Origin of the sequence: Streptomyces sp. NRRL F-5135 (genome assembly GCF_000719775.1) — a bacterium.
GTDB classification, from domain to species: domain Bacteria; phylum Actinomycetota; class Actinomycetes; order Streptomycetales; family Streptomycetaceae; genus Streptomyces; species Streptomyces hebeiensis.
In genome coordinates this window covers 1-83,134 of the sequence record NZ_JOHR01000028.1, presented here as the reverse complement: position 1 = coordinate 83,134, position 83,134 = coordinate 1, and the positions used below count along the sequence as shown (strand labels likewise).

At 69.3% G+C, this 83,134-nt stretch carries 100 protein-coding genes and 2 pseudogenes; 78 read left to right on the top strand and 24 right to left on the bottom strand.

The features are described from left to right. On the bottom strand, positions 1-129 hold a 129-nt coding region (locus IG02_RS44030), incomplete at its 3' end, for a DUF6221 family protein (RefSeq protein ID WP_420707815.1). A 191-nt stretch (positions 130-320) separates the two neighbouring features. On the opposite strand from IG02_RS44030, the gene IG02_RS0133410 reads away from it, so the two are divergent. The 5 genes from IG02_RS0133410 to IG02_RS0133390 all read left to right on the top strand — a co-directional run bounded on the left by IG02_RS0133410 (position 321) and on the right by IG02_RS0133390 (position 5,095). After that, entirely contained in the window at positions 321-578 is a 258-nt protein-coding gene (locus tag IG02_RS0133410; protein WP_030756689.1) for a hypothetical protein, read from the top strand. Between the two features lie 134 nt (positions 579-712). Then, positions 713-1,042: a DUF6233 domain-containing protein gene (locus IG02_RS0133405; protein ID WP_030756685.1), complete on the top strand. Its 330-nt coding sequence runs from the start codon at positions 713-715 to the stop codon at positions 1,040-1,042. A 142-nt stretch (positions 1,043-1,184) separates the two neighbouring features. Continuing rightward, on the top strand, positions 1,185-1,712 hold the full coding sequence (locus IG02_RS0133400; protein ID WP_107055767.1) for a helix-turn-helix domain-containing protein: 528 nt from the start codon (positions 1,185-1,187) through the stop codon (positions 1,710-1,712). Positions 1,713-1,751: 39 nt separating this feature from the next. After that, positions 1,752-2,771 carry a helix-turn-helix domain-containing protein gene (locus IG02_RS40105; RefSeq protein ID WP_051766079.1) on the top strand — a complete coding sequence of 340 codons (1,020 nt, stop codon included), beginning with the start codon at positions 1,752-1,754 and terminating at the stop codon, positions 2,769-2,771. Between the two features lie 53 nt (positions 2,772-2,824). Then, positions 2,825-5,095: a DEAD/DEAH box helicase gene (locus IG02_RS0133390; RefSeq protein WP_078855032.1), complete on the top strand. Its 2,271-nt coding sequence runs from the start codon at positions 2,825-2,827 to the stop codon at positions 5,093-5,095. A 382-nt stretch (positions 5,096-5,477) separates the two neighbouring features. Here the strand turns inward: IG02_RS0133390 and IG02_RS41900 are convergent, their stop codons facing one another. The 8 genes from IG02_RS41900 to IG02_RS42360 all read right to left on the bottom strand — a co-directional run bounded on the left by IG02_RS41900 (position 5,478) and on the right by IG02_RS42360 (position 10,662). Continuing rightward, positions 5,478-5,714, bottom strand: a complete 237-nt coding sequence (locus IG02_RS41900; protein WP_158712431.1) for a hypothetical protein — start codon at positions 5,712-5,714, stop codon at positions 5,478-5,480. Between the two features lie 908 nt (positions 5,715-6,622). After that, on the bottom strand, positions 6,623-7,666 hold the full coding sequence (locus IG02_RS0133375; protein WP_030756667.1) for a polyketide synthase: 1,044 nt from the start codon (positions 7,664-7,666) through the stop codon (positions 6,623-6,625). A 251-nt stretch (positions 7,667-7,917) separates the two neighbouring features. Further along, complete coding sequence (locus IG02_RS0133370; protein ID WP_051766077.1) at positions 7,918-8,763, bottom strand: helix-turn-helix transcriptional regulator; 846 nt, start codon at positions 8,761-8,763, stop codon at positions 7,918-7,920. 404 nt (positions 8,764-9,167) lie between these two features. After that, entirely contained in the window at positions 9,168-9,377 is a 210-nt protein-coding gene (locus IG02_RS0133365) for a hypothetical protein (RefSeq protein WP_030756661.1), read from the bottom strand. An 8-nt stretch (positions 9,378-9,385) separates the two neighbouring features. After that, entirely contained in the window at positions 9,386-9,802 is a 417-nt protein-coding gene (locus IG02_RS0133360; protein WP_051766075.1) for a hypothetical protein, read from the bottom strand. After that, on the bottom strand, positions 9,799-10,017 hold the full coding sequence (locus IG02_RS37250) for a hypothetical protein (RefSeq protein WP_037805018.1): 219 nt from the start codon (positions 10,015-10,017) through the stop codon (positions 9,799-9,801). Before IG02_RS37250 ends, IG02_RS0133360 begins: the two co-directional genes overlap by 4 nt. Next, complete coding sequence (locus IG02_RS0133350) at positions 10,014-10,349, bottom strand: hypothetical protein (protein ID WP_030756655.1); 336 nt, start codon at positions 10,347-10,349, stop codon at positions 10,014-10,016. The genes IG02_RS37250 and IG02_RS0133350 overlap by 4 nt, the downstream gene beginning before the upstream one ends. A 73-nt stretch (positions 10,350-10,422) precedes the next feature. Continuing rightward, positions 10,423-10,662: a hypothetical protein gene (locus IG02_RS42360; protein WP_037805017.1), complete on the bottom strand. Its 240-nt coding sequence runs from the start codon at positions 10,660-10,662 to the stop codon at positions 10,423-10,425. A gap of 232 nt (positions 10,663-10,894) precedes the next feature. Between IG02_RS42360 and IG02_RS0133340 the strand changes: the two genes are divergently transcribed. Beyond that, the gene (locus IG02_RS0133340) at positions 10,895-11,656 is read left to right on the top strand and encodes a hypothetical protein (RefSeq protein ID WP_158712429.1); all 762 of its coding nucleotides are present in this window, start codon (positions 10,895-10,897) and stop codon (positions 11,654-11,656) included. Positions 11,657-11,664: 8 nt separating this feature from the next. On the opposite strand, the gene IG02_RS0133335 is transcribed toward IG02_RS0133340, so the two are convergent. From IG02_RS0133335 to IG02_RS0133315, 5 genes are all read right to left on the bottom strand, one after another. Continuing rightward, positions 11,665-11,955, bottom strand: coding sequence for a hypothetical protein (locus IG02_RS0133335; protein ID WP_158712428.1), 291 nt, complete (start codon positions 11,953-11,955; stop codon positions 11,665-11,667). A 13-nt stretch (positions 11,956-11,968) separates the two neighbouring features. Further along, complete coding sequence (locus tag IG02_RS0133330) at positions 11,969-12,220, bottom strand: hypothetical protein (RefSeq protein ID WP_030756647.1); 252 nt, start codon at positions 12,218-12,220, stop codon at positions 11,969-11,971. Then, positions 12,217-12,525 carry a hypothetical protein gene (locus tag IG02_RS0133325; RefSeq protein ID WP_030756646.1) on the bottom strand — a complete coding sequence of 103 codons (309 nt, stop codon included), beginning with the start codon at positions 12,523-12,525 and terminating at the stop codon, positions 12,217-12,219. Before IG02_RS0133325 ends, IG02_RS0133330 begins: the two co-directional genes overlap by 4 nt. A gap of 92 nt (positions 12,526-12,617) precedes the next feature. Next, complete coding sequence (locus IG02_RS0133320) at positions 12,618-13,253, bottom strand: DUF6292 family protein (protein ID WP_030756644.1); 636 nt, start codon at positions 13,251-13,253, stop codon at positions 12,618-12,620. Positions 13,254-13,494: 241 nt separating this feature from the next. Next, the gene (locus IG02_RS0133315) at positions 13,495-15,072 is read right to left on the bottom strand and encodes a hypothetical protein (protein WP_030756642.1); all 1,578 of its coding nucleotides are present in this window, start codon (positions 15,070-15,072) and stop codon (positions 13,495-13,497) included. 523 nt (positions 15,073-15,595) lie between these two features. On the opposite strand from IG02_RS0133315, the gene IG02_RS0133310 reads away from it, so the two are divergent. Beyond that, entirely contained in the window at positions 15,596-15,904 is a 309-nt protein-coding gene (locus IG02_RS0133310; RefSeq protein ID WP_158712427.1) for a hypothetical protein, read from the top strand. Between the two features lie 131 nt (positions 15,905-16,035). Here the strand turns inward: IG02_RS0133310 and IG02_RS0133305 are convergent, their stop codons facing one another. The 4 genes from IG02_RS0133305 to IG02_RS0133290 all read right to left on the bottom strand — a co-directional run bounded on the left by IG02_RS0133305 (position 16,036) and on the right by IG02_RS0133290 (position 19,490). Further along, positions 16,036-16,293 carry a hypothetical protein gene (locus tag IG02_RS0133305; protein ID WP_030756627.1) on the bottom strand — a complete coding sequence of 86 codons (258 nt, stop codon included), beginning with the start codon at positions 16,291-16,293 and terminating at the stop codon, positions 16,036-16,038. Between the two features lie 186 nt (positions 16,294-16,479). After that, entirely contained in the window at positions 16,480-18,042 is a 1,563-nt protein-coding gene (locus IG02_RS0133300) for a hypothetical protein (RefSeq protein ID WP_030756624.1), read from the bottom strand. A 223-nt stretch (positions 18,043-18,265) separates the two neighbouring features. After that, positions 18,266-18,541, bottom strand: a complete 276-nt coding sequence (locus IG02_RS0133295; RefSeq protein ID WP_030756621.1) for a hypothetical protein — start codon at positions 18,539-18,541, stop codon at positions 18,266-18,268. Between the two features lie 187 nt (positions 18,542-18,728). After that, positions 18,729-19,490, bottom strand: coding sequence for a GntR family transcriptional regulator (locus IG02_RS0133290; RefSeq protein WP_051766073.1), 762 nt, complete (start codon positions 19,488-19,490; stop codon positions 18,729-18,731). Positions 19,491-19,740: 250 nt separating this feature from the next. On the opposite strand from IG02_RS0133290, the gene IG02_RS0133285 reads away from it, so the two are divergent. The 14 genes from IG02_RS0133285 to IG02_RS0133225 all read left to right on the top strand — a co-directional run bounded on the left by IG02_RS0133285 (position 19,741) and on the right by IG02_RS0133225 (position 29,633). Continuing rightward, positions 19,741-20,025, top strand: a complete 285-nt coding sequence (locus IG02_RS0133285; protein ID WP_063756881.1) for a hypothetical protein — start codon at positions 19,741-19,743, stop codon at positions 20,023-20,025. Beyond that, entirely contained in the window at positions 20,025-20,177 is a 153-nt protein-coding gene (locus tag IG02_RS41895) for a hypothetical protein (protein ID WP_158712426.1), read from the top strand. Before IG02_RS0133285 ends, IG02_RS41895 begins: the two co-directional genes overlap by 1 nt. Then, on the top strand, positions 20,177-20,614 hold the full coding sequence (locus tag IG02_RS0133275; protein ID WP_030756614.1) for a hypothetical protein: 438 nt from the start codon (positions 20,177-20,179) through the stop codon (positions 20,612-20,614). The genes IG02_RS41895 and IG02_RS0133275 overlap by 1 nt, the downstream gene beginning before the upstream one ends. Further along, positions 20,614-21,012: a hypothetical protein gene (locus IG02_RS0133270; RefSeq protein WP_030756612.1), complete on the top strand. Its 399-nt coding sequence runs from the start codon at positions 20,614-20,616 to the stop codon at positions 21,010-21,012. The genes IG02_RS0133275 and IG02_RS0133270 overlap by 1 nt, the downstream gene beginning before the upstream one ends. Positions 21,013-21,016: 4 nt before the next feature. Beyond that, positions 21,017-21,169, top strand: coding sequence for a hypothetical protein (locus tag IG02_RS41890; RefSeq protein WP_158712425.1), 153 nt, complete (start codon positions 21,017-21,019; stop codon positions 21,167-21,169). A 194-nt stretch (positions 21,170-21,363) separates the two neighbouring features. After that, positions 21,364-21,522, top strand: a complete 159-nt coding sequence (locus IG02_RS41885) for a hypothetical protein (RefSeq protein ID WP_158712424.1) — start codon at positions 21,364-21,366, stop codon at positions 21,520-21,522. Then, a complete protein-coding gene (locus IG02_RS44025) occupies positions 21,522-21,671 on the top strand; it encodes an RNase adapter RapZ (protein ID WP_107055766.1) in 150 nt (49 codons plus the stop codon). The genes IG02_RS41885 and IG02_RS44025 overlap by 1 nt, the downstream gene beginning before the upstream one ends. A 16-nt stretch (positions 21,672-21,687) precedes the next feature. Then, positions 21,688-21,900, top strand: coding sequence for a hypothetical protein (locus IG02_RS0133255; protein WP_030756608.1), 213 nt, complete (start codon positions 21,688-21,690; stop codon positions 21,898-21,900). A gap of 120 nt (positions 21,901-22,020) precedes the next feature. Further along, the gene (locus IG02_RS0133250; RefSeq protein ID WP_030756605.1) at positions 22,021-23,649 is read left to right on the top strand and encodes a hypothetical protein; all 1,629 of its coding nucleotides are present in this window, start codon (positions 22,021-22,023) and stop codon (positions 23,647-23,649) included. 60 nt (positions 23,650-23,709) lie between these two features. Beyond that, the gene (locus tag IG02_RS0133245; RefSeq protein WP_234315003.1) at positions 23,710-24,234 is read left to right on the top strand and encodes a DUF6197 family protein; all 525 of its coding nucleotides are present in this window, start codon (positions 23,710-23,712) and stop codon (positions 24,232-24,234) included. A gap of 3 nt (positions 24,235-24,237) precedes the next feature. Then, positions 24,238-24,846 (top strand): hypothetical protein, encoded by a 609-nt coding sequence (locus IG02_RS0133240; RefSeq protein ID WP_030756597.1) that lies wholly within the window; start codon positions 24,238-24,240, stop codon positions 24,844-24,846. 121 nt (positions 24,847-24,967) lie between these two features. Next, positions 24,968-26,809, top strand: coding sequence for a hypothetical protein (locus tag IG02_RS42355; protein ID WP_030756593.1), 1,842 nt, complete (start codon positions 24,968-24,970; stop codon positions 26,807-26,809). A gap of 20 nt (positions 26,810-26,829) precedes the next feature. Further along, on the top strand, positions 26,830-27,213 hold the full coding sequence (locus IG02_RS0133230; RefSeq protein WP_030756592.1) for a hypothetical protein: 384 nt from the start codon (positions 26,830-26,832) through the stop codon (positions 27,211-27,213). A gap of 80 nt (positions 27,214-27,293) precedes the next feature. Continuing rightward, positions 27,294-29,633 (top strand): type IV secretory system conjugative DNA transfer family protein, encoded by a 2,340-nt coding sequence (locus IG02_RS0133225; RefSeq protein WP_030756591.1) that lies wholly within the window; start codon positions 27,294-27,296, stop codon positions 29,631-29,633. Between the two features lie 364 nt (positions 29,634-29,997). Here IG02_RS0133225 and IG02_RS0133220 read toward each other — a convergent pair whose 3' ends face one another. Beyond that, on the bottom strand, positions 29,998-30,690 hold the full coding sequence (locus IG02_RS0133220; RefSeq protein WP_158712423.1) for a hypothetical protein: 693 nt from the start codon (positions 30,688-30,690) through the stop codon (positions 29,998-30,000). 110 nt (positions 30,691-30,800) lie between these two features. On the opposite strand from IG02_RS0133220, the gene IG02_RS0133215 reads away from it, so the two are divergent. From IG02_RS0133215 to IG02_RS0133075, 28 genes are all read left to right on the top strand, one after another. Further along, complete coding sequence (locus IG02_RS0133215) at positions 30,801-31,313, top strand: hypothetical protein (protein ID WP_030756579.1); 513 nt, start codon at positions 30,801-30,803, stop codon at positions 31,311-31,313. After that, on the top strand, positions 31,300-32,922 hold the full coding sequence (locus IG02_RS0133210; RefSeq protein WP_078855031.1) for a terminase large subunit domain-containing protein: 1,623 nt from the start codon (positions 31,300-31,302) through the stop codon (positions 32,920-32,922). Before IG02_RS0133215 ends, IG02_RS0133210 begins: the two co-directional genes overlap by 14 nt. Positions 32,923-33,545: 623 nt before the next feature. Further along, entirely contained in the window at positions 33,546-35,432 is a 1,887-nt protein-coding gene (locus IG02_RS0133200) for a hypothetical protein (protein ID WP_030756575.1), read from the top strand. Between the two features lie 65 nt (positions 35,433-35,497). Beyond that, positions 35,498-36,274, top strand: coding sequence for a hypothetical protein (locus IG02_RS0133195; RefSeq protein WP_030756573.1), 777 nt, complete (start codon positions 35,498-35,500; stop codon positions 36,272-36,274). A gap of 113 nt (positions 36,275-36,387) precedes the next feature. Then, complete coding sequence (locus IG02_RS38070) at positions 36,388-37,131, top strand: hypothetical protein (RefSeq protein WP_051766069.1); 744 nt, start codon at positions 36,388-36,390, stop codon at positions 37,129-37,131. Positions 37,132-37,151: 20 nt separating this feature from the next. Then, the gene (locus IG02_RS0133185; RefSeq protein ID WP_030756568.1) at positions 37,152-38,204 is read left to right on the top strand and encodes a major capsid protein; all 1,053 of its coding nucleotides are present in this window, start codon (positions 37,152-37,154) and stop codon (positions 38,202-38,204) included. A gap of 3 nt (positions 38,205-38,207) precedes the next feature. Further along, entirely contained in the window at positions 38,208-38,540 is a 333-nt protein-coding gene (locus IG02_RS0133180) for a hypothetical protein (protein WP_030756565.1), read from the top strand. Between the two features lie 82 nt (positions 38,541-38,622). After that, on the top strand, positions 38,623-38,964 hold the full coding sequence (locus tag IG02_RS0133175; protein WP_051766067.1) for a hypothetical protein: 342 nt from the start codon (positions 38,623-38,625) through the stop codon (positions 38,962-38,964). Then, positions 38,961-39,803, top strand: a complete 843-nt coding sequence (locus tag IG02_RS0133170) for a hypothetical protein (RefSeq protein ID WP_030756561.1) — start codon at positions 38,961-38,963, stop codon at positions 39,801-39,803. The genes IG02_RS0133175 and IG02_RS0133170 overlap by 4 nt, the downstream gene beginning before the upstream one ends. After that, on the top strand, positions 39,800-40,177 hold the full coding sequence (locus IG02_RS0133165) for a hypothetical protein (protein ID WP_030756558.1): 378 nt from the start codon (positions 39,800-39,802) through the stop codon (positions 40,175-40,177). The genes IG02_RS0133170 and IG02_RS0133165 overlap by 4 nt, the downstream gene beginning before the upstream one ends. After that, entirely contained in the window at positions 40,177-40,626 is a 450-nt protein-coding gene (locus tag IG02_RS0133160) for a DUF6093 family protein (protein WP_030756555.1), read from the top strand. Before IG02_RS0133165 ends, IG02_RS0133160 begins: the two co-directional genes overlap by 1 nt. Next, positions 40,623-41,012, top strand: coding sequence for an HK97 gp10 family phage protein (locus IG02_RS0133155; protein ID WP_030756549.1), 390 nt, complete (start codon positions 40,623-40,625; stop codon positions 41,010-41,012). The genes IG02_RS0133160 and IG02_RS0133155 overlap by 4 nt, the downstream gene beginning before the upstream one ends. Then, on the top strand, positions 41,009-41,458 hold the full coding sequence (locus IG02_RS0133150; RefSeq protein WP_030756547.1) for a hypothetical protein: 450 nt from the start codon (positions 41,009-41,011) through the stop codon (positions 41,456-41,458). Before IG02_RS0133155 ends, IG02_RS0133150 begins: the two co-directional genes overlap by 4 nt. Positions 41,459-41,579: 121 nt before the next feature. Further along, positions 41,580-42,053: a hypothetical protein gene (locus IG02_RS0133145; protein ID WP_030756544.1), complete on the top strand. Its 474-nt coding sequence runs from the start codon at positions 41,580-41,582 to the stop codon at positions 42,051-42,053. Positions 42,054-42,157: 104 nt separating this feature from the next. Continuing rightward, entirely contained in the window at positions 42,158-42,718 is a 561-nt protein-coding gene (locus IG02_RS0133140; protein WP_030756540.1) for a hypothetical protein, read from the top strand. A gap of 233 nt (positions 42,719-42,951) precedes the next feature. Further along, positions 42,952-43,113, top strand: coding sequence for a hypothetical protein (locus tag IG02_RS43270; RefSeq protein WP_234315002.1), 162 nt, complete (start codon positions 42,952-42,954; stop codon positions 43,111-43,113). A 27-nt stretch (positions 43,114-43,140) separates the two neighbouring features. Continuing rightward, positions 43,141-48,387 (top strand): phage tail tape measure protein, encoded by a 5,247-nt coding sequence (locus IG02_RS0133130; RefSeq protein ID WP_030756538.1) that lies wholly within the window; start codon positions 43,141-43,143, stop codon positions 48,385-48,387. Beyond that, positions 48,384-49,280 (top strand): phage distal tail protein, encoded by an 897-nt coding sequence (locus IG02_RS38065; RefSeq protein ID WP_030756536.1) that lies wholly within the window; start codon positions 48,384-48,386, stop codon positions 49,278-49,280. The genes IG02_RS0133130 and IG02_RS38065 overlap by 4 nt, the downstream gene beginning before the upstream one ends. Before the next feature lie 10 nt (positions 49,281-49,290). Beyond that, positions 49,291-50,241, top strand: a complete 951-nt coding sequence (locus IG02_RS38060; protein ID WP_051766065.1) for a hypothetical protein — start codon at positions 49,291-49,293, stop codon at positions 50,239-50,241. Beyond that, positions 50,241-51,341, top strand: coding sequence for a hypothetical protein (locus tag IG02_RS0133115; protein WP_030756525.1), 1,101 nt, complete (start codon positions 50,241-50,243; stop codon positions 51,339-51,341). Before IG02_RS38060 ends, IG02_RS0133115 begins: the two co-directional genes overlap by 1 nt. Beyond that, positions 51,341-52,930, top strand: coding sequence for a hypothetical protein (locus IG02_RS0133110; RefSeq protein WP_030756522.1), 1,590 nt, complete (start codon positions 51,341-51,343; stop codon positions 52,928-52,930). Before IG02_RS0133115 ends, IG02_RS0133110 begins: the two co-directional genes overlap by 1 nt. Continuing rightward, positions 52,927-53,283: a hypothetical protein gene (locus IG02_RS41880; protein ID WP_037805013.1), complete on the top strand. Its 357-nt coding sequence runs from the start codon at positions 52,927-52,929 to the stop codon at positions 53,281-53,283. Before IG02_RS0133110 ends, IG02_RS41880 begins: the two co-directional genes overlap by 4 nt. Before the next feature lie 148 nt (positions 53,284-53,431). Beyond that, the gene (locus tag IG02_RS0133100; protein ID WP_030756519.1) at positions 53,432-54,256 is read left to right on the top strand and encodes a hypothetical protein; all 825 of its coding nucleotides are present in this window, start codon (positions 53,432-53,434) and stop codon (positions 54,254-54,256) included. A 350-nt stretch (positions 54,257-54,606) separates the two neighbouring features. Next, positions 54,607-55,575, top strand: a complete 969-nt coding sequence (locus IG02_RS43740; RefSeq protein WP_063756884.1) for a LysM peptidoglycan-binding domain-containing protein — start codon at positions 54,607-54,609, stop codon at positions 55,573-55,575. Positions 55,576-55,599: 24 nt separating this feature from the next. Further along, complete coding sequence (locus IG02_RS0133090) at positions 55,600-55,971, top strand: hypothetical protein (protein WP_051766063.1); 372 nt, start codon at positions 55,600-55,602, stop codon at positions 55,969-55,971. A gap of 24 nt (positions 55,972-55,995) precedes the next feature. After that, positions 55,996-56,310, top strand: a complete 315-nt coding sequence (locus tag IG02_RS0133085; RefSeq protein ID WP_030756511.1) for a hypothetical protein — start codon at positions 55,996-55,998, stop codon at positions 56,308-56,310. Between the two features lie 733 nt (positions 56,311-57,043). Then, positions 57,044-57,199 (top strand): hypothetical protein, encoded by a 156-nt coding sequence (locus tag IG02_RS41875; RefSeq protein WP_158712422.1) that lies wholly within the window; start codon positions 57,044-57,046, stop codon positions 57,197-57,199. A 113-nt stretch (positions 57,200-57,312) separates the two neighbouring features. After that, positions 57,313-57,525, top strand: a complete 213-nt coding sequence (locus IG02_RS0133075) for a hypothetical protein (protein WP_030756507.1) — start codon at positions 57,313-57,315, stop codon at positions 57,523-57,525. A gap of 125 nt (positions 57,526-57,650) precedes the next feature. Here IG02_RS0133075 and IG02_RS0133070 read toward each other — a convergent pair whose 3' ends face one another. The 3 genes from IG02_RS0133070 to IG02_RS0133060 are packed head-to-tail and all read right to left on the bottom strand — an operon-like array spanning position 57,651 to position 58,680. Next, entirely contained in the window at positions 57,651-57,908 is a 258-nt protein-coding gene (locus IG02_RS0133070) for a hypothetical protein (protein ID WP_158712421.1), read from the bottom strand. An 11-nt stretch (positions 57,909-57,919) separates the two neighbouring features. Continuing rightward, positions 57,920-58,249 carry a DUF6354 family protein gene (locus tag IG02_RS0133065; RefSeq protein ID WP_030756504.1) on the bottom strand — a complete coding sequence of 110 codons (330 nt, stop codon included), beginning with the start codon at positions 58,247-58,249 and terminating at the stop codon, positions 57,920-57,922. A 14-nt stretch (positions 58,250-58,263) separates the two neighbouring features. Continuing rightward, positions 58,264-58,680, bottom strand: a complete 417-nt coding sequence (locus tag IG02_RS0133060; protein WP_030756501.1) for a hypothetical protein — start codon at positions 58,678-58,680, stop codon at positions 58,264-58,266. A 417-nt stretch (positions 58,681-59,097) separates the two neighbouring features. Here IG02_RS0133060 and IG02_RS0133055 point away from each other — a divergent pair, with 417 nt between their 5' ends. The 4 genes from IG02_RS0133055 to IG02_RS41870 all read left to right on the top strand — a co-directional run bounded on the left by IG02_RS0133055 (position 59,098) and on the right by IG02_RS41870 (position 63,170). Continuing rightward, on the top strand, positions 59,098-59,367 hold the full coding sequence (locus IG02_RS0133055; protein ID WP_158712420.1) for a hypothetical protein: 270 nt from the start codon (positions 59,098-59,100) through the stop codon (positions 59,365-59,367). 766 nt (positions 59,368-60,133) lie between these two features. Further along, the gene (locus tag IG02_RS0133050) at positions 60,134-60,589 is read left to right on the top strand and encodes a hypothetical protein (RefSeq protein ID WP_030756497.1); all 456 of its coding nucleotides are present in this window, start codon (positions 60,134-60,136) and stop codon (positions 60,587-60,589) included. 269 nt (positions 60,590-60,858) lie between these two features. Beyond that, positions 60,859-62,043: an integrase gene (locus tag IG02_RS0133045; protein WP_158712419.1), complete on the top strand. Its 1,185-nt coding sequence runs from the start codon at positions 60,859-60,861 to the stop codon at positions 62,041-62,043. Next, entirely contained in the window at positions 62,040-63,170 is a 1,131-nt protein-coding gene (locus tag IG02_RS41870) for a hypothetical protein (protein WP_037805009.1), read from the top strand. The genes IG02_RS0133045 and IG02_RS41870 overlap by 4 nt, the downstream gene beginning before the upstream one ends. Positions 63,171-63,198: 28 nt before the next feature. Here the strand turns inward: IG02_RS41870 and IG02_RS0133035 are convergent, their stop codons facing one another. Beyond that, entirely contained in the window at positions 63,199-63,387 is a 189-nt protein-coding gene (locus IG02_RS0133035; protein WP_037805008.1) for a DUF6011 domain-containing protein, read from the bottom strand. A 138-nt stretch (positions 63,388-63,525) separates the two neighbouring features. After that, positions 63,526-63,924, bottom strand: a complete 399-nt coding sequence (locus IG02_RS0133030) for a WYL domain-containing protein (RefSeq protein WP_030756488.1) — start codon at positions 63,922-63,924, stop codon at positions 63,526-63,528. Between the two features lie 206 nt (positions 63,925-64,130). Between IG02_RS0133030 and IG02_RS0133025 the strand changes: the two genes are divergently transcribed. The 25 genes and pseudogenes from IG02_RS0133025 to IG02_RS0132895 form a co-directional block, all read left to right on the top strand. After that, positions 64,131-64,838: a hypothetical protein gene (locus IG02_RS0133025; RefSeq protein WP_030756486.1), complete on the top strand. Its 708-nt coding sequence runs from the start codon at positions 64,131-64,133 to the stop codon at positions 64,836-64,838. Between the two features lie 80 nt (positions 64,839-64,918). Then, positions 64,919-66,178, top strand: a complete 1,260-nt coding sequence (locus tag IG02_RS38050) for a hypothetical protein (RefSeq protein ID WP_051766058.1) — start codon at positions 64,919-64,921, stop codon at positions 66,176-66,178. A 32-nt stretch (positions 66,179-66,210) separates the two neighbouring features. Beyond that, a complete protein-coding gene (locus tag IG02_RS0133015) occupies positions 66,211-67,980 on the top strand; it encodes a DNA cytosine methyltransferase (RefSeq protein WP_037805006.1) in 1,770 nt (589 codons plus the stop codon). A 49-nt stretch (positions 67,981-68,029) separates the two neighbouring features. Continuing rightward, positions 68,030-68,299, top strand: coding sequence for a hypothetical protein (locus IG02_RS0133010; RefSeq protein WP_030756476.1), 270 nt, complete (start codon positions 68,030-68,032; stop codon positions 68,297-68,299). Continuing rightward, positions 68,290-68,574, top strand: coding sequence for a hypothetical protein (locus tag IG02_RS0133005; protein ID WP_030756473.1), 285 nt, complete (start codon positions 68,290-68,292; stop codon positions 68,572-68,574). Before IG02_RS0133010 ends, IG02_RS0133005 begins: the two co-directional genes overlap by 10 nt. Beyond that, positions 68,571-69,506: a WhiB family transcriptional regulator gene (locus IG02_RS38045; protein WP_051766055.1), complete on the top strand. Its 936-nt coding sequence runs from the start codon at positions 68,571-68,573 to the stop codon at positions 69,504-69,506. The genes IG02_RS0133005 and IG02_RS38045 overlap by 4 nt, the downstream gene beginning before the upstream one ends. Continuing rightward, complete coding sequence (locus IG02_RS0132995) at positions 69,503-69,973, top strand: hypothetical protein (RefSeq protein ID WP_030756467.1); 471 nt, start codon at positions 69,503-69,505, stop codon at positions 69,971-69,973. The genes IG02_RS38045 and IG02_RS0132995 overlap by 4 nt, the downstream gene beginning before the upstream one ends. Continuing rightward, entirely contained in the window at positions 69,970-70,380 is a 411-nt protein-coding gene (locus tag IG02_RS0132990) for a hypothetical protein (protein ID WP_030756462.1), read from the top strand. The genes IG02_RS0132995 and IG02_RS0132990 overlap by 4 nt, the downstream gene beginning before the upstream one ends. Before the next feature lie 417 nt (positions 70,381-70,797). Further along, positions 70,798-71,235 carry a DUF6221 family protein gene (locus tag IG02_RS0132985; protein ID WP_030756459.1) on the top strand — a complete coding sequence of 146 codons (438 nt, stop codon included), beginning with the start codon at positions 70,798-70,800 and terminating at the stop codon, positions 71,233-71,235. After that, a complete protein-coding gene (locus IG02_RS0132980) occupies positions 71,232-71,696 on the top strand; it encodes a hypothetical protein (RefSeq protein ID WP_030756457.1) in 465 nt (154 codons plus the stop codon). The genes IG02_RS0132985 and IG02_RS0132980 overlap by 4 nt, the downstream gene beginning before the upstream one ends. A gap of 249 nt (positions 71,697-71,945) precedes the next feature. Next, on the top strand, positions 71,946-73,415 hold the full coding sequence (locus IG02_RS0132975) for a helix-turn-helix domain-containing protein (protein WP_158712418.1): 1,470 nt from the start codon (positions 71,946-71,948) through the stop codon (positions 73,413-73,415). Next, positions 73,408-74,211, top strand: coding sequence for a DciA family protein (locus tag IG02_RS0132970; RefSeq protein WP_051766052.1), 804 nt, complete (start codon positions 73,408-73,410; stop codon positions 74,209-74,211). The genes IG02_RS0132975 and IG02_RS0132970 overlap by 8 nt, the downstream gene beginning before the upstream one ends. 221 nt (positions 74,212-74,432) lie before the next feature. After that, a complete protein-coding gene (locus tag IG02_RS0132960; RefSeq protein WP_030756451.1) occupies positions 74,433-75,173 on the top strand; it encodes a ParA family protein in 741 nt (246 codons plus the stop codon). Further along, a complete protein-coding gene (locus IG02_RS38040; protein ID WP_051766050.1) occupies positions 75,173-76,288 on the top strand; it encodes a ParB/RepB/Spo0J family partition protein in 1,116 nt (371 codons plus the stop codon). The genes IG02_RS0132960 and IG02_RS38040 overlap by 1 nt, the downstream gene beginning before the upstream one ends. Positions 76,289-76,655: 367 nt before the next feature. Further along, complete coding sequence (locus IG02_RS0132950; protein ID WP_158712417.1) at positions 76,656-77,030, top strand: hypothetical protein; 375 nt, start codon at positions 76,656-76,658, stop codon at positions 77,028-77,030. A gap of 255 nt (positions 77,031-77,285) precedes the next feature. Beyond that, positions 77,286-77,825 carry a hypothetical protein gene (locus tag IG02_RS0132945; protein WP_030756442.1) on the top strand — a complete coding sequence of 180 codons (540 nt, stop codon included), beginning with the start codon at positions 77,286-77,288 and terminating at the stop codon, positions 77,823-77,825. Between the two features lie 133 nt (positions 77,826-77,958). Next, positions 77,959-78,174, top strand: a complete 216-nt coding sequence (locus IG02_RS0132940; RefSeq protein ID WP_030756439.1) for a hypothetical protein — start codon at positions 77,959-77,961, stop codon at positions 78,172-78,174. A gap of 187 nt (positions 78,175-78,361) precedes the next feature. Beyond that, a complete protein-coding gene (locus IG02_RS0132935; RefSeq protein WP_030756436.1) occupies positions 78,362-78,700 on the top strand; it encodes a Flp family type IVb pilin in 339 nt (112 codons plus the stop codon). A 108-nt stretch (positions 78,701-78,808) separates the two neighbouring features. Then, positions 78,809-79,243, top strand: a complete 435-nt coding sequence (locus IG02_RS0132925) for a DUF6197 family protein (protein WP_030756433.1) — start codon at positions 78,809-78,811, stop codon at positions 79,241-79,243. A gap of 36 nt (positions 79,244-79,279) precedes the next feature. Beyond that, entirely contained in the window at positions 79,280-79,513 is a 234-nt protein-coding gene (locus tag IG02_RS0132920; RefSeq protein WP_030756430.1) for a hypothetical protein, read from the top strand. Beyond that, positions 79,510-79,875, top strand: a complete 366-nt coding sequence (locus IG02_RS0132915; RefSeq protein WP_030756427.1) for a hypothetical protein — start codon at positions 79,510-79,512, stop codon at positions 79,873-79,875. The genes IG02_RS0132920 and IG02_RS0132915 overlap by 4 nt, the downstream gene beginning before the upstream one ends. Beyond that, a complete protein-coding gene (locus tag IG02_RS0132910) occupies positions 79,872-80,849 on the top strand; it encodes a DUF5131 family protein (RefSeq protein WP_030756424.1) in 978 nt (325 codons plus the stop codon). The genes IG02_RS0132915 and IG02_RS0132910 overlap by 4 nt, the downstream gene beginning before the upstream one ends. Positions 80,850-81,062: 213 nt before the next feature. Next, positions 81,063-81,584 (top strand): RusA family crossover junction endodeoxyribonuclease, encoded by a 522-nt coding sequence (locus IG02_RS0132905; RefSeq protein ID WP_030756421.1) that lies wholly within the window; start codon positions 81,063-81,065, stop codon positions 81,582-81,584. 44 nt (positions 81,585-81,628) lie between these two features. Next, positions 81,629-81,886 (top strand): annotated as a pseudogene (locus IG02_RS43265) (WhiB family transcriptional regulator); the annotation flags it as partial. 176 nt (positions 81,887-82,062) lie between these two features. Then, positions 82,063-83,134 (top strand): annotated as a pseudogene (locus IG02_RS0132895) (hypothetical protein); the annotation flags it as partial.

Below are 83,134 nucleotides of genomic sequence, written 5' to 3'. Positions count from 1 at the left end.
GGCCTCCAGCTCCCGTAGTACGCGGGCCGGGTCGCCGTCCGCATGCCACGGGCTCGGCTTGGCCACCCGCGCGGCCCGCTCGTCTTCGTCGAGGCGGGGTTTGAGGAAGTCGATCAGGTCCTGAGACATGATCAATTTTACCAAATCCGACGCGCGATATGGCATGACCTATGGCCTGACAGGGGCAGGGGGCTGGGCGTAGCGTGCCCGGTGCATAACCTCCCCGACACAGCGGCCCGCCCATCTCGGGCGGGCCGCTTCTCGCTTTCCCGGCCAGGTACCGAGCGATGGCTGTGACGGCTGCGGCGTAAGCTCCGGCCGTGGCGAAAGACAAGAGACCCGACGTACCCGATCACCTGCTCCGGCTCCAGCGCGTGGCGAACGCGGCCCGGGCAGATGCCCTGCGCGAGGACTACTCGCCGGAGGCGTGGCGGCCGTGGTGGGAAGCGGCAGCGGCCGTGCATGCCGCGGTGACCGAGCACGCGGCCGAGGCCGGCGTGAACCGCAGCGATCTGGAGATGGCGGTGAAGGCCGCCGCTGCGGAAGCCGAAGGGGCCGGGCTGGCGGCCGGGGGCTGACAGCGGGTAGGCCCGGGGTGTGGTGGTGGCCCGCCGCGACGGGGGATGCACGACGGGCCACCGCCCAGTGTGGCAGAGCCCCCGGGGGGGGTCCGTGGTGAAGCCGGGATCGCGCCGAACCTACACTCGAACTTATGACCGATTCGCCGCGCCTGATCGCGCTCCGCTTCCTGGAGCGGGTCCAGCTCCAGGACCTGGAGCGCACCCGCCGGTGGATCGCCGAGGAGGAGGGGCGTGCTGCTGAGGAAGCCGCGCGCCGGCCACCCCCGGCACCCCCTGAGTGGCTGGTTGAGCGGGGGATCGACGGCGCGCGCTCTCCGATCGCCATCCATGTGGGGGACTGCAAGATGCGTGGCCGCGCAGTCCAGCCCCTCACTCGGGACCAGGCCGTCACCGGGCTGGTCGAGCACGGTATCCGGCCGTGCCCGCTGTGCCGGCCGGACACCGCCCTCGGCGTGCTCTAGGCGGCGTGCGCGGGGCATTTTCGATGATCACGGTAAGAGTTTGGGTGAACACCTTGCGCCGCACCCTATTTTAGGGTGTAGTCTGTGGGTGTGAGGCAGGGGAACAGCCCCAGCCCGCTCCGTAAGTGACTCGGAGAAGCTCATGAACACCACCGCAGCAGCCCGTGAGGCCCACGTATCAGTCGCCACCGTGCGTGGCTGGTGCCGCCGCGGCGTCATCGCTGCCACGAAGACCGCCGGCCGCTGGATCATCGACGCCGCCTCCCTCGCCGCCCGCATCGCCATCGGCGCCATGAAGCGCCCCGCCCGCCCGGCCGTCCTCACCGCCGACACCATGGTCGCCATCGGTGGCCGGCGCTGGCAGAAGAACGGCATGGACCGCGTCTACCTCAACAACTGGACCGAGTTCTCCGGCCTGGACGTCGACTACTACCGCAGCGGCAACGTCGCCAGCGCCGAGTTCCTCGGCCGGGCCATCGCCAACGGCCGCGTCGGCGGCATCGTCGGATCGATCAGCAAGGTCTACTTCGACGTGCCCACCGGCCGGCTGATGTTCCAGCACCACGGGGCCGACGCCCTGCACATCCGCTTCTACGACGGCGAGCGGACCACGGTCGACCTGCTCGGCATCGTCTCCCGCAGCATCCGTGCCGCCGTCGCCGCCCTCTGAAGTCATCCACCGAACTTTCCCCCGGAAAGGGGCCATCCTGTGAGCGTCACCATCATCGACTGCACCGCAGCGACCGAGCTGTACCGCCACTACGACGGACAGACCGAACCCCAGCCCGCCTACATCGAACTCGACACCCAGAACGAGACGCTGTCCGCCACCTACAACTCCGAGGTCGGCAACGCGGTCCCGGGCACCGTCTACCACGGTCTGGACATCCGCTACCCGATCCCGGTCCTGACCGCGGACGCCGTGAACCGGGTCATGCGGCAGATCGCCCCCCTCGCCGACCTCGTCATTGCCGGGACGGAAGCGGTCTGGGACGGCAACAACACCGTCGCCCAGTGGGACGACGACGCCCGCGCCGCCGATGAGGAGATCGAGAGCATCCTCGGTCTGTCGTCGGGGAGCAACTACAGGGGCGAGGCGGACCAGGGCTTCCCCGACAGTGACCTGGTCGGGATCTGGGACATCGACGGCGCCGTCAACGGCTTTGAGGTCGAGGAGCACGACATCACCGCCGACACCACCGACGACCGCCTGGACGAGATCGAGCGGGAGATCCTGGCCGGCCTCGTCGACTGCGGGGACAGCCCGGTAGCGGTCTGCCACGGCCTGGGCGCCTACCTGCGGGGCCTGCGCGACGACCTGGCGGAAGACGACCCGCTGACCCCCGCAGAGCTGCGCACGGCCCGGGAGTACCTGGGCCTGACGGGCGACGACATGGCCAATCGGCTCGGCGTGAACCCGCGCACGCTGCGCTCCTGGGAGCAGGGCCGCGACCCGGTCCCCGGCCGTGTCCGGCCCGAGATCGCCGAACTGAAGGCGGCAACTGACGCCGCGGTCGCCAAGCTGGTCGCCGGCCTTGAGGACGCGGACGACGACACGCTGATCACCTACCGCGACGACGACGAGTACAAGGCCGGCGTGCGCGGGACGAGCTGGTCGGAGGGCTGGCACGGCTGGACGGCGTCCTGGCACCGGCAGGTGTGCGCCCGCGCCGCCGCGCTGACCGGCGCCCGCATCGACTACGCCGACCTCGACAACAACGACGCGTGAACCCGGCCCTGCCGACGCCCTCGTTCTCGCCAGATCAAAGGATTCGTCAACGTATGAAATTACGCCCCTACCAACAAGAGATCGTCAGCAGCGTATGGCGAGGGCTACGGGACGGCGGGAACGGCCAGATCCACATGGCCTGCGGCAGCGGCAAGACGATCGTCGCCCAGCGCTCCGCCGAGCAGCTCCTGCCCGGCGGCGGGACCGTCGCCGTCCTCGCGCCTTCCCTCTCCCTGGTCGCACAGACCCTGGCCTCCTGGTCCCGCAACGCCCGCCAGCCGCTGGATGCGCTGGCGGTATGCAGCGACGACACCGTCGCGGATGCCGCCGTACACACCCACGACCTGCCCGTGCCGGTCACCACTCGCACCGAGGACATCACCGTCTGGTTGCGCCGGCCGTCTGCACCCGGGATCCGGCTGGTGCTGTGCACGTACCTTTCCGCGGTCCGGCTGGCGGACGCGGTCCTTGCGACCAGCCCGCTGGACCTCCTGGTCCTCGACGAAGCTCACCACCTCGCCGGCCGGGCCGACTTCACCACCCGCAAGATCCTCCAGCCGGGCCGGCTCCCCGCCCGGCGCCGGCTGTTCATGACAGCCACCCCTCGTGAGGACCTGCGCATCAACGCCGGCATCGACTCGCTGCCGATGGTCGGCATGGACGACGAAACCGTGTTCGGCCCGGTCCTGGGCCGGTATTCCTTCGCGCAGGGCATCACCGATGGATACCTGGAGGACTACCGCATCGCGGTGATCGGCGTCCGGGACGCCGAGGCACGTAAGCTGCTGGCCGACGAGGGCATCGAATACGTGGATGCGCTGGGGGCACCGTCGCTGCAAACCGTCGTCGCCCAAGTCGCCCTAGGCCGCGCCCGCCAGCAGTACGGTATCCGACGCGCCTTGACCTACCACCCCCGCGTCGACGCGGCCGCCGAGTTCGCCCGCACCCTGAAACACGCTGTATCCCGCACCTCGCCCACTGACCAGGACCACCTCTACGCGGCACACATCCACGGCAAGATGGACCACCGGGCCAGGGGCAGCATCCTCAACCGACTGCGGCACACCCACGGCTGGACGGTCATCAGCAGCGCGCGATGCCTGAGCGAAGGCGTCGACCTACCAGCAGTAGACGCAGTCCTGTTCGGACATCCCAAAAGATCAGCCGTGGATATCACCCAAGCGGTCGGGCGAGCGCTGCGCCGGGATCCGCAGGTGCCAGGCCCCTCAACGATCATCGTGCCGCTGGTGGTGCCCGAAGAAGACGGCGAGATCGGTGACTTGGACCCTGGCGACTACGAGACCCTGTGGCAGGTCGTGCGTGCTCTGCGCGCTCACGATGAGCCACTGGGGGTCGCACTCGACAGCCAACGGAGCAAGAACTCCGCAAGTAACCCACAACTACCCGATAAGATCACATTCGTCCTACCGCCCGGCACGAGCCAAGATTTCCTCGCCCAGGTGAAGCTGATGCTCGTGCGCCAGAGCACCAACCCCTGGTGGGAGGGCTACTACGTAGCCGCGCGCTATTACGAAGAACACCAGCACCTGCTCGTGCCCGCCGAGCACCGCACAGAGCACGGCTTCCGCCTGGGGGGCTGGATCGCCCAACGCCGCCACGAATTCCGACGCGGCCGTCTCAGTACAGACCGCGTCGAGAAGCTCACCGCGATCGGCATGGTCTGGGATCCCAGTGCCGAGGCGTTCGCCGTGAACCTCGACACCGCCGCTTCCTACCGGGCCGAGCACGGGCACCTGAACGTACCGCAGTCGCACCGCACCGCGGACGGGGTGAGCTTGGGGATTTGGCTCAGCAAGCAGCGATCCCTACGCCGTAGCGGAAAACTGGCCCCCGAAAGGCAAGCAGCGCTGGAGGCTCTCGGCTTCAAATGGGACCCGAACCGCGTCGAAGAAGCATGGGCCGCCGGCATCACCGCGGCCCGCCTCTACCATCGCGAGCACGGCCACCTGCGGGTACCGCGTGAGTACAGCACGCCCAGCGGGCACAAACTCGGTGCCTGGCTCACCACCCAGCGCGTCAAGCACGGCAGAGGCACCCTGCCGCTGGAGCAGAAGTCCGCGCTCGACGAGCTCGGCATGGTCTGGGACAAGATCGACGTCCGCTGGTGGCAGATGTACGCCGCGGCGCAGCAGTTCCACGCCAAGCACGGCCACCTGCACGTCAAGCACTCCTACACCGCACCAGACGGCACCAAACTCGGATCCTGGATCCTGTACCAGAGACAGTTGCGCAGTGGAGTCAAAAAGGGCGGCATCAGCGCCGAGCGAATCACGGCCCTCGACGCACTCGGCATGCGTTGGTAACCGGGCAGCAGCCTCATGAGACGTGCCTGGTCCCCATACCTCACCCTCTGCCCTGCCGCCGGCCGCGCGCCCGGAGCCGCCGCGCCTTCACGGCGACCCACACCCCGCCGAGACCGGCCATCGCAGAGCCGAGAATGGTGGTCTGAGGCGACGGCGGGTTGTCACTCACCATCCAGACAATCCACACCACGGGCATCGCGGCGACGGCCCCCAGAACGGCGCTTTGTGCGAGCTTATGCGCGGGCGACATCCGAACCTCTTCGTCAGCTGGGCAATCACGCAGGCAGCGCAACTCATCCTATGCGCCTAACGAATCCCGCGCAGGAATGAAACGGATGCCGACCCCGGCCGGTGCCTGGCGGATGCCCCCGCGGGGCCAGGTTCAGTCACTTCGGGTAGGCGCCATCACGAGGCGAACGTCGTGCATCATGAGCCGTAGCAGTGCGGGAACGCTTCGCCAGCCAGCATTCAACAGCCCTTTCATCTCCTCATCCGCTGCGGCTTTCAGCTTGGCCAGGTCCACAACCGATGACGGACCGCCGCTGGAGGGAGCGCACATCTCGGCGTGGTAAGCGCGGCTGGCAGGCATCGATGTGTCGAACTTGGTCTCGTCGCTCATACAGCAAGAACGACTGGCGTCCGGCATAGGCAACGGATGGACAAGGCTGGACCGACCCGCCCGTTTTGAGTGCTTCGGCAAGTCTTTTCTGCTGGGGATTTTGTCCTACGTGTTCACCCTTTCGAGTGACACCCCTTGCCAACCTTGCCGTACATACGGCAAGGTTGAGTCATCGAGGTGAGGGGGGCAGCAAAGGCCCCCATCGCCGCCGGACCGAAGGGGAGCACCGTCATGACGACCACCACCAGCTACGGCACCTGGGTCACCCGCGTCGACCAGTACGCGCTCAACCTCGAGACCACCGTCCTCAAAGCCCTCGGCTCCTACGGCGGGGACGACTACGACATCGAGGCGATCAACATCGCCTACCACCACGCCATCAACGCCGCCCTGCCCGACGGGGTCTCCCTCGCCGGTGACGAGTTCATCGGACCGGCCTACGCCGCCGACCACGACTTCGACGGCTACCCCACCGACGACGACGGCAACCTGGACATCGGGACGATCGTCGAAGGGGTCGAACTGTGGCCGATCATCGAACAGCACGAGCTGTGGACGCTGGAGCAGATCGGCGTGGACGTTCTGAAGTCGAAGGCCAAGGACCCCGCGAAGGCCGCGTCAAGGACCATCTTCCGGCTGGGGCTGAAGCCGGCCGGGTACCGGCCGCATCCCGACTCGGGCCGCCCGCAGGCGTACTTCAAGGCCCGCAAAGTCGAAGCCGCCCTGGCCGCCCGCTCGGGGAAGGGTGCCCGTACCGACCTGCGCACCATGATCCTCGTGTCCGCCACGGTCGGCGACATCGTCCCCGGTCACGAGCGGACGGCGCGAGACAGCGGGCACTGGGCGGGAGCATGGTCCGGGTCATGGGCGGATCCTCACACGGCGCACCGGCCGGCAGGAACCCCCCGTCACGCCTGCCAGGTGCCGCGGATCGCGGACACGGTGAAGCCGGGGCCGAACGCGGCCAGAACGCCGGTCGTGCCGTGCGCGGGCGGTGTGGTGTGGGTGCGGGCGAGGACGTCCAGGACCGCGGGGCCGCCGAGGTTGCCGCACTCGGTGAGGGAGTCGTACGAGTGCTGGGCGTCGTGGTCGTCGAGGCCGAGGGCGTGGGCGACGTCGCGGATGATGGACGGCCCGCCGGGGTGGATGACGGCCCAGTCGATGATGTGGTTGTGGCCGAGCCAGTTGAGGACGGCGGGCATGGACTGGCCCGCGGCGGCGGGGGCTTGGCGGGTGGAGTCGAAGTGGAGGCCGGTCTGGTCGAGGCGGCCTTCGTACCGGTCGAGGCTGCCGGGGAGCCAGTACTCGAAGGTGTCGTCGATCCGGATCCCGGGCTCGAGGAGCTCGGCGGTGACGATGGCTGCGGCGGCGGAGTCCGCGAACAGTGCCTTGTAGATCATGCTGGGGATGCTGGTGTCTGCGTGGTTGTACGACGTCGACAGGGCTTCGGTGGCGACGACGAGGACCCGGGCCGTGGGGTGAGCGGTGACGTGGTCGGCGGCCCTTATGAGGGCGTGGGCGCCGCCGGCGCAGGCGAGGGTGGTCATGGGGAGGCGTCGCACGGTCGGCGGGAGGCCGAGGGCGGCGGTGAGGTGGACGTCGAGATTGGGGACGGACCAGCCGGTGGCGTGGGAGGTGACGACCGCGTCGATGTCGCTCGGGGTGAGGCCGGCGTGGGCGAGGGCCTGGGTGGCGGCTTCGGTGGCCATGGTGAGGCAGTCGTTGAAGGCGGCCCGGGTGCGTTCCTGGACGTCGGCGGTGCCGGTGACGGTGGGGGCGTCGAGGGGCCGGGTGAAGTGGCGTGTGGTGACGCCGCAGTTGGTGATGGCGCGGAGGATGACGGGCAGCCGTGGGTGGGTGGCGTGCCGTGCCCGGATGTCGTCGAGGATCTCGGCTGTGGTGATCTTGTGCGGGGGGAGCACGATCTGGGGTGTGGTGACGTAGGCGGGCATGTGTCCTCCGGCAGGGCTGGGCATGGCTGGTCTGCGTGCGGGGGTGGCCCAAACCGTACGTCCAAATCGTGTGCCGTGTTCCCCTGTAGGGGGAGGAATGCGGATTCGACTGCGGTGCCCTGGCCTGGCGGTGGCCAGGGTGCGCTGTTCCTCTGCTTCCGCTCCGGTTCTCCCGTTCCGGAGCATGCCGGCCGTTGGCCGTGCCTTGAGCGGTCCTGCTGTTCGAGGCGTGGGGGCTCAATGTGCTGGAGTCAGGGGCGTGTGGGGGTGCGCGGGCCTGGCGGGCAGGCCCGGAGTGGGGTCTGCGGCCGGGGACGGCGGGCGCCGGGCTGATACAGGAGGATCATCAGCCGGGAGCCGGTGCTGCCTTCGGGTTGTGCGGAGCACATGGTGACCCAGCCGGGCCCGTGGACGGCGTGGTGGATGGGCCGTTGGTCGCCGTTGGGGTGCACGTAGACGCCCTGCTCGTCGTACAGGCTGCGGGTGACCGGGTCGGCGAGGACGTCGCGTTCGATGGCGCGGAGGGTGTCGTCCTGGCGGGTGGCGAGGGCGACACGGAGCTGGGGCAGGATGAGGGGCGCCCACGCGGTTTTCCAGTCGGTCAGGACGTGCCGGGCCTCGGCAGAGAGCAGCATCCACCGCATGGTGTTGTCGGGGGTACGGCCGCTGGGGAACAAGCCGGCCCACTCGGCGTTGGCGGCGAGGACGTTCCAGGAGGCATCCGTGAGGTAGGCCATTTCGCCGATGGAGTTGACGGCGTGCTGCCAGGCGCCCGCGACGTGGTAGCCAGAGTCCTGGCTGAGGGGGCCGGGCGGGTCTTCGCCGCGGGCGTAGCGGTGGAGGGCGATCCACTCGTGTTCGTTCATGTCGAACAGGACGGCGATGTCGCGGAGGTAGTCGAGGGGCGGGTTCAGGTAGTTCCCGGACTCGAGGCGTTGGTAGGTGTTGATGGCTCGGTCGGTGAGATGGTCGACCTGGTGTTGGGAGAGGCCGGCGGCGCGGCGGCCTTGGCCGGTGGGGCGGGTGAGGCCGTGGGTTTCGGGTTCGATCGCGGATCGGCGTGTGGTGAGGAGCTGACGGAGCGGGTCTTGCTTCACGTTCCCCCCGTGTAGTGGGCATCTATTGCCGTGTGGAGTGTAAATATTCATGCGGTTTTTGGGTGGAAAAACGGCCCGGAGATAACCGGAACGGGTTAGGTCAGGATGTGGGTGCTGGGCCGCTGACCTGCCAGTTCCATCATCAGTGGTCTTGATGTGTACCCCGAGGGGAGATTGTCCCGGCCAGTTCGGAATGCGTGTTTTGAACAACGGTCAGGCAGTCTCCGCCCGGGGAGAACGGTGACGGAACGACGTTACGGGGGCGCGGGCCGCAACACACCATGGTGGGTTTCGCAGCGTGGCCCGCGCCCCCGGACGCCCGTCTCTCGTCACGGCCTCAAGACCGCGGCCGGTGCCGACACTCGCCATCACGCGCGGCCTCGACACCGGCCGCCCGCAGCCCTCTACCGGCCGTCGTCGACGAACTCGTGCGCGTCCCGGTGCGCCCCGCACACAGTGCCGAACAGATCCGCCCGGCATGCCCCGGGGCCCTCGTACGTGTGATGCCCGATCATCCCCATCGGCAGGGCCGTCTGACCGGCGATCCGGGCAGGCGGCTGGTTGAGGAGTGCCTCGAGGGCTTCCAGACGGCGCAGGATCTCCCGCTTCGACACCCGCCGCCTCACGAGCCCACCGACAACGGAATGTCGACCTGCCCTTGTACGGCGGCCACGACCTCGGCGGGAACGGTCCAGAGCCCGAGTTGGCCACGCACCGGGCGTGGCGGGTGCGGAACGGGCCGGACGTTCTCGAGGACCCAGTGCCAGGCGTTGGGGAATCCCCAGGGCGCGCAGCAGACGGGCTTCGCCGCCTGGTGACAGGAGGCGAGGGTGGCGACGGCGACGACCGCTCGGGAATGCCGCGGCCATGCGCGGACCATGTCGGCGGGCAGGACATTCTCGTCTTCCCCGGCGCCGGCGTGGATGAAGACCGTGGTGCCGAGATGCTTCTCCGGGATGGGCGTGGACCGGTTATCGATCCGCTTCGGGCCGTACGCGACAGCGGCGCTCCACGGGTACTTCAGTGTCAGAGCTCTCATGCTCGTTGCCTCCCGGAGTTGAGGAGGTCGGATACGGGCCGGTCCTTCTGAGCTGCCCTCCGGGCGCGTATGCGGGCGAGGATCTGTGCGTCGGTCGGCCGCTCCCAGGCGTGCATGCCCTGGGACGCGACCCACTGGCGGCCGTGGCTCCTGCGGTCGATGCCGCACCAGCGGCAACCGAACGGCGACGGCGGGGTGTGGTGGCGCATGATCACGGTGTGGTCTCCTCGGCGGACAGCGCCCGGACGATGGCGCTCGCGAGGTCTCCGACCCACTCGGCGTACTCGCTGTTCGGGTCGACGTTGTCGAGTCCGTAGTTGTGGAACCGGAAGTCGCGAATGGCCTGTGCGACGATCTCCTGCTGTTCGCTGATGTCCGGCAGGGCCTTCCGCAGCCGCTCAACCTCGACGGCCAGGGTGACCGCGATCTGGTGCAGCGCCTTCTCCGTGCCGTCGTTGCACGAGGCTGTCGACCAGGTCGACGTGCGCTCCTCGTACCGGCGGAGACGGGTCAACGCCACGGCCGGGGTGAGCGAGATGTTCGTCATGACGCTCCTTAAGGGGTGGGGTGGGCCCGCCCCGTTCGACGGGCCCACCTGATGCTGGGGAGGGAGGGAACTCTCAGCTGCCGCTCGCGATCTCGCAGGCGTCGTCGTAGCCCTCCCAGTTGTCCACGCCCGCCGCCTCCAGGGCGCGGAGGAAAGCGGCGTCCTTTTCCAGCTCGGCGACCCGGGCCCGCAGCGTTTCGGTAGCCTCTGCCACGACGGCGTCGACACGCCGCTCGAACTCGGCTTGGTCGGCATCGGACTTGTGAGCCATGTACGCGGACAGGCGGGCACGAGCGGAAGGGATGGTCGTCATGATGCTCCTCAGGAGTTGGGGCAGGGCGAGTTGGGTGACGGGGCGAGTTCAGGGTGTCGCGGATCGGCATCTGCGCTTGCCTTGCTCTCCCAAGGCCGAATGTGGCGCCCGGAAGGTCAACGGAACCAGTATTACACCCTAAGCATTGTGCATGCAATGCTTAGGGTTCTTGTTTGTGGCGACATGCGTACCTCCTGATCCCGGAGAGGCAGTTCTGTGCCAGAGTCCCGGCATGGACAACGAGAACAGCAGAAACCAGCAGCCGAGTTCGGCACAGGACGCATCGGCCGTGGCGGTACCGGGGTTGAACGTCATCGGAGCGCGGATAGCCGCTGCGGTCGGCGAGCAACTGGCCCAGCGGGTGGTCGGGCAGCAGGTGGCTGAGCAGGTGGCCCGGATGCACCGGACCTCCTACATGGGCATGGCCCAGGTCGCTGCGGTGCTCAGACAGAACCAGCCGGTCATGCAGCGAGCGGCCGCGGCGGCATCCGCCGCCTTGGCCTCGGCGGAGTTCCACCAGCAGATTGTGGCCCGGGCGGTAGCAGGGTCCGGCCTGGCGGAGACGCTGGCCCGGGCGACCGCTCAGCTCGACCTGAGCGGCATCGTGGGCGGGGACGCCTACCTGTCCGTGGTGCGGGCACTGGACGAGACGTACAGCCTCGACGACGAGGACCTGGACGAGGGGCTCTCGGCCGTACCGGAAGGGCTTCTCGACGAGCTGGAGGAGCCCGCTCGGGTCTTCGCCGCAACGCAGGGACGCGGGCTGTCGTGGGAGGAACAGCGGCGCCTGTTCTACTGGTTCGTCGCCGCAGTCGTGTTCCTGCTGTCGTTGCAGGCCGTGGTGGAGAACGAGACGCTGAAGGAGCTGGCGGAGGACTCGGCTGTGCCGGCGGCGCTGGCTTCGGCTGCGGGGACTGCGGCGAACCGGTCATGGGATCGTCTCGTGCCGCGCCCTGCTGAGGACGTCGAAGGGGCCGGCCCCGATCCCGAGTAGCTGTCCGGTCAGGCGGGGCGGGTGATCCACCGAAGCCAGACGGCCAGCCCCGCCGTAGCCGCTGTCTGCCGGGTGGGGTGGACGCTGCTCTTGCTGGGGCCGAGGTCCGCGAGCCACCAGCGCCAGCCGTTCCGCCCCGTACGGGAAGCACCCCCGTAGGACGGCGCCACCACGATCAAGGTCTTCCCGTCGGCCACCACATGCCAGCGATGGGTCTCGGACCAGTCCGGTGCCTTCACCAGCTCGGCGGACTCAAGGAGCGTGCGGGCGGCACGGTCCGTCATGCGTTTGGCTGCCACGTCTGCCTCGCCTTCAGTGCGGACCGGCGTAGGCGATGGTGAGGACGGTCAGGGTCTGCGTGTCTGTACCGATGAGGATGACGGCGGTGACGTGCCCGCGGGCGACGGTGCGGATGATGCCGTCGTCCTGCCCGTACGGCTCGGAGTGTGCGAGCGGGTCTTCCTGCGTGTCGACGAGGCATACGGCGAGGTCACGGCGGGCGGCGTCGGGGAGCTGCTTGTAGGTGTCGAAGACGTCGGCGGGGAACGCGAGGCGGTAGGTCACGCGGCGCCCTGGCCGCGCCGCCGAGCAGCAGCGTCGTGGAGGATGTCGCTGGTCCGGTCGGTGACACCGGCGCCTGGGGCCGTCAGGTGCGACGGGAGGAGGTGGCCGACCTTGGCGGCGGTGCGGGCGGCTTCGATGCCGGGCGCCTCGTTCTCAAGCTGTTCGACGACCCTTGTCCACCGGTCGAGGGCGGCCGGCAGGGCCTCGATGGGGGTGAGGTTGACGTCGTGGAGGAGCTGCTGCCGGAGAGCAGAGTGCGGGAGGGCGTGATGGAGTCGGTCCACCGTCCACGCTTCGTGCCCCATCCCGGGCCCCCTCTCCTCTGCTACTGCGCTTCCTACTGCCAGGGTAGCGCCAGAGAGCTGACGGCGAGCCCGGTTCAGCCGCGAGCGGCACGTCAGGCGTCCGCGGTCCATGCTGCGACCGCTGCCTCTACCGAGCGGGAGTCCCATGTCCGCCATGAGCCGTCGGTGATGGGGCCGGTCGACAGGTAGCCGCGTAGCGCGTTCGCTGCGGAGCAGGCGACCTGTTGGGGGCTGGAGTAGGTCAAGACGGCCTCGGGGTCGAGTTCGTGAACGTTCCGCCCGCCGCCGCTCTCGATGAGGTGCCAGCCGCGGTTCTGGTCCCAGCCCAGGTGCACGCCGTGCTGCCAGGTGTCGGGCGAGATGTTGGAGGGGGCGAACGTGATCCAGCCCTCGAGGAGTTCGCCATCCTGGGTGCTGGTGCCGCCGTCGATGACGGTGATGTCGTAGGCGGCGAAGGCTTCAGCGACCGCGCTGATGTACGGGTCGTGGGGGAGTTGATCTGTCATGGTCGGTCCTTCGTAGTCCAGCGGATTGGCCTGCTCCTGGCGGAGGTAGTCGACCGCCTCGCGGTACGTGGTGATGTCCACGTACTCCGCCAGGTACTCGACCAGGAGACGCCGCTCGTCGATGTCGGGGTGGTCCAGGAGCGCGATGGCGCAGGCGTGCTTGATGCCCAGCTCGTCTTTGAGGTCGGTCAAGGCCTTCTTGCGCGCGTGGTCCTTCGGCATCTCAAGCTCTCGTTTCTGCGGCTCGCGTGATCCCCAGACTCACCGGCCGTCAAGAGCGAGACCAGTGGAGGCAATGCGGTGGAAGGGCGGCTCGGCGCGGGGCACCTTCGGTTGAACGCGTCCGGTCTGGGGCCGAACGTACCGGGCCACGAGCCGGGCCCACGGTCAGCGACCGCAGACCTGACTGTACTGCACGACACTGACGGAGAGGGGAACTGCCGTGACCGGGCACAGGCCCGTGTCAGCTCTCCTGGGCGCGGAATCCGTCGACGCCGGCCGCCACCGGGTCCGGCGCGGGGGAGACGTACTCGGCCACCGCCCGGCGGCACCAGGCGGTGACGCCGGGGGCGCGGTCCGCTTCGATCTCGGAGTCGAGCTGTTGGTTGGCGATGCGCTCTGCGTCGGCGGGAAGCAGGTGGCGGTCCATGAGGTCGGCCAGGGCGTGCCGGACCGCCGTACGCTCCGGACCTTCGGGAAGGGCCCGGCGGGCGGTATGCAGGGCCCGGGAGATGGCGGCCTGCCCCACGGCCAGGACGTGGCGGTACTTCTCGCCTCCCTCGGCGAGCCGGGCGATTGCCTGCTCCTGAGTGAGGCCGCCGCGATCAGCGAGCGCGTCCACCAGGGCGTCCTCGTGAGCGCGGCGCATGGCGTCGATCAGCTTCGTGCGCTCCTGGTAGGTGGGCTCCGGAAACCGGCGCGTCAGCTCGCGGCCCTCCTGGGTCCAGTCGTGCAGGTCCCGGTCCGGATGGCGCGGCCCCCACGACTCCGCCCACTCGTACGGGCCGCCGGCTCCGATGCCGAGCACGGCCGCGATGTTCGAGGACTGCCAGTCGGTCCACACCAGGGTGCGCCAGCCGGTGCCGGTCCACACGATCAGCGACGAGTTCGGCGGCTGCTTCGCCCCCTGGTACCAAGCGGGCTCGGGGATCTCGGACCGGTCCGGGGAGGCCGGGCGCGGGCCTGCGGCGAGGGTGCCGCGCTGCTCGCCCAGGGCGGGCGGCCGGGGACGGGCCGGAGCGTCCGGGGCCGGGAGGTACGTGTCCCTGGCGACGGAGACGATCCCGTTGTCCGAGCCGTGCTCGATGACGTCGGCGCGGGCATGGTCGCCACGGTGTGCGGTGTACGCGCGGGCGATCAGGCGTGCGTCGTCCCGGCTCGTACACCAGCCGACGGTGCTCCAGGCCGAGGTGCCGCCGCCGTAGTCCTCGCCCAGCACCTTGCCCTCGTGCCCGAGGTCGACCCAGACCGCGACCTGCCAGCGCAGCCCCGGCGCCGGTGAGAACTCCTGCGGCGGGTCCACGATCCGGCCGGGCCTTTCCACGGGCCAGCCGGTGTGCTCCCAGATCCACTGGCCTTCGTGGAGCCGGGCCCACTCAGGCATCGCCACCACGGTCACGGTGCCGTCGGCCGCGCGGACCGGCACCGGCACCCGGGGCCCGCGGCTGGTCGAGGTGTAGCCGGAGCGGTTCGGCCCGTACTGCGTCTCGCGCAGCACGTAGCCATCGACGGCGGCCTCCACCGACGCCCACCGCGTCCACTGTGGGGTGACGCCTTTCTCCTCGGCCCGCATCCGGGCCTCCACGACCTCCGGGTCCGGCTCGGCCATGCGCACGGCCAACGGCTGCCCCTCGGCCGCGAGCGCCCGCAGGCCGTCCACGACCATCCGGTCGCCCTCATCCAGCGCGTCGGTGTCGAAGATGTCGAGGTGAGGGGGGAGCGGATGAGCGCCCGTCTCGTGTCGGAGGGCGGTGGTGTACTTGGCGCCGGCGCGAGCGGCGGTGCGGGCTCGCTTCGCTGCGGTCGGCTGCTTCTTCGGCATGACGTCTCCCAGCCGGACAGACCCACGCTCCTCCGGCCATACGTCAGGGGCCACAGAAGGAGAACGAACAGCGCGCTCAAGGCGAGTGGTGAGCTACGCGGGCCCCTGGAGACCTTGGCCGCCCCCTTGCGGGGCTGCCCGCGGCGTGGGCGCGGGCTGAGCGGCGACCGGCGGTACGCGGCTAGCCGGTTGGTGCATGACCACGGTAGCGGGCGGCACCGGCAGAGCGCCGAATCTCGAGCGGACCAAACCGTTTCCGAACTTCCCTTCGGCGTGTCGGGAGCGGGCGGCGGGGCACCTCTGGCACTTCTTCCTGACCGGGGTTCCGTAAGTGCCTGTTTCCGAAACCCACCTGCCCAATACCGGCCCGCCCCACAGTCGTTGACCGAACATGAGTCGAAAGAAGCGCCCGCAGACACGCATAGGGAAGCGGCTCCGGTGCACCCGGTGCGGCTGCTACGCCCCGAGGGACCTCACGTCCAAGGCCGCCTCGACCTGGACAGGCGAGTGGGAGGGGGGACGCTTGGCCCTCATCTTGTGCCCGCAGTGCCAGACCCCGCTGGAGAACGCTGCCGCGGAGGCGAACGACGCCGAGCTGGCCGTCGCCCGTGCTGGTGGCGGCACGTTCCTGCCGGATCCGGTGCTGTGCATCACCGGCACGATGGAGGACCCCGGGACCATCCTGTACGGCCGCGACCACCTCCAGCGCATCCGCTCGGGAGGACAGAACGAGACCATGTGCCTCGTTACCCAGCTCCCGGCCGATACCCGGTGCGTGCCGATCACCGGCGGGGTCATGGTCTATCTGCCCGGCCAGCAGGCCGCCCCGTAACGCGAACGACAGGACACAGAGCGGGGCCGCGCCGCGCATGCCTGAGTAAACGAAAGCCGGCCCGTCACCCTGTGCGGTGACGGGCCGACTTGAGGGGCACTGATCAGTAGGGCGTATCGGCGGGTACTGAGCTACTTCTCCCAGGGGAACTTGAGCTTGGCGCGGGCTTCCTTCTCGGCGGCGCGGGCGTCCTTGATCTCGGCCTGGACTTCGGCGCTGCGGGCCCGGTGCGCGGCGTCCTGCTCCGGGGTGAGGGGGGTGCCGACGGGCCGGTAGGGCTGGGAGTCGAGGGCGTCGTCCAGCCGCTGGCGGGCGGCTCGCCATGTGGAGTGGCCGGCCTCGTAGGCGTCCTGCTCTTCGCGGTTCCGGCCCCATAAGCTGCGTGACATGACTGGTTCCTTTCTTCCGGGTTCAGGTGGTTCGCGGTCGTGTCAGTGATCCCGCTGGTTACGGCGGATCCGGGCCACCCGTCCGTGGAAGGTGTGGTGGCCCGGAGCCATCCCCAGGATGGCACATGAAGCATTGAATGGGCAACGCTTCATGGTGATTCTATTGGGCGGCGTGCCACCGTGAGGTCAGAACGGCGCGGCGCTGCTGTACGCGGCACGCTGCTCAGACGTCCCGTACTGGGCGGCATACATGGCCCGCAGGCGGGCCGTCTCCTCCGCCCCGTCGTCTACCGACTGCTGCTCCTCAGCGGCGAACTCCTCATACGCCGCCGCATCGGCACCGTCCCGGTCAACCGTCCCCGAGAGATCCTCGACGACTACAGCACCGACACCTGCGGCCGCGCGACGCTCGCGACAGTTCCGGCAGACACCATCCGCCGGCGCAGCACCCTTCCCCGACGCGGGACAGGTCGCACAGTCCCACCAACTCGCTGCTGTGGGCCGTTGCGCTGGCACCGAGCCCTCTGAGACGCCAGCAGACACCTCCGCCTCCCGGCGGCGCCTCTCCGCCCGCCGGTCCGCGATCCGCTCCTCACACGCCCGGCACTCCGCCCCCGTGTCGACATTCCGGCCGTTCTCGCAGCGAGGATCCGCACACGCGAACCGGTCTCCACGCCGCAGCGGTCGCACCATCGCCACCGCCGCACCCACCGGACTCAGGATCTCCCCCGCATAGTGCTTGTCCGCCCAGCCATGACGGTCCCACCGGTACACGATCCGCTCACCCAGCTGCTCGACCGTCCGGTCGTCCTCGGCCATCGCCGACAGAACGGCATCCGACACGGCCGGCACGTCCGGCAGACCGGCCAGGAAGTCCGCAGGGAAGAACGCCCGGACGGCCCGCACCTGCTCGAGCTGCGCCCGCGTATGCCGGGCCGCCGCCTTGCTGCTGCTCTTCCCGGGCCCACCGGGCCGCATCTGGTCGTGCTCCTGGTGATCGGGCAGGCTGGTTTTGCTGGACGCGGCGAAGCCGCATTCACGCGCGCACGCGCTACTACCGGTAGAAGAAGTCCTACGGACGTCCACGGGGCTACGCCCCGAAGGGGCATCGCTCTCGTCTTCGTAGTTCGTGTGCGTGGAAGAAGTCTTATTCCTTATATGAGCACCCCCCTGACCGGGGGTCGGTCGACCGAGGGCCCCTGAGGGGGGTGTCGGTCGCGACCCTGAACCGGCGTTCGAGGACACCTCGGAGGGTGCGTTTCCCCAGGTCGGACCGACACCCCCTTTCGGCGGGGTCGGTCGTTCTGAGGCGGATCCTGGAGCGTTTCGAGGGTCCAAGTGCGTCGGCTCCACACGGTGAGACTTCACGTTCCCCTCCGCGTAGATCTCCTCCACCATCGCCGCCACGTCCTCGCGACTGAACGGGATCGAGTCCACCGTGAACGTCGTGTACCAGGACCCGCCGCGCTTCACGACGTCCTTCCCGTCCTCCACAACTGACTCAGACGTGGCCCGCTGAACCTTGAACTTGACGACGTAGGCGTCCTCCACCAGAGATCGCATGGCCTTGGTGAGCGACTTCTCGCCCTCCTCGTACCGGCCGGCCAGGCTCTCCACCGTGACGTCGTCGCCGTCCTTCGCTCGAATCAAGCAGGTCAGCAGCCCCACCCCCAAGACCGACGGGAGACGATCGATAGCGTCGTTGTCGATCGCGGCGAACCGGCGCGGCCGGGACACGCGCTTCCTCATGCGCTCACGTCCGTACGGAGGATCACGCTGCATGCACTTGTCGGAGATCCGCTCGGTGCAGGTACAGTCCTCATCAAGAGTCTGCTTTCAGAAGGTGGGACTCGTTCGATACAGCGGGCCGCGAACCCGCTGTGGTGCTTGGACGGCCGGTGAGCAATCACCGGCCGTTCGTGCGTTCTGATGCAACCAGGCGTTTGGTGCGGTATCGCTCCAGGTGGCGGCCTCATCGGCGGTTGTTCCCCTGGTCTGACTTGCGCCCTCGCCCGCCAGGCCGCGGGCGGTTTTGGAACTGCGCCAAGAAGACGCCTGTCTCCATGGTTCTGGCCCTGCCAGCCATCACATAGGGCATCTGGTTCGGACCGTCTCCGAAGGGCCAGTCCTGCGCGTTGCGCGCGATGTACCGCAGGCCGTCAGCCGTGATGCTGTCGGCGAGACCGAGCCTGACCAGTAGTTCGGCTCCGGTCCTGAAGGTCACAAATGGGGGCAGGTTGAACGCCATCAGACGGTCACCTGCCGGGTGAAACTTCGACTGAACCGAAGTTTGGGTACGCTCATGATGAATCTCCCTAGCGGATGGTTCACGTGGCCGTTTTCTTCGCAGGTGGCGGCCATAAGGGTGGTCGGCTGGTCTGGTACACCGGTCGGCCACCGCCGCGCTCAAGCTGGCTGCTGGAACGCGTCAGAAATCAGGCGTCACCAACCCCTTCCCGTGCTTCCGTCCCGGGAGCCCGAAGCGACGTGGTCCAGCGGAGGATGGTCGAGCCCTCGGCTACTTTCACTGCAACTTCAACGACGCGGCCGTCCTCCAGCGACACGGTACGGACGATCTGGGTCACGACGACCTCCGCAGCGGTCAGCCCCAGCGCATCCTTCTCCGACGCCGTAGCCAGCCGGCTGGTGACCTCCTCAAGCACTTGGTCCTGGGCCACGCCCAGACGTGATGCGGCGAGTTCCCGTGAGGCCCCAGTGGATACCGGCTCTTGCAGCTCGGGGGTCACCGCTATCACGTAGGCGGGGTAGTAGCTGCTGCTCAGGTGAACTGGTACGTCACCCCGACTTACTACTCGGCGCCGCACCTGCACGGGCGTTCCCGGAGCGACGTCGAGCCGGGGAGCGACGAGTGCGTCGGCACCGACGGTGCCCACCTCGAGGATCCGTGACGACTCGCCACGGTCAAGAGCGCTACCTGTAGCGGCATGCAGGGCTACTCGTGTTCCGATGTTGTTGCTGGCCGGTGCGGCCACGACCGTCCCGACACCTGGCTTGGTGAGGGTCAGTCCCTCCATCTTGAGTACCCGGTATGCGCGGTTCACGGTCGTATGCGCAACGCCGAATTGGGCGCTGGCTTCCTTGTAACTCGGGATCGTGTCGCCGGGCCGGAGCGTTCCGTCCTGAATCTGCCGCCGAAAGTGCGCGGCGATCTCCGCGTACCCAGGGGTCTCGGGCATGGCCTGCCTCCTCTCTCTGTTGTGCACTGCTCACTCCGTTGTGTGCAGCGGTTCCCTCTTGAGGTTAGTCCAACGAAACATGTAGCGCTACTACTAGCGCATCGTGCCGCGAGTGGTCTACATTGAAGTGGTCGGGAACGGCGGAAGCCCCAGAACCGCCGAAAGGCCCAGGTGCGCATACACCTAGGCCTCTCAGGGGCCCCGAAGGACCCGGCGAATCGTCCCACCTGCGCATACAGGAGGCTGATCCATGAGGGATCGTACAGAAAAATTCGCCCAGCAGACTGACGAGGCGCTGCGCCGGGTGGTGGCCGAGCAGATCGGGCCGCGTCGGCCCGGTGTCCTCTACGACAACCAGGACGGCATCTTCACCGTCCTCGACGTCATCACCGACCCGTCCGAGGCCCGCCGCATCCTGAAGCGGCGCGCGGCCCAGTTCGCGGTCACCGTCCACGACCACATCACCGGCACCGTGTCCACCATCGGCACCGTCTGGACCGGCAGCGACCGCGTCCTGAAGGCGGTGGCGGCGTGATGGAGATCCTGAGCGCTATCGCGACCGCCGCGATCGTCTACGCGTTCGTCGGCCTGATCGTGGGCCAGCTGAGCCAGACCCGGCGTCGGCTGGACAAGCTGGCCAAGGCCCCCGACACGACCCGCCGTACGGCTTCGCAGGACGGTGCGTGATGGACGCCAACGACCTGCACGCCCTCAGCTACCTCGCTCAGCTTCAGCGCCTGACCCCGGCCGACAGCACGGAGAACGCCGTCCGGATCACGCTCCGCAACGCGGCCGGCGAGTACATCGGCGAGGCGCCGCTCCCCGCCGACGCGGTGAAGTCCCTGACCGACGCGACCGAGGTCATCGCCGACTACCGGCAGGCCAACCCCCTGATCCCGTACACGCTCACCAACGGGACCGAGGGGACTGCCCCGGAACTCGACATCCCCGACGTACCCGTCGACAGCGAACTGGACCCGGAACTGGTCGCCGACCTCGAGGACCACTTCGCCGCGATCGACCCCAACTCGTACCTCAACGACGTGTTCTCCGCCGAACACCCCGAAGCCGCGGCCGCCGCCTACGAGCAGCTCGTCACCGGCGAATGGGACGGCGACCTGTGATGCGCGACCCCATGGGCCCCGTCCACACCCCCGCGAACGCCGTCCCCCCGCTCGACGACGAACTCGCCGGCCTCCTCGACGACACCGCCGGAGTCCACGCCGGAATCGACCTCATCCGGCAGGGCCTGCACCTCCTCGCCCTCGACCGGCTCACCACCGACCAGACCCAAACCGTCCTCCACGTCCTCGCCGACGACGACGGCCTCGACATCCTCACCGGCATCGCACTCCTCGTGCAGCGCCTGACCGACCCGGACACCAACCCGGCACTCCGCAGCCTGCCCCTCGCCCTACAGAAGACCGTCCGCCACCTCGGCGAGCAGCACGGCCACGAAACCAGCTACCTCAACCGCCAGCCCCTCGCCGACGCCATCGGCCTCATCGACCAGGACACCTGACCACATGCCCGACGACAGGAAGCCCCGCCCGAACCCGATCACCAGCACCCCCGCCACGCACGACGCCTGCCAGCGCGACTACCAGTCCGGCAGCGGTGCCCGCCAGGCCGCCGCGAACCAGCAGGCATTGCAGAACGCCAAGAAGCCCCGCCCCTGACCACCCTCCCCGCGCGGTGTCCGGCCGCCGAGCCGACAGACGGCCGGACACCGCCACCCCCACCCGGCGCTGGCCTCGCTACGAGGCGGGGCGAGTGGCTCCGACGCCACGGACTCCCCGAGAACTACGGCGACTGAGCCCCGAGCACGACCAGACCACCCGCCCCGAACAGCCCCGGAAGGAGCACGCACCCCATGGCCACCCAGACCGTCACCGACACCAGCCACTGGCACTGGACCACCGAACAGGGCCGCCAGCACTTCGACCAGGAGCACGCCGACATCCCCGTGGAGGAGTGGCCGGGCGTCGACTTCGACACCTGGACCAACCTCCACCTCAAGGACGCCGCCTGATGCCCGCGGCCACCATCGCCTTCGGCTGCGGCGGAGGTCGGCACAGGAGCGCCGTAGCAGCCAACCAGCTCGCCCGACAGCTTTGCCGCCGCGGCGTCACCGTAACCGTCCACCACCGCGACATCACCAAGCCCGTCCTCACCCGCTGACCAGAAGGAGAACACCGTGCCCAAGAAGGAGAACGCCCGCCGCGCAATGGGCGAGTGGGTCGGCATCGTCGCCGACGACAAGGCCAAGGCCGACCGCCGCGGCGGCGACCCCGTCATGACCCAGGACCTGGCCGACGCCCGCGACCTGGCCAACGCGTTCGACACCCAGCTCGACGGCCCGACCCTGACCGACCGCATCACCGCCCGCGTCCCGGGCCTCCGCCGCTGACCCGGCCCGCCCTGTCGCCACCAGCCGCACCACCGGGCTGGTGACGTCAGAGAGGACCGGACCAACCGGACCACCGAACCTCAGCCCCGCCCAACCACCCGCGAAAGGACACCGATCTCCGTGACCACCGTCCCGGTCGGCCAGCAGCCGTCCAACACCCCCGTCCTCGGGGACTGGCAGCCCCTGCCCACCGCCGGGGCACCCACACCCCCCAGCACCCACCGCACCCCGAAGACCCTCGTCGCCCTGGCCACGCTCACCGTCGCCACCGGCCTGTACGCCGGCGTCGGCGGCCCCCTCCGCCTGCTCACCCTCGACCAGACCGGCCGCCGCATCGCCCTCTGCACCGCCGCGGCCGCCGCCCTCGTCCTCCTGGCCGCCGCCCTCATCAGCGCCACCCGGAACGCGATCACCAAGACCAAGAACTCCGACGCCGAGTCCCCGTCCGCCGGACAGGCCGCCGTCACCATCGGCGCCCTCGTCTGCACCGGCGTCGGCATCAACACCGCCTGGGGCTTCACCCACACCCACCTCAACATCACCGACACCTTCACCCGCATCGCCCTCTGCGGCACCGGCGAAATCGTCCTCATCGCCCTCGGCCTCGCCGCCCGCGACAACCTCAAGCGCGACAACGCACCCGGCATGCCCGGCCTCCTCGTCTGGATCATCACCGGATTCCTCGCCGTCCCCGCCTTCGCCGAAGGCGCCGCCACAGCCGAAGGATTCTGGCAGGGCCTCACCGCCGGCGCCTGGCGCGCCGTGTTCGGCCCCATCGGCGCCGCACTCCTGTGGCACCTCGCCATGGGCCTCGAGATCCGCGCCGCCGACGCCACCGCCCGCAGCATGAGCGTCCTCGCCCGCCTCGGCCGCCGCCTCAGCCAGAAGATCCTCGCCACGTTCGGGGTCGCCGACACCGACACCACGACCACCGAACTCCTCCGTCAGCGCGCCCGCGTCAAGGCCGCCAACCTCACCGACCGGTACGACGCCCTCAGCGACAAGAGGAAGGGCGGATGGCGCGGCCGCTGGATCCGCCGCCAGCTCCGCGCCGCCCTCCGGGCCGCCAACGTCGCCCACGACCCCGCACAGAAGACCGCCCTCCTCGACGACCTAGCCGTCTCAGCCCACGCCCCGACCCTCGCCCGCCTCGACCACAGCAACCCCTGGGGTCTCCCCACCAAGCCCGAAGACACGGAGACCAGTCTCGCGACCCGGCAGATCTCCACCCCGGCGGTCTCTCCGCAGAAGGAGACCAGGGGAACGGTCTCACCTCAGCGAGCAGAGACCCCCCGCACCGGAACCGAGACCAGCCCCGCCCGGCGCGCGGAGACCATCGAGACCACCGAGACCGTGGTCTCCCGAGACCAGGGAGACCGAGGAACCAACACGGAGACCGAGACCGGAGACCGGTCTCCCGGGACCACCAACCCGGCAGAGACCAGCGAGACCGAGACCCGCTCAAAGGTCTCGCGCACAAGTCTCCCCCGAGAGACCACCTCGGTCTCCGCCATCGGAGACCGCGAGACCGAGACCCGCGCACTGGTCTCCCTCATGAGGTCTCGCAACGGCCACATGAAGGTCTCTCTCGACGACGCCATCGAGACCACCGGCCGCCCCAAGTCCACGGCCGCCAAACGGCTGAAGACAGCACGAGACCTGTACCTCGCAGAGACCACCGGAAGCGGAGAGACCGAGACCACGGTCTCCGAGGCGGCGGGAGACCTCAAGACCACCGAGACCGCGTGAGCAGCAAGAGACCGAGACCCCCCGGTGACCGACCGGCGAGACCAAGAAGGAGACCAACACGTGGCCCAGAACCAGATCGTCGAGACCGGGACGCCGTCAGCGTCCCGGATCCTCGGACGCCCCCACCCCGTACGGCCCCAGCCGGTGCGGCCCACGGCCGTAGCCCCTGGCCCGGCCGTGGCGCCGGTCCCCGACATGCCCCCACGCAGCCACCGCCTCCTGCCCCGCTCCCTCCGCACCCTCATGGCCGGCCTCGGCTGGTGGCAGGAACCGGTACCCCGCGTGCCGTCCGCGCACCTCGAGCAGACCATCGCCGTCCTCAACCACTACGGCTGGTGCAAGCTCTCCGACTTCTCACCCACCGGCCGCATGTGCATCCGCGGCGCCCAGAGCCTCCTCGAAGCGACCGGAAACGTCACCCCGGACAGCCGCGACCGGGCCGTCCGCTACATGCAGGACACCCTCGCCGAGCACGGCGTCACCCTGCCGTTCTACGTCTGGAACGACCTCCCCGACCAGCAGTTCTCTAACGTGCGGGCCTTCCTCACCACCGCCGCCCGAAAAGCACACCAGAACGGAGAATGACCAATGTCCCCCTACGACGACGAAGAATTCAACCGAATGGTGTCGCGTGAATTCCCTTCGGAACACACCGAAACCATCGACCCCTACCCGTACGGGGCACCCGCCCAGCCGATAAACCCGGGCCTCACCAAGCGTGGAAAGGCCGCCCTCGCTATCGGCGTCACCGTTCTGGCCGGAGGCGGGCTCATCGGCTGGCAGCACTACACCACCCAGCAGGCCGCCAGCGAAGCGAAGGCGCAGGAAATCGCCCTCAAGCAGCAGGAATTGCGGCTGGAAGAACTGAAGGAAATGAACCGCGTCAACGCGGCCAGCCAGAAAGCCCGGCACGCCGCCGACAACACCCGCCAGCAGCAGATCGACGCCTGTGTGAAAGCCAACAAGCCCCTGGTCAACAGCCAGCCGGGCGTCACCTACCGGAGCGTCGTCGACGACTGCCAGACCCAGTACGGCACCACCGACAGCAGCGACATGCAGGCCGCAGGCTCCACCACCCAGACCGCCGCCAGCGGTGACAGCGGAGGCATCAACAACGGTCTCCTGCTCGGCGGCGCGGTCCTCGCGGCCGGCCTCGTCGTCGCCGCGAAGAAGGCCACCCGCAGTAACCCCGCGTAGTCACTCACCACTCACCTTCCAGCTCGAGAACCCACCCAGGCGCTACCCCCAAGAGCTCCTGAACCGGGATTTCGGGCTGGGCGGTGAGTAGTAAGTGACTACCCACAGTGAAGGAGTGTTGATGGCGACCGACACGGTCCCCGCAGCTGTTCCCGGCCCGGACGACCCGCCAGCCGGCGCGTCCAGCAGCCCGCAGTCCGGGCTGCTGGCCTCCATGCTCGCCCCCGTCGATCCGGCCCGGCCCGCCTTCGACCTGGCCGCCCCCACCGCCAGCGAGGCAACCGCAGGCGGTCCCGCGCCGAGCACCTCCGACGCCTCCAGCGCCGCCTACCACGGCGACAACGAAACAGCCACAAAAGACGGAACGGCCGGGCGGACCATCGAGAAGAAAGGGATTTGGCGGGCGTGGCTGCTGGCCGGTGCGGCCCGATGGGGGAAAGGCGGAGGCGCCCAGAACAAGCGCCTCGACCTGGCCAAAACGAAAGCCCAGGCACGGCAGGTGAAAGAGACCCGGCAAGTCACAGTCAACCGCTCCGGTGGAATCCCTGGAAAGGCGTCAGCCGCGAACGGTCCGGGAGGGAAATCACTGGGCAACAAGAGCACAGGGCCCGGTCCGGTAAAAGACACGCGAAAGTCCAACGGGAGCCCGCAGAAGGGCTCCTCTGGGTATTCCGGTGCCAACGGAGCATCAGGAGCGGGGGGCGGTAGCGGCCGTGGGTCTGGAGGAGGCGGATCCAGCAGCGGAAACAGCAACGGATCTCCGCGTCCAAAGAATCCGAAGAATGGCGGCGATGGGGGCTCCCCGAAGCTGTCCAAGGGGCACGACGGCAAGGCCGGGGCGAGCGGCCCGTCCAGCGGCGGTTCAGGGGGCGGGAAGAACGGTGCCGCAGGCCCGGCCGGTGCCGCCGGCAAGGACGGCTCCGGGACGGGCGGCAAGGGATCCGGTTCCGGCTCGACCGCGGATGGCAAGAGCAGCAACGGGCCCCTCTCGAAGGGCGGCACCGGCGAGGGTGGGAAGCCGTCTGACGGCCCGTCCGGCAAGGCCCCCGGCGCGAAGGGCGGCCCGGGGGCAGACGGTACGCCCGGCAAGGCCGGCGCCGCAGGCCCTGGAGGGAAGAGCACGGGCCCGTCCGGCAGCAGCAAGGACAGCGAGACCGGCAAGACGGACCCGACCGGGAAAACCCCGCCGCCCGGAGAGCACGCGGAGAAGGGGAAGCCGTTCTCCACCCGCGAGTCCCGCGAGGCCGGATACCGCGACGGGACACGCGCCGCCCGGGCGGTCGCCCACGTCAAGGCATACAAGGACGGCGTCAAGGACGGCTGGGGCGACACCAGCGAGGCCGCCGACCGGGACAAAGACCGCCTCGACAAGGCACACGCATCGCGCAAGGCCGACCTCCAGGGCATCACCCAGGGCCAGGCGGTCCAGATCGAAGACGACGACGAACCGATGGAGGACCCGTTCATGTCGCAGGCGACGCCGATCCAGGCGCAGGGCATCGACGCAAAGAAGATCACCCTGGGGGAGGGCTTCCTGAAGCCGTCCGTGACCCGGGGAGAGCTTCGCCGCTTCAAAGACTACGAAGGCCGACTGGAGGCTCGCATCGACGGCCTGTCCAGGATCGCCGATGCGACCAAGATCCTGGCCGCCGAAGCACGCGAGCAGGCCGGCGACTGCCAGAAGCTCGCAGAGGAAGCCAAGGGAGTCAAGGGCGGAGAGAAAGTCGTCGGTCAACTCCAGAAGCTGGCCGACCTGGCGAAGGCCCAGGCCGACGAGGCGAACGAAGTCCACAAACGCGCCGGCAAGGCCCACGACTTCGCGAAGGCCGTCCTGTCCAACGTCCAGACCCGCTACGCCCCCCTGTACCAGGCCGTCGTCGACTCCGACGAGACGAAGACGGCCGAACTGAAGTTCTACGCCGACCGAGGCGTCACCCCCTCCGACACCGCGCTCGCGGCCTGACCCGAAGGAACCCGATCACCATGAGCAGCGACCTGACGTACAAGGCCCTCCAAGCGAAGGTGGCCAAGCTGGAGAGGAAGGTCTCCCGGAACGCCGACGACGTCAAGGCGGCAGCGAAAGTCATCGACGCAGAGGCCACAGAGACCAGCAGGGAGTCCGATCAGATGGCCGCGAAGTCCGTCGACAGGGACTCGGTGGCCGACTCCCACGAACTGTCCAAGGTCATCAAGGGGTTGTCCGACGGGATCCTGACCTACGCCGCCAAGGCCCAGGACACCGCCAAGCAGGCCACAGCAGCGGGCGACCAGGCCAGGTCCACCCACGGCGGCTTCCAGGAAGCCTTCGACCGGTCCAGCGTCGACGGCCTGGAGAACGTCTCCCGCGACTGGTTCGAGCAGGCATAGCCCCCGGCAGGGCGGGGCCGGGACGCACCCCGGCCCCGCCCCATATCCGCAGGCCATACAACCCACCCAGGAGTATCCCCATGACCACGCCCACGACCACCAGCCCCCGCGCCGCAAGCACCGAACGCGGCATTGCCTTCGTCACCTCCGCCGCCCCCATCGCCACCGGCATCCTCGCCCCGCTCCTCGACGGCGGCGCCGCGTTCACCGCAGCCATCGCCTACGGCGGAGCCGCCGGCTTCATGGCCGCGAACTACATGAACCGCCTCCCGCCCGAACTCACCGACAACCTCCCGGCCGGGGACATCGTCCGCGCCCACCGCTCCCCGATGTTCATCTCCACCCTCACCACCGGCATGTCCCTCGGCCTCGGCACACTCAGGGGCCTCGACGGCACGGACGCCCTCATGGCCGGCATCCTCAACCCGGCATCCATCCCCGGCATCGTCTCCCTCGGCTGGTGGGCCGCCGTCGCCCTCGTCCCCTGGAAGCTACGCAAGGTCCTGGCCCGCAAGACCCAGACCCGCCGCACCACCCACCCCCACGCAGCCAGCACGGCCGGCAAGCCCGCAAGCATCGCCGACGGCATCGTCATGGCATGGGGAACGCACATCTCCAACCCGACCACCGGAGCCCACAAACACCAGGTCCTCGCGAACGTCCTCGCGTACACCGACCCCGCGACCGGCACCATCCTCCGCTGGACCGGCACCATCCTGGCCCCGGCAGGAAGCGGCGTCTCCGTCTCCAAGGAGACCGTCTCCTCCGTCTACAAGGTCCGTCCCGGATGGGTCGACATCACCCCCGGCGACCATGCGGGAGAGGCCCGCATCGAGGTCAGCATGAAAGCCCCCGCGAAGCTGAACCCCTCCACCCTGGAGGGCGCCTGGATGAAGTACGTAGCCCGCCCCGGCGGCCTGATGGCGAAGACCCACCTGGAGGACGTCACCGACGACCCGAACACCGGCGGCCAGGCCGCATACGTCGTCGCCGACGAAGACCTCGACATCCTCAAGGCCCCCGACCGGAACGAACTCGCCGGCGCCATGCGCACCTCACCCCTGCTGATCTCCTACGAGCCGATCGCCACCAACCCCCGCAAGGCCATCATCCGCACGATGAAGGAAAACCCCCTGGAGAAGGGATTCGACTTCCCCGGCCTGGACGCCCTCAAGGCCACCAAGGGCGGCCGCGTCCCCTTCGGCAAGGTCATCTCCGGGCACCCCTGGATGTTCCCCATGTTCGACCCCGTCCTCGGCGCCCTCCACCTCGTCATCGCCGGCACAACCGGATCCGGAAAGGGCGGCGCCGCCCAACTCGTCTGCCTGGGCTACCACGCCAACGACGCGGCCATCCTCTACGCCGACCCCAAGGGCGCCTCCAACCCCGCGATCCCCAAGATGGCCGCCTACTCCGGCCTCCAGACATACGGCGCCCTCGGCGCCCTGCGGATCTCCTACGCGATCCTCATGCACCGCAAGGAGGAAGCCGCCCGACTGGAACTGAAGAACTTCCAGCCCTCCAAAATGCGACCCTGGTGCGCCACCGCCCTCGACGAGGCCGCCCAAGTACTCGGCCCCAACGTGCCCAACCGCAAGGAAGCCGTACACATCGTCAAGGCCGGCGCCAGCCTCGGCCGCTCCCTGGGCATGCCGTGGACCCTGATCAACCAGACCGTGAACCTGGACCAGATCGGCGGCGAACAAGCCATCCGCGCCAACCTGATCAACGGCGGAGCCTGGCTGATCCTGCGCACCGACTCCGGCCAGACCAACCTCGCCGACCTCCCCGACGGCTTCGAAGGCATCGACCCCGCCAAAATCCCCGCCGTATGGAAGTCCGAGGACGACTCTCTGATCTACGACCCGACCCTCCCCGAGGACGACCCGCGCCGCACCTTCGGCCTCGGATTCATGGGCGCCCCCGGCGGACGCCCCGGCATGGGCCGCACCTTCACCCTCGAGGACGCCACCCCGCACATCCGGCCCGACCAGGTCGCCGTCCCCGAGGACTTCCCCGGCTGGGACGACGCCACCCTGGAAGAGATCGCCAACACCCCGGTCCGCGGCTTCGAAGAAGGCGGCAGCGGAAGCGACCAGGACGACTCTTCCGCACCGAAGTACGTCAACGGCGTCGACCTGCCGAAGAAGGAACCCAGCGCGGAAGACAAAGTCATCCAGGCTCTCCGGGAGAACTCCGACCCCATGCACCTCGAGGCGCTCGCCGGCGCCGACCTGGAGCCGGACGACTACGAGATCCAGTACATGGACAAGACCACGCTGCTTCAGCAGACCGGGATGAAGGAGACGACGCTGTCCAACACCCTCGCCCGCCTCGTCAAGGAGCAGAAAATCCACCGGCCGCAGGACGGTACCCGCGGTACGTACGGCCTGGGCCCGGCACCAACACCCGACGAGTAACACCCCGGGGGAGAGCAGCCCGGACAAACGCCCGAACCTGTACCACCATGGAAGAGCACGGCCCGGGACGGATACTCATCTGTGTTCTTCCTGCGTCCCCGCGCCAGAAAGAACCCGGGCCGTGCAACAAGACCAACACCCTTGAGCCCCAGCACGGCACCCCCGGCCGTACAGGGTTCCCCCGGCCCCGCCAGCCTCCCCCGAACTGGCGGGGCCGACCCGTCTGAAGAACCAGCACCCGTGCCCTTGGCTTCCCGCCGCACGGGAAACCGGCCTCCCACCGGCAGGCCGCGTCAAAAGTGCCAGAGGTGCGCTACTGCCGAGCACCCCAGCATCAGTGGCCCGGCCACCACCGGGTCCGCGGCTACTTCACCGGCTTCCACGTCCCGCACTGCTCCGACTTGAACAGTTCTCCCGTTTGCACCGTCACCGTGATCCGGCGAGCCTGCGTCGCGAACTGATTGTCGATGATCTGCCCGTCCTCGGACGTCCGCTCCCAGTAGCAGTCCGCGAGCGCGCCCACCGTCCGGTACGTGCCCGCCGGCATCACCAGCACATCCGCCCCCGCATCCGCCGGGCCCGCTTTCACCTCGTACTCCCCAGACGACACCCACCGCTCGTAGTCACCCGACACCGCCTCCTTCAGCGTCGCCTCCCACTTCGGGCACAGCTTCGGGATCCCCGCCAGCAGAACCGCCTTCCCGTCGCCCTCCAACACGCCGCTCTCCGCCAGCCACTGAGGCCGCGACGAGCTGTCCGCCGCGCTCTCCGGCAGCGACGCGCATATATCCGCCACGAAGTCCGACGCTGCCGGATACAGGTCGTCCACCACCCAGCCCTTCTCGGACGCCAGACGGTCCACATCCCCCTCCGGCGTCGCCGGGAACGACTCCTCCGACTCCTCAACCCCCGGCCCCGACGACTCCGGCACCGCCGCCGGCGAACTCGTCTCTCCGCCCGGCCCCGAGCCCTCCGAACCCCCGCTCGAGCCCCCGCACCCCGACACCAACAACACCGCCGCCACCACGACAGCCCCCACCCCACTCACACGTCTCATGCCGCGCATCGTGACAGCCCGCCCACCGCCGGGGGAAGAATCCCGCCAGCATCAGGGATCATCGGTTACAGGCGCGGGGCCACACCTATTGAGCGGGAGCCCCCACCGCCATGCCAGCCTCCAAAGCCGAGCAAGCCGAAGTCGCCGCCCGCCGCGCAGAACTCATCCGCCTACGCCGCGCCGGCGTCCGGTTCGAAGACCCCCGCATCCTCGCCCTCGGCTACACCAGCCGCGGCGCCGCCACCAAGGACTTCATCCGCGCCATTGAGGAACGCCGCGACGAGCAGGCCGCCGAAGCCAGCGTGTACCGGCAGGAAGCGAACGAACGCCTCGAAGCACTCCTCGAAGCCCACTGGGAGAACGCTACCGCTGGCGGCGACACCAAGGCCGCCGAGCTCGTCCTCAAGCTCATGGACCGGCAGGCAAAGCTGAACGGACTCGACATGCCCGCCAAGACCGAGCTGTCCGGGCCCGACGGAGGAGCGGTCCCGGTCGGCCCGGTCGCGATTGCCGAACTGCGCGACCTCATCCGCACCGCGGGTGAACCCGACCTTGAGGACGACGACATCCCCGAGGACCCGCACGACGCTGATGATGGCGACACCACCGATGAAGACGCCTGACCCGCCCCTGGCCCAAGACGCGGGACAACAGCCCGACGTCGACATCGCCGCCGAGGCAGAGGAGTTCCTCAAGCTGGTCGCCCAGTACCGGCGTCTGAACCGGGCCCAGCGACGCCGTATCGCAATCGCAGCCAGCCCCGAGATACGGACCATTCTCGCTGGCGTCGAACGGGACATGGCCCTCAAGCGATCCCCGGGCTCCATGTCCGCGATCCTCACCGACGGCAAGGAGAAACAAGCCCGGCACCTGGACCTCATCGACCAGGTGTTCCGCGACATCGCCGCCGGCCGCCCCCGCAAAGTCCTCATCACCATGCCCCCACGGCACGGAAAGTCCCGCCGCGCCGCGCGCTGGGCACCCCTGTGGTACCTGTCGCGGCACCCCGACCACCGGGTGATGATCGCCTCCTACTCAGCCGACCTCGCCGACGACCACGGCCGGTGGATCCGCGACGCCATCAACACCTACGGACCCCAGCTCGGCCTCGCCCTCCACGCCGGATCCAAAGCCGCCAACCGATTCGACCTCGCCGACCCCGACACCGGTAACCGGCTCGACGGCGGCCTCGTCACCGCCGGCGTCGGCGGAGGACTCACCGGCAAGGGCGCGCACCTCGCGATCGTCGACGACCCCATCAAGGACGCCGCCGACGCCGAATCGCCCACCATGCGCCGCCGCCTCTGGGACTGGTGGACGTCCGTCCTCAACACTCGCATCGAGCCCGGCGGCAGCATCCTGGTCATCCAGACACGCTGGCACGAGCAAGACCTCGCCGGCCGCATCCTCGAAGGCGAAGACGCCTCCGACTGGACCATCCTCGACCTGCCGGCCATCGCCGACAGTGAAGACGACGCCCTCGGCCGTCCTGTCGGAGAACCCCTCTGGCCGCTCCGGTACGGACGCAAGGCCCTCGAGAAGATCCGGCGCGCGGTCGGCGAACGCGTCTGGTGGTCCCTTTACCAGCAGAAGCCTCGCCCGCTCGAGGGCGGCGTATGGCAGTGGCCGTGGATCACTGACAACCGGCTCACCCCCATGCAGTTCCGAGGCGTCGACCTCACCCGCATCGTCGTCGCCGTGGACACCGCGGGCGGGGATGACGACGTCAACGACGAAACCGGCCTCTGGGCCGGCGGGCGCGACAACACAGGGCAGCTGTACGTGCTCGCCGACCGCTCCGACCGGATGGGAGCAGACACCTGGGGACACGCGGCCTGCCGCCTCGCCATCGAGCTACGCGCGGACGCGATCGTCGTCGAGTCGAACTTCGGCGGCGACATGGCCAAGCAGATCATCCGCCAAGCCTGGAAGGAGCTCACCGAGGCGGGCGAGACCGCTGGCATGTTGATGCCAGCCATCATCGAAGTGCACGCCAAGCAGGGGAAACGCCTGCGCGCCGAACCAATCGCCCAGCTGTACGCCCAGGGCCTTGTCCACCACGTCGGCGAGTTCCCGCGCCTTGAGGGACAACTTGTCACCTGGATCCCCGGCATGGACTCCCCAGACCGCATGGACGCCTGCGTACACGGACTCACCGAACTGGCAGATCCAGCTTCAGCTGCCGTACAGACGGCAAAGTATGCAGACCACCGTCTCAGCGGACGGCGCTGAAGACCGTGACAGGCCCAGCAAGGCCCCTGGACGGTGATCTGAGACGAGATGCAAGCCGAGAAGGGAATCACTCTCACCAACTGGGCGAGATTTAAAAATCTCGGTTCGTGAAGGTACATTGGAATAGTTCCGGCGCACTGTTAAGTTCGCTGGGGTTCAGGGAGAAACAACGAAGCCGCCTCCCTGGCTGGGAGGCGGCTCGTCACGGATCCGGACTGGCGGCTACTGCGGCGTCATCACCTTGAGCACCAACTCGAAGAGGGCGATGACGAAGCACCAAAAGCCCCAGTCCGGATGGTCGTTCTCCACCTGATCCTCCTGATCCGGTCAACCCGCAGGCGTTCCCCCGGGCAATTGCGGCCGGGGGACGATCAGGAAGCGTGTGGTGTGAACGCCCAATCCAGATTCTACGACCTCCCGAATGCGACTACGGACCCCCGATGCCTTGCGTACGTGAGCGAATCCCCACAACGCCCTCCAATGGGGCGCCTTTTCGAGGGGTACCCCTTCGCCCTGTAACTCGAATGGGTGAATGACGCGGCCGGTTGAGAGCCGGGGGAACGTACCTTCGGAACGCTCGTACGCTGGATGCGGCGCGGGGCCAGCTATACGGAGGGAACTTTGTGGGCCTCAAGACCGTGCTCATCGACGCCTGGTCGCGCCTCAACTTCAAGCCGGTCTACAGCGACCATCTCGGCATGCCCAACCGGCGGGCCTTCCCCGAGGCGTACGCCTCCTGGGTGCCAGCCGCCGACGAACGGCGCCTCGCCGCATACAAGCTGTTCACCGCGTACGACTCCAACCAGGCCGCTGAACTCGCCGAGATCCACGGCGGCAGCACCGAGCGGGACCGGCGCGAGTACGGCGACCCCAGCATGTTCGTCGACACCCTGGTCGCTCACGTCATGGGCCGCGGGCAGACCATCACCGTCCCCGGCGCCGAACACGCCGCCAGCGACGAAGCCGACGGGGGGCAGGCGGCGGCGGAACGCGTCCAGGACCTTCTGCGGGACTGGGCCGAGACCGAACTGCTGCCCATGCGGATGAAGCAGGCCGAACGCAAAGCCGTCTCCCTCGGCGACGCCGTCTACCGGCTCGCCTGGGACCCCGCGAAGGAACGCGTCACCCTGCGGGTCTCCGACCCCGGCTTCTACTTCCCCGTCATCGGAGAAGACGACGACGGCGGCGAGTACCCGCAGCGGATCCACTTCGCGTGGGAGCTGCCAGAGGACAAGCAGCGGAACCTCCCTGCCCGCCTGCGCCGCATCACCTACGAACTCGACTGGATCCGGCCCGCGACCGCATCCGGCGTCGACCGCAACAGCCGGCCCGTCCGAGCCCCCGTCATGACCGAGCCCGCCGACGGCGAGCCGCCCGTCCCCAGCCTCGGTAAGGGGGACGTCGCCGACCCCGACAGCGGCGCCATCAGCCGCATCTACCCGTGGTCCGACAAGCCGTCCTACCGGGCGTGCTACCTCACCGACGCGACCTGGGAACTCGGCGACATCCGGGCCCCTGCCGACGTCGACTCCCTGCCGCTCGAGAAAGCAACGTTCGCGACCCGCTCCGACGGGGAAGTCCTCGACCACCTGGACCTCCTCATCGACTTCATCCCGGTGATCCACGTCCCCAACACCGTCCCCCCGGCCGAGGAGCACTGGGGCCAGTCCTCTCTCGCCGCGGTCCTCCAGGTCTTCGACGAACTCCAGGGCACCGACACCGACAGCGCCCGCGCCTCCGCCACCACCGGATCCCCGATCATCGGCCTCGCCGGGAAGAACATCACCGGCAGCGGCCAGCACGCCGTCGCCCCAGGCATGGTCTTCACCCTCGGCGAGAACGGCCGCATGGACACCCTCAACACCGCCCCCCAACTCCAAGAGCTACGCCACCAACGCCACGACCTGTCCGAGCGGGCCGCGACCGTCGTACGCCTCCCCGCCGTCTCCCTCGGCACCATGGACCCCTCGAAGGTGCCCTCCGGCTACGCCCTCGCCCTCAGCCTCGGCCCGCTGGACTCCCTCATGGACGACATGCGCCTCGCGCGTGACCACAAGAACACCCTCCTGCTGAAGTTCGTACAGCGACTCCACCTCGCCGGGCAGCACCCCGACTGGGCCGGCATCACCCCCGTGCCCGCCAAGCTCATCTACGGCCCGTACACGCCCACCGACCGGGACGCTGTCCTCCAGCAGGTAACGACCGGCGTCGAGAAGGGTGTCCTCTCCCTTGAGACCGCGGTGCGGATGCTGACCGAGGCCGGCTTCCCCATCGACGACATGGAGAAGGAGATCGAACAGATCCAGTCCCGGGCCTTCGCGCAGGCACGCGATCTGGCCGACGCGCTCGGCAACCCCGACGAAGTCGCCGACTTCCTTGGCCGCAAAGCCCCCGAACAACCACCCGTACCGCCGATCCAACTGCCGCCCCAGCCCGGTGTACAGCCGCCCCAAGACCCCCAGGGGCAGGGCCCGGCCGGCCAGCCGGAGGGGAGCGGGGGCAACCCGTGAACCGATCCGTGCTTTCCTTGATCTCAGGCGCGGGGCCTGAATATTCCTTGGGAGGATCTGCCCTCATGCGTCGCCCCGCGCAGCAGCACCACACCGCCCCGGCCACGGCCTGGGCGCACCCCTACGCCGGCATCGCCAGGCTCGCCGTGTTCTACAACGACGGCGGCGCCCCCACACCTCCGGTACCGACCCCGGCCGCTGCCCCGGGCCCGAAGCTGGACGACAGCGCGCCCAAGCCGAAGCCGCCGGCCCCTTCCTCCGCCCTGCCCGGCCTCGCCGACGGTGAAGTCGTCGTCCACCGCAACTGGCTTGAGCAGAAGCTGACCGCCGAGAAGGACTCCGGCCGCCGCAACGGCAACCAGCGGCTCGCCTCCGACCTCGGTTTCGACGACGTCAACGGCCTGCGCACCTACGTCGAGGAGCAGAAGAAGGCCGAGCAGGCCCGCATGTCGGAGCATGAACGCAAGGAGAAGGAACTCACCGACCGGGAAGCCCGTGCTGCGGCACGGGAGAAGGCCGCCGAGGCCCGGGAACGCGCTGCGGCCCACCGCGCCGTCCTCGTCGGCCTCGGCGCGACCGGCACCGACCTCGAGGACGCCGTCACCCTCCTCCGCGTCCCCGACGACGCCGACGACCAGGCCCTCACGGACGCCGCAACCCAGCTGAAGGAACGCCGCCCCGAACTGTTCGGCATCAAACCACCGGCCGCGCCGCCTCAGCTTCCCCCGGCCCCCGGCGGAGCCCCGGCCGGCGGCCCGCCAGTCCGGCAGGCCCCCACAGGGAAGCCCGGAGACCGCGGCCGCGCCATCGCGCAGGCCCGCGGCCACCGCCCCGCCGCATAAGACCCCCGGCCGCCACCGCGCGGCCGGACCAGGGACCACGCCCGCTCCTCGTGGACGCGCGCCAACCGGCGCCGCAGGCAACCACTCGCCGTTTCACGCAAGGAGCAGAGGTCGTGAACGACTTCCAGCCCATGACCGTCGTGGACGAAACCGCCACCTCGGGCCGTCCCTGGCTCGCCTCCCTGGTCGGCACCAACGACGGCAACACCATCACCCTGGACCTCAGCAAGTTCGTCGAGGGCGTCCACTACACCAAGGGCACCCTCCTCCAGGGCCGGAACATCCTCAAGTCCGGCCTTCCCCTCGGGAAGATCACCGCGTCGGGGCTGTACGGCCCGTACAGCGGCCCCACCGCAGAGGTCCAGACCGTCACCGTCACTGGAAGCCCGACCGGCGGCACCTACACGCTCACGTTCTCCGGGCAGACCACCGCCGGCATCCCCTACAACGCGACCGCCGCACAGGTGAAGGCCGCGCTCGAAGCACTGTCGAACATCGCCCCGGGCGATGTCACCGTCACCGGCGGCCCCCACCCCGGCGCGGTCATCTCTGTGACCTTCGCGGGCGCCTACCTCGGCGAAGACGTCCCCCAGATGACCGCATCCGCATCCGGCCTGACCGGCGGGACGTCCCCGGCCGTCACCATCGCCACGGCCACCGCCGGCGGCGCTGCCGGAGCATCGGACGGCACCCAGGTCCTCGCCGGGTTCCTCCTCGAGGAGACCCCCTTCAACCCGGGCTCCACCAAGTGCGGCGGCGTCCTGCTGTGGCAGGCCGAGGTGTACGCCAGCAAGCTCCCCATCCCCTTCGACGCCGATGACGTGACCTCCACGACCGCGTTCATCCACTGGCGCTGAGCCCACAGGAGACCACCGACATGGACCTCGACCTGCTCCTGCGGGAGCTCGACGCCGCCGAGATCAACGCGTTCGTCCGCGAACTGACCACCCCCGCGGACTACCTGCTCACCCAGCAGATCGTCCCCGAGCGGAACATCAACAACATCAAGTTCCGCACCAGCTCCAGCAAGCGGCGCGTGAACGCGGCGAAGTTCCGCGTCTACGACGCGCCGACCGCCATCGCGACTCGCCACGCGTCCAGGGTCGTCAACGAGGGCCTGCTGCCCCCGCTCGGCCAGACCCTCCCCATCAGCGAGATGGAGACCATCCTCTTCAACATCTCGCACGGCCAGGACGCCGCCGAGTTCATCGAGAAGCTGTACGACGACATCGAGCGGCACTTCGAGTCCATCAAGACCGCCCAGGAGATCGCCGCCGGGAAAATCCTCGCCACCGGAGTCGTCGACCTGCCCGGCAACGGCCTCGACGTCGACTGGAACGTGCCCGCCGCGAACCGGCCCACCGCCGCGATCCCGTGGAACGAGGCCCACGCCACCCCCCTCACCGACGAGATGGCGTGGATGAACTACCTGCGCGACACCGGCGCGCCGGTCCCGTCCCGGGTCATCACCTCCCGCCGGGCCCGCTCGTTCCTCGCCGCGAACCAGGAGTACCGGGCCTCGTACTACAACACGCCGATCGGCGGCCAGACCCCCACGGCAATGCTCGCCCCGGACCAGGTCTCGGCCGTCCGCGCCCGCTACAACCTGCCGCCGATCGTCGAGTACGACGTCCAGGTGTACGACGACGAAGGCAACTACGTGCGGGTCCTCCCCGACAACCTGTGGATCATGACGCCGGGTATCGCTCCGAACCAGTGGGCCGAGACCCAGTACGGGCTGACTGCCGAAGGCATCCAGCTCTCCTCCGGCTCCAACCCGGCCCTCACCGCCGAGCAGGCCCCCGGCATCGTCATTGTCACCAAGGTCGAGGACAACCCGGTGCAGGTCTACACACGCGGCGCCGCAGTGGGCATGCCGGTGCTGTACGTACCGGACATCCACATCACGGCCACTGTCCTGGAGGACTGAACCGTGGCGAAGCTCGCCCGGTCGGTGCACGTGACCGACCCGAAAACCGGCCGCCGCAGGGTTCTGAATGCAGGGGAGGAACCGGCCCCGCACCTGGCCGCGCTGGTGCGGATGGCCAGCGCCTGGGAGGGCGGAACCCTCCCCCCGGAAGCGGACGCAGACGACGCCGGAGCCGACCCGGACGACGCGCCTGGCGACGCCCCGGCCGGAAACGCTGACGACGGCACGGTCCCGTCCGCTGACTCCGCGACCACCAAACCGGCTGCCCGTAAGACGGCGGCCAAGAAGCCGGCTCGGGGCCGGACGGCCGCTGCTGAGGGCACCGGCGGCCGGTAGGCGGTGTGCGGGCCCGGCCGGTGGGGGCGCCGCCCGGGCCCGCACGCTGCCCCCCTTCCCGCCCCGCCCGTACGGAGGACCTGTGAACAGCGCCGTACAAGCCTGGCTGATCTCCCAGCTCGGCCCCAGCACCGACACCGCAGACCTCGAACAGCGGTACGCCCGCCTCGGCAGCGCGCGGGCGGTCGCCCTCGAAGTCCTCTACGAGCGCAAGGCCGCGCTCATCCACGACCAGCCGTCCACCGTCACCGTGACCGGCGTCGTCGGCGTGTCCTACACCGAGAACATCAAGGCCATCGAGCGGCAGATCAACGCCCTCGAATCCGGCGACGTACCTGCCCCGCCGGACGAACCCCAGCCCGGCGACGAGGACACCGATCTCGGGTTCGGCATCATCCGGCTCATCGAACGGCCCCGCCGATGACCACCCCCACCCGCCCCCAACCCGTCCTGAGCCGCGATGCCACCGTGCAGGCCGCGGCCGCCGCGCTCGCCGCAGCGTGGGACACCCTCCACCGCGCCCAGCTCGACCTCCTGCGCGCCCTGTCCCGAACACCCACAGCCCGCGCACGCGGCGCCACGCAACGCAGACGAGACGCCGTCCGCCGCTTCCTCGACGCCCTGGCCGCCTTCGACCGGACCGCCCGCGCCGTCACCGAACGCTGGGCGGCACGCGACCTGCCCCTCCTCTACCGCGATGGGGCAGTCGCCTCCCTGAAACGGGCCGTGCACTCGGTACAGCAGCACGCCCGACCCTTCGAATGGACCGACCGGCACCAGAGCACAATCACCGCCCTGTCCACCCAGTACTACGCCGACCTCACCGCCCGCATCCAGGAAGCCGTCCGCCGCGCGCAGGCGTTCGCCCGCAACGCCCAAGACCAGGCCCGCACCCCCGAAGGCATCGACCGCAAGCAACTGCTGGCCGCACACCCCCTGGACCGCGTGGTCTACGCGGACCAGTCGAAACACACCGTGCGGCACTGGGCCACGGCAGCGCTGAAAGAGCAGGCAACCACCGCCGCGAACACCGCCGCCCTCCTCTACGGAACCGACGACCTGGGCGCCCGCTGGTTCGAATGCACCGACGGCCCCGAATGCGGCTTCGCCGGCCACCCGGACACCGACCACGCCGACGGCACGATCCGCTCCGCCGACGACGCCGCCATGTTCCCCACCAGCCACTTCGGATGCATCCGGCAGTGGACCCCGCGCCCGGACCTCAACTACGCCCCCAACCTGTCCTCCGGAGACCAGGTATGACCGAGCCGAACATGTCCGTCCATCCGCAGCCCATCACCATCACAGCCGGCCCCGGGACGGCACACATCGAACTCGCAGGCAACGACGTCAGCCGTTACCTCCGCGGCTACACGATCGAGCAGCACGTCGGCGGACCGCCCCAGATAGTGCTGCACACCCTGCCCAAGGGCGGCCTCGTCTTCGACGGTCTCGCGCAGGTCGCCGTCGCCACAGACGCCGACCTCGGCGAGGCCATCGTGGCATTCCTCCGCGGCATCAACCCGGCCGCCCTCGACGAGGCTGCACTCGCCCGGGAGGATCTCGACGGGTCGAAGAACGAATTGACCAAGGCGATGCTGGCGACCCTCGCCGACTGGGCCCAGGGGAGGACCTGATGCCGGGCCTCGACCGTGCACTGGCCGGGGTCACCCGCTGGTTCAGCACCAACATCCTCATCGACACCGTACGGATCACCCTGCCCGCCACCACCGAACCCGTCCTCAACACCAGCACCGGCAACCTCGAATACCCCGAAGGCGCCGTCCTCTACGAAGGGCCCGGAGCGGTCTTCAACGCGAACGCGGCCGCAGAGATCTCCGCCACCCCCGATGTCCAGCAGCCCTGGATCCAGGAGACGAAGTCCCGCTACCAGCTGTACACGCCCCTCGACGCGCCCGTCGCGCCCAAGGACGCGGTCGTCACCGTGACGGCCGTCCACGACCCGGCCCGCAGCGCGCTCCTCGGCCGGGCCTGGACCTGCCCCGACCCCGGGCAGGCCGCCACCGTGGAGATCGCCCGCCGGACCCCGCTGGACCAGATCCGGATCCCCGGAGGCGCCACATGACCCCCGACGAACTCGCCGACCGACTCGAGCACGCCAGCGACCGCGTCGGGAACACCCTCTACCAGGCGGTGAAGCACACCGGGACGATCGGCAACGCCCGGATCCGCGGCAACGCCTCCGACCGCCCCGGCCCGAACGTCATCACCGGCCAGTACCGCAACTCCTGGCGCAGCGTCACCAACCGCATCCCGTACGGTGCGCAATGCACCATCGGCACCGCGGCCCCGCAGGGCCGGCGCCTGGAGTTCGGGTTCATGGGCATGACCGACTCACTCGGCCGGACCTACCACCAGCCACCGTTCCCGCACGCCGGCCCGGCCCTGCCCGTCATCACCACCGTGCTGCGCGGGCAGGTAGCGCTGGCCGTGAGGGAGATCCTGTCGTGATCGAACGCCTCCCGGTCACCGCGGCGGTCGCCGACCTCCTCGCCACGGCCACCAGCATCCCGGTCGGCCGGGGCCGGATGCCGCTCGGCGGCCCGCAGCACTACTACCTGCTGTACGCCGTCGACAGCACCGTCTCCGGGGCGCCGTTCGCCGACGAACACGAGGACGCGTCCTTCGTGTACCAGGTGACCTCCGTGTCCGCCCCGGCCCCCGGCGTGAAGGGCTCCGCCGGAATGCTGGACCAGGTCGAGCTGATGGCCGACCGTGCCCGCACCGCGCTCCTCGGCCGCGATCCGGCGACCGGAGCGTGGCGGCATCCTCTGGTGGTGCCCGGGGCCAGCGTCATGTGTCGCGACCTCGACACGGAACCGGGGGGAACAAGCGACCCGGCAGATGGAATCATGACCTACGTGCAGCGCTTCAGGTTCGACCTGACGCCCGCCTGACCTGGTTCAGGCGTTTGACCGCACCGCGGCGGGACCCCACGCGGACGTGCCACCTCGTGGCCGAGACGACAACCGCCACAGCAGGGGCTCCGACGGGGCCCCGGGACAAGGGGTCCCCGCCATGCCCAGGTTCTCCCGCAAGGGCGTCACGAAGATCCTGTTCGCGACGACCATCGCCGCCCCCTCCTACATCCCCACCCGCACCGAACTGGCCGGCGCCACGAAGCTCACCAAGGCCCTCGCTGCGGTCGACGGGTTCGCCCTCGAGAACCAGACCATCGAGACGCCTGACCTCGAGTCGAAGTTCACCGCGAAGATCGAGGGCGACGACCAGGCCGCCGACTCCACCCTCACTTTCTACGAGGACAGCGCCGCCGACGAACTCGAAGAGACCCTCGCAAAGGGCACCACCGGGTTCATCATCATCCTCCGCAAGGGCGACGTCCCGGCCTCGAACTCGATGGACGTCTACCCGGTGACCGTCGCCTCCAAGTCGTCCACGATCACCGTGGACAACGAGGCCGCCAAGTGGATGGTCAAGTTCGCGATCACCGACACCCCGGCCCTCGACGCGCCCGTACCGGCCGCCACCTGACCCCGCCGCCCCTCTCAGCTCCCGGCCGGGCCCGACGCGTTCGGGAAGGGGCGCCGCACGGCGCCCGGCCGGGTCCCCTTCCCCTGACGGAGGAACCCCTCATCATGCCCACCAGCCGCAAGCCGACCACCTCCGAGCCGCCCGCGGCCGCCGTCGCCCAGGACGCGCACTGGGCCGCGAAGATGCAGCGCCTGCGGGACCGGCGCCTCGCCGAGGCCGTCTTCACCGTCTGCGACGACCTGGACGTCAAGCGCCGCTACGACCGTGCGGCCCGCGCCAAGGACACCGCCGAGACCCTCCTGAACACCACCACCGACGGCGACACGGACGCGCAGAAGGAAGCCGACGCCGCCCGGGAAGAGTGGACGGCCGCGAAGACGGCCTACGACGCCGCGGCCATCCCGATCCGGCTCCGCGCCCTGCCCCGCACCGCGATGGAAGCCCTCTACGCCGAGCACAAGCCGACCGAGGAAGAGCAGGAGGAAGGCCGGGACTGGGCCCCCAGCTTCCATGCCGCGCTGATCTCCGCCGCCAGCGTCGACGGCATGACCGTCGACGAAGCGCAGGAACTCCTCGACACCTGGTCCCTCGCCGAAGCGAACGCCCTGTTCAACGCGGCCCTGTCCGTGCAGCAGACCACCCGGTCCGATCTGGGAAAAGGCTGATCCACGATGACCAGTTCCGGGCCGAACTCGAGCTGTGCGACCGCTGGGGCATCCCCCACAGCCAGTTCCGCGGCATCGGGACCGGAACCTGGACGGCCCGCGACCGGGAAAAGGCCCTCGCCTACCGGGAGTACCAGCGCACCGTTTGTCCGCAGTGCGGCACCCGCTACGACGACTGGGACCACGGAGGAGAAGGCGAAGAAGACGCCTACGCCGCGTCGGTCCAACTGTGCGTGGGCTGCGAAGTCATCGCCGACAAGCAGGACGAACTCGCCAAGAGCAGCGAAAGCACCAACGGCCGGAAGATCACGCTCATACCAGTGTCCGTTCACGCCGCCCTGCAAGCCGAACGCGACCTGAAGAACCAGCGGCGCCGCCGCCGGGACGACGACTGACGACGAAAGAAGGGGAGGGAGGGCTCGGTGGCGAACTGGAACCTCAGTGTCGACCTGCGGGCGCATGGCGGCAGCCTCGTCCGCGAGCTACGGCAGTCCGCCACCCACGCCCGCACGCTCGGCACCGCCGCCCGGACCGCCCGCACCGAACTCCGCAGCTTCGGCCGGGACGCCGACAGCACCGCGCGCCGGATCCGCGCCCTCGGCCGCGAAGCGAACACCGCCGCCCGGCACATCAACCGGCTCGGCGACAACACGCGCACCGCAGCCCGCAGCATCAACCGGTACGCGGACGCCGCCCGCACTGCCGACCGCAACGTCACTCGCCTCGGCACACAGTCCCGCACCGCCGGCCGGGACCTGGCCCGCATGTCCGGGCAGATCGACACCGCCGTCCGCGACCTGCTCCGTCTCGCACAAGCCGCCCAGAACGCCTCGACGCACATGGGCCGGATCGGCGACCGCGGTGTCCTCGCCATGCGCCGCTACGCCGACGAGACTGGCCGGCTCCGTCACCAGCTGACGGGCGCCGCCGCGCTCCTGTCCGGCGGCGCCCTGGTGATGGGGGTCGACAAGCTCGTCGAGAACGGCAACGAGTACCAGCAGGCGATGAACACGTTCGGCGCCGTCACCGGCGCCACCGGCATACAGATGCAGCGGGCCGCCGCCACCGCCGCGCAGCTCGGCAACGACCTCACCCTGCCCGGCGCCACCGCGGCGGATGCGGCGGAGGCGATGGTCGAGCTGGCCAAGGCCGGCTTCCGCACCGACCAGGCGATCTCCTCCACCCGCGCCTCCCTCACGCTGGCCTCAGCCGCCCAGGTCAACGCCGCCGACTCCGCCAAGTACCTCGGCGACATGATGGACCAGTTCGGCATGGGCGCCGACCAGGCCGGCGTCGCCGCCGACACCCTCGCCGCGACCGCGAACGCCGCGTCCGGCGACATCATCGACATCTACTACGCGATGAAGTACGCCGGGCCCGTCGCCCACGGGCTCGGCGTGAACATGCGCGAGGCGGCGTCCGCGGTCGGCATGCTCGGCAAGGCCGGCATCCTCGGCCAGACCGCCGGCACCACCCTGCGCGGCATGCTCGCGAACCTCGCCGCACCGACCCCGCAGATGATCAAAGGTCTCAAGGCCATGGGCATCGAAGCGTGGGACGCCCAAGGGAAGTTCAAGGGCCTGCGCTACGTCATCGACGGCCTGTCCAAAGCCCAGCACGAGATGAGCCAGCAGGACTTCACCGCCGCGGTGAAGAAGAGCATGGGCAAACCAGCAATGTCCGGTGCGATCGCCCTGGCCCACCAGGGAGTCGACTCTTTTGACGCGCTGATGGCGGCCGTATCCGACACCGGGGCCGCCTCCGACATCGCCGCCGCCAAAGGCAAAGGACTCGCCGGCGCGATGCTCCAGCTGAAGACCCAGGCCAAGCAGACCGGCCTGACCATCTACGACGGCATCGCGCCTGGCCTGGAGTACCTCACCCGTGGCATCACCGCCAGTCTCGCCACCGCAACCCCGAAGATCGAAAACTTCTTCGACTACCTCAACGACGCGGCGACCTTGTTCGGCCCGGACATCGCGGACGCCGCCCGCAAGCAGTTCGCCGACATCGGCGACGCCGCCAGCCGCATGCTCACCCCGTTCGAGGAGTTCGGCGGCGACGCGGTAGCCTCCGCCCTCCACGTCCTGCTCAGCGCCGGCCAAGCGGTCGTGGACGTCCTCACCAACCTCGCCGCGGGCGCCGAGCCCGTCATCAGTGCGCTCGGCGACGTCGCGTCGGAAGGATCCGGCGCCGCCACCGCCCTCGACATCGCCGTCTACGCCCTCGACACCGCAGCCTCCGCCGTCTCCACCCTGTCGGGCCTCCTCGGCCCCCTCGGGCACCTGATCGGCGGCCTCGTCTCCCTCTTCGGCAGCCTGCCCGGACCCGTGCAGACCGCGGTGTTCGCGATGCTGCTGATGCGGCGCGTCGGCCCCATCGCGCAAGGACTCGCCAGCACCGTCGGCGGACGCCTCACCGGCTCCTTCCGGTCCCTGAACCAGCAGATGGCGCTCCAGCGGACCCTCGCCGCCGCCTCCGGCCAGTCCCTCTCCCGCTACGGCGCGGCCGTCGCCACCCTCCAAGCTCACGTGCCCGTCATCGGCCGAATGGGCCAGAGCTTCCGCACCGCCTCCACGCAGGCGGCCGGGTTCGGCGGCGCGCTGCGCGGCGTCACCGCGGCGGCCGGCACCGGGCTGCGGACCGCGATGGGCGGCCTCATGGGCGCCATGGGCGGACCGTGGGGTGTCGCCCTCACCGTAGCGACCGTCGGCCTTGGTCTCCTCGCGTCCCGGCAGCAGAAGGCCGCCGCAGCGGCCGCCGAGCATCAGCAGCAGATCTCCAACCTCGCGCAGGCCCTCCGCGAATCCAACGGCGCCGTCGACGAGAACGTCCGGGCAATCGCCGCCGAGAACCTGATGGCGCAGAAGGTCAAGACGACCCTCGACGGGCAGCAGCGCTTGGTCGACCTCGCCCGCACCGCGAAAGTCCCCATGTCCGCCCTCGTGGACGCCTACACCAATCAGGGCAGCTCCCTGAGCAAGCTCCGCCGGGAACTCGCCGCGACCGCGACTGCGCAGAAGACCCTCGTCATGGACCCGGAGACCGGGCAGACCAGCGAGGCGTACACGGTGCAGGGCCGGGCCGCCGACGACCTCCGCAAGGCCCTCGGCGGGCTCGGCGGCGACTTCCAGAAGGCCGCCGCCGACGCCAAGTCCTTCAACGAGGGCGTTAAGGGCGCGGCCAGCACGACCGCGTACGACCGGCTGAAGGACGCGGTCGCGGCGCTCGCCGACAAGACCGCCGACGCCGACTCCCGCACCCGCGCGCTACGGGACGCACTCGACCTGCTGTCCGGCGGCAGCGTCTCCCTCCAGGCCGCGCAGGCCCGCGTGAACGAGGCCATCACGCAGGCCAACGAGGCGATGGCCGCAGGCATCGACCGCAGCAACGGCTGGGGCAAGCAGCTCATCGGGATCGGCGGCGCCCTCGACACGACCACGAAGAACGGCCAGCAGCTGTTCAATACCCTCAACAGCATCGCCGACAGCTCCGCGTCCGCCGCGCTCGCCGCCTACGACTTCGCCCAGTCCCAGGGCAAGAGCGTCCCCGACTCGATCGCCGCCGCCCGCAAGGAAATGCAGGACGCCCGGACCTCTGCCCTGAAGCTGGCCGAGGGCTACGGCCTGTCCAAGAAGGAAGCGGCCGGCGTCGCCGACGCCATGGGCCTCATCCCCGGCCAGGTGTCGATCCTCCTCCAGACCGAAGGCGTCGACAGCACCCTCGCCGAGCTCCTCGCAGTCCAGGCCGAGTTCCAGCAGTTCCCCGACAAGAAGACCATCAAGGTCGACGCTCTCGGCGCGGACGCGAAGAAGGAACTTGAGGACATCGGCTACCAGATCAAGCTGATCCCCGGCACCCGCGAATACAAGATCACCGCCCCGACCGCTGCCGCACGCGCGGAACTCGACGCGCTGATCAGCAAGCTCGGACAGACCAACGGCAAGACCCTGCCCATCAAGGCCCCCAGCGCGGAAGCCATCCGCGAACTCGAGACCATCCAGGCCAAACTCCGGGCCACCAACGGCAAGACCCTCACCATGCGCGCCCCGACCGCCGAAGCGCGCCAGCAGCTCGAAGCCCTCGGCTTCAAAATCCGCACCACCAAGGGCAAAACCGTCACGATCAGCGCCCCCACAGGCGGCGCGCGGGCCGGCGTGGACGCGCTGCGCCGCGCGATCGAAGGACTCAGGAGCAAGACCGTCACCATCACCACCTACTCCAAGTACGTGTCCACCGGGAAACAGCCTGGCCAGCAGTGGCTCTCCGGCGCCAGCGCGAACGCCGACGGCAACATCTACACCGCCTACGCCGCAGGCGGCATGAACGCACGCCGCCCCGAGAACCACGTCGCACAGATCGCCCCGGCCGGAGCCTGGCGCGTCTGGGCCGAGGAAGAGACCGGCGGCGAGTCCTACATCCCCCTCGCCCCCGGCAAACGGCCCCGCTCCCGCGCCATCGCCGAAGAGACCGTACGGCGCCTCGGCGGCGACCCCACACGCATCCAGTGGAACGCGGACGGGTCGGTCACGGACTGGCGCTACGACCCGCAGACCGGCTCCCTGTACTCCGCGTCCGACGCCGGGCAAGCCGGGCACAAGACCAAGAAGGTCAAGGTCAAGTCGAAGGGCAAGACCACCACCAAGGACGTCGAGTACTTCGACCTGAAGACCGTCGAGACCCAGCTCAAGGCCAACAGCAAAGCCACCCAGGCATGGAACGCCGACCTCGCGAAGGTCGCGGACCGTGCCGGCGGAGACGTCGCCGACGCCCTCGCCTCGATGGGCAAGGACGGGGTCGCCCTCGCCAAGAAGATGGCAGGAGGGTCCACGAAGTACCTCAACGAGATGGCGGCCGCGCTGCGCGGCCTCGCCGCCACGGCGAAGGCGTCGCTGACGGACTACACCCGCCAGCTGTCCAAGGCGAACACCGCTGATGCCTCGTTCGCGAAGAACCTGATCACCCTGTCGGCGAAGGGGTACGGCGACCTCGCCAAGCAGCTTGCCGCACAGGGCGACCAGGCGGCCATGGAGCTCGCCGCCGCCGCGGTGAAGGACGGCAAGAAGGCGTCGTCGGCGAACAGCGCCGCGAAGACCGCGAACAACTCCCTGACTACCGAGCAGGTGCAGCAGCTCGTTGCGATCATCGCCGCGATCAAGACCAGCAAGACCGGCATCCACACCGTCGCCGACACCACCGGCCTCGGAGAAGACGAGATCATCGCCACCGCCACGAAAGCGTCCGGCCAGATCAAAACCGCGCTCGGCTCCCGCGCCACCCAGTTCCTCACCGACCTGGCCCGCGCGAACAAGGGCCTCTCCTACGCGGACGGCGGCATCCGGCCCGGGCTCTACTCCACCCGCGCCGGCGCGCTCACCTTCGCCGAGCCCTCGACCGGCGGCGAAGCGTACATCCCCCTCGGCCCGAACAAGCGCGCCGGCGCCACGGCCGTCCTCCGTGACGTCGCCGGCCGGTTCGGCGTCGGCCTCACCCCCGCCGGCGCCGCCGACGGCGGACGGATCGTCATCATCCGCGAACAGGGCCCCCTCGTAGGCGAGCAGCACTGGCACCTGGCCGACCGAACCGACCGGGACCTCGCCGCACGCATCGACGCCGACAACGCCTACCAGCTACGGCGCCTCGCACGAGGAGGAACCCGAGCACGATGACCACACCCATCCAGCTCGAGGACGGCCAGCATCAGCTCGGCAACATCCTCATCGGCCGCGGCACCCCCGTCACCGTCGCCGCGATCGAAGGGCTCGGCCAGCCGCCGCTGCGCACCGCGGACGTGGAGCCGCCGGGGGAGGACGGGCTGTGGCTCGGCCCGGACCGCTACAGCGGACGCACCATCCGGATCGACGCCGCGATCCGCACCCCCGGCGACCGCACGACCGCGCTGAACGTGCTGGCCGCGCTCCAGGACCTGGCCGACACCCCGGCCGTCCGAGGGCAGGGCGGCACCACCATGGACCTGCGCCTGAAATACCCCGGCCGCACCGCCCGCACGGTACGCGGACGGCTCCGCAAGCTCGAGCCGGACATCACCAAGGCCATCCACGGCTGGATCCCCCTGGACATCGAGTTCCAGGGCCAGGACCACCTGTACTACGCCGACACCCCCGGCACCACGAGCATCCCGCTCGGCGCGGTCACCCAGGGCGGCATCACCTTCCCGCTCCAGTTCCCGTTCGTCATCGCCGGGAACCCCGAGTCGGTCGGCCGGCCCGGCTGGCTCGACGTCGAGGGCACGGCCCCCACCTGGCCCGTGCTCCGCATCGCGGGACCGTGCGCGAACCCGAAGATCACGCACGTGGCCAGCGGACGCACCCTGACCGTCCAGACGACGCTCACCGCGGGGGAGTGGGTGGAGATCGACACCCGGCCGGGCTGGCGCACCGTCCTCCGCAACAACGGCGGCGGCGCCCCCCTCTCCGCAACCTCCCGCATCGACCTGTTCCAACTGGCGCCCGGACTCAACGAACTCCAGTGGACGGCCACGGACAACACCCTGACCAGCACCCTGGCCGTCACCTGGTGGCCGGCCTACAAGGCCCTCTGAGGAGACAGCCGTGGCCCTGAATCCGATCCCGATCGCCACCACCGGCGGCACCCACACCGCGCAGCAGTTCCGGATGCTCGTCAAGGACCTGGCGCGCGCCCAGCAGGGCGTCACCACCGGCACGGACCTGAAAGCGTCCGCCCTGCCGACCCCTGGCGGCGGCATCCAGATCGCAGCCGGATCCGCCGTCATCACCGGCCGCGTCAACCCGTTCCAGGGCACCTACGCGGCGTACAACATCGGCTCCGACACGGTGAACATCGCCGCCACCGGCGGGACCGCCCGCTCCGACATGGTCGTCCTCCGCGTCGAAGACCCCGCCTACGAGGGCAACCGCGACCCGACGGTCGACCCGATCGTGTTCTGGGAGGTCATCCCGAACGTCAGCTCCACGGCCACGACCGTGCCGGCGGGCTACTCGGCCGTACCCATCTGCCGGATCGACATCCCCGCCTCCACCGGCACCATCACCAACGCGTACATCAAGGACCTGCGGACCATCGCGAACCCCCGCCGGGACCGCATCCTCACCCCCTACTACTACTCCGGGTCCCTGGTCGAGATCAGCGGCACCTCCGAGACCTGGCGCACCCACCCCAACACCACCCTCGCGACCCTCGCGATCCCGTCCTGGGCCGCCACAGCGAAGATCGTGTTCGGGGTGACGAACCTCCGCCTCGACGGCGGGTACGTATTCGGCGGGTTCCGCTTCATGCTCGGCACCGTCGAGGCCACCCAGGGCGTCAACATCGACGACAACCAGTCCACCGGCGTGCGCCGCATCTACACCGAGATGGTCGAAACGATCGACCTCACCACCACCGCCGGAGCCGTGATGCGCGGCACGAACCAGCCGATCGTCGCCCGCATGAAGACCGCGGCCTCGAACAACGGGAAGATCGGCGTCGACAGCAGCACCACATTCAAAGTGGACGTCGAGTTCCTCGAAGGCCGACTCTGATGGCCGCGCGCTGGCGGTACTGGACGCAGCACGCCCTCACCGGCGAACTCCTTCACCCGGCGCTGCCCCTTTCCGACGTTGAGTTCGGCCGCGAGTTGAACGGCCCCGGCAGTATGACCGGCACGCTCGCCCCCCGCTGGGCCACCGCGAACATCAACGTCCTCGACCCCGGCCGCACCCTCATCTACGTCGAAGCAGACGGCTACCTCCGCTGGGGCGGCCTGATCTGGGTCACCTCCCCCGAGGACACCCGGTATCGGATCGAGGCCGCCGGCTGGTCGTCCTACCTGACCAAACGGCACGACATCCACGGCAACCTCAACGGCCGCGGCCCCTACACCTACGGCGACCCCTGCCAGATCATCCGCGACATCTGGGCCTACGCCCAGGAACAGCCCGACGGAACCCTCGGCGTCACCGTCGACACGACTACCTCCAGCGCGAAAGCTGGCACCCCGGAAGAACCGTGGCGCTCCTACTGGTACGAGACCCCCGTCCTCGGCGAGATGGTCGACGACATCGTGTCCGAGGACGGCGCCCCCCAGTACACGAACAGCTGCACCTACCAGTCGAACGGCACCGTCCGGCGCCGTATCGTCCTCGGCTACCCGCGGCTCGGGGCCCGCCGCACCGACATCACCTTCCGCAGCGGCGTCAACATCGTCCAAGCGCCGCCCGTCACCTACTCGGCAGACGACTACGCCAACGTCGTCATCGCCACCGGCTCCGGCGAAGGCACCGCAACCCGCTTCGCCGTCGACCCCGTCCGAGACGGCCGCCTCCGCCTCGAGAGCGTCCTCGCCCTGCCCACCGTCAACGGCAACGACACCCTCGGCCGCCGCGCCGCCGCCGAACGCAAACGCCGCCAGATCATGGGCGACGTCCAGCAGATCACCGTACGAGACCACCCCAACGCGCCCCTCGGCTCGTGGCAGATCGGCGACGACGTGCAGGTGGCCGTCCACAACGACTGGATCTCCTGGTCGGGCTGGGCCCGCATCACCGCCGACTCGTACAAGCCCGGAGACGCCGACGACCAGGCCACCTTGACCCTCGCCCGCGCCGACTCCTTCCACTACGGCCCCCCGGAGAACCTCTGATGCCCTCACTCGCTGAAGAAGTCGCCCGTCTGCGCCGGGAAGTCGCGCAGATCAAGAAGGGGCAACGGCTCGCGCACGGCGCGAGCATCGAAGACGCTGCGATCGAAGTCCGCGACGGCACCGGCGGTCTGCGGGCCATCGTCGGGCAGCAGGGCGACGGCACCACCGCAGTGAACATCGTCAACGGCGCCCCGCCCCCGGTCCCCGCCACGCCCACGGCCGGCCCGGCCCTCGGAGGGATCGCCGCCGCCTGGGACGGCACCTTCGCCGACGGCGCGGTCATCCCCCTGGACTGGGCCCGGGTCGAAGTCCACACCGACCCGGCCGCCGACTTCACGCCGAGCCCGGAAACCCTCCAGGCGACGATCGAAACCCCGCAGGGCGGCATCATCTACATCCCGGCCACCGGCCCCCTGTACGTACGACTCCTCGCCCGCAACACCTCCGGCACCGCATCCGCCCCCACCACCGCGGCGGGACCGTACGCGCCGCGCCCGGTCGCGGGCGACATCGGCATCGGCGAGATCACCGAAACCCTCATCGCGGACGGCGCCATCACCACCCCCAAGGTGTACGCGAACGCGATCACCACAGCGCTGCTCGCCGCAGGAAGCGTGGATGCGACCGCCCTGAAAGCAGACGCCATCACCGGCAAAACCATCACGGGCGGCACCATCACCGGATCCGTGATGCGCACCGCCGCGTCCGGGCAGCGCGTCGCCATCAACGAGTCCGGCTCCAACTCCGTCAAGGTGTACGACGCGACACGCGAGATCGCATCCATGGACGCAGCCGGCCTGAAACTCACCGGCACCGGAGGCGGCACCCTCACCCTCGACCCGAACAGCGCCTACCCGAACTTGCGCTTGTCCAGCACGGATGGTACGAACAGCGCCCTCGTCAACGTCGTCGCCAACACCCCCGGGTCCGCGAACCTGGGACTGTTCAGCGGCACCTTCACCGGCAGCGGCTTCACAGACATGCGCTGGCGGACGTTTTTCGGCGAGGACTTCTGGGCCGCCGAACGGCTCCGGAACTCCAGCTCGTCCACCTACGTCGGAGGACGCATCTACCTGAACGACACCACCGCCTCCTTCGGATACGCCGACGCCACAGGAACGACGCAGCCCGCTGACGTCGTCATGACGCCAGGTCTCGCGAAGACTCGCGCGAAGGTCACCATCCAGCCCAACGTCGGCGACGCCAACACCGTCCTGTTTATTCAGCCTGGCCCCAGCCACACCGGCTACGTGATGCGCTACTGGGACCCCGACGCGGGACGCTACCGATTCACCATGGACAAGGCCGGCAACGTCGATGTGAACGGCATGCTCACCGCCGGAAACATCGCCTCCGGCCACAGCACAATCACCCCGTCCGCCGTCAACACCCCCACGTCGATCACCGTCACCGGATTCAGCCTGGCCGGCAGCACGTTCAGGGCCGTCGCCACGGCGAACACGTCCGCCCCTGGAACCAACGTGACCGGCGTCGGATGCACCAACGTGACTGCCACCAGCATGACCCTCTGGCTCACCCGCACCAACATCGTCGCAACCGGAATCGATTGGATCGTGATGTCCGCATGAGCACCGAACCCGTTGAGGAGAACATCTCAGACGCGCCCCAGCCGGAGGGGGACGATCCAGTCGAGCCGGACCCGATTCCAGACCCCGAGCCGACACCGGAACCCGAGCCTGAGCCCACCCCGCCACCCGAAGCACCCGACCTGCCGGACAACCCCATCGTGTTCCAGCCCGCCAAGTGGTACTCCGTCACCTGGACATGCCGCACCGCCGGCTGCCCCAACCTGAACATCGTCGGCGAAATCGGCCTGGTGTACTCCAACGCCGGCATCGTGCGCGTATTCGACGCAGCATGCGGAAGGGACACCACCATCCTGTCTGCGGTCCTCCTCGACCCTCAGCCGGAGATGAGCTGACCAGAGGCAACCTCTGGCCTGCACGCCCGTACGCTGAACCACGAGGGCGACCCTCCGCCCCGCACCACCCCCGAGGGACTGCCGCCGGCTAGGCCGGAGCAGACGAACCGTCACCAGCTCTGCGCGGGGAGTGCAGGAGCACGGGCGAATGCCCACCAACCTCACAGTGCGCACCTACAACACGCCCGACCACCTCGGGCGTCATCAGGTGCTGGACCCGCGCAGTCTCGCCTACCGCCGCCCCTACGATGGGCAGCCGCTGCGCGCCACCGAGTGGGAACCCCGCCTCCCCGTCCTTGACCAGCGCAACCTCGTCACGCAGGGCATCCGTACATCCGTGCAGTACGGACTGGACGACGACCTGGACGCCCTCTCCTCGTGCACCGGCAACGCCGCCACCACACTCCTGTCGATCCTGCTGCCCAAGGCCCAGGCGCGCGCGGTCGGACTGGACACCGACGACACCGCGGCCGCCGAGCACTTCGCGATCGGCCTCTACGCCGACGCAACCGCCCACGATCAGTGGACGGACGCCGTCTGGCCTACCCAGGACACCGGTTCCTCCGGGCTCGGTGTCGCCAAAGCCCTACGCGACCGCGGCCTCATCGACCAGTACGGGCACGCCACCACAGCGCAGGAACTCTGCATGCTCCTCCAGACCGGCCCCGTCCTCATGGGCATGCCCTGGCATTCAGCCTTCACCCAGACCGGCCCGGACGGCTTCCTCGACGACGATCCGAACTGGACGTCGTCCCCACTCGAGGGCGGCCACGAGGTGTGCGTCACCGCCCTCGAAACGGTCGCCATGGACGACGGCACGCTGCTCCCCGACTACACCGTCATCCGGTTCAGGAACTCGTGGGGCACCAGCTGGGGCGACCACGGCGACGGTCGCATGCGCCTGGCCACCTACCAAGCCATCCGTACACAGATCGACCTTATCCAGCCCCGCCGAGACGGAGTGACCCTGTGACCAGCTACCACGTCGCCGTCGACCACATAGACCCCGACACCCTCAAGACCACCAGCACCTACTACGGCACCGTCAACCAGGCCCACACCGACGAGGTCCGCGCTATTGCCGCTCTTGAGGCGACGCCCCGGCACGTCAAGGAGCATCCCCGCCAGGCCGGTGCCTTCATGGTGCTCCGCGACGACGGCGACCTGGACGTGTACGTGCCGGTCGACGCACCCGACGACCAGATCCACAAGCCAGGCCTGGCAACAGCGGAACCCGGGCCCGAGGACCTGCCGCGCGGTACGGCCGGGCCCGCCTACATCTCCGGCGCCACCCGCTTCGGCGGGCAGTCCATCGGCGGCGCCATGGACACCCCCGGCAACCCGCCGCGCGCCACCTGGCACACCACCGAGTCCCCGGCCGGCGGCAACTACTTCACCTCCATCGCCGCCTACCTGATACGGGTCGGTGCCGAGCCGCAGGTCATCTACGACCCGGTCACGGACCGGATCGGCCAGTTCGGCCCGCTCACCCAGTCCGCCCGGGCGCTCAAGAACGACGGTGCCCGCCGCACGAACCGCGAGGGCCGCGTCAACATCCAGGTCGAAGTCCTCGGCCGCGCCGCCTCCCCGTGGACCAAGGGGTTCGACCCGTCGGCCAAGCCGAACTTCCGGGCCCTGCTGGCGGCGATGCGCGCGCACGGTATCCCCGACGTGTGGCCGGCCGGGAAGCCCCCGGCGACCGCTGCGCTGGCCGCATCCGGGTCCCGGTCCCGAACGACGTGGCAGTCGAAGGGCGGCCACTACGCGCACGCCCAGGTACCCGGCAACGACCACTGGGACCCGGGCGCGATCGACACGGGCATCGTGCCCGGCAAGCCCACCGGCAGCACAGGGACCGAAGGCGGGGCCAGCTCGAGCGGCACGTACACGGTGAAGAAGGGCGACACCCTGTCGACGATCGCCTCCCGCTACAAGACCACTGTGGCGAAGCTCGTGGCCCTCAACGGCCTCAAGGACCCGAACAAGCTCGCGGTCGGGCAGAAACTGAAGGTTCCCGCCGCACCCGGCACGCCGAGCGCGCAGTTCGAACCGTTCCCGGGTGCGGCCTTCTTCCACACCGGCCGCAGCTCGGCGATCGTCACCGCGATGGGCCGCCGCCTGGTCGCCGAGGGATGCGGCAAGTACAAGTCCGGCCCCGGACCGAACTGGACGCTCGCCGACAAGGCCAGCTACGCCGCGTGGCAGCGCAAGCTCGGCTACTCCGGTGCCGGCGCCGACGGCATCCCCGGCAAGACCTCATGGGACAAGCTCCGCGTCCCGAAGTCCCTCTGAACCGTCTCTCATCTGGAGAATCACGTGAAGACACCCACCCTGTTCGGGCGTGAACCGTCGGCGATCCTCGGTCTCGTCGCGGTCGTCGTCCAGTTCGTCTCGGCATTCGTCGTCGAGGTCAGCCAGGACACGCAGACCGCCATCAACGTGGCCGCCGCTGCGGCGGTCGGCCTGATCGTGGCGTACATGGTCGGCGACGGACTGCTGGCCGCGCTTACCGGGTTCGCTCAGGCCGCGCTCGCGCTCGGCATGAACCTCGGCCTGGACTGGACGGCGGAGAAGCAGGCCGCCGCGATGGCGTTCGTGACGGTCGTCGCACAGTTCTGGCTGGTCCGCTCGCAGGTGACCGCACCCGTCCCGGCGGGAGGACGGCCTCGGCCGACTGCGGTGTCCTGACCTTCCCTGTATCCGGAGCACAACATGGCTGATGAGCCGTCTCTGGGAGAGCTGGGGCGGCTCATCCAGCTCATGCGTGGCGACATCCGCGACGACATGGCCCAGATCAACTCCCGCTTGGACCGCATGGTCTCCACCGACGTGTACGGGGTGGAGAAGGCGGCGCTCGAGCGGCAACTCGCCGATTTGAAGAAGGACGTGGAGGGTGTGCAGGCGCTGCGAACCGCGGACGCCGACCGGGTCACCCAGACCCGCCGGTGGCTGTTCGCCTCAGTGGTCATCCCGGTACTGGGGCTGATCATCCCCATCGTGTTCTTCCTGGCAGGAGGAAAGGGATGAGAACTACCAGGCTGGAGGCCCGTCAACGGCGGAAGCGCGGGAACTACCTCGCCGGCGCCGCCACGATGGTTGCCGCGCTCGCTCTGGGCTCGATCGTCACCGGGTTCGTTGTGCTCTCCAACGACCTGGACGCGGCGAATCAGGCGCGTGACGCTCTCGCACGTCAGGTGCAGGGGCTGGGGGAGAAGCCCGTGGCGGGGCCGCCCGGGTCGCGTGGCACGTCCGTGGCCGGGCCGCCGGGCCCCGCAGGATCGCCCGGGCCTCCGGGGGTGCCGGGGAGGGCTGCGCCTACGCTGACGCCGAGCCCGGGCCCGACCGGGCCGGCTGGCCCACCGGGCCCCTCCGGGATACCCGGCGCCGACTCGACGGCCGCAGGGCCGCCGGGGCCTGTCGGGGCGTCGGGTGTTCCCGGTGCGGCGGGCCGGGACGGCGCACCCGGGAAGGACGGCCAGGACGGGAGCCCTGGCCCGTCGGGCAGTGACGGTACGGACGGGGCCCCGCCAGCGCGCTGGACGTACACCGACCCGCAGGGCGTCACGTACACCTGCGTGCCCGCCGACGACTTCGACGCGGACGCCCCTCAGTACGCCTGTACTCCGGACGTGGAGCCGTCACCGCAGGAGCCCTCCCCGTCTGCTCCACCCGTTACGACCGAACCGTCGGCTTCCTCCTCGGGAGTGCTCCCGTTGAGGCTGCTCTCTGACCGTCTCTGATGATGAGGAAGGTGAGCCTCGTGTCTACCGAGCCAGAAGATGAGCTGGGTCCGGTGGTCGTTCCGCCGGTCTTCCCCGGGGTGAACGACAGCGGTACGGCTCCTCCACCGGAGGAACCTGAGCTGGACTTCGGCATGACCGTCGAGACTGCTCAAGGAACAGCAGAAGTCCAATAAATATTCACCACAAATAACCCGCGCTTGCGCCCAGCCCTCCACCACCGCCCCACCCATCGACCTGCACGTCAGTTCAACATCAGGCCCCCGCACCAACAAAGAAGGGACATTCCATGCCGCTCACGGTTCCCGGTCTCGCATCTCGCTCGACGCGGTGCACGGTGTCGATATCCAGCGCGGATGCTGGCGTTGGCTTCACCTTCACGTTGACGCCTCAGCAGGTGGAGGCGTGGTCAGATCAGGATCTGCTGGACCGGATCGACGCGTTCAAGGTGGGGTTGATGGGGTTCTTGCCGTCGGGGGCGGATGTGCAGGTGCCGGAGTGACGTAGGCTCCGACATGCCGTGTGCCCCTCCCCACTGTTCCTGGGGAGGGGCACACGGTTCGTTGCCGGGTCAGCGCCAGTAGAAAAGTGATGACGCCGGCTTCGTAGCGTGGAGCTTGAGGGGCATCACTTCTCAGTGCTGGTGCCGTGGACGGCAAGGCAGTTGGAGCACCAGCGCTGCGCCTCAGCCGTTCGCTCCAGGGGTACCTCGGCCAGGTCGATCGGGATTTCTCGGAGCGAACCGGGCGTGGTGATGCCCTCCGTAGTACTGCATGCGATCGGGTGCCAGTCGCACCCGCCGTTGCACTGCTCCGGTTCGGCGGCCTTGTGCCAGATGATGATGGTTCGGTCGCCCTCGCGGACGCGCTCCTGAGTAGCAAGCATGATCGGTATCCTCACTTTTCGATGCGGAAGGTGTGGAGGGCTGCGCGGGCGTAGTCGGCGGGTGTGGCTCCGGGCCGGTGAACGTCGGAGATGGCCGCGAGCAAGGCCAGGTAGAGCGGGTCACTGTCGGTCGAGTCTTCCAGCAGTTCGAATGCGGAGGAACGTAGTCGGTTGAGGCTTACGGAGGTCTTCTTTCCGGTCGGGCCGCCGAGGTCGTGCTCGACGACCAGCTCTGCCCGGGCGTCTCCGACGCTGATGACTCGGAGACGGCGGTCGCGGCTTTTCATGTCGGGGGCGAGATCTCGGTACAGCTGCCGGACGGTGATGGCAGGACGTGTCATTGGGGTCGGTATCCTCACTGCTGTACGTTGCGGATGGCTGTCTGGAAGACGGGAATCAGGTCGGCGGGCATCTCGTACCCTTCGACCTTGCCGAAGCCGGGCCCGAGGGGCTTCACCGGCTGGTCGATGCCCTCGGGCCAGCGGCCGAGCATCTTGCCGCGCTGGAGGATGCGGCTGAGCGGGGCGCTGTGACCGCGGAGGCTGTCGTCGGGGTTGTCGCGGAGGGCGTCGGCCGGGACCATGCCGCCGCGCTGGACGGCTTCCTTGACGATGCGTCGGGCGCGGGCGGGCAGCATTCGGAAGTAGTGGGTGGCGCGTTCCTCGTTCCACCTTGTGTCGGTCTCGATGTCCTCGGTGTGTTCGGCAAGGAGAGTGATCAGCTTGTCCTGGAACTCAGGGGTCGGGTCGTCCACGGTGACGGTGATGCGCACGGTGTCTCCTACTCGGCGTGCCAGTTGCTGTCGGTACGGACCCAGCGGAGCCACTCGCCCCACTGACGGTCCTCCCACTTCTCCACGACGATGCGGTTCGCGGTGGTGGTCTGCTTTTCCGCCTCGACTGCGTCGCGCGCGGCGGCTTCGGAGCGCTGTGGCTTCTCGATGGGCCCGCCGGGTGACGGGACGACGATGCGCCAGATCTTCGACGGGCGGCGTACGGCTATAATCCCTCCCCTTACATTGGACGTGAACTTACGTGCTCTAACGAGAACGGTAGTGCACCCGCATACTTCTGTCACTCGTTTACTCGCGCTAGTTTCACGTTAGTTGGCGCGCAGCCTTCCCCGGGAGTGCGCAGCGTGGTTCACGATAAGCTCACATATCACCAAGGAAGATAGGTAAAATGTGACTATGCCTCACATGCACCCGATGGAGATCGCGTACCGCAACGGCGCCGTCCGCGTGCCAGATGACATCGCCTCCGAGATCTGCGAAGCCACCAACAGCAGCATCCCAACGGGCTGGCCCGAGTTCACCGACCCGGAAGGGGACGTCTGGGCTCTCACCGGGGAGACGCATGACGGCGACTCGGTCATGCTTCCGTGCGCGTCTGACATGGACCCCATGCTCCGTCGCGACGTAGAGCGCGAGTTCGGCCCCCTGATGGCGTCTCGTCCGTGAGTACCGACCAACCTCCCCGCCAGAGCGGACGAACCACCGCTGCTGCCCGAGCGGTTTCACTGCAAGGCAGTGACTTCCCAGTTCCTCGCCGACCGAATCGCCGACCTCGGCCCGGCCGCGAGCGCCGACCCGTTCGATGCCAGCGAACGAATCGTGTGCCCCTTCCCCGGGGCCAGTGGGGAGGGGTGTCAATCCCTGCTGTGTAAGACGTCAATCTGTCGGCCCCGGCGTGTAGACATGGTGGTCGGAGTTCCAAGTGCAGCTGCTGCAACGCGTGGGGTCCGTGCCATGGTGGTCGCGAGCGTGACCGCAGACGCACGACGGAGCGTTGCTGATACGCGGTAGTCCTCCCAGGCCCTCGTACACCTTCGGGCCCGTGAGGACTTCCAGGAACGCCATCACGTTCTGGCGCTTGGTCGTATCTTCTGGCGTTCCTTCATGTAGTGCGACTACAGAGTCGAACGCTGCTACGAGTACCGCGAGCGCGGAGACGACTTGAGGGCTTTCACCGCTTTCTGCCAGGCACTTTCGGATGGTCTGTTGATTCATCCATCGGCTTCCTTCGACGGAGTCGAGTGCCGGCAGGTATCCGAGCTTCATGAGCAGATCCGTAGTAGTCATGTCCTCAATGCTGGCAGTGGATGGCAGGCTCGTTGCCTCCGGCTTGGGCCAAGGGAGGAGAACTGCCCGAGCAGGAGAACCGGGCCTTCGAGGTAGGGTTTGTGATCACCTCGTATAAATTTCCCTATCTGAAGGGGGAGGGCTTATGGGGAGCGACGAGCCGGACGCGCATCCTGTCGATCTCAATCACCCGGCGATGGTGTTCATGCGGCAGATCCAGGACCTGTCTGAGTCCCTCGACCGAGCCGAGGCCGCAGCGGCCGAGAGCGGCCAGCCATATGAGTCGGAAGTACACGAGGCGGCCCGGCTACTCCTCTACTCCGCTGGGAAGTTCACCATCAGGCAGGTGACCGAGGTGACCAACCGCAACGCCTTTCACTGGGTGCTGACCGTCACCGGTACGGTGGCCGGCCGCCAGACGCTCCTCGGCGCGCGTGGTGTCGTCCGGCCCGAGAGCGACGACACTCGCCAGTCCATATGCGACCGGCTCGTCGATTCCCTGTGCGCGGATTCGGAGCGGGCCACTGGCAAGCCCTATCTCGACGCCAAGGTCCTGTTCTTCGACCTACAGCTCAACGTGCTTCCCGATCCCGACCTTTGATGCCCCGACGCCGAAAGGGTCCAGTGCCCGCCGATCTCGCGTCAGTCGCCGGCTCGGGGAGCGCGGGTGCTCCGGCTTAGCCGGCAGGAAGAACCTGCCTGAGCGGAGAATCGTTCCTGACGAAGGTCTGGGGAGTCATCCCCGTTTTCGGAGACATGACCGGGTCATGTTGTGCCGTCAGAGGGAACGAGCATCCTGGCTCCAGATAACGTTCATTCTGTAGAGTGATCACCGCGCGGGGGAGCGGACGCGGAAGGAACGTGACGGCCGTGAACGACCTGGACTCGGACGAGGTACTCGACGTCGAACTGGTCAACGACCACCTCCCTGCACTTGCCAACGCCGAGAGCCTCGCCGTTCCCGGCCCGGACGGCGACCCCGACGCGTGGCTCTCGCCCGAAGCGCAGGAAGACGTCAAGGCCGGCATCACCGAGGGGACCCGCGACGGCTACGAGGGCGATATGCGGCGCTTCGCCGAATGGTGCGCCACGGTCGGCCGTCGGCCCATGCCCGCGGCGCCCCAGACCGTCACCGAGTACTTGTCCTACCTGAAGCGCACCCCGCGGGCCCGCACCGGGAAGCCTTACGGACCGCGGTCCATGGACCGCATCATCGCCGCGATCCGCTCCGCGCACCGGGCCGCCGGGCACAAGCCGCCCGACACCATGGGCGCCCGCAAGGTCGTCCTCGGCTACCGCGAGCAGCTCGCTCAGGCCAAGGACCCGGCGGCCGCGCCGCGCAAGGCCAGCCCAGCCGACCGCGAGGTCATCCGTCGCGCGCTGCGCGAACTCGACCGCAGCTCGCTGCCGGGGAAGCGTGATGCGGCCGTCATGCTCCTCGGGCACGCCGTCGCCTCCCGGGGCAGCGAGCTCAAGCCCCTCGACTGGCCTGGCAGCTTCACTGAACTCCCCGACGGTGGGCTGCGGGTGATGGTGTACCGGAAGAAGCGGAAGATGTGGCAGCCGGTCGATGTCCCGCTCGATCCCGATCCTGAGCTGTGCACGGTCCGCGCGGTCCGGGAGCTGGTGGCCGGGCTGGCGGACAACGGGCACGCCGAGGGCCCGCTGTTCGTCCGTATGGACCGGTGGGGCTATCTCAACCCGCCCATGCAGCGCGGCGGCGAGCCGATCGGCGATCCGGACGGGCGGATGACCGTGGAGGCGCTGTCCGACATCGTGCAGCGCTCCATCGAACGTACGGGCCTGCCTGGCCGGTGGCGGTCCCACTCCACCCGTCGCGGTTTTGTGAAGTCGTCCCGCAAGGCCAAGGTGGACCTCGTCCGGATCGGCCGGCACGGGGGCTGGGACGACAAGTCGAAGGCGCTCATCGGCTATGTGGACGAGGAAGATGCGGCAGGCGAGTTGAATCCGCTCGCGCAGATGGGCCGCGTGGCCGAGGCCGCGGCGCAGGCCCGCCCGTCCGACGGCTCCGTTCGTGGGGAGGAGAAGGGGTGACCGGGCGCCGCCAGTACCGTGCGCCAGCCGTACGGGAGCTCGCCGCGGTCGTCGACCAGCTGGCACCGGAGGTGTCCGGGAACCGGCTGAAGCAGCTGCGGATGATCGTCGGCATGTGGGACCGGGCGGTCGGCCGGGACGGGATGCCCGGGCCAAGGACGCGGTCCGCGCGGCGGCTGTTCCAGCCGGACGCGGTCGCCGAGTTCTGGGATCTCGCGGTCGAGGGGGAGCTGTGGGCGGACGCGGCGCGGCTGGGGCACGAGATGCCGCTGGCGACGCGGCGGATCGTCCGGGACTGCCTGCATATTCTGGCCCGCCGCATAGTAGGGAACCAGGGGGTTCGGCTGCCGCAGGTGGTCGAGCCGGGGCTGCGGGACACGACCACGCCGCGGCAGGAGGCGGAGCTGTTCCGGTTCCTGGTGTCGCTGGCGTCCGGGGGGCCGTTGGCGCGCGGCAGCCGGTCGATGACGGTTGAGTACCGTGCGCGGCTGCTGGCGTTGACGGCGGTGGCTCTGGATACGCGGTCGCGGGTGTCGGAGCTCGCGGCGATGACGGTGGCGGATCTGGGGGAGGACAGCCGGTCGGTGCGAGTGCGGCGCCGGCAGCAGAACGGCGCGCATCTGGAGCCGCTTGAGCTTGTGTTGCCGCTGCGGGAGGGTACGGGGGTCGCGTTGCGGCGGTGGCTGAAGTTCCGTGAGGACCTGGTGGCGCTTCCGGAGGGCGCGAAGAACGCTTTGTGGGTGACGCTGGCGCCGACGTGGTTGGGTCCGCCGGGGCTGCCGATCAGCGCTGAGGGACTCGGGAGGTCATACGTGCGGGGGGTGGTAACGCTGAACTACGTGATGGCGGGAAGCCCGGGGTGGGAGCCGCTTCCGTTGCAGTTGGAGGGGCTTCGGCGTGCGGCGGCGGTCCCGGAGGAGGAGCGGGTCCTGTTGGAGAAGGCCGCGCGGGAGGCTGCTGCCCAGCTTCCGAAGCGGCGGGGACCGCGTCCGCTGCCGCCGGACCGGCCGAGGGTTCACGGGCGGGAGAGCTGCTACAACACGGGGTGCCGGGAGCCGGAGTGCCGGGAGGCGGCCCGGAGGGGACGTGCCACCCGAAAGGCACGTGCCGCCCGGCGCCGGGCGTGAACAGCGCACGGGTAGCGGTCCCCGGCTTTCACAGTCCCGGTATCGGGTCCTGATCGGCGTCGTGCCGGGTGTGGCTGGTCCGGGTGTCGGGGTCGCATTCGGGGCCGAGGCGCCGGCGGCGGGATTCCGGGTCGGTCAGCTCGCGGCCGCACTCCTGGCACCAGACTCGTCGGCGTAGTCCGGGCGGGGTCGCGGTGAGGGCTTCCTGACGGTCCATGGCCGGCTTCCCGAGTGGTTCGTGAGCTGGGGCTTTCGGAGTGGCGCTGGTTTGGGCTACGCTGCGCGTGCGCGATCATTGTGACTTGAGAGGCCACCACCCGGTTCGGGGTGGTGGCCTTCGTCTTGTCTCCTTGGATCAGGCGGCGAGCGCGGTGTCGGTGCGGGTGACGCTGGTGCGGGGGAGGTAGTCGCGGCCGAGTTCGCGGGCGATGAGCTGGCGTTCGCTACGGACCACGATGACGCGTCCGGCGGGGGTTGTTGCCTCCGGCTGTTCGAGGACGTACGGGATGCGGTGGCAGGTGTAGGACGCGATGCGGTGGAGGAGGAAGCCGCGCGCTTCGCCCCGGAGTCGGCACATGGCGCGGATCTCGATGCGGCCGGACTTGGTGGTGCGGATGTCGCTGATCTCGATCGTGCGGATGGACTCGGTGCCGTCTTGGTCGAGGTAGGTGATGGTGACGGCGTGCTGGCGGTCGAGGGCGCGGTAGAGGTCGGTGAGGGTCCGGGTTTCGGTCTGCCGGTTGGTGTGCTTCATGGGTGCCCCCGCTGTTGTGGTGTGGACACCACCATACATGTGAAGCATTGCAAACACCATGCTTTGTAGGTAATCTGTTCCGGGAACGGCCCCTACAACGCATTGCATGCCCCATGCATAAGGAGGAAACTGGCGTGGCAACAGCCGCCCCCACGCGCCCGCCCGGCCGGCCCCGGTCCGAACGGCGCACACCGAGAGGACCATCCGTGGCCCGCCCCCCGATCCGACCCCACCTCACCTCAGCCGCCGCCCTCCTCCGCAAGGACGGCCACACCGCCGAGGCCGACGCCGTCGACCAGGTCCTCGCCCCCGGCGGATGGGACCGGCTCCGCCGTGAACAGGCCCCCGGCGAATCACCGTCGAACCTGGCGCTGATGATGGGCGACACAGTCCGCGAGCACATCCGGCACGCGGTGGCCGGCGCCAACGACGACCTCGCCGACCTGGCCCGCGAAGGACTGAAGGCGTACGTCGAAGGGCGCTTCGACCCGAACCCGCCCCCCGTCAACATCGGCAGCACGAAGGTCGCGCTGAACGTCCCGCTGGACCCGGAGTGGCGCCGCCTCGCCACAGAGAAGATCAAGGAAGAGACGGGGCCGCGCGGGAAGCGGCCCTCCCTGTCCCGGGTCGTGACCGCGTGGATCCTCGCCAAGTACCCCATGCCCGCCTCCGCAGACGCCGGTGAGGCGTGGGCCGACCGGAACACCCCGCACTGGGACGAGTTCATTGCGCTCGTCCGCGAGGCGGGCGAGGACGGCACCACCGTGGCGGCCGCGCTCCGGTCGTTCACCGCCGGCCACCCTGGCGTCACGCCGCCGCCGACCGCGACCATCCAGCGCTGGTTCGCCGGCCACCCGAACATCGTGAAGCCGTCCCGCGGCCGGTTCGTCTGGTCTGACGCCCCGGCCGAGTAAGCCCCCGTCGGGCGGGCCTGGACGCCGACAACCGGGCCCGCACCGGCCGTACACCGTCACAACCCCACACAGGAGACCTCATGGCCGCGGCCATCGAGGCCCCCGCCAGCAACACGGCGGAGGGCCCCACCTCGCACACCCAAAACCAGCTCGACGCCCTGGAAATCCTGCGGCGACCATTCCAGCCCAGCCAGATCTCCAAGCTCCCCAAGGTCTCGTGCACCAAATGCAGTAAGGCCCAGTTCAAGGTGTGTGAACAGCACACCCGACAGCGGTGCGATACCTGCGCTAGCACGCTGACGACCAAACACGTTCACCTGGACTACGTCGGGCATGCCGAGTTGACCGGCCGGCTTCTGGAAGCCGATCCGCTGTGGACCTGGGAACCCATGGCCTTCGACGCTGACGGCCTGCCCAAGTTCGACCAGGTCGGCGGCCTGTGGATCCGCCTGACCGTCGGCGGGCACACCCGGATCGGCTACGGCAACTCGGACGGTAAGACCGGCCCGAACGCCGCGAAGGAAGCCATCGGTGACGCGCTGCGGAACGCCGCCATGCGGTTCGGCGCGGCCCTGGACCTGTGGTCCAAGACCGACATGGACAAGGCCGCCGCCGAGAGAGACCAGCTCACCGCCGAGCCGTCCCGAGAGGACCGGCTGGACGACCTGTACTCGCTGATGCAGAAGCGCTGGGGCCATCTGGAAGGGCTCCGAGCGGTGAAGGTGCAGGTCGGCGAGGAGAACTTCCACGAGTCCCAGGTCCACGATGCACAGGGCACGCTGCGCCTGTTCGGCGAGCTGATCGACGACCGGATCCGCGAGCTGCTGGACGCGCAGAAGAAGGAACAGTTCCTGCGCCGCGTCCGTAAGGGCTGGGACGAACGGGCCGTCGTCGAGCAGCACCTGGCCGAGGCCCGCGAGAAGCGGCTGCTGGACCATCTGGTGCCTGCCGGGAAGGACAAGGTCCCCACGCGGATCGAGGACCTGCTGACGGACCGTCTTGCCGAGCTGTCCCCGGACAACGGCGAGAGCGACGGTTCCCAGAGCGAGGCGGGCGCTTCCGCCGCCGGCGCCTCGGCCGGGACCGACGACGAGGCGGCGGACAGGCACGTACAGCGTCTCATCGGCCAGGTCGCCAGTGAACGCTGCTGGAACAACCCGATCGCTCTGGTGCAGATCAAGGGCGACGCGGACAAGCACGGCGTCCTGGACCGCCAGGTGCAGGGCCCGGACGGAGCGTGGCTGCCGATGCGGAAGCTGCTGGACGGGCGGATCGCCGGACTGAACGAGCAGACGAGGAAGGCCGCGCCGGGCGGCGACACGGGAAGGGGAGCCGCCTGATGGCCTACCACGACAATGATGCCTTGACCGTTATGGATTGGTTCTGCGGCGCCGGGGGCTCCAGCCAGGGCATGCACTCCATCCCCGGCGTCCGTATGGAGCGCGCGGCGAACCACTGGGAGCGGGCGATCGAGTCGCACGCCGCGAACTTCCCCGATGTCGACCACTACCGCGGCGACATCCGCGACGCACCCGTCGAGAAGTGGCCGGTCACCGACATCTTCTGGGCGTCGCCGGAGTGCCCGCAGTGGTCGAACGCGCGGGGCAAGAAGCGTGACTTCGACGCCTCCATGCAGGGCGACCTGTTCGAGGGGTTCGGCCCGTCGGAGGAGGTGGAACGGTCCCGGGCGCTGATGGAGGAGGTGCCGCTGTACCTGCGCGGAGTGCAGGAGCGCGGCGGGCTGGTGAAGGCCGGGGTGGTGGAGAACGTCGTTGACGTGCGGGCCTGGGACCAGTGGGACCGGTGGCTTGGGGAGCTGCACAAGCTCGGATACCAGACCCGGGTCATCGCCCTGAACAGCATGCACGCGGACCCGAGGACGGTGCACAAGGCCCCGCAGTCGCGGGACCGGTTGTACGTGGCTTACTGGCACTCCTCGCTGCGGCGGGTCCCGGACTGGGACAAGTGGCTGCGCCCCAGGGCGTGGTGCCCGGCCTGCAAGGAGTGGGTGCAGGCGGTACAGCGGTTCAAGACGCCGGGCCGGGACATGGGCCGCTACCGGCAGCAGTACGTGTACCGGTGCCCGAACGTGTCGTGCCGGAACCAGGTGGTGGAGCCGGAGACCCTTCCGGCCGCCGTGGCGATCGACTGGTCGCTGCCGGGACAGCGGATCGGGGACCGGGCCAAGCCACTCGCGGACAAGACGCTCGCCCGTATCCAGGCCGGTCTGGACAAGTTCGCCCGGCCCATCACCCTGGAGGCGGCGGGGAACACCTTCGAGCGCAGGCCCGGCGTGCGCACCTGGCCCGTAGACGCCCCGCTCACGACGCAGACCACGACCCCGACCAAGGCCGTCGCCTACGGGCCGTTCATGGTCCCGGCCGGAGGGACCTGGCGGAACGACCCGTCCAGCGTTCTGGACCCGATGAGCTGCCGCACGACCCGCGAGAACGACGGCCTGGCGATACCGCCGCTCCTCATTCCGGTGGAAGGCCGCGAGGGGAAGGAACCAGCGTCCGCGAACAGTCCGCTGCGCACCCAGACCGCCCGCAACGAGACCGGCCTGGCGTGGCTGCCGTTCATGGTGACCATGCGGGGCGGCGGTGACCAGCTTCGCGGTCGGTCGATCGGCGAGCCGGTGGGCACGGTCTCCGCGAACGGCAATCACCACGGCCTGGTCATGCCCGACGCTGCGTTCGTCATGAGGAACAACGGCAGCGTCGGCGCCGGTGGCGAGCACTGCACCCCGGTCAGCGAGTACCTGCGGACCATGACGACGGCCGGCCACCAGTCGCTGGTCACCTGGGAGCACCTGCTGGTGCCGTACTACGGCAACGGTACGGCGCGCACGGTCCGGGAGCCGGTGGGGACCCTGTCGACGCGAGACCGGTACGCGCTGGTGCAGGGCAAAGTCGCCATCGAGGACGTGCGGTTCCGGATGTTGGAGCCCCACGAGATCGGCCGTGCGATGAGCTTCGCCGACCAGTACGTCGTGTTGGGCTCGAAGCGCGAGCGCGTCCGACAGTACGGCAACGCCGTGACCCCGAACTGCTCCGAGGTCATCGTCTGCGCGCTCGTCGAAGCCATCACCGGCGAGGACATCGACCGGTACGCCGCACCGGCCATGGCCACTGCCGTATAGCCCCCGCTCATCCCGGCGGGGCCGACTCTCTGCCGAAGGAGGCCCCGCCGTGGGTTCCACAATCCTGCCCATCCTGCTTATCACCAGCGTCGTCCTCGCGGCCGCAGTTCCCCGGGCCCGGCGCGCGGTGCGCCGCGGCGTGTACCCGGGGAGCGCGGCGCACCGTGACGCTCTCGCTGCGGTGGACGACGGTACGGCGCCCGCGTTCCGTGACTGGCGGCGGATGTCGACGGCCGAGCAGGCCGCCCACGACCGCCAGGCCATCGCCCGCGCAGACCGGGCCCACACGCCGGAAAGGGGGCGAGGGCAGTGTTCCTGAACGTGTTCGTCGCGGTCCTCATCGTGGTGGCGGTGGCCGCCGGCCTGTGGGCGTTACAGATACTCCGATCAACGCGGCGCGCACTCTCCGGGGTGCGCGCCGCAGCCCGTCTCGCGGAAAGGCTCCACGAGCGGGACATGCGGGCGTGCCGGGCCCGGCTCCAGGCCGTGCTCGACGAGCACGCCGTGATGGGGGCCGCCGACCGTGTCCTGGACGCGGCGCTCGCCCGCCACACGACTGATCCGAAGCCGAAGAAGGAGGGGGGATCCCCATGACGATGTCGCTGTCGCCGAGTGCGGCGCACCAGGCGTTGACCGAGCATCCGCTGTACCGCTACCGCGGGTGCCAGCCCGACGTGGACAACCCCCGCATGGCGGCCGGCGACCCGGACGTGCCGGTCGACGCGTGGGGGCCGTGGACGGGAGACGGGGCGGAGCCGCAGGCCGACCGGTACGCGCGGGAGCGCGCCGCGAAATCGGTCTGCGGGTTCTGCCCGGTGCGGGAGGCGTGCCGCATATATGCGAACACGGAGACCGCAGACGGGATGCTCGCCGAGCCGGAAGGCGTGTGGGGCGGCGAGTTGGCGCTGGAGCGTCACCGTGCGCTGATTCAGCGCCGCAAGGCCGCGCTCGACGCCGGCCGCCCCGTCCCTGTCGTGGAGGTGCGTCGGCCGGAGCGGGATCTGGCGATGTGCCGCACAGTCCAGAAGCAGGCCGTGCTCCGGTCGCTGGCGCGGGAAACCGACGAGGAGCTGGTCGCGTATCGGGCGGGAATGGACGTGCGGACGGCGAACTGGAACCGGTCGGCGCTGTGCAAGCTGCTGGGCGTGGACCGGGAGACCGCGACGCGGGAGGACCTGCTGGACGCGGCGCGCCGGCACGGGGTTCTGCCGCGGGGGGTGCGGGTGCGGCCGGACGGGGCGTGGCCGGTGGCGGCGGCGCCGACGACGGACGGGATGCGGCAGCGCCGTATCGGCCCGGGCCGGCCGGTACAGCTGATGATCCCCGACTTCCCGCCCCTTCCCCTTAGCCCGGCCGGTGCGCGGCCGCGCGCCGCTTCAGGATGCGGCGGGCCTCCCGGCCGAGTCCCGGCCCGCGCGGCCGGTTCAGGGGGCGGGCCGGTGCGGCTCCGCCTCGTCATACCGCCCCCTGAGCCCCTCGCTCTCCCCCTATCCATACCCGACCGACTGCTGGAGACCGCCTCGTGATCACCCCCGCCCACCAACTCACCGCCCCCGCCCTCGGGTCCACAAGTACCGGGGCCGCGGGCCCCGACGCCCCGACCGACGCCTCGACCGGCGCCGTCGGCCCGGAGGGAACGGACCGGGTCCTCGCCGAGCGCTGCCAGTCCTCCGGGGACTACCTCGCCGGCCTCATCGCCGCCGCCACCCTCGACCACGCCGGCCAGCCCGGGAAGCTTCCTGAGCTTCTGTGGCCCGACGCCGAGCCGTGGCTCGTCCGCGCTGTCTGGAACGCGGCCCTGGCCGTCGGCTACCGGGCGGGCCGCATGTCCGTACGGCCGGAGTGGACCCCTGAGGCCCTGGCCCGGCTCCGTGCCCAGTTCGCCGACGCCGGCTACCAAACCATGGCCCGCCATGTCGCCCGCACCGCCAATCTGCACCGGCCCGTGCACCCGGCCGACACCGAGGTCGTCCGGGACGGGGGCAGCCGATGACCGCCACCACAGAGCCGGGCCGGGGCCGCGGGCGGCAGGTCCTGTTCGACGAGACGGCCCGTCAGCAGTACCTGGCGGCGGTCGCCGACGGCATGCGCCTCGGGGAAGCCGCCGCGCACGTCGGCGTCAGCATCAACGTGCCCCGCCGCCACGCCCGCACCGACACCGCGTTCGCCGCACGCCTCGACGACGCCCGGACCCAGGGCAAGAAGATCCGCGACGACCGGATTCCGCACTCGGAGGCCCACTACAACAACCAGCAGTGTCGTCACCCCGACTGCCGGGCCCGCGCGCGGGAAGGCCGCGCCCACCGGCGCCAGACAGCCGCCGAGCCCGCGCCGGTCGCCGAACTGCGCGATGCCCGCGCCGAGTCCCCCATTTCCTTTTCGCTGCTGAAAGCGTCTTGAGGGCGAAGCAGGGCAGGGCCGCAGGCATCGGTTATTTGTGGTGAATCTTTATTGGACTCGGGTGGCCCGGCGCCCGGGTCGAGTGACCAGCATGATGAGCTGACGATCTGACTAGATCGACACGGTATGGGAGAAGGTGGGGACAGTGGCGGAGGGAATTGGTAGGCTCAGCCTGGCGCCAGACGACCACTCAGCTACAGGTCTGACGGCGACACCCCTGGACATAGGTCCGGCCCCGCTGGATTCCAAGGTGGTAGCACACCGAGGAGCAGGGCCGGGTCGACACTCAACCCTCTACGAAGGTGCCGACATGGCAAAGACTACCCGGGGCCGTTCCCCGGATCACAGGCAGACCCGCAACTCTGGCGTGAACGCACCGCCATCGAGGGGTCCTGTCACCACTACACAGCCCACGCGATGAGCGGCCAGGGCGAGAGCGTCCTCGCCTGGCTGAACACTGTCATCGCCATCCGTTCCAATGCGGCACAACGGGCCCTCAAGGGCCGTTCAGGACGTTGGTGCAGCGGAACCAGTTCGGACAACCGTTACGCCGATGAATGGGAACTCGAGTCACACGTCGTCTACGAGGACGAACTGGACATCGTCGTGGTCAGCAACGACGTCCATCCGTCCAAGGACCAGTCCGTTCACATCGCCCTGAACGACCCCGAGTCGGTCCTGCGCCGCTGCGCCGCCGACCGAAAGCTGCTGGAACTGCACGGCGGTCGAGGACACTCTTGCCTCGCAGACGGGACTGGCCACCTGGACGAGTGGATGCAGTTCGCCCCCGGCGATGCGTGCCCCGTGATCTTGATCCTCGCTGAGGGCTACGGCTGGACAGGAGGCCACCGATGAGCGGCATGGTCTACCTCGGCTCTGACGACCCCGACTTCGGCTGGGAGTTCCGGGCGGAGGACTTCGTGTACGCCCGGCTCCGCGAGGAGATGGATGCGGCCACAGCCCTCCACGAGGGTTCCGCGCGGGACGCGGCGGTAGCCCGAGTTGAGTCGCTGCGCCTGGCCGTCGTACAGCACTCCTGCTACGTCACCAACGACGGCTACAGCCAGGCTCGCTGCTTCACCTGCGACGCGGCTTGCGGCTTCCCGTGCTCCACGATGCGCTACTTCACCCGCATGTGGCGCCACCACCCCGAGTACAAGCCCGGGTGGAACACGGAGTTGGACCGCGACAGTGGCCCGAGTGACTGGCAGCAGGACATGCTGCGGGTTGCGGCGCGCGGAGGATTCCGCAACGACTTCCTCGCCGAACGGGCGCAGGGACAGACCTCACCCAGTAAGGGAGATCGAGTGACGTAGCGACCTTCGAGCGGGAGGTTCTGGGCCCCTTGGCGGGGGCACTTCCTCAACCGCTGGCCGCTGGTGTTGGCGCACCGTGCGCGGCCGTATCCGACGGCTCGGTTTGGCGACCGAGCTAAGGCTCGAATCTCAGATCCGGTTTGGCGACCGGGCCCGAGTGTTCGAGCGACCTACTTGCTTCTCACCGAAGCAGCACCACCGAAGCGGGGCCGTTGTCGTCCCACAAACGCTTAGGAAGACGGGTACATAGTGCCGTACGCATCCCCTTCTTGTCAGCTTCCGCGCGCCCGCACGGGCGATTCGCCCAGTATTTCCCCCAACCGTGGCGGCATCCCGTGCCAGCGACAGGACACCTCGAAGACCCCCGGTGCCTTCCCTGTCGCGCCCGCCGACCAGTGGCTGGACGCCACGAGCGGACGGATCGCCACCTGCGCCCACTCCTGGATGACCGCCGTCCACTGGGTCCACGAACTCGCCAAGACCGGCCTGTACGTGCCGTCCCGGAAGCACGGCCCGAAGTGGGGGCCGACGACGCTCGTCATCGCCCAGGAACTCTCCGCGCTGACCGAGTGCCGGCCCGGAATCGCCTACCTCATGCGGAAGCTGAAGGTGTCGGAGCGGACCATCCAGTACCACCTCGGCCTGCTCCGCGAGACCGGGCTCCTCGTGTACCGAGTGAAGGGCACCCGCCTGTCCGGGCAGCCGAACCAGACGTCCGTGTTCGAGCGGATCATCCCCGCCGCGTTCGATGAGGCCCACGGCATCCGCACGATCCAGCGCGACGAGACGATGCCCGCCTACACGCGTGTCCCGGTCGGGGCCGCGCCGGAGAAGCAGGGCCTGCTGGGGAAGCTCGCCCGGAAGGCCACCCGCAAGCGCCGCCGGCCCCGGAAGCAGACCGTTTCCTCGAGGACGCGTTGCACCCCAATGCAGGGTGGTACCTCAGCTGTTGACACTGCCGGTACTACTCACTTCCCCCCTGAGAGCAAGCTCGCAAGCGGGCAGAGCAAGTCCCCCACCCCGAAGAAGTCCAAGGCGCAGGCCGGTGGTCGGCGGAAGCTGAACCGCGTCGGCCGCCGCTACCAGCTCGCCCGCGAGGTCATGAGCATCGCCCCGTGGCTCTCCCGCGGCTCGTGGAAGCGGCTCGCGTGGATCCTCCGGGACGTCGCCGACGCCGGATGGACCGCGCTCGAGGTCCAGGCCGTCGCCGAAGCCACCCCCCTCACCGCTGCCGAGGTCCGCCGCCCGTCCGGGATGCTCGCCCACCGCCTCAAGGGCGCCCACCTGCTGTACACCACCCCCCAGCGCCGCAAGACGGCCGTCCTGGCATGGCAGGAGTCCCGCGTCCAGGAGAAGGCCCGCCACCGCGGATACGAAACCCTCGGCGGCGGCCCGGCCCGCGCGTCCGTCCAGCGGATCGTCCGCGACGCCCTCGCGCACAGCCGCCAGCCGTCCGCCGAGGACCTTGAGGCCGCTGTCAGCTACGGCCACGACGACAGCCAGCATGTCGACATCGACACCCTCGACGAGGCGACCGTCGTGGACCTGAGGGCCGCCGCCGAGGCCAACCCTCAGATCATCCTCGACGCCATCCCCGTCATGGGCGAGGCCGACGCCCGACGGCTCTACACCAACCAGCTCGTCGACCGCGCACTCACCCGGTACAGCACCAACGTCCGCATCAGCATGCCCTGGCAGGAGGCCGCCACCTATGCCTGACCACACCCCGACCGCGTCAGGCGTCGACCTCGCGCGCCAGGCCCTCGCCGCCTACAAGACCGCCGCCAGCACCCGGCCAGCTGCGCCGAGGAAGGCTCCTCGGATCCGCCGTGACCGTTCCGGCGGCCGCGACCCGGTCACCTTCGCCGCCGCCATCGAGCGCATCAACGCTGAACAGGGATGGGAACTCGGCCTCGACGGCGGCAACATCCTCCACCAGTGGCCCGTCCTGTGCCCGCAGTACGACGGACTCATCGCCGCTGAAGGCTTCGACCCGGACCAAGGCCGGCTCGACCTCCGCCCCTCGTCCAACGCCTACGCCACCCAGCTGCGGCTGCTCGGCGGGCAGCTTGCCAAGCAGATCAACGACAAGCTGGGCCGGGCCGCCGTCCGCACGATCCGGGTCCTCGCCGTCGGCCCCGGCCAGCCCCGCTCCACCGCGCCCACCGTCACCACTGCCGGAACGCCGGACACGACGGCCGCGCCCGTACGGACGCGGGAGAACGCCTCGGCCGGCTACCGCCGTACCCTTGCCCTCGCCCTCGAGCACCGGCCGACCGCGCCCGAGGAAGGGCCGCTCGTCGCTGCGGCCCGCGCGCGCCTCAACGCCGCGGTCGCTCATCCCTCGCGCCGCGAGCCAGCAGATGCGTTCACGGAGGCGGTCGTTGAAGCGGAACGTGTAGCCGCGCCTGCGCACGTTACCGAGGCCGATGCCGTCTACCAAACCGCGCTGCGCGTGGCACGTGCGCAAAAGGCCGAGGGCCCGCTGCCACGCCGGGTGTTCGACGTGGCATGACGAGACGGGAACCCCACGTGTTTTACGGCCGTAAAACACGGCCTGTCCTCGGTCACCGCTGCTCGGGCCGACGTGACGGCGATGTGTCAGGGGCCCAGAGTTTTACGGCCGTAAAACTCGCCGACTTGTCGCCCTCCCTGTCCAGCGGCACTCCGACCGTCTGAAAGACTGCCTTCCGTCCGGAGTACCAGCACCATTGGGAAGTAATCGGAGACAGCAAGATGCCGTACATCACCGTGCTCTTGAACAGGAAGGGCGGGGTGGGCAAGTCGCTCATCACGGTCAATCTGGCCGCCGTCTACGCCGAAATCCTCGGCAGTAACAGCGACAACCCGTCCGTCGCGGTCGTCTCAATAGACCCACAGGCCACCAGCGTCGAGCACGCCGACAAGGTCAGAGAAGCAGGACGCGAAGTCCCCTTCCGCGTCGTCAACGCCAGCGTCCGCAACGTCGAACAGCTCCGCCGCCTGCGCCGCGCGAAGGCCGACTTCATCATCGTCGACACCCCCGGCTTCATGCCCCTCAACGAGGAAGAGGACGACGAAGCCATTGACCCCCTGGGAGACGGCACCGTCGGTGACGCCCTGCGAGCCATCCTCGACGTCGCCGACGACGTGATCGTCCCGCTCGAAGCAGAAGGCTCCGCCTTCACCCCGACCAAGGTCACCATCGAACGGGTCCTCCTCCCCCGGCAGATTCCCTACGGCGTAGTGATCAACAACTGGGATCCGCGCGACGGCGAAGCCGACAAGGAACGAACCGAGAGCCTGGTCAACCGACGCGGCTGGGAGCTGTACAACGCCACGATCCGGCACTACAAGCCCCACACCCGCGGCATCACGAACGGACGCTTCTGTACCCAGTACGAGTCGAACCACACCGCCACCAAGGCGAAGCAGGACTTCGTGTCCCTCGCCCTCGAACACCAGCTCCGCCGCCAGAAGTTCACGGGGGCCCGCTAGTGGCACGCGACGAGTTCGACGACTTCTTCGGAGACGAGGACAGCACTTCATACACCGACACCCGCGCCGACGGAAGGCTCTACCGGGTACCCATCACACGTCTCGTGCCGAACCTGGTCAACCCACGGCAGGACTTCGGCACGACTGACGAACTGATCGACTTCGGTAAGAGCCTTCAGCGCCGGCAGAACCAGCCGTGCCCGGTCGTCAGCCGCATCGCCTACCTCAAGCTGTGGCCCGACCACGCCGAACAGATCGGGAGCGTCGACTACGTACTCGTCAGCGGCGAGCGCCGCTTTCGGGCCGCGACCGAGGTCGGGCTCGCGGCACTGGACTGCGTGGTCAACGACGGCTTCGCCACCGACCGGAAGACGTTCATGGAGGCCGTGGTCTCCGAGAACGTCGACCGGCAGAACTTCGACGCCATCGAAGAGGCATACGCCGTGCAGGCCCTGGTCCGCGAGTTCGGCACCAACCGAGCGGTCGCCCAGCACTTCGAGCGCGCCGACGGCTGGGTCACGCAGCGCGTCCTCCTCACACACCTTGCCCCGCAGATGCAGGAGCAGGTGCGGAAGAAGAGCGTCCCGCTGGAAGCCGCCCGCAAGCTTGGGATGCTCGCACGCGACAACAAGTGGGACGCAGCAGAACAAGCCAAGTGGTGGGAGCAAGAACAGTCCCGGCGGAACGCGCTCGCCGAGGCCAAGGCCGCGAAGAAGCGCGCCGAGAAGACCGAAGCGCAACGGGCAGTACCGTCCGCTGCTGCTCCACCACGTGTCTCCGCACCAGAGGAACGGGACGGATCGTCCGTAGCGGAGCAGCGTCCGACCGTTCAGGCCGAACCCAGGGATGCGCCGAGTTTTACGGCCGTAAAACCCCACGGCTCCTCTGAGGCCGTCGTCGCCCCCCGCTCAGTCCCCGAGCAGCACGCCCGTACCGCAGAAGCAGCCGATGCCCCCGAAGCAACCGAACAGGGGACACCTCATCCGTCATGGGCGGAAGGTGTCCAGTGGGACCGACCTGACGAACTCAGCGCCGTGATGATCGAACGGATGGAACTGCAGCACCGGCGTCGAGTGGTCAAGCTGCTCCTCGAGGCCATGCCGTACCAACCGTGACCACGACGGTCCCGCAGCGAGTGCGGGACCGCCTCTACCTGCGTGGCGCTGTTCAGGACTACAATCGCCGTCATCTGACGGGCACGCGCTCGTGAGGTCTCGAGCCCCCGCAGGGCCCGAAGGGTGTTGTCGGCAAAACTCCGCCCTCACGGTCCGCGGGGGCTTCCTCATGGGATACGGCGGTGGCCTGGACCATGCGTCACGGCTGTATCAATACTCAGGACACCCTTACTCGCCGAAGCGAATTGCTGCCACAGTGACACCCTCGGGCCTGGACTGGCAGCAGGCCCAGACAGGCCCCGGCCGGGCAGGACGGGCCCCGTCGCACCCTTCCCGATCTGCCGGAGGAGCGGAGACACGCCCTCTCATGACCCCCACACCCGCAGCAGACATCCCGCCGCACGCACCGCCCGGACCGCCCGGGCCAGACGCCGCCAGCAGCGACGTCATCCACTTGGACGCACGCCGGCCATCGCGCCAGCACCTTCAGCCCGAACCGGCCGCGGTCACGCCGGACACGGACAGCCCCGAGCAGCAGCTCGCCGAAACGATCGAGGCCCTCCTTCTCGCCCGCGGGCACAGCCTCACCGACGAGACCACCAGCTCCGTATACGCCGCCACCGTCGACGCCGTGCTGCTCATGCTCGAGGGAGCACACGCCCAGGGCGTCCTGGAGGCGGAGCAGCACGCCACTCTGCACGGCATGATCCTCGGCATGCGCGAAGCCCCGAAGCGCGTCTGAGGTCGGCCCGGCGCCTCGGCGGTGTTGCGCTGGTCGCGGGGGACTCGTAAACCGGGTTGATTCGACACGAGTCGACAACGGTTCGTAGCCGAGCGGTGATCGACAACAACTATGCGTTCAACTTCAGGCATATACGTGCCATCATGAGGCGTCCGGAATCACCCGGGAACACTTCCGGCCCCACCGGCGCACGCCCCGAACCAAACCGGTCCGTCAGCACTGCGCCCCCGGGGGCCGCCTACGGAACGGGGAGCCATGGGCACGACGGAAGACGACACCGCAGCAGAAAGACTGCGTACCCTCGCCACGCACTACATCGAGCCGGCCCGCACCGGGACCGGTATCCGCGGCCCCCGCCCCACCGAGGCCCGCCCCCCTCTCAACGTCAACATAGTCAGCCACATGGCGGCCAGCGTCGCCGAGGTCATCGACCGGGCCCGCGCCGACGCCCCCCACGCCGGCCACGCCCCCGCTGTCCCCGACGGCATCTACCAGTGGTGGAGGGACAACACCCAGCACCTGGACGCGGAGAAGCGGCAGGCCCGCGAGACCGTCATCTACCGGCAGGGCCTCGAGCACGCGCTCGCCATGGGCGACCACAAGGTGATCCGCCGTCACCCCTGCCCCGCCTGCGGCTGCTTCGGCCTGTTCTGGCGGTCCACGGTCGGCCGGGCGGCGTGCTCCAACCTGGACTGCACCGACCCGCTGGGCCTGTCCCGCACCTGGAACCTGGCGCGTCTCGCGCACGAGCACATCGCCCGCGAATTCGCCCGGACGAAGAGGGCAACCATCTGACGGTGCGCGGTGTCTACCAGACATCACAACCGCACCACCCGCACCATCCCCGGGCCTTCTGGCAGAGGTCCACCCGCCCACTCGGCCGCCGTCAGCTGCGAACTGCGGCCCGTCGAGTTGATGGGAGCCCATCGTGGCCGCACACAGTCTCAGCCCGTACGCCGACTTCGTCACTCTCGACGAGTGCGTCGCGCTCCTCGAGGAGACCGGGCACCCCAAGGGGCAGACCACCGTGCGCCGGTGGATCAAGAAGCACCGCCTGGAGACCGACCGTGTCGGCGGCCTCACCGCAGTGTCCTGGACACAGATCCAGCAGATCCACCGCGACATGATCACGCGCGAAGGCTGACACCAGCCCGCGCGAAAGAGCCGAAGCCCTCGCCCACTACCCCCGGGGCGGGGGCTTCGTCATGCCCCACCACCCATTTCCATGCGAAGCATTGTGCAAGCAATGCGTAATGTGTAATCTGGTGGAGCCGACAAGGCCAGAACCCCCACCGGGAACTGGCCGAGTAACCCATTCCAGGAGCTCCGCCATGAGCGTGATCAGCCCTGCCCGCAACACCAGCACCATCAACTACCACCACCTCCCCGCCCCACAGCAGAACCTCTTCGACCAGCTCATGGCCCAGGCGGACAACACCGCCAGCGCCGCCGAGTACGAAGCCCTCATGGCCGCCCTGATCGCCATCACCGGCATCACCGGCGTCCGCTACAACGAGATCCTCAAGTGCGCCTGCCCCTGTGACTGCGGCTGCATCTTCGACGCCGACGCCCCCGGCCTCCGCACCGTCGAAGAACCCCAGGGCTACAACCTCGGCCGCCTCCAGTGCCCCACCTGCACCGACGAACACCCCACACCCGACGCCGACTAGCCACCCTGGCCCCCGGCCCGGGTCGAGCACCACGCCCACACGGCGCGCAGTAGCTCCCCGGGCCGGGTGAACACCCCACCCTCGCCACGCCGCACCCGGGAGACACCCATGTCCAGCACCGGCACGATCCTCCGCACCGCCGCCCAACTCCTCAACTACTACGGCCTCCACACCGGCGACCACTTCGCCACCCACACCGGCCAGCTCGACCTCAACGCCGCCATCTTCCGCGCGGTCACCGGGAAAACCCCCAACGCCTTCCTCACCGACGACGACCGGGCGCTGCTCCTCATCACCACCAACGAGCCCGCCATGGACGCCATCCGGATGCTGTCCGCCGTCCTCCCCACCGAGCCGCCCACCGACCCCATCACCGGCTTGGACGACCACATCGATCACCTCTCCTGGTGGCCGTCGTACGCACCCGCCCCGGACCGCGGCTGGCCCGCCCCCACCGTGTCCGAGGTCATCGGCGCACTCCACCGCGCCGCCCAGACCGCAGACACCCTCACCGACCTTCCGCCGGTTCGTACAGCCGCCTGACCCCCGCTCTTCCACCGCAACCGGAGACCCCACGCCATGACCACCATGACCATCGCCCCCGCCGGAACCGGCGACAGCGCCGACGACAGCTGGGAGGCCGGCTACACCGACGGCGAACTCGCCGCCATCACCGGCCTCTCCTCCCGCCGGGCCCACGCCCGCGCCGCCATGGCCGACCAACACGACCCCTTCTACGCCCAGGGCTACATCGACGGCTACCTCCACGCCACCGCCGTCAACGCCGCCCTTGCCAAGGAGATCGGCCAGTGACCGACACCCCCGACCCGACCGACCCCGCGTACATCGAACAACTCGCCGCCACCCTCAACCTCGCCGCCGAATTCCGTATCCCCTGCCCCGGCCACCCTCACGGCCACGCAGCCGACCTCCGCGTTCAACGCCGCCTCGACGGCAACGCCGACGGATGGGCCGTCTTCAACGACAACCCCGGCAACGAACACGCCTGGACCGGCACCGAATGGACCTATCGCGGCGAACTCGCCCGGGCCCAGATCTACCGCTACGACCGGCAGACCGCCCTCAACGAAGCCGTGCGCATCGCCCCCCTCGAAACCGCCGCCCACATTGCCCACATCGCTCGCCTCCGCAGCGAACTGGAGGAGTCCTCATGAGCAACATTGAGTGGACCGAGCAGACCTGGAACCCGACAACAGGATGCGACCGGATCAGCCCCGGCTGCGACAACTGCTACGCCCTCACCATGGCCAAGCGCCTCAAGGGCATGGGCTCCGCGAAGTACCAGACCGACGGCAACCCCCGCACCTCCGGCCCCGGCTTCGGCGTCGCCGTACATCCCGAGGCCGTCATGGAGCCACTCCGCTGGAAGAAGCCCCGGCTCGTCTTCGTAAATTCGATGAGCGACCTCTTCCACGCTGGCATCGACCGGCCCTCGTTGGAACTCATCTTCGGCGTCATGGCAGCCACGCCGCAGCACACCTACCAGGTCCTCACCAAGCGCCACGGCCGGATGCGCAGTCTGCTCAACGACCCCCAGTTCTCCCACATGGTTCGCCACCGGGCCGAAGCCTGCTATGGCCGTCCCTCAACCGCTGGCTGGGCTTGGCCCCTCCCGAACATTCAACTGGGCGTTTCCGTCGAGAACCAGAAGTGGGCCAACGTTCGCATCCCCGCACTGCTCGACACCCCGGCCGCTGTCCGCTTCCTGTCCTGCGAGCCGCTCCTCGGCCCCGTCGACCTCTGGGGGCCCATCGTCCCCGGACGCGGCCGCCCCAAGCTGACCTACTGGCTCACCGGACGGCCGACACCTGGACCCGAGTACACGACCTCAACAGGCTTGACCATGCACAGCCCGGCCATCGTTACCGGCCCCCGCGTCGATTGGGTGATCTGCGGCGGAGAGTCCGGCCCCGGCGCCCGCCCGATGAACCCCGAGTGGGCCGCGCAAATCGTCGGGCAGTGCCAGCACTCCGGTACGGCCGTATTCGTCAAGCAGCTCGGCTCCGTGTGGGCCCGTGACACGACCTACGCCGGGAGGACCGTCGCCGCCCACGGCGATACCAAGGGCGGCGACCCCCAGTACTGGCCGGCCAGCCTCCGCGTCCGCGAATACCCGACCACCCCATGAACGGTTACCTGGCGGGCTGCTACGGCAAAACCCGGTTCCCGAGCCGCCGAGCAGCCCGCCGCCGCGCCCGACAGATACGAGGACAAGGCGGCCCCCGCTTCAACACCTACCGCTGCCGCTACGCGGACACCTCCACCTCGGACACACAGCGGGCAGCGCCACCCACCTCCGCGCCGGACCCCACGGCCCCACACCCGTACAGGAGTACGCCTCATGACCACCGCCCCCGCCCTCACTCGACAGCTCCGACTCGCCATCGTCGTCCACGGCCGCCCCGCACCCCAGGGCAGCAAGAAGTACGCCGGGCACCGCCGCAACGCCGCCTCCGGCCGCGTTTCAGCTGTCCTCGTCGAGCAGTCGAAGCGCGTCAAGCCCTGGAGGACCCTCGTCACCCGAGCCACCGAAGAAGCCATCCGCGCCCGGCGCATCGGCACCGTCCCGGAGCACTTCCCGCCCCTCGACGGCCCCCTCGAAGCCGAGATCGTCTTCACAGTCCTCAAGCCCGCGTCCGCTCCGAAGCGGAAACGCAGCTGGCCCACCACCCGGCACAGCGGCGACGTCGACAAGCTCATCCGCTCCACCTTCGACGGCATCGCCGACGCCGGCGCCGTAGTCGACGACTCCCGCATCATCCGCGTCACCGCCACCAAGACCTTCCCCGGCGAGCACCCCGACGCCCTCGACCAGCCCGGCGCACTCATCCGCCTCTACACCCTGATCGGAGACCTCTCATGACCACCCGAACGGGCCGTCCCACGAGACGCGCCGCCGCGCCCGCCCTGACCGGCACGGCCGCCGAGGACTGGCGCACCAGCGGTATCTGCCGCGACGAGGACCCCGAGCTGTTCTTCCCTGTCGGCATGTCCGACCTGGCGAAGGCCCAGGCCGAGATGGCGAAGGACGTGTGTCGGCGCTGTCCGGTGCGGGAGACGTGCCTGGCCTGGGCGCTGGAGACCCGGCAGGACTCGGGTGTGTGGGGCGGTATGGCGGAGTGGGAGCGGCGTCGCGCGCACCGGAGGGAATCGCGGGTGAGGAGTGCCGTGCAGCGGATCCTGACGACGCAGCTCGCGGAGTTCGATGCGGCGCTGGCAGCCGGCCTGTCGGCGTGGCAGATCGCGCAGAAGCTGGCGACGAACGTGCAGACGGTGAAGACCGCGACCGCGGCGCTGGAGAAGAGGCAGGAAGAGGCGCGTCTGGGTATGGAGGTGGCGGCATGAGCCGTCTCGAGGCCGACCACGTCGGCAGCTCGAACCGGTACGCGTATGGGTGCCGCTGTGTCCCGTGCACGAAGGCTGCTACCCGGGCTGACGCGGAGAGGCGCCTTGACCGGATGGCGGGCCGCCCACGGTCGGTTCCTGCCGAACCGGTTCGGCAGCATGTTCTTGCGCTTCAGAGCGGTGGTTTGAGTAAAGGCCAGATCGCCGCCGCTGCCGGGGTCAGCGAGACCACGGTGGCACACCTGTCGTACGGGTTCCGGAAGTGGCTGCTGCGGGGGACGGCGGAGAGCATTTTGGGGGTTCGCGGGTCGCAGCCGGTCACGCGGGGGAACGTGCCGGCGGTCGGCGCGGTGCGCCGGATTCGTGCCCTGTACGCGCTGGGGCACTTCCAGTACGAGATCGCCAGCGCCTGCGGTCTGTCCAGGGATTGTGTCAGTGACTTGGCTGCCGGGAGTTGGGCTTCGCTGGCGGTGGAGCGGGACGTGTCGATCCGGCGGGCGTACGACCGGTTGGGGATGACGGTCGGCGGCTCGTGGAAGACCCGCCGGCGGGCCGAGCGGAAGGGGTGGGCTCCGCCGCTGGCGTGGGATGACGACACGATCGACGACCCGGACGCGGTGCCGCAGACGGACGCGGTGCCGCCCGTGTACACGGAGGGCGCGGACGTGGTGGACCGATTCCTGATGGGCGAGTCCGTGATCCTCGACAAGGAAGGTCGGCGGAAGGCACTTCGGTATTTGATGGAGTGGACGTCGCTGTCTGCGGAGGAGATCGGGGCCCGGCTGGAGATGTCGGGGGGATTCGGTTACGAGGGCGTGGGAGCGGATCAAGGCTGCTGCGCGGCAGGAGGGCGGGTCGGTTCCGTGGCGCCGCGTATACGTGGCACCGGCGCGCGAGAAAAGCACAGGCCGCGACGACGTGAGGAGTGCAGCCTGATGACAGTTATCCAATACAGGGAGGAAGCTGTGCCAGCCTTCAAGCGACTCACCCGCGCGGACCTGTCCACGCTGACCCGCGCCGAACTCCAGGACCGCATCGAAGTGGAGAACGCCTACTGGGACCGCAAGT

Bases quoted from the DNA above. Each gene is read 5' to 3' on its own strand.
- IG02_RS0133405 (WP_030756685.1), top strand. From the start codon at position 713: ATGACCGATTCGCCGCGCCTGATCGCGCTCCGCTTCCTGGAGCGGGTC.
- IG02_RS0133400 (WP_107055767.1), top strand. From the start codon at position 1,185: ATGAACACCACCGCAGCAGCCCGTGAGGCCCACGTATCAGTCGCCACC.
- IG02_RS0133390 (WP_078855032.1), top strand. From the start codon at position 2,825: ATGAAATTACGCCCCTACCAACAAGAGATCGTCAGCAGCGTATGGCGA.
- IG02_RS41900 (WP_158712431.1), bottom strand. From the start codon at position 5,714: ATGAGCGACGAGACCAAGTTCGACACATCGATGCCTGCCAGCCGCGCT.
- IG02_RS0133375 (WP_030756667.1), bottom strand. From the start codon at position 7,666: ATGCCCGCCTACGTCACCACACCCCAGATCGTGCTCCCCCCGCACAAG.
- IG02_RS0133360 (WP_051766075.1), bottom strand. From the start codon at position 9,802: ATGAGAGCTCTGACACTGAAGTACCCGTGGAGCGCCGCTGTCGCGTAC.
- IG02_RS0133350 (WP_030756655.1), bottom strand. From the start codon at position 10,349: ATGACGAACATCTCGCTCACCCCGGCCGTGGCGTTGACCCGTCTCCGC.
- IG02_RS42360 (WP_037805017.1), bottom strand. From the start codon at position 10,662: ATGACGACCATCCCTTCCGCTCGTGCCCGCCTGTCCGCGTACATGGCT.
- IG02_RS0133340 (WP_158712429.1), top strand. From the start codon at position 10,895: ATGGACAACGAGAACAGCAGAAACCAGCAGCCGAGTTCGGCACAGGAC.
- IG02_RS0133325 (WP_030756646.1), bottom strand. From the start codon at position 12,525: ATGGGGCACGAAGCGTGGACGGTGGACCGACTCCATCACGCCCTCCCG.
- IG02_RS0133320 (WP_030756644.1), bottom strand. From the start codon at position 13,253: ATGCCGAAGGACCACGCGCGCAAGAAGGCCTTGACCGACCTCAAAGAC.
- IG02_RS0133315 (WP_030756642.1), bottom strand. From the start codon at position 15,072: ATGCCGAAGAAGCAGCCGACCGCAGCGAAGCGAGCCCGCACCGCCGCT.
- IG02_RS0133305 (WP_030756627.1), bottom strand. From the start codon at position 16,293: ATGTCACGCAGCTTATGGGGCCGGAACCGCGAAGAGCAGGACGCCTAC.
- IG02_RS0133300 (WP_030756624.1), bottom strand. From the start codon at position 18,042: ATGAGGAAGCGCGTGTCCCGGCCGCGCCGGTTCGCCGCGATCGACAAC.
- IG02_RS0133295 (WP_030756621.1), bottom strand. From the start codon at position 18,541: ATGGCGTTCAACCTGCCCCCATTTGTGACCTTCAGGACCGGAGCCGAA.
- IG02_RS0133290 (WP_051766073.1), bottom strand. From the start codon at position 19,490: ATGCCCGAGACCCCTGGGTACGCGGAGATCGCCGCGCACTTTCGGCGG.
- IG02_RS0133285 (WP_063756881.1), top strand. From the start codon at position 19,741: ATGAGGGATCGTACAGAAAAATTCGCCCAGCAGACTGACGAGGCGCTG.
- IG02_RS41895 (WP_158712426.1), top strand. From the start codon at position 20,025: ATGGAGATCCTGAGCGCTATCGCGACCGCCGCGATCGTCTACGCGTTC.
- IG02_RS0133275 (WP_030756614.1), top strand. From the start codon at position 20,177: ATGGACGCCAACGACCTGCACGCCCTCAGCTACCTCGCTCAGCTTCAG.
- IG02_RS0133270 (WP_030756612.1), top strand. From the start codon at position 20,614: ATGCGCGACCCCATGGGCCCCGTCCACACCCCCGCGAACGCCGTCCCC.
- IG02_RS41890 (WP_158712425.1), top strand. From the start codon at position 21,017: ATGCCCGACGACAGGAAGCCCCGCCCGAACCCGATCACCAGCACCCCC.
- IG02_RS41885 (WP_158712424.1), top strand. From the start codon at position 21,364: ATGGCCACCCAGACCGTCACCGACACCAGCCACTGGCACTGGACCACC.
- IG02_RS44025 (WP_107055766.1), top strand. From the start codon at position 21,522: ATGCCCGCGGCCACCATCGCCTTCGGCTGCGGCGGAGGTCGGCACAGG.
- IG02_RS0133240 (WP_030756597.1), top strand. From the start codon at position 24,238: ATGTCCCCCTACGACGACGAAGAATTCAACCGAATGGTGTCGCGTGAA.
- IG02_RS42355 (WP_030756593.1), top strand. From the start codon at position 24,968: ATGGCGACCGACACGGTCCCCGCAGCTGTTCCCGGCCCGGACGACCCG.
- IG02_RS0133230 (WP_030756592.1), top strand. From the start codon at position 26,830: ATGAGCAGCGACCTGACGTACAAGGCCCTCCAAGCGAAGGTGGCCAAG.
- IG02_RS0133225 (WP_030756591.1), top strand. From the start codon at position 27,294: ATGACCACGCCCACGACCACCAGCCCCCGCGCCGCAAGCACCGAACGC.
- IG02_RS0133220 (WP_158712423.1), bottom strand. From the start codon at position 30,690: ATGAGACGTGTGAGTGGGGTGGGGGCTGTCGTGGTGGCGGCGGTGTTG.
- IG02_RS0133215 (WP_030756579.1), top strand. From the start codon at position 30,801: ATGCCAGCCTCCAAAGCCGAGCAAGCCGAAGTCGCCGCCCGCCGCGCA.
- IG02_RS0133210 (WP_078855031.1), top strand. From the start codon at position 31,300: ATGAAGACGCCTGACCCGCCCCTGGCCCAAGACGCGGGACAACAGCCC.
- IG02_RS0133195 (WP_030756573.1), top strand. From the start codon at position 35,498: ATGCGTCGCCCCGCGCAGCAGCACCACACCGCCCCGGCCACGGCCTGG.
- IG02_RS0133185 (WP_030756568.1), top strand. From the start codon at position 37,152: ATGGACCTCGACCTGCTCCTGCGGGAGCTCGACGCCGCCGAGATCAAC.
- IG02_RS0133170 (WP_030756561.1), top strand. From the start codon at position 38,961: ATGACCACCCCCACCCGCCCCCAACCCGTCCTGAGCCGCGATGCCACC.
- IG02_RS0133165 (WP_030756558.1), top strand. From the start codon at position 39,800: ATGACCGAGCCGAACATGTCCGTCCATCCGCAGCCCATCACCATCACA.
- IG02_RS0133160 (WP_030756555.1), top strand. From the start codon at position 40,177: ATGCCGGGCCTCGACCGTGCACTGGCCGGGGTCACCCGCTGGTTCAGC.
- IG02_RS0133155 (WP_030756549.1), top strand. From the start codon at position 40,623: ATGACCCCCGACGAACTCGCCGACCGACTCGAGCACGCCAGCGACCGC.
- IG02_RS0133145 (WP_030756544.1), top strand. From the start codon at position 41,580: ATGCCCAGGTTCTCCCGCAAGGGCGTCACGAAGATCCTGTTCGCGACG.
- IG02_RS0133140 (WP_030756540.1), top strand. From the start codon at position 42,158: ATGCCCACCAGCCGCAAGCCGACCACCTCCGAGCCGCCCGCGGCCGCC.
- IG02_RS38065 (WP_030756536.1), top strand. From the start codon at position 48,384: ATGACCACACCCATCCAGCTCGAGGACGGCCAGCATCAGCTCGGCAAC.
- IG02_RS0133115 (WP_030756525.1), top strand. From the start codon at position 50,241: ATGGCCGCGCGCTGGCGGTACTGGACGCAGCACGCCCTCACCGGCGAA.
- IG02_RS0133110 (WP_030756522.1), top strand. From the start codon at position 51,341: ATGCCCTCACTCGCTGAAGAAGTCGCCCGTCTGCGCCGGGAAGTCGCG.
- IG02_RS41880 (WP_037805013.1), top strand. From the start codon at position 52,927: ATGAGCACCGAACCCGTTGAGGAGAACATCTCAGACGCGCCCCAGCCG.
- IG02_RS0133100 (WP_030756519.1), top strand. From the start codon at position 53,432: ATGCCCACCAACCTCACAGTGCGCACCTACAACACGCCCGACCACCTC.
- IG02_RS43740 (WP_063756884.1), top strand. From the start codon at position 54,607: ATGGACACCCCCGGCAACCCGCCGCGCGCCACCTGGCACACCACCGAG.
- IG02_RS0133085 (WP_030756511.1), top strand. From the start codon at position 55,996: ATGGCTGATGAGCCGTCTCTGGGAGAGCTGGGGCGGCTCATCCAGCTC.
- IG02_RS0133075 (WP_030756507.1), top strand. From the start codon at position 57,313: ATGCCGCTCACGGTTCCCGGTCTCGCATCTCGCTCGACGCGGTGCACG.
- IG02_RS0133070 (WP_158712421.1), bottom strand. From the start codon at position 57,908: ATGCTTGCTACTCAGGAGCGCGTCCGCGAGGGCGACCGAACCATCATC.
- IG02_RS0133065 (WP_030756504.1), bottom strand. From the start codon at position 58,249: ATGACACGTCCTGCCATCACCGTCCGGCAGCTGTACCGAGATCTCGCC.
- IG02_RS0133055 (WP_158712420.1), top strand. From the start codon at position 59,098: ATGCCTCACATGCACCCGATGGAGATCGCGTACCGCAACGGCGCCGTC.
- IG02_RS0133050 (WP_030756497.1), top strand. From the start codon at position 60,134: ATGGGGAGCGACGAGCCGGACGCGCATCCTGTCGATCTCAATCACCCG.
- IG02_RS0133035 (WP_037805008.1), bottom strand. From the start codon at position 63,387: ATGGACCGTCAGGAAGCCCTCACCGCGACCCCGCCCGGACTACGCCGA.
- IG02_RS0133030 (WP_030756488.1), bottom strand. From the start codon at position 63,924: ATGAAGCACACCAACCGGCAGACCGAAACCCGGACCCTCACCGACCTC.
- IG02_RS38050 (WP_051766058.1), top strand. From the start codon at position 64,919: ATGGCCGCGGCCATCGAGGCCCCCGCCAGCAACACGGCGGAGGGCCCC.
- IG02_RS0133015 (WP_037805006.1), top strand. From the start codon at position 66,211: ATGGATTGGTTCTGCGGCGCCGGGGGCTCCAGCCAGGGCATGCACTCC.
- IG02_RS38045 (WP_051766055.1), top strand. From the start codon at position 68,571: ATGACGATGTCGCTGTCGCCGAGTGCGGCGCACCAGGCGTTGACCGAG.
- IG02_RS0132990 (WP_030756462.1), top strand. From the start codon at position 69,970: ATGACCGCCACCACAGAGCCGGGCCGGGGCCGCGGGCGGCAGGTCCTG.
- IG02_RS0132985 (WP_030756459.1), top strand. From the start codon at position 70,798: ATGAGCGGCCAGGGCGAGAGCGTCCTCGCCTGGCTGAACACTGTCATC.
- IG02_RS0132980 (WP_030756457.1), top strand. From the start codon at position 71,232: ATGAGCGGCATGGTCTACCTCGGCTCTGACGACCCCGACTTCGGCTGG.
- IG02_RS0132970 (WP_051766052.1), top strand. From the start codon at position 73,408: ATGCCTGACCACACCCCGACCGCGTCAGGCGTCGACCTCGCGCGCCAG.
- IG02_RS0132960 (WP_030756451.1), top strand. From the start codon at position 74,433: ATGCCGTACATCACCGTGCTCTTGAACAGGAAGGGCGGGGTGGGCAAG.
- IG02_RS0132950 (WP_158712417.1), top strand. From the start codon at position 76,656: ATGACCCCCACACCCGCAGCAGACATCCCGCCGCACGCACCGCCCGGA.
- IG02_RS0132945 (WP_030756442.1), top strand. From the start codon at position 77,286: ATGGGCACGACGGAAGACGACACCGCAGCAGAAAGACTGCGTACCCTC.
- IG02_RS0132935 (WP_030756436.1), top strand. From the start codon at position 78,362: ATGAGCGTGATCAGCCCTGCCCGCAACACCAGCACCATCAACTACCAC.
- IG02_RS0132925 (WP_030756433.1), top strand. From the start codon at position 78,809: ATGTCCAGCACCGGCACGATCCTCCGCACCGCCGCCCAACTCCTCAAC.
- IG02_RS0132920 (WP_030756430.1), top strand. From the start codon at position 79,280: ATGACCACCATGACCATCGCCCCCGCCGGAACCGGCGACAGCGCCGAC.
- IG02_RS0132910 (WP_030756424.1), top strand. From the start codon at position 79,872: ATGAGCAACATTGAGTGGACCGAGCAGACCTGGAACCCGACAACAGGA.
- IG02_RS0132905 (WP_030756421.1), top strand. From the start codon at position 81,063: ATGACCACCGCCCCCGCCCTCACTCGACAGCTCCGACTCGCCATCGTC.